This window comes from Streptomyces sp. NBC_01481, from assembly GCF_026339995.1.
GTDB lineage: Bacteria > Actinomycetota > Actinomycetes > Streptomycetales > Streptomycetaceae > Streptomyces.
This window is the reverse complement of record NZ_JAPEPT010000002.1, coordinates 110,533-224,643: the sequence shown is the minus strand read 5'-3', so window position 1 is coordinate 224,643 and position 114,111 is coordinate 110,533. Positions and strand designations below refer to the sequence as shown.

107 protein-coding genes and 2 pseudogenes (1 of these 109 only partly in view) are annotated in these 114,111 nt (G+C 69.6%); 71 read left to right on the top strand and 38 right to left on the bottom strand.

Features of this window, described 5'->3' with window-relative positions; genetic code table 11:
* Window positions 1–24: 24 nt before the first annotated feature.
* The 3 genes from OOK40_RS11470 (at window position 25) to OOK40_RS11460 (ending at window position 2,476) form a co-directional block, all read left to right on the top strand.
* Window positions 25–123 carry an AURKAIP1/COX24 domain-containing protein gene (locus OOK40_RS11470; RefSeq protein ID WP_003948845.1) on the top strand — a complete coding sequence of 33 codons (99 nt, stop codon included), beginning with the start codon at window positions 25–27 and terminating at the stop codon, window positions 121–123.
* A 190-nt stretch (window positions 124–313) separates the two neighbouring features.
* On the top strand, window positions 314–1,402 hold the full coding sequence (locus OOK40_RS11465; protein WP_266479556.1) for an NAD-dependent epimerase/dehydratase family protein: 1,089 nt from the start codon (window positions 314–316) through the stop codon (window positions 1,400–1,402).
* Between the two features lie 15 nt (window positions 1,403–1,417).
* Window positions 1,418–2,476, top strand: a complete 1,059-nt coding sequence (locus tag OOK40_RS11460) for a lysophospholipid acyltransferase family protein (RefSeq protein ID WP_266479554.1) — start codon at window positions 1,418–1,420, stop codon at window positions 2,474–2,476.
* A 50-nt stretch (window positions 2,477–2,526) separates the two neighbouring features.
* Here OOK40_RS11460 and OOK40_RS11455 read toward each other — a convergent pair whose 3' ends face one another.
* From OOK40_RS11455 to OOK40_RS11445, 3 genes are all read right to left on the bottom strand, one after another.
* The gene (locus tag OOK40_RS11455) at window positions 2,527–3,699 is read right to left on the bottom strand and encodes a DUF5667 domain-containing protein (RefSeq protein WP_266479551.1); all 1,173 of its coding nucleotides are present in this window, start codon (window positions 3,697–3,699) and stop codon (window positions 2,527–2,529) included.
* A 220-nt stretch (window positions 3,700–3,919) separates the two neighbouring features.
* Window positions 3,920–4,711, bottom strand: a complete 792-nt coding sequence (locus tag OOK40_RS11450) for an ECF subfamily RNA polymerase sigma factor, BldN family (protein WP_266479549.1) — start codon at window positions 4,709–4,711, stop codon at window positions 3,920–3,922.
* A 349-nt stretch (window positions 4,712–5,060) separates the two neighbouring features.
* Complete coding sequence (locus OOK40_RS11445) at window positions 5,061–6,008, bottom strand: HAD family phosphatase (RefSeq protein WP_266479546.1); 948 nt, start codon at window positions 6,006–6,008, stop codon at window positions 5,061–5,063.
* 146 nt (window positions 6,009–6,154) lie between these two features.
* Here OOK40_RS11445 and OOK40_RS11440 point away from each other — a divergent pair, with 146 nt between their 5' ends.
* The 6 genes from OOK40_RS11440 (at window position 6,155) to hemB (ending at window position 13,166) form a co-directional block, all read left to right on the top strand.
* A complete protein-coding gene (locus tag OOK40_RS11440; protein WP_266479544.1) occupies window positions 6,155–6,430 on the top strand; it encodes a glutaredoxin family protein in 276 nt (91 codons plus the stop codon).
* 331 nt (window positions 6,431–6,761) lie between these two features.
* Entirely contained in the window at window positions 6,762–7,490 is a 729-nt protein-coding gene (locus tag OOK40_RS11435; protein WP_266479542.1) for a redox-sensing transcriptional repressor Rex, read from the top strand.
* Window positions 7,487–9,223 (top strand): glutamyl-tRNA reductase, encoded by a 1,737-nt coding sequence (locus OOK40_RS11430; RefSeq protein ID WP_266479540.1) that lies wholly within the window; start codon window positions 7,487–7,489, stop codon window positions 9,221–9,223. The genes OOK40_RS11435 and OOK40_RS11430 overlap by 4 nt, the downstream gene beginning before the upstream one ends.
* Window positions 9,220–10,179, top strand: a complete 960-nt coding sequence (gene hemC / locus OOK40_RS11425; protein WP_266479538.1) for a hydroxymethylbilane synthase — start codon at window positions 9,220–9,222, stop codon at window positions 10,177–10,179. The genes OOK40_RS11430 and hemC overlap by 4 nt, the downstream gene beginning before the upstream one ends.
* Entirely contained in the window at window positions 10,176–11,843 is a 1,668-nt protein-coding gene (locus OOK40_RS11420; RefSeq protein ID WP_266479535.1) for a uroporphyrinogen-III synthase, read from the top strand. The genes hemC and OOK40_RS11420 overlap by 4 nt, the downstream gene beginning before the upstream one ends.
* A gap of 321 nt (window positions 11,844–12,164) precedes the next feature.
* Window positions 12,165–13,166, top strand: coding sequence for a porphobilinogen synthase (hemB, locus tag OOK40_RS11415; RefSeq protein WP_266479533.1), 1,002 nt, complete (start codon window positions 12,165–12,167; stop codon window positions 13,164–13,166).
* An 81-nt stretch (window positions 13,167–13,247) separates the two neighbouring features.
* On the opposite strand, the gene OOK40_RS11410 is transcribed toward hemB, so the two are convergent.
* The 5 genes from OOK40_RS11410 to OOK40_RS11390 form a co-directional block, all read right to left on the bottom strand.
* Complete coding sequence (locus OOK40_RS11410; RefSeq protein ID WP_266479531.1) at window positions 13,248–16,016, bottom strand: hypothetical protein; 2,769 nt, start codon at window positions 16,014–16,016, stop codon at window positions 13,248–13,250.
* 207 nt (window positions 16,017–16,223) lie between these two features.
* Window positions 16,224–17,120, bottom strand: coding sequence for a glycoside hydrolase family 19 protein (locus tag OOK40_RS11405; protein ID WP_266481597.1), 897 nt, complete (start codon window positions 17,118–17,120; stop codon window positions 16,224–16,226).
* Between the two features lie 133 nt (window positions 17,121–17,253).
* Window positions 17,254–18,012, bottom strand: coding sequence for a DUF4253 domain-containing protein (locus tag OOK40_RS11400; protein WP_266479530.1), 759 nt, complete (start codon window positions 18,010–18,012; stop codon window positions 17,254–17,256).
* 36 nt (window positions 18,013–18,048) lie between these two features.
* Window positions 18,049–18,285 (bottom strand): DUF397 domain-containing protein, encoded by a 237-nt coding sequence (locus tag OOK40_RS11395; protein ID WP_266479528.1) that lies wholly within the window; start codon window positions 18,283–18,285, stop codon window positions 18,049–18,051.
* Window positions 18,282–19,106, bottom strand: a complete 825-nt coding sequence (locus tag OOK40_RS11390; protein ID WP_266479524.1) for a helix-turn-helix transcriptional regulator — start codon at window positions 19,104–19,106, stop codon at window positions 18,282–18,284. Before OOK40_RS11390 ends, OOK40_RS11395 begins: the two co-directional genes overlap by 4 nt.
* A gap of 113 nt (window positions 19,107–19,219) precedes the next feature.
* On the opposite strand from OOK40_RS11390, the gene OOK40_RS11385 reads away from it, so the two are divergent.
* The gene (locus OOK40_RS11385) at window positions 19,220–19,627 is read left to right on the top strand and encodes an ATP-binding protein (protein ID WP_266479517.1); all 408 of its coding nucleotides are present in this window, start codon (window positions 19,220–19,222) and stop codon (window positions 19,625–19,627) included.
* 94 nt (window positions 19,628–19,721) lie between these two features.
* Entirely contained in the window at window positions 19,722–19,991 is a 270-nt protein-coding gene (locus OOK40_RS11380) for a DUF1876 domain-containing protein (protein ID WP_266479515.1), read from the top strand.
* 75 nt (window positions 19,992–20,066) lie between these two features.
* Here OOK40_RS11380 and OOK40_RS11375 read toward each other — a convergent pair whose 3' ends face one another.
* Complete coding sequence (locus OOK40_RS11375) at window positions 20,067–20,750, bottom strand: DUF4232 domain-containing protein (protein ID WP_266479513.1); 684 nt, start codon at window positions 20,748–20,750, stop codon at window positions 20,067–20,069.
* 289 nt (window positions 20,751–21,039) lie between these two features.
* Between OOK40_RS11375 and OOK40_RS11370 the strand changes: the two genes are divergently transcribed.
* Window positions 21,040–22,290: a helix-turn-helix transcriptional regulator gene (locus tag OOK40_RS11370; RefSeq protein WP_266479511.1), complete on the top strand. Its 1,251-nt coding sequence runs from the start codon at window positions 21,040–21,042 to the stop codon at window positions 22,288–22,290.
* 39 nt (window positions 22,291–22,329) lie between these two features.
* Here OOK40_RS11370 and argS read toward each other — a convergent pair whose 3' ends face one another.
* Window positions 22,330–24,099: an arginine--tRNA ligase gene (argS, locus tag OOK40_RS11365; RefSeq protein WP_266479509.1), complete on the bottom strand. Its 1,770-nt coding sequence runs from the start codon at window positions 24,097–24,099 to the stop codon at window positions 22,330–22,332.
* A 198-nt stretch (window positions 24,100–24,297) separates the two neighbouring features.
* Between argS and lysS the strand changes: the two genes are divergently transcribed.
* Complete coding sequence (gene lysS / locus OOK40_RS11360) at window positions 24,298–26,031, top strand: lysine--tRNA ligase (protein WP_266479507.1); 1,734 nt, start codon at window positions 24,298–24,300, stop codon at window positions 26,029–26,031.
* Between the two features lie 355 nt (window positions 26,032–26,386).
* On the opposite strand, the gene OOK40_RS11355 is transcribed toward lysS, so the two are convergent.
* The 3 genes from OOK40_RS11355 to OOK40_RS11345 form a co-directional block, all read right to left on the bottom strand.
* Window positions 26,387–27,685 carry a DUF2637 domain-containing protein gene (locus OOK40_RS11355; RefSeq protein WP_266479505.1) on the bottom strand — a complete coding sequence of 433 codons (1,299 nt, stop codon included), beginning with the start codon at window positions 27,683–27,685 and terminating at the stop codon, window positions 26,387–26,389.
* Between the two features lie 141 nt (window positions 27,686–27,826).
* Window positions 27,827–28,555: a DUF3558 domain-containing protein gene (locus OOK40_RS11350; RefSeq protein ID WP_266479503.1), complete on the bottom strand. Its 729-nt coding sequence runs from the start codon at window positions 28,553–28,555 to the stop codon at window positions 27,827–27,829.
* A gap of 143 nt (window positions 28,556–28,698) precedes the next feature.
* A complete protein-coding gene (locus tag OOK40_RS11345) occupies window positions 28,699–29,547 on the bottom strand; it encodes a DUF3558 domain-containing protein (protein WP_266479501.1) in 849 nt (282 codons plus the stop codon).
* Between the two features lie 172 nt (window positions 29,548–29,719).
* On the opposite strand from OOK40_RS11345, the gene OOK40_RS11340 reads away from it, so the two are divergent.
* From OOK40_RS11340 to OOK40_RS11330, 3 genes are all read left to right on the top strand, one after another.
* On the top strand, window positions 29,720–30,913 hold the full coding sequence (locus OOK40_RS11340; protein ID WP_266479499.1) for an RtcB family protein: 1,194 nt from the start codon (window positions 29,720–29,722) through the stop codon (window positions 30,911–30,913).
* 94 nt (window positions 30,914–31,007) lie between these two features.
* Window positions 31,008–31,637 carry a hypothetical protein gene (locus OOK40_RS11335; RefSeq protein ID WP_266479497.1) on the top strand — a complete coding sequence of 210 codons (630 nt, stop codon included), beginning with the start codon at window positions 31,008–31,010 and terminating at the stop codon, window positions 31,635–31,637.
* 450 nt (window positions 31,638–32,087) lie between these two features.
* A complete protein-coding gene (locus OOK40_RS11330; RefSeq protein WP_266479495.1) occupies window positions 32,088–32,900 on the top strand; it encodes a TIR domain-containing protein in 813 nt (270 codons plus the stop codon).
* 85 nt (window positions 32,901–32,985) lie between these two features.
* On the opposite strand, the gene OOK40_RS11325 is transcribed toward OOK40_RS11330, so the two are convergent.
* Window positions 32,986–33,690: a hypothetical protein gene (locus OOK40_RS11325; protein ID WP_266479493.1), complete on the bottom strand. Its 705-nt coding sequence runs from the start codon at window positions 33,688–33,690 to the stop codon at window positions 32,986–32,988.
* Window positions 33,691–33,882: 192 nt separating this feature from the next.
* Here OOK40_RS11325 and OOK40_RS11320 point away from each other — a divergent pair, with 192 nt between their 5' ends.
* Entirely contained in the window at window positions 33,883–34,458 is a 576-nt protein-coding gene (locus tag OOK40_RS11320; RefSeq protein WP_266479491.1) for a DUF421 domain-containing protein, read from the top strand.
* A gap of 147 nt (window positions 34,459–34,605) precedes the next feature.
* Window positions 34,606–36,219 (top strand): MFS transporter, encoded by a 1,614-nt coding sequence (locus OOK40_RS11315; protein WP_266479489.1) that lies wholly within the window; start codon window positions 34,606–34,608, stop codon window positions 36,217–36,219.
* Between the two features lie 196 nt (window positions 36,220–36,415).
* Here OOK40_RS11315 and OOK40_RS11310 read toward each other — a convergent pair whose 3' ends face one another.
* Both OOK40_RS11310 and OOK40_RS11305 read right to left on the bottom strand, forming a co-directional pair.
* Window positions 36,416–36,661, bottom strand: coding sequence for an amphi-Trp domain-containing protein (locus tag OOK40_RS11310; RefSeq protein WP_266479487.1), 246 nt, complete (start codon window positions 36,659–36,661; stop codon window positions 36,416–36,418).
* A 69-nt stretch (window positions 36,662–36,730) separates the two neighbouring features.
* Window positions 36,731–37,246: a GNAT family N-acetyltransferase gene (locus OOK40_RS11305; protein ID WP_266479485.1), complete on the bottom strand. Its 516-nt coding sequence runs from the start codon at window positions 37,244–37,246 to the stop codon at window positions 36,731–36,733.
* Window positions 37,247–37,347: 101 nt separating this feature from the next.
* Here OOK40_RS11305 and OOK40_RS11300 point away from each other — a divergent pair.
* From OOK40_RS11300 to OOK40_RS11280, 5 genes and pseudogenes are all read left to right on the top strand, one after another.
* Window positions 37,348–37,740: pseudogene (locus OOK40_RS11300) on the top strand (helix-turn-helix transcriptional regulator); the annotation flags it as partial.
* A gap of 257 nt (window positions 37,741–37,997) precedes the next feature.
* Window positions 37,998–38,408 (top strand): VOC family protein, encoded by a 411-nt coding sequence (locus OOK40_RS11295; RefSeq protein ID WP_266479483.1) that lies wholly within the window; start codon window positions 37,998–38,000, stop codon window positions 38,406–38,408.
* A gap of 208 nt (window positions 38,409–38,616) precedes the next feature.
* Entirely contained in the window at window positions 38,617–38,850 is a 234-nt protein-coding gene (locus OOK40_RS11290; RefSeq protein WP_266479480.1) for a hypothetical protein, read from the top strand.
* Window positions 38,851–39,098: 248 nt separating this feature from the next.
* Window positions 39,099–39,860 (top strand): DUF2306 domain-containing protein, encoded by a 762-nt coding sequence (locus tag OOK40_RS11285; protein ID WP_266479478.1) that lies wholly within the window; start codon window positions 39,099–39,101, stop codon window positions 39,858–39,860.
* Entirely contained in the window at window positions 39,857–41,281 is a 1,425-nt protein-coding gene (locus OOK40_RS11280) for a glutamyl-tRNA reductase (RefSeq protein WP_266479476.1), read from the top strand. The genes OOK40_RS11285 and OOK40_RS11280 overlap by 4 nt, the downstream gene beginning before the upstream one ends.
* On the opposite strand, the gene OOK40_RS11275 is transcribed toward OOK40_RS11280, so the two are convergent.
* Window positions 41,224–41,721 (bottom strand): YbaK/EbsC family protein, encoded by a 498-nt coding sequence (locus tag OOK40_RS11275; protein WP_266479474.1) that lies wholly within the window; start codon window positions 41,719–41,721, stop codon window positions 41,224–41,226. The two genes, OOK40_RS11280 and OOK40_RS11275, sit on opposite strands and share 58 nt — an antisense overlap.
* A complete protein-coding gene (locus OOK40_RS11270) occupies window positions 41,691–42,632 on the bottom strand; it encodes a DMT family transporter (protein WP_266479472.1) in 942 nt (313 codons plus the stop codon). Before OOK40_RS11270 ends, OOK40_RS11275 begins: the two co-directional genes overlap by 31 nt.
* A gap of 65 nt (window positions 42,633–42,697) precedes the next feature.
* Between OOK40_RS11270 and OOK40_RS11265 the strand changes: the two genes are divergently transcribed.
* A complete protein-coding gene (locus tag OOK40_RS11265; protein WP_266479470.1) occupies window positions 42,698–43,642 on the top strand; it encodes a LysR family transcriptional regulator in 945 nt (314 codons plus the stop codon).
* 22 nt (window positions 43,643–43,664) lie between these two features.
* Here the strand turns inward: OOK40_RS11265 and OOK40_RS11260 are convergent, their stop codons facing one another.
* On the bottom strand, window positions 43,665–44,255 hold the full coding sequence (locus OOK40_RS11260; protein WP_266479468.1) for a TetR/AcrR family transcriptional regulator: 591 nt from the start codon (window positions 44,253–44,255) through the stop codon (window positions 43,665–43,667).
* A 134-nt stretch (window positions 44,256–44,389) separates the two neighbouring features.
* Here OOK40_RS11260 and OOK40_RS11255 point away from each other — a divergent pair, with 134 nt between their 5' ends.
* Window positions 44,390–45,052, top strand: a complete 663-nt coding sequence (locus OOK40_RS11255) for an MBL fold metallo-hydrolase (protein ID WP_266479466.1) — start codon at window positions 44,390–44,392, stop codon at window positions 45,050–45,052.
* A 124-nt stretch (window positions 45,053–45,176) separates the two neighbouring features.
* Here the strand turns inward: OOK40_RS11255 and OOK40_RS11250 are convergent, their stop codons facing one another.
* Window positions 45,177–45,941 carry an SDR family NAD(P)-dependent oxidoreductase gene (locus OOK40_RS11250; RefSeq protein WP_266479464.1) on the bottom strand — a complete coding sequence of 255 codons (765 nt, stop codon included), beginning with the start codon at window positions 45,939–45,941 and terminating at the stop codon, window positions 45,177–45,179.
* 72 nt (window positions 45,942–46,013) lie between these two features.
* A complete protein-coding gene (locus OOK40_RS11245) occupies window positions 46,014–46,349 on the bottom strand; it encodes a YnfA family protein (protein ID WP_266479462.1) in 336 nt (111 codons plus the stop codon).
* 109 nt (window positions 46,350–46,458) lie between these two features.
* Between OOK40_RS11245 and OOK40_RS11240 the strand changes: the two genes are divergently transcribed.
* Window positions 46,459–46,941, top strand: a complete 483-nt coding sequence (locus OOK40_RS11240; RefSeq protein WP_266479460.1) for a hypothetical protein — start codon at window positions 46,459–46,461, stop codon at window positions 46,939–46,941.
* 128 nt (window positions 46,942–47,069) lie between these two features.
* A complete protein-coding gene (locus OOK40_RS11235) occupies window positions 47,070–47,552 on the top strand; it encodes a MarR family winged helix-turn-helix transcriptional regulator (protein WP_266479458.1) in 483 nt (160 codons plus the stop codon).
* Window positions 47,553–47,749: 197 nt separating this feature from the next.
* Here the strand turns inward: OOK40_RS11235 and OOK40_RS11230 are convergent, their stop codons facing one another.
* The 3 genes from OOK40_RS11230 to OOK40_RS11220 form a co-directional block, all read right to left on the bottom strand.
* The gene (locus OOK40_RS11230; protein WP_266479456.1) at window positions 47,750–48,481 is read right to left on the bottom strand and encodes a Mut7-C RNAse domain-containing protein; all 732 of its coding nucleotides are present in this window, start codon (window positions 48,479–48,481) and stop codon (window positions 47,750–47,752) included.
* 12 nt (window positions 48,482–48,493) lie between these two features.
* Window positions 48,494–49,357, bottom strand: coding sequence for an NAD(P)H-binding protein (locus OOK40_RS11225; RefSeq protein WP_266479454.1), 864 nt, complete (start codon window positions 49,355–49,357; stop codon window positions 48,494–48,496).
* A gap of 138 nt (window positions 49,358–49,495) precedes the next feature.
* Window positions 49,496–50,032 (bottom strand): GNAT family N-acetyltransferase, encoded by a 537-nt coding sequence (locus tag OOK40_RS11220; RefSeq protein WP_266479452.1) that lies wholly within the window; start codon window positions 50,030–50,032, stop codon window positions 49,496–49,498.
* 45 nt (window positions 50,033–50,077) lie between these two features.
* On the opposite strand from OOK40_RS11220, the gene OOK40_RS11215 reads away from it, so the two are divergent.
* A complete protein-coding gene (locus OOK40_RS11215) occupies window positions 50,078–50,698 on the top strand; it encodes a hypothetical protein (protein ID WP_266479450.1) in 621 nt (206 codons plus the stop codon).
* A gap of 87 nt (window positions 50,699–50,785) precedes the next feature.
* On the opposite strand, the gene OOK40_RS11210 is transcribed toward OOK40_RS11215, so the two are convergent.
* Window positions 50,786–51,700 carry a helix-turn-helix domain-containing protein gene (locus tag OOK40_RS11210; RefSeq protein WP_266479448.1) on the bottom strand — a complete coding sequence of 305 codons (915 nt, stop codon included), beginning with the start codon at window positions 51,698–51,700 and terminating at the stop codon, window positions 50,786–50,788.
* A 63-nt stretch (window positions 51,701–51,763) separates the two neighbouring features.
* Here OOK40_RS11210 and OOK40_RS11205 point away from each other — a divergent pair, with 63 nt between their 5' ends.
* Complete coding sequence (locus tag OOK40_RS11205) at window positions 51,764–52,330, top strand: TIGR03086 family metal-binding protein (RefSeq protein WP_266479446.1); 567 nt, start codon at window positions 51,764–51,766, stop codon at window positions 52,328–52,330.
* 94 nt (window positions 52,331–52,424) lie between these two features.
* On the opposite strand, the gene OOK40_RS11200 is transcribed toward OOK40_RS11205, so the two are convergent.
* Complete coding sequence (locus OOK40_RS11200; protein ID WP_266481595.1) at window positions 52,425–52,985, bottom strand: hypothetical protein; 561 nt, start codon at window positions 52,983–52,985, stop codon at window positions 52,425–52,427.
* 273 nt (window positions 52,986–53,258) lie between these two features.
* Between OOK40_RS11200 and hemL the strand changes: the two genes are divergently transcribed.
* The 7 genes from hemL (at window position 53,259) to ccsB (ending at window position 60,844) form a co-directional block, all read left to right on the top strand.
* The gene (gene hemL, locus OOK40_RS11195; protein WP_266479444.1) at window positions 53,259–54,575 is read left to right on the top strand and encodes a glutamate-1-semialdehyde 2,1-aminomutase; all 1,317 of its coding nucleotides are present in this window, start codon (window positions 53,259–53,261) and stop codon (window positions 54,573–54,575) included.
* Window positions 54,572–55,255 (top strand): histidine phosphatase family protein, encoded by a 684-nt coding sequence (locus OOK40_RS11190; protein WP_266479442.1) that lies wholly within the window; start codon window positions 54,572–54,574, stop codon window positions 55,253–55,255. The genes hemL and OOK40_RS11190 overlap by 4 nt, the downstream gene beginning before the upstream one ends.
* 134 nt (window positions 55,256–55,389) lie before the next feature.
* Entirely contained in the window at window positions 55,390–56,619 is a 1,230-nt protein-coding gene (locus OOK40_RS11185) for a hypothetical protein (RefSeq protein WP_266481593.1), read from the top strand.
* Window positions 56,620–56,687: 68 nt separating this feature from the next.
* Window positions 56,688–57,293 (top strand): TlpA disulfide reductase family protein, encoded by a 606-nt coding sequence (locus OOK40_RS11180; protein WP_266479440.1) that lies wholly within the window; start codon window positions 56,688–56,690, stop codon window positions 57,291–57,293.
* A 31-nt stretch (window positions 57,294–57,324) separates the two neighbouring features.
* Window positions 57,325–58,062 (top strand): cytochrome c biogenesis CcdA family protein, encoded by a 738-nt coding sequence (locus tag OOK40_RS11175; protein ID WP_266479438.1) that lies wholly within the window; start codon window positions 57,325–57,327, stop codon window positions 58,060–58,062.
* Window positions 58,063–58,067: 5 nt separating this feature from the next.
* Window positions 58,068–59,765 (top strand): cytochrome c biogenesis protein ResB, encoded by a 1,698-nt coding sequence (locus OOK40_RS11170; protein ID WP_266479436.1) that lies wholly within the window; start codon window positions 58,068–58,070, stop codon window positions 59,763–59,765.
* Window positions 59,762–60,844 (top strand): c-type cytochrome biogenesis protein CcsB, encoded by a 1,083-nt coding sequence (gene ccsB, locus OOK40_RS11165; protein WP_266479434.1) that lies wholly within the window; start codon window positions 59,762–59,764, stop codon window positions 60,842–60,844. The genes OOK40_RS11170 and ccsB overlap by 4 nt, the downstream gene beginning before the upstream one ends.
* Before the next feature lie 383 nt (window positions 60,845–61,227).
* Here ccsB and OOK40_RS11160 read toward each other — a convergent pair whose 3' ends face one another.
* Window positions 61,228–62,157 carry an isopenicillin N synthase family oxygenase gene (locus tag OOK40_RS11160; RefSeq protein WP_266479432.1) on the bottom strand — a complete coding sequence of 310 codons (930 nt, stop codon included), beginning with the start codon at window positions 62,155–62,157 and terminating at the stop codon, window positions 61,228–61,230.
* Window positions 62,150–62,599: a nucleoside deaminase gene (locus OOK40_RS11155; protein WP_266479430.1), complete on the bottom strand. Its 450-nt coding sequence runs from the start codon at window positions 62,597–62,599 to the stop codon at window positions 62,150–62,152. The genes OOK40_RS11160 and OOK40_RS11155 overlap by 8 nt, the downstream gene beginning before the upstream one ends.
* A 336-nt stretch (window positions 62,600–62,935) precedes the next feature.
* On the opposite strand from OOK40_RS11155, the gene OOK40_RS11150 reads away from it, so the two are divergent.
* On the top strand, window positions 62,936–63,880 hold the full coding sequence (locus tag OOK40_RS11150) for a DMT family transporter (RefSeq protein WP_266479428.1): 945 nt from the start codon (window positions 62,936–62,938) through the stop codon (window positions 63,878–63,880).
* Here the strand turns inward: OOK40_RS11150 and OOK40_RS11145 are convergent.
* Both OOK40_RS11145 and OOK40_RS11140 read right to left on the bottom strand, forming a co-directional pair.
* Complete coding sequence (locus OOK40_RS11145; protein WP_266479426.1) at window positions 63,810–64,730, bottom strand: LysR family transcriptional regulator; 921 nt, start codon at window positions 64,728–64,730, stop codon at window positions 63,810–63,812. The two genes, OOK40_RS11150 and OOK40_RS11145, sit on opposite strands and share 71 nt — an antisense overlap.
* Window position 64,731: 1 nt before the next feature.
* Window positions 64,732–65,142 carry a PLD nuclease N-terminal domain-containing protein gene (locus OOK40_RS11140; RefSeq protein ID WP_266479424.1) on the bottom strand — a complete coding sequence of 137 codons (411 nt, stop codon included), beginning with the start codon at window positions 65,140–65,142 and terminating at the stop codon, window positions 64,732–64,734.
* An 89-nt stretch (window positions 65,143–65,231) separates the two neighbouring features.
* Here OOK40_RS11140 and OOK40_RS11135 point away from each other — a divergent pair, with 89 nt between their 5' ends.
* The 8 genes from OOK40_RS11135 to OOK40_RS11100 all read left to right on the top strand — a co-directional run bounded on the left by OOK40_RS11135 (window position 65,232) and on the right by OOK40_RS11100 (window position 72,631).
* Entirely contained in the window at window positions 65,232–66,683 is a 1,452-nt protein-coding gene (locus tag OOK40_RS11135; RefSeq protein WP_266479422.1) for a menaquinone biosynthesis decarboxylase, read from the top strand.
* A complete protein-coding gene (mqnP, locus tag OOK40_RS11130) occupies window positions 66,680–67,582 on the top strand; it encodes a menaquinone biosynthesis prenyltransferase MqnP (RefSeq protein ID WP_266479420.1) in 903 nt (300 codons plus the stop codon). Before OOK40_RS11135 ends, mqnP begins: the two co-directional genes overlap by 4 nt.
* 21 nt (window positions 67,583–67,603) lie before the next feature.
* A complete protein-coding gene (locus OOK40_RS11125) occupies window positions 67,604–68,269 on the top strand; it encodes a UbiX family flavin prenyltransferase (protein ID WP_266479418.1) in 666 nt (221 codons plus the stop codon).
* 114 nt (window positions 68,270–68,383) lie between these two features.
* The gene (locus OOK40_RS11120) at window positions 68,384–68,833 is read left to right on the top strand and encodes an Lrp/AsnC family transcriptional regulator (protein WP_266479416.1); all 450 of its coding nucleotides are present in this window, start codon (window positions 68,384–68,386) and stop codon (window positions 68,831–68,833) included.
* A 56-nt stretch (window positions 68,834–68,889) separates the two neighbouring features.
* On the top strand, window positions 68,890–70,053 hold the full coding sequence (gene mqnE, locus OOK40_RS11115) for an aminofutalosine synthase MqnE (protein ID WP_266479414.1): 1,164 nt from the start codon (window positions 68,890–68,892) through the stop codon (window positions 70,051–70,053).
* A 157-nt stretch (window positions 70,054–70,210) separates the two neighbouring features.
* Window positions 70,211–71,740 (top strand): DUF2079 domain-containing protein, encoded by a 1,530-nt coding sequence (locus tag OOK40_RS11110; protein ID WP_266479412.1) that lies wholly within the window; start codon window positions 70,211–70,213, stop codon window positions 71,738–71,740.
* Window positions 71,741–71,749: 9 nt separating this feature from the next.
* Window positions 71,750–72,274: a GNAT family N-acetyltransferase gene (locus tag OOK40_RS11105; protein ID WP_266479410.1), complete on the top strand. Its 525-nt coding sequence runs from the start codon at window positions 71,750–71,752 to the stop codon at window positions 72,272–72,274.
* A gap of 63 nt (window positions 72,275–72,337) precedes the next feature.
* On the top strand, window positions 72,338–72,631 hold the full coding sequence (locus OOK40_RS11100) for a DUF4229 domain-containing protein (protein WP_266479408.1): 294 nt from the start codon (window positions 72,338–72,340) through the stop codon (window positions 72,629–72,631).
* 15 nt (window positions 72,632–72,646) lie between these two features.
* Here OOK40_RS11100 and OOK40_RS11095 read toward each other — a convergent pair whose 3' ends face one another.
* Window positions 72,647–73,771 (bottom strand): glycosyltransferase, encoded by a 1,125-nt coding sequence (locus OOK40_RS11095; protein ID WP_266479407.1) that lies wholly within the window; start codon window positions 73,769–73,771, stop codon window positions 72,647–72,649.
* Window positions 73,772–74,022: 251 nt separating this feature from the next.
* Between OOK40_RS11095 and OOK40_RS11090 the strand changes: the two genes are divergently transcribed.
* From OOK40_RS11090 to OOK40_RS11075, 4 genes are all read left to right on the top strand, one after another.
* On the top strand, window positions 74,023–74,844 hold the full coding sequence (locus OOK40_RS11090) for a hypothetical protein (protein ID WP_266479406.1): 822 nt from the start codon (window positions 74,023–74,025) through the stop codon (window positions 74,842–74,844).
* Between the two features lie 218 nt (window positions 74,845–75,062).
* A complete protein-coding gene (locus OOK40_RS11085; protein ID WP_266479404.1) occupies window positions 75,063–75,713 on the top strand; it encodes a TetR/AcrR family transcriptional regulator in 651 nt (216 codons plus the stop codon).
* A 460-nt stretch (window positions 75,714–76,173) separates the two neighbouring features.
* A complete protein-coding gene (locus tag OOK40_RS11080) occupies window positions 76,174–80,109 on the top strand; it encodes a Pls/PosA family non-ribosomal peptide synthetase (protein WP_266481590.1) in 3,936 nt (1,311 codons plus the stop codon).
* Window positions 80,110–80,165: 56 nt separating this feature from the next.
* Complete coding sequence (locus OOK40_RS11075) at window positions 80,166–81,473, top strand: M1 family metallopeptidase (RefSeq protein WP_266479402.1); 1,308 nt, start codon at window positions 80,166–80,168, stop codon at window positions 81,471–81,473.
* A gap of 241 nt (window positions 81,474–81,714) precedes the next feature.
* Here the strand turns inward: OOK40_RS11075 and OOK40_RS11070 are convergent, their stop codons facing one another.
* From OOK40_RS11070 to OOK40_RS11055, 4 genes are all read right to left on the bottom strand, one after another.
* The gene (locus OOK40_RS11070) at window positions 81,715–82,116 is read right to left on the bottom strand and encodes a DUF1992 domain-containing protein (RefSeq protein WP_266479399.1); all 402 of its coding nucleotides are present in this window, start codon (window positions 82,114–82,116) and stop codon (window positions 81,715–81,717) included.
* A 55-nt stretch (window positions 82,117–82,171) separates the two neighbouring features.
* A complete protein-coding gene (locus tag OOK40_RS11065; RefSeq protein ID WP_266479397.1) occupies window positions 82,172–85,057 on the bottom strand; it encodes a poly(A) polymerase in 2,886 nt (961 codons plus the stop codon).
* On the bottom strand, window positions 85,057–86,751 hold the full coding sequence (locus OOK40_RS11060; RefSeq protein WP_266479394.1) for an RNA ligase family protein: 1,695 nt from the start codon (window positions 86,749–86,751) through the stop codon (window positions 85,057–85,059). Before OOK40_RS11060 ends, OOK40_RS11065 begins: the two co-directional genes overlap by 1 nt.
* Window positions 86,752–86,899: 148 nt before the next feature.
* Window positions 86,900–87,103 (bottom strand): cold-shock protein, encoded by a 204-nt coding sequence (locus OOK40_RS11055; protein ID WP_003967102.1) that lies wholly within the window; start codon window positions 87,101–87,103, stop codon window positions 86,900–86,902.
* 283 nt (window positions 87,104–87,386) lie between these two features.
* Between OOK40_RS11055 and OOK40_RS11050 the strand changes: the two genes are divergently transcribed.
* Entirely contained in the window at window positions 87,387–88,262 is an 876-nt protein-coding gene (locus tag OOK40_RS11050) for a menaquinone biosynthetic enzyme MqnA/MqnD family protein (protein ID WP_266479391.1), read from the top strand.
* Between the two features lie 30 nt (window positions 88,263–88,292).
* On the opposite strand, the gene OOK40_RS11045 is transcribed toward OOK40_RS11050, so the two are convergent.
* A complete protein-coding gene (locus OOK40_RS11045; protein WP_266479389.1) occupies window positions 88,293–89,354 on the bottom strand; it encodes an esterase family protein in 1,062 nt (353 codons plus the stop codon).
* A 373-nt stretch (window positions 89,355–89,727) separates the two neighbouring features.
* Here OOK40_RS11045 and OOK40_RS11040 point away from each other — a divergent pair, with 373 nt between their 5' ends.
* From OOK40_RS11040 to OOK40_RS11015, 7 genes and pseudogenes are all read left to right on the top strand, one after another.
* Complete coding sequence (locus OOK40_RS11040; RefSeq protein ID WP_266479386.1) at window positions 89,728–91,311, top strand: serine/threonine-protein kinase; 1,584 nt, start codon at window positions 89,728–89,730, stop codon at window positions 91,309–91,311.
* A 92-nt stretch (window positions 91,312–91,403) separates the two neighbouring features.
* A complete protein-coding gene (gene mqnC, locus OOK40_RS11035) occupies window positions 91,404–92,603 on the top strand; it encodes a cyclic dehypoxanthinyl futalosine synthase (protein ID WP_266479384.1) in 1,200 nt (399 codons plus the stop codon).
* A gap of 25 nt (window positions 92,604–92,628) precedes the next feature.
* Window positions 92,629–93,135, top strand: a complete 507-nt coding sequence (locus OOK40_RS11030) for a hypothetical protein (protein WP_266479381.1) — start codon at window positions 92,629–92,631, stop codon at window positions 93,133–93,135.
* A 55-nt stretch (window positions 93,136–93,190) separates the two neighbouring features.
* A complete protein-coding gene (locus OOK40_RS11025; RefSeq protein WP_266479378.1) occupies window positions 93,191–93,886 on the top strand; it encodes a demethylmenaquinone methyltransferase in 696 nt (231 codons plus the stop codon).
* A gap of 7 nt (window positions 93,887–93,893) precedes the next feature.
* Window positions 93,894–94,805 (top strand): glutaminase, encoded by a 912-nt coding sequence (locus OOK40_RS11020; RefSeq protein WP_266479376.1) that lies wholly within the window; start codon window positions 93,894–93,896, stop codon window positions 94,803–94,805.
* A 142-nt stretch (window positions 94,806–94,947) separates the two neighbouring features.
* Window positions 94,948–95,016 (top strand): annotated as a pseudogene (locus OOK40_RS35425) (zinc-ribbon domain-containing protein); the annotation flags it as partial.
* A gap of 108 nt (window positions 95,017–95,124) precedes the next feature.
* On the top strand, window positions 95,125–97,383 hold the full coding sequence (locus OOK40_RS11015; RefSeq protein ID WP_266479374.1) for a hypothetical protein: 2,259 nt from the start codon (window positions 95,125–95,127) through the stop codon (window positions 97,381–97,383).
* On the opposite strand, the gene OOK40_RS11010 is transcribed toward OOK40_RS11015, so the two are convergent.
* A complete protein-coding gene (locus tag OOK40_RS11010) occupies window positions 97,370–97,888 on the bottom strand; it encodes a GNAT family N-acetyltransferase (protein ID WP_266479372.1) in 519 nt (172 codons plus the stop codon). The two genes, OOK40_RS11015 and OOK40_RS11010, sit on opposite strands and share 14 nt — an antisense overlap.
* A gap of 98 nt (window positions 97,889–97,986) precedes the next feature.
* Between OOK40_RS11010 and OOK40_RS11005 the strand changes: the two genes are divergently transcribed.
* Complete coding sequence (locus tag OOK40_RS11005) at window positions 97,987–99,273, top strand: geranylgeranyl reductase family protein (protein ID WP_266479370.1); 1,287 nt, start codon at window positions 97,987–97,989, stop codon at window positions 99,271–99,273.
* Between the two features lie 85 nt (window positions 99,274–99,358).
* Here the strand turns inward: OOK40_RS11005 and OOK40_RS11000 are convergent, their stop codons facing one another.
* Window positions 99,359–100,153, bottom strand: coding sequence for a C40 family peptidase (locus tag OOK40_RS11000; protein WP_266479368.1), 795 nt, complete (start codon window positions 100,151–100,153; stop codon window positions 99,359–99,361).
* Window positions 100,154–100,845: 692 nt separating this feature from the next.
* Here OOK40_RS11000 and OOK40_RS10995 point away from each other — a divergent pair.
* The 13 genes from OOK40_RS10995 to OOK40_RS10935 all read left to right on the top strand — a co-directional run.
* A complete protein-coding gene (locus OOK40_RS10995) occupies window positions 100,846–101,205 on the top strand; it encodes an NADH-quinone oxidoreductase subunit A (protein ID WP_003992243.1) in 360 nt (119 codons plus the stop codon).
* Window positions 101,206–101,222: 17 nt separating this feature from the next.
* Window positions 101,223–101,777, top strand: a complete 555-nt coding sequence (locus OOK40_RS10990; RefSeq protein ID WP_108151339.1) for an NADH-quinone oxidoreductase subunit B family protein — start codon at window positions 101,223–101,225, stop codon at window positions 101,775–101,777.
* Entirely contained in the window at window positions 101,774–102,490 is a 717-nt protein-coding gene (locus OOK40_RS10985) for an NADH-quinone oxidoreductase subunit C (protein ID WP_266479365.1), read from the top strand. Before OOK40_RS10990 ends, OOK40_RS10985 begins: the two co-directional genes overlap by 4 nt.
* Window positions 102,487–103,809, top strand: a complete 1,323-nt coding sequence (locus OOK40_RS10980) for an NADH-quinone oxidoreductase subunit D (RefSeq protein WP_266479362.1) — start codon at window positions 102,487–102,489, stop codon at window positions 103,807–103,809. Before OOK40_RS10985 ends, OOK40_RS10980 begins: the two co-directional genes overlap by 4 nt.
* Complete coding sequence (gene nuoE, locus OOK40_RS10975) at window positions 103,806–104,546, top strand: NADH-quinone oxidoreductase subunit NuoE (protein ID WP_266479359.1); 741 nt, start codon at window positions 103,806–103,808, stop codon at window positions 104,544–104,546. The genes OOK40_RS10980 and nuoE overlap by 4 nt, the downstream gene beginning before the upstream one ends.
* Window positions 104,546–105,922: an NADH-quinone oxidoreductase subunit NuoF gene (gene nuoF / locus OOK40_RS10970; RefSeq protein WP_266479356.1), complete on the top strand. Its 1,377-nt coding sequence runs from the start codon at window positions 104,546–104,548 to the stop codon at window positions 105,920–105,922. Before nuoE ends, nuoF begins: the two co-directional genes overlap by 1 nt.
* Entirely contained in the window at window positions 105,919–108,429 is a 2,511-nt protein-coding gene (locus tag OOK40_RS10965) for an NADH-quinone oxidoreductase subunit G (RefSeq protein WP_266479354.1), read from the top strand. The genes nuoF and OOK40_RS10965 overlap by 4 nt, the downstream gene beginning before the upstream one ends.
* Before the next feature lie 76 nt (window positions 108,430–108,505).
* On the top strand, window positions 108,506–109,903 hold the full coding sequence (nuoH, locus tag OOK40_RS10960; RefSeq protein ID WP_266479351.1) for an NADH-quinone oxidoreductase subunit NuoH: 1,398 nt from the start codon (window positions 108,506–108,508) through the stop codon (window positions 109,901–109,903).
* Window positions 109,896–110,492 (top strand): NADH-quinone oxidoreductase subunit NuoI, encoded by a 597-nt coding sequence (nuoI, locus tag OOK40_RS10955; protein ID WP_266479349.1) that lies wholly within the window; start codon window positions 109,896–109,898, stop codon window positions 110,490–110,492. The genes nuoH and nuoI overlap by 8 nt, the downstream gene beginning before the upstream one ends.
* The gene (locus OOK40_RS10950) at window positions 110,489–111,325 is read left to right on the top strand and encodes an NADH-quinone oxidoreductase subunit J (RefSeq protein WP_266479346.1); all 837 of its coding nucleotides are present in this window, start codon (window positions 110,489–110,491) and stop codon (window positions 111,323–111,325) included. The genes nuoI and OOK40_RS10950 overlap by 4 nt, the downstream gene beginning before the upstream one ends.
* Entirely contained in the window at window positions 111,322–111,621 is a 300-nt protein-coding gene (gene nuoK / locus OOK40_RS10945; protein WP_069927518.1) for an NADH-quinone oxidoreductase subunit NuoK, read from the top strand. The genes OOK40_RS10950 and nuoK overlap by 4 nt, the downstream gene beginning before the upstream one ends.
* A gap of 14 nt (window positions 111,622–111,635) precedes the next feature.
* Window positions 111,636–113,576, top strand: coding sequence for an NADH-quinone oxidoreductase subunit L (gene nuoL, locus OOK40_RS10940; RefSeq protein WP_266479341.1), 1,941 nt, complete (start codon window positions 111,636–111,638; stop codon window positions 113,574–113,576).
* Window position 113,577: 1 nt separating this feature from the next.
* A protein-coding gene (locus OOK40_RS10935; protein WP_266479339.1) for an NADH-quinone oxidoreductase subunit M crosses the window boundary here: on the top strand, window positions 113,578–114,111 show its beginning. Its footprint extends 1,053 nt past the window's final position; the window shows 534 of its 1,587 coding nt (coding positions 1–534); the start codon lies at window positions 113,578–113,580; the stop codon falls past the right edge of the window.

Genomic DNA, 114,111 nt, shown 5'->3' with positions numbered 1-114,111 from the left:
GAAGAGAAGTGAGCGAGGGTAGTCGTGGGCTCTGTTATCAAGAAGCGGCGCAAGCGGATGGCTAAGAAGAAGCACCGCAAGCTGCTCAAGCGCACCCGCGTTCAGCGTCGCAACAAGAAGTAAGCGACAGCTGTTCGTGTCGCCGCGGCCCTCCCACCAGCACGGTGGGAGGGCCGCGGTGGTTTTCGGCCGGGTGGCAAAAGTGGGTCGCGTGGTCATCACAGCGCAACACCGAACCGCTACGGTGACGCGTGAGAGTGGGACCTAGGCGGACCTACGCGGACCTAGGCGGAGCTATGGGAAGGCGCTGATCTTGGGGAAGGTCGTGCTCGTCACCGGAGTGGCCCGGCAGCTCGGAGGCCGTCTCGTACGGCGCATCCAGCGGGATCCCGAGGTGGACCGGGTCATCGGCGTCGATGCGGTGGGGCCCGAGCACCATCTCGGTGGGGCCGATTTCGTCCGCGCGGACATCCGCCAGCCCGCGATAGGGCGCGTACTGGCCGAGCACGGCGTCGACACGGTCGTCCATATGGATGTCACCGGTACGCCACTGGGCGCGGGCGGCCGGACGACGGTCAAGGAGACCAATGTCATCGGCACCATGCAGCTGCTCGGCGCATGCCAGAAGTCGCCGACCGTCAAGCGGCTGGTGATCAAGTCCAGTACGAGCGTCTACGGCTCGGCTCCCCGCGATCCGGCGGTCTTCACCGAGACCACCCCGCCCAAGTCTCTGCCGAGCGGCGGTTTCGCGAAGGACGCGGTGGAGGTCGAGGGGTACGTACGCGGATTCGCCCGGCGGCGGCCCGATGTGGCGGTCTGCGTGCTGCGCTTCGCGAACATCCTCGGGCCGTGCGCGGACTCCCCGCTCGCCGAGTTCTTCTCACTGCCCGTCATGCCGACCGTCTTCGGATACGACCCCCGGCTGCAGTTCGTCCACGAGGACGACGTGATCGACGTGCTGCGGATCGCCCTGCACGAGCCGCGGCGCGGGACGCTGAACAGCGGAACGTTCAATATCGCGGGCGACGGTGTGCTGCTGCTCTCGCAGTGCTCACGGCGGCTGGGGCGGCCCACGATGCCGGTGCTGCTGCCCGCGGTCACCTGGGTCGGCTCCGCGCTGCGTACGGTCGGTGTCACGGACTTCTCGCCCGAGCAGATCCGGCTGCTCACCCATGGCCGGGTCGTGAGCACGGACCAGATGCGCGAGACACTGGGCTTCAACCCGAAGTACACGACCGCGGAGACGTTCGCGGACTTCGCCCGCAGCCGGGGCCCGGGGCTGCTGCCGCCGGAAGCCCTGGCCAAGGCTGTTGACCAGGTGGCGGCGGCACTGCCTTGCGTGGGCAGTGCGCGTACGAAAGCCACGAAGGCCACGAAGACGGCTCAGAGCGACGCCGAATAAGGAGCGCAGCCAACGATGGCGGACGCCAAGGTCATTCCGTTCGACGACGACCGTTCGCGCGCCGGCGCTCAGCGTGCGGCGCGGCGACGCCCTGCGGGGGGCCGCCGGAAGGCCGAGCCCGCGGCGGTACACGAGGTTCCGGTCAGCCCCCTGCCGGGGCATCAGGGGGTGCTGAGGGCTTCCGAGACGCCCGGCGAGGAGCCCGGGGCGCTCCCGCAGCCGGCGGGCGACGACGGCGGCTGGGAGCGGCGTATCGCGGGCGGGCTGGCGTTTCTGCGCCGGCGGATCACCGGTGACTACGAGGTCGACGAGTTCGGTTACGACAAGGAGCTCACCGACCAGGTCCTGATGTCGATGGTCCGGCCGCTGTACGAGAAGTACTTCCGGGTCGAGGTGAAGGGCATCGAGAACATCCCGTCCGACGGCGGGGCGCTGGTGGTGGCCAACCACTCCGGGACGCTTCCGCTGGACGGGCTGATGATGCAGGTCGCCGTCCACGACAACCACCCGGCGAACCGGCATCTGCGGCTGCTCGCCGCGGACCTGGTCTTCATGCTGCCCGTGGTCAACGAACTGGCCCGCAAGGCCGGGCACACGCTGGCCTGCTCGGAGGACGCCGAGCGGCTGCTGCAGCGCGGCGAGGTCGTCGGGGTGATGCCGGAGGGCTTCAAGGGCATCGGGAAGCCGTTCAGCGACCGCTACAAGCTTCAGCGGTTCGGGCGCGGCGGGTTCGTGTCGACGGCGCTGCGGGCCGGGGCGCCGATCGTGCCGTGCTCGATCGTCGGGGCCGAGGAGATCTACCCGATGCTCGGCAACGCGAAGACTCTGGCGCGGCTGCTGGGGTTCCCTTACTTCCCGATCACGCCGACGTTTCCGTGGCTGGGGCCGCTGGGTGCGGTGCCGCTGCCGACGAAATGGACGATTCAGTTCGGCGAGCCGATTCCGACGGACGGGTACCCGCCGGAGGCCGCGGAGGATCCGATGCTGATGTTCAACCTGACGGACCAGGTCCGGGAGCAGATCCAGCACACGCTGTACAAGCTGCTGGTGCAGCGCCGGTCCGTGTTCTTCTGACGTACGTGGCAGGGAGGGCTTCCCCTCCCTGCCACGTAGAGCCAGTACCGCTATTCGTCGTCGCTCTCGAAGCCGAGACCCGGCAGGATCCCCGGCAGCAGCGGCGGGATCGTTACATCCGGCTGCGGCATCGTCGAGATGTCGCCGGACGGGGCCGGCGATGTGCCGGTCGCCGGGGGCTCGAACAGGCCGCCCGTGTTGCCGCCCAGGAGGCCCTCGTCCGCCGTGGTGGTCGAGCCCGACGGGTTGAGTTTGCCGCTGTCTCCCGGCGGGCTGTCGTCCTCGCCGGGTGAGGCCGGTGACGTACGACCAGGGCCCGTGGTGCGTCCGGAGTCCTGCGTGGAGCCGGACGGCTGGGAGCCGCGGCCCTTCTCCGGGGCCCGGGGCAGCAGCGACTCCAGCGGGCCGACCTCCTGGTCTATGGCGTCGAAGGCGGAGTTCACCTCGTCGCCGACGTCGGCCAGCTGAGCGGGCAGCCGGTCGCGCAGACCGTTCCACGTGTCGCGGTGGGACCTGGCGAACGAATTGAGCGTCGCCATCGGGCCGAGCGAGCCGTCCCGTGCGTACTCCGCGTGCAGCAGGCGGTGGCCCTCGCTCACGTCGTGCCGCATGCCGTTGAGCGCGCGGCGGACCTCGCCCAGTGATTCGTGGTCCATGGCGCCCGCGCGGTCCCGCTCCATCAGGCGCCGGGCCTCGCTCAGGCGGGTGGACGCCTGGTCGAGGTAGAGCTCGCCGCGGTCGGAGTCGTCGTCCGCCAGCCCGAGCTTGAAATCTTCCATGCCACGCTTCAGCCCGTAGAGCGAGTCACCGGGCAGCGCGTCGGAACTGGCTGCGGCCACCCCGCTGAAGGCTCCCGCGGCGACTCCGACGGTCAAGCCGCCGGCCGCGAGGCCCTTCGACCAGCGGGAGCGTGGTCGCAATTTCCGGAGTGGGGAGGCGCGATGGGCGCCCCGGCCGGTCCGCTGCCCGGGCACCGCGGAGCCCGGGGACGCACCTGCCGAGGCGAACATCTCTTCCATGGCGGCCACGAGCTGTGCTCGCTGCACCACTTTGACCTCGGGATCCATCTCCGGTTTCGGCAGCTCGCCGAGACCGTTCGCCAGAGCCAACAGCCGTCCGGGCTCGGTCGGTTCGACCGATTCTTCGGGCTGTCCGGCCGCCTGATCTTCCAAGGCCTGGGCGAAGGCGCTCGCCCGCCGGTGCGCCGATACGTTCGCGATCACTGGCGGCACCTCCTCTCGTCATGACGATCGACTCCCCTGGGGGTCTGGAGGGTTGCACGCCTTGAGCACATCCACACGATCGAGTGAGTGGCTGTGGGCATGGCGTGACCACAGGGAGCCTGCATCCCGCACAACGAGCGTCGCGGCACTTGGGTTACGCGCGAAAGATGATCGGACCAGTGCGTCATCGAGGCGTCACCGATTGTGAGTTGGGGTCGGGTCAGCGGGCGTCGTCGGGAAGGAGCCGGGCAAGGGTGCGCACCGCGCGGTACTGGAGGGTCTTGATCGCACCCTCGTTCTTGCCCATGACCCTGGCCGTCTCGGCGACCGAGAGGCCCTGCAGGAAGCGCAGAGTGACGCACTCCTGCTGCTGGGGGTTGAGCTTGCGGACGGCTTCCAGCAGTGCGGCATTCGAAAGGGACTCCAGGACGGAGTCCTCGGGGCTGCGCTCGACCTCGTTGGCGTCGAGCATTTCGCCGGTGGTGACCTCCAGCCGGAAGCGGCTGGACTTGAAGTGGTCGGCCACCAGGTTGCGGGCGATGGTGACCAGCCAGGCACCGAAGTCCCGGCCCTGCCAGGTGAAGGTGGAGATACGGCGCAGGGCGCGCAGGAAGGTCTCGCTGGTGAGGTCCTCCGCCGTCGCCTTACCGCCGACCCGGTAGTAGATGTAGCGGTAGACGGTGTCGCTGTACTGGTCGTAGAGACGGCCGAAGGCCTCGGCCTCGCCCGCCTGGGCGCGCTCGACCAGTTCCATCATGCGTGCGCTGTCACTGTCGGCACTCGGACGGCGGGCGGTGGTCGGGGCACCGGAGCCGCCCCTGCCCCGTCTGCCAACCGCCGCGCGGCCGTCGGCCAGGGCGTAGCAGGGGGCGGCGGGGCCGCTTACGGCAAGGCGGGGCATGGCGAATGCGGGGACGGCGTACGCGGTGGGGACGAAGCCGCGCAAGTGGTCGAGGACCGCTGCGCGCAGCGTAGCCAGGCCCGAGGCGTCAACCCCGACATGTGGGTACACGGGACTCCCAGAGGCAGAGCTTCCATCACGTGCAGTGCGGGACCGTTCACCCGTCGTGGGGACTGGTGGTGGTCCGTCATGCGTCTGAGGAGAATAACGCTTCGTACAGGCAGTGCTACACCCAGTTGCTCAAATCGCCGTTTCCGTCGCTTCCGTTACGTCTCGGCGACGTATCAAGTAGCAGATTGTGAACGCTTGTTGATCGAATTGCGTCGCGATCTGTCCGGTCGGGCGGTGGATTGCGCCCGCGCCGCGGCAACAGGACTGGCCGGGGGCGCGCCGGGGCAAGGCCCCTGGAATGGCAGGGGGCGCGCCGCCCGTGTCCGCCTGGAAACCGGGCAGGTGTGCGTCAGCGGCGGCGGCGGTGCAGGGCGACCGCTGCGGCGGTTCCGCCCGCGATGGCGCCCACGCCGGCGGCGGCCGGAATGCCCACCTTGGCCGCCTTGCGGCCCGTCCGGTAGTCGCGCAGCCGCCACTCGCGGGCGCGCGCGTGCTTGCGGAGCTTGGTGTCCGGGTTGATGGCGTACGGATGTCCCACCAGCGACAGCATGGGGATGTCGTTGTGCGAGTCGCTGTACGCCGCGCAGCGGGTCAGGTCCAGGCCCTCGGCGTGGGCCAGCGCCCGTACTGCCTCTGCCTTGGCGGGTCCGTGCAGCGGTTCGCCGACCAGCCTGCCGGTGTACACGCCCTCGACGGACTCGGCGACGGTGCCGAGCGCGCCGGTCAGGCCGAGGCGGCGGGCGATGATCGTCGCGGTCTCCACAGGGGCCGCGGTCACCAGCCAGACCTTCTGGCCGGCGTCGAGGTGCGCCTGGGCGAGTGCACGGGTGCCCGGCCAGATGCGGTCGGCCATGTACTCGTCGTAGATCTCCTCGCCGATCGACATCAGCTCGGAGACGCGGTGGCCCTTGACGATGGACAGGGCGGACTCGCGGACGTCCTGCATATGGTCCGGGTCCTCGACGCCGGCGAGGCGGAACCAGGTCTGCTGCCAGGCGAAACGGGCGAGTTCACGGCGCTGGAAGAACTTCCGCTTGTACAGGCCGCGGCCGAAGTGGAAGATCGCGGCGCCCTGCATCACGGTGTTGTCGAGGTCGAAGAAGGCGGCTGCCCGGTCGTCCCCCGTGACGGGGAATTCCGGTTCGGCCGTGGCAGTGCCGTCCTTCGCTTCGAGCGCGTCGAGTGCCTCGAACTGCTGTGACGACTTGCGCGCTGCCTCGGCTGCTGCCTCGCCTGCGAGCACGCTCCGTGCTGTGGCGGAGCGCCTACGGGGGGTGAGCCATCCCAGTGCGGCCATGTCGTGAGCATAGCCAGTCTGTTCGGTACTTCCCGACACGCCGGGATGCCATGGCGTGAACTCTCTGCGACCTGCCTGTTAAACCGGCGATTCGTCATGCGGGGCATGGGGGACGCAACGCGCGCGGGCGGGCGGAGAATGGCTGCATGAGTCCTGTGTTGCGGCGTACGAAGAAGAAGGCCGGCGAGCGCGTGGTGACGCTGATCGGGAAGCCGGGGTGTCATCTGTGTGACGACGCGCGGTCGGTGATCGAGGAGGTGTGCGCCGAGACGGGTGCGTCTTTCGAGGAGAAGGACATCACTCAGGACGAAGCGCTGCACCGTGCCTACTGGGAGCAGATTCCGGTCGTCCTGGTCGACGGGGAGCAGCACACCTTCTGGCGCGTGGATGCCGGACGGCTTCGCCGCGCGCTGGGGGCCTGACCGGAAGGTTCGTGACCACCGTGCACGTTCTGCTGGGTTTTTCCGGCGGGTCCGGCTCTATCCGGACGCGACACGGACAGGGCACAGTAGAGCGGTCTCGGGGGCGTCATCGTGAGGAGTGTGTACGGCTTTGCCCCCTTCGGCTCTTCAACGGACCGATGCGGTTCACGGTTCCAGGATCGTGTGGCCGGATTGCGTGACCCCGGTCACTTTGCGCGGACAAAACGGACACCATCTTTGTGCACGCGTTCACAAAGACATAGCCTGCATTCGACGGGGCGGTCCTTGGACGTCTGGCCGCCTGCAGCCTCGCTCATCCCGCAGGAGCACCGTGGCAACTGGCCGAAATCACCGACCGGCGACCCGTAGCCGAGGAATCCCCGAGGCCACCGTCGCCCGTCTTCCGCTGTACCTTCGCGCACTGACCGCGCTGTCCGAGCGGTCCGTACCCACGGTCTCCTCCGAAGAGCTCGCGGCCGCCGCCGGGGTCAACTCCGCGAAGCTGCGCAAGGACTTCTCCTACCTCGGCTCCTACGGGACGCGGGGCGTCGGCTACGACGTGGAGTACCTCGTCTACCAGATCTCCCGTGAGCTCGGCCTCACACAGGACTGGCCGGTTGTCATCGTCGGCATCGGTAACCTCGGCGCCGCGCTCGCCAACTACGGCGGGTTCGCCTCCCGTGGCTTCCGGGTCGCCGCGCTCATCGACGCCGACGCCACCATGGCCGGAAAGCCCGTCGCCGGGATTCCGGTCCAGCACACCGACGAACTCGAGAAGATCATCAGCGACAACGGGGTGTCCATCGGCGTCATCTCGACGCCCGCCGGTGCCGCGCAGCAGGTGTGCGAGCGCCTGATCGCCGCCGGTGTCACCTCCATCCTCAACTTCGCCCCCACCGTCCTCTCCGTGCCCGACGGCGTCGATGTGCGCAAGGTCGACCTCTCGATCGAGCTGCAGATCCTCGCCTTCCACGAGCAGCGGAAGGCCGGCGAGGAGGCCGAGGCCGCGGCAGGCCGGAAGGGACCGGACGGGGACATGCCCGCCGTGATGCCGGCATGAGTCTTCTGGTCGTCGGACTGAGCCACCGCAGTGCGCCGGTGAGCGTGCTGGAGCGGGCCTCGCTGTCCGCGGACGCGCAGATCAAGCTGCTCCAGGACACGCTGGCCGCGGAGCCCGCCACCGAGGCGGCGGTGCTGGCCACCTGCAACCGCATCGAGCTGTACGCGGACGTGGACAAGTTCCACGCGGGCGTCGCCGAGCTGTCCACGCTGCTCGCGCAGCACAGCGGCGTCGGGCTCGAGGAGCTCACTCCTTATCTCTACGTGCACTACGAGGACCGGGCCGTCCACCACCTCTTCTCGGTGGCCTGCGGCCTGGACTCCATGGTCGTCGGCGAGGGCCAGATCCTCGGGCAGATCAAGGACGCCCTCGCGCTCGGGCAGGAGCTGCACACCGCGGGCCGCCTGATCAACGACCTCTTCCAGCAGTCGCTGCGCGTCGGCAAGCGCGCGCACAGCGAGACCGGGATCGACCGGGCCGGGCAGTCGCTCGTCACCTTCGGACTGGAGCAGCTCGCGGACGGCGCGGACGTCGAGGAGTGGGCCGCGGACAAGCGGGTGCTGGTGATCGGCGCCGGCTCGATGTCCTCGCTCGCCGCGACGACGCTCGCGCGCCTGCGCGTACGTGAACTGGTCATCGCCAACCGGACGCTGGATCGTGCGGAGCGACTGGCCGCGGCGCTGGGCGAGCCCGGCGGGGTGACGGCGCGCGCGGTCACGATGGACGGCCTCGCCGATGAGCTGACACGTGCCGACGCCGTGGTGTCCTGCACCGGCGCGACGGGTCTTGTCCTGACGGCCGAGTCGATCGCGGCGGCCCTCGCGGTGGCGCCCTCCGCTCCGGACGCGGGTGCGGGCGACAGCCTGCGCGCGCCGGACGGCAGCCTGGTGGCGCGCCTTGCCGCGGCGGCGGCACGGGACGGCCGCGTGGCCGACAAGTCAGTTGCGGGCACGTCGTTCGGCGACACGGGTGTGAGTAACACCGGTACGGACGCGACGCTCTCCGGCCGGGGCTCCGCCCCGGACCCGGCGGGGCTGGAATATTCAGCCCGTCCGGCGATTGAGGACACGCCCGAAGGGCGTGCCGACAGCGAGCTCGCCGATGCTTGCCCGGTGGGGCTGAACGACCGGCACGCCGACGAAGCTGCGCAGCACGCGGCCTGGGTCGACAACGCGGGACGGACCATCCGCACCGCATCCGGCACCCGGACGACGCGGGCCAATGGCGACGTACGGATCGCGCTGCTCGATCTCGCCATGCCGCGGGACATCGACGGCGCCGTCCACCGCCTCGCCGGTGTGCGGCTCGTCGACATCGAGTCGCTCGCCGAGGCCTCCGCCGACGCCCCCATGGCCGCCGACGTGGACCAGGTGCGGCGCATCGTCTCCGACGAGGTCGCCGCCTTCGGCGCGGCCCAGCGCGCCGCGCACATCACCCCGACCGTCATCGCCCTGCGCACGATGGCCGCCGATGTGGTCGCCGGTGAGATGGCGCGCCTGGAGGGCCGGTTGACCGGTCTCGACGAGAAGCAGCGCGCCGAGATCAACCAGACCGTGCGCCGCGTCGTCGACAAGCTCCTGCACGCGCCCACCGTGCGGGTCAAGCAGCTGGCCAGCGAGCCCGGCGGCGCCGGGTACGCGGACGCGCTGCGGACACTCTTCGACCTCGACCCGGAGACGGTCGCATCCGTCAGCCGGGCCGACATGAATGACCCGAATCGAGGGCGAGTATGACCGAGAGGGCCTTGAGGCTCGGGACCAGGCGCAGCAAGCTGGCCATGGCTCAGTCCGGGCAAGTGGCTCAGGCGGTGCGCCAGTTGACCGGCCGTGCCGTCGAGCTCGTCGAGATCACCACGTACGGAGACACCTCCCGTGAGAGTCTCGCGCAGATCGGCGGTACGGGGGTCTTCGTCACCGCCCTGCGGGACGCCCTGCTGCGGGGTGACGTCGACTTCGCCGTCCACTCCCTGAAGGACCTGCCCACCGCGCAGCCCGAGGACCTGACGCTGGCGGCCGTGCCGCCGCGCGAGGACCCGCGGGACGCGCTGGTGGCCCGCGACGGGCTGACCTTCGACCGGCTGCCGAACGGCTCCCGGATCGGAACGGGTTCGCCGCGCCGCATGGCGCAGCTCAACGCGTACGCACGCGCGCACGGCCTGAGCATCGAGACCGTGCCGATCCGCGGCAACGTCGACACCCGGATCGGATACGTACACAGCGGAGAGCTGGACGCCGTGGTGCTTGCCGCGGCCGGGCTCAGCCGCCTCGGCAGGATCGACGAGGTCACCGACTTCCTGTCGGTCGACTTCGTCCTGCCCGCCCCCGGCCAGGGGGCACTGGCGATCGAGTGTGCCGCGGTCAACGCGGACCTCGCCGCCGCGCTCGCCGAGCTCGACGACCCGCACACCCGGGCCGCCGTGACCGCCGAGCGTTCCCTGCTCGCCGCCCTGGAGGCCGGCTGCTCCGCACCTGTGGGTGCGCTGGCCGACCTGCTGGCCGACGGACAGGTTGTCACCGAAATGCGCCTGCGCGGCGTCGTCGGCACGACCGACGGTTCCACGCTGGTGCAGCTGTCCACCACCGGTCCCGTACCCACGTCGCACGGCGACGCCATCGCGCTCGGTCGCGAACTCGCGTCCGAGATGCTCGCCAAGGGTGCGGCCGGTCTTATGGGGGAGCGAGCACTTTGAGCCCCACCAGCCCCACCAACAACGCATCCTCGACGCTCTCGGCACACGGGCACGTCACTTTCCTCGGCGCCGGTCCCGGCGACCCCGGACTGCTGACACTGCGCGCCGTCGAAGCGCTCGCGCGAGCGGACGTACTGATCGCCGAACCGGATGTGCTCGACGTCGTACGCAGCCATGCGCGGGCGAATGTAAGCACGCCTGAACTAACGGTTGTTGACGACGCGTCAACAGCCGCCGGAATCCCCGTCCTCAGGGATGCGGCCAATCTTGTCATGGAGGCCGCGCGCCACGGCAAGCGGGTCGTCCGTGCGGTGACCGGCGATCCCGGCCTGGACACCGACGCAGGTCAGGAGATGCTCGCCTGCGCCGCGGAGGGGATTCCCTTCGAGGTCGTGCCCGGTGTCGCCACCGCGGTGGGTGTGCCCGCGTACGCCGGTGTGCCGCTGCGCGACGCTCAGGGCACGGACGTCCGCTTCGTCGACGCCCGCACCGCGAGCGAGCGTTGCTGGACCGAGGTCGGCGCGAGCGACGGCACGGTCGTCGTCTCCACGACGCTGGAGACGGTCGCCGCGGCGGCGGGCGAGCTGGTGGCCGCGGGCCGCAAGCCCGACACCCCACTGACGGTCACGGTCGCCGGGACCACGACGCGGCAGCGCACCTGGACCGCGACGCTCGGCACGATCGCCCAGACCCTGAAGCAGGCGAAGGTGCTGCCCTCGCCCGACGGCCACCAGTCCGTCATAGCCGTGGTCGGTGAGCGCAGTGCCGCTGCTCAGCGCGACCAGCTCGCGTGGTTCGAGTCCAAGCCGCTGTTCGGCTGGAAGGTGCTCGTGCCGCGGACCAAGGAGCAGGCGGCCTCGCTCTCCGACCAGCTTCGTTCGTACGGCGCAGTGCCGCACGAGGTACCGACGATCGCCGTCGAGCCGCCGCGGACACCGCAGCAGATGGAACGCGCGGTCAAGGGCCTGGTGACGGGCCGCTACGAGTGGATCGCCTTCACCTCGGTGAACGCCGTGAAGGCGGTACGGGAGAAGTTCGAGGAATACGGGCTCGACGCGCGGGCCTTCGCGGGGATCAAGGTCGCGGCGGTGGGGGAGCAGACCGCTGCCTCACTGGTGGACTTCGGCGTGAAGCCGGACCTTGTACCGAGCGGTGAGCAGTCCGCGGCCGGTCTGCTGGAGGACTGGCCGCCGTACGACCCCGTCTTCGACCCGATCGACCGGGTCTTCCTGCCGCGGGCCGACATCGCGACCGAGACGCTGGTCGCGGGCCTGATCGAACTCGGCTGGGAGGTCGACGACGTCACGGCCTACCGGACGGTACGGGCGTCGCCGCCGCCGGCGGACACGCGCGAGGCGATCAAGGGCGGCGGCTTCGACGCCGTGCTCTTCACGTCGTCGTCGACGGTGCGGAACCTGGTCGGCATCGCCGGGAAGCCGCACAACGTGACCGTGATCGCGTGCATCGGTCCTGCGACCGCGAAGACCGCGGAGGAGCACGGGCTGCGGGTGGACGTGCTGTCCCCCGAGCCGTCGGTGCACAAGCTCGCGGAGGCGCTCGCGGAGTTCGGGGCGCGGCGGAGGATGGCGGCGCTGGAGGCGGGGGAGCATGTGACGCGGCCGAGTGAGCGGCGGCCCGGGGGGCGGCGTCGGAGGACGACGTAGCGTCGGCGGCGCGGTGCGGGTTTCGCGGGGCGGGGCGGGGGGTTTGTTCCCCCACCCCGCCCCTTCCCGTAACCGGGGGCGCTGCCCCCGGACCCCCGCGCCTCAAACGCCGGCGGGGCTGAATTATTCAGCCCGTCCGGCGTTTGAGGACATGCGGCCGAAGGTCGCGTACGGGGTCCGGGGCGAAGCCCCGTCGGGGTCTGGGGGCTTGCCCCCAGTTCGGGAAGGGGCGGGGGTGGGGAACAAGCCCCGCGCAGCGGCACTGCCCCCGCCGACGGGCTGTCGGTACGTGACCCCCACCGACAGGCGTACCGTTCCCATATGACTGCGTACGGATCCTTTCCCGGCGCGCGGCCACGGCGGCTGCGCACCACCCCCGCCATGCGCCGCATGGTCGCCGAGACTCGTCTTCACCCCGCCGATCTGATCCTTCCCGCCTTCGTCCGCGAGGGCATCCACGAGCCCGTGCCGATCAGCGCCATGCCCGGCGTCGTGCAGCACACCCGCGACACCCTGCGGAAGGCCGCCGTCGAGGCCCTGGAGGCAGGCGTCGCCGGGATCATGCTGTTCGGGGTGCCGGAGGACGCGAAGAAGGACGGTGCGGGGACCGCGGGGACGGACCCGGACGGGATTCTGCAGGTCGCGATCAGGGACGTGAAGGCCGAGGTCGGCGACGAGCTCGTCATCATGTCGGACCTGTGTCTGGACGAGTACACCGACCACGGCCACTGCGGCGTCCTGGACGCCGACGGCCGCGTCGACAACGACGCCACCCTTGAGCGGTACGCCGAGATGGCCCAGGTGCAGGCCGACGCGGGCGTTCATGTCGTGGGCCCCAGCGGCATGATGGACGGGCAGGTCGGCGTCACTCGCGACGCGCTGGACCAGACCGGCCACGAGGATGTCGCGATCCTCGCGTACACGGCGAAGTACTCGTCGGCCTTCTACGGACCCTTCCGCGAGGCCGTCGGCTCCTCCCTCAAGGGCGATCGCAAGACGTACCAGCAGGACCCCGCCAACCTCCGGGAGTCCCTGCGGGAGTTGGCGCTGGACCTCGAAGAGGGCGCCGACATGGTCATGGTCAAGCCCGCGGGTCCCTACCTCGACGTGCTGGCGAAGGTCGCCGAGTCCGTCGACGTGCCGGTCGCCGCGTACCAGATCAGCGGTGAGTACGCGATGGTCGAGGCTGCGGCCGAGAAGGGCTGGATCGACCGGGACAAGGCGATCGCGGAGACGCTGCTCGGCATCAAGCGGGCCGGTGCGAGCATGATCCTCACCTACTGGGCGACCGAGGTCGCGCAGGGCCTCGGCGCAGTTCGCTGACGAAGGACGCCCCGGCACCCCAGGCCACGCGCGCGTGAACCGGGGTGCCGGCCCACGCCCGCGTGACCAACGCGGTTGTGCCTACGACGCGTCGAGCACCGTGCCGGTCAGGACCGGGCCGTGCGGCTTGTCCTCGTCGTCGAGGGACTGGATGCCCACGTACTCCGTCGGTTCGGCCACCTGGTCGCGGAACGTGGGCACGCGCAGCTCCGCGCTCGTCTTCCCGGTCGGTACGGACGCCCACAGGGAGGCGTACTTCAGCTGGGACAGCGGCACTTCACCGTCCGGGACCTCGCCGATCAGGTCGAGCAGCCACTGCCGCTCGACGTCCGCCGTGGACAGCTCGCGGCGGCTCGGGACGGGGACGAACGTCAGCGTGCTCGTGATCTCCACGTCGGCGGGCGCGGACAGGGCGACCTGCCACTTCAGGGGCTGCCCCTCGGTCACCTTGTCGGCGACCGGCTTGACGGTGATCTTGGGCATCGGGTCGTCGTTCTCGGCGATGACCCCTCCGGAGTGCGAGCCGATGACGGTCCCGCGCACCGCCTTCACGAGCAGGTCGTGGGACACGTCCCAGGCGTACCGCTTGTTGCCCTTAACCTGCACCGAAACGTCGATGCCCCCGCCGGGCCGCACCGTCACCAGCCGGTCCTTCGCCTTGCCGGTGACCGGGTCGAGGACGTACAGCCGGACCGTGCCGCTGCCCTTCCCGGACGCGCGGACGGGCACCCGGTACGTGCGGACGCCCGAGTCGCCCTCCTTGACCTTGATGCGGCCGATGTCGATACGGGTCAGCGGGGCCTGCGACACCGCGGGGGTGCCGGGGCTCCACGCCCAGGCGTCCATCAGCCACGCCTGCCCGGAGCGGGTGCGCGGGGTCAGCTCCAGGGAGGCGATGCGGCGCAGGTCGAGGCCGGAGCGGGTGGCGGCGGTGAGCGGTACGCGCACCTCGCGCGCCCAGTAGGAGGAGGTGCGGTCGCTGCCGGGCAGGCCGTCCACCCGTACGCGGCCGAGGTTCGCCCGCTTGCCGGAGGCGTCGGTGACGGACACGTCAAGCTGTGTGCCGGTGGAGTTCGGCGGCACGAAGACGCGCAGCGCGAGGCTCTTGGCGTCCTTGACGGAGAGCGGCTTTGCGGGGCGCACCGTCACCGCCGAACCCGGCGCGCTCCAGCGCAGCGTCACCGCGGAACGGCCCTTCTCGCGCTCCGGCTGCCAGTGCGCGAAGTGCGGCGAGGAGCCGCCCGCCTCCGTGTTCAGGCAGGCGACGCGCGGGTCGGGATCGATCGCGGAGCACAGCCGTCCGCCGGTCACCTTCACGGAGCCGTCCGGGAGGAACCCGGCGCCGCGGTTCGCGCCGACCGCGTGAGTCAGCACCCGCGCGGGGTCGGCGGAGGGAGCCCGGCGGCCCGAGCCGTCGAGCAGCTCGCGCACCCGGTCGTCACCGGCGACGAACAGCCTGGCCGCGGCGGCGATGTAGGTGGCGCCTGCCCGGTGCTGCTGGTCGGCGGTCAGCCGGGTCGCGGTGCCCGGCGAGCACACCGGGTCCGGCCGCTCGGGGTCGTGGCCGAAGTCGTCGTCGGCGGGTGCCTGCGCCTGGCCCGGCGTCCACTCGCTGTTGAAGTAGTTGTGGTTGGCGCCGACCATGTAGACCGCGCTGTGCAGTGCCTTGCCCCGGCTGACCCCGCGGGTGCCGTCGGCGTACACCTGGCCCTGGAGGTCGGAGACGTCGCCGTCGCAGCCCGGCAGGATCGTCAGCGACGGCACGTCCGGCACGGGGTTGTGGCCGAAGATCGTCGGCCCGATGAGCACGGTCCCGCGGATGTTCCAGCGCACCTTTTCCCGGTAACCGTCCTGGGCGGGCGGGGGCGGGTACAGGCTGTCCATGGCGGCACGGTTGACGCCCTCGCCGCCGCGCGAGTGCCCGACGAGCAGGACGCGGGACAGGTCGGCCTTCGGCGCCTTGCGTACGCCCGCGGGTGCCGCGGCGGGCTTTGCGGCCCAGTCGGCCCAGCGGGCCAGGTGGCTGCGCACCAGGGAGGAGCGCGCCTGCGCGCCGCCGTCCTCGGCGTTCCCGTCCTGGCCGTTGATGCCGTTGGCGGAGATCGACACGGTCACATAGCCCTGGGAGGCCAGCAGTTCCTGGTCGCGCAGATAGCCCCGGTGGCTCGGGATCGGCTTGGCGCCCTTCGCGCACGGCCAGTCGATGTTCGGCTCCCCGCTGCCCGGGACGTAGCACGTGGCATGCCGGCCGTGCAGGAACAGTGCGACCGGACGCTTGCCCGTGGCTCCCTTCGGCGCGACGACGACGCCGCGCATCTCGACAGGCGCCGGGAAGCCGGGCAGACGGACCGGGGCGAGCGCGTACTCGCCGGTGACCGTGCGGTACGTGCCGGGCTTGCCCGGGTCGACGGCGCCGGCCGGAAGCTCGGCAGGCGGTTTCGCGGCGGACGGGGAGCGCCCGTCACGGGCGCCGTCGGCCTTCTGGTCCAGCCGTCGGCCGGCCGCCAGCACCTGAAGGTCCGCCAGATCCGCTGTGCGTGCGTCGTCGAGGGGCAGCCGGAAGGTCCGGCCGTCTTCCTCCGTGTCTGGCACGCCGACCAGCTTGCCGTCGGCGTGGAACTCCACGCGCGCGTCGCCCGCCGGCACCGGGCGCGGGGAGCGCCACTCCAGCGTCTGCTCCCCGTCGGTGTTCGTGATCCGCCAGCCGGGCGGCAGGCCATCCTCGTCGTTCGCCGCCGTGACGGGTGTGACATCAGGTGGCTGCGGCTGGGCGTGAGCCACGGCCGGCGACACTCCCGCCACCGTGAGCACCGCTATCGCGGTGGCCCATGCTCTCCGGGCACGTATCAACGTCTCTCTCCTCAACCCCCCGACTGGAGCGCCCGGTTGGGCCCGGGTGCCTCTCGATCCCGGAGGACGGGGAGAAGATCCTGTGGGTTGCCTGGGGTCGTGTGAACAGGGAGTGTCCACGGTGACCGTGCGCCATGGGGGCTCACATGGCTGACCGCGGGCCGGGGGAATGTTCTCCCCGGCCCACGGCCTGTTGTGGGGGGTGGGTCAGCAGTACAGGTTGGATCCGGTGGGCACACCGAGGATCTGCGTGAACTGCGTGTAGCTGTTCACCCGGCTCTGGACCTGCGCCGGGTTCCTGCCGTCGCATTCCAGCGAGCCGTTGATCGAGCGGATGGTCTGGCCGAAGCCCGCCTGGTTGACCATCGCGTTGTGCGGGGTCATCGTGCCCGGGCCGTTCTGGGTGTTCCAGTACCAGAGGCCGGTCTTCCAGGCCACGGCCGCGTCGTTCTGCACAAGCCAGGGGTTGCCCAGCAGATCGATGCCGAGCGCGTCGCCCGCCGCCTTGTAGTTGAAGTTCCAGCTGAGCTGGATCGGCCCGCGGCCGTAGTACGCCGCCTGGCCCGCGGGGCAGCCGTAGGGCTGGCTCCAGTCGCAGTAGTGCGGGTAGTTGGCCTGGTTCTGCTCCACGATGTGGACCAGACCGCCCGTCTCGTGGTTCACATTCGCCAGGAAGGCCGCGGCCTCCTGCTTCTTGACCGTGTCGCTGCCCGTGGTCGCGAAGCCCGGGTACGCGCTCAGCGCGGCCTTCAGCCCGCTGTACGTGTAGAACGAATTCCGGTTCGGGAACATCTGGTTGAACTGCGCCTCGCTCACGACGAAGCCCGACGGGGACGGGTCTCCGCCGCCGCTGCAGCTGTACGGGTCCCAGTACCAGGTGCTGATCGTCGGGTCGTAGCCCGGGTTGTCGTGCTCGGCGATGTAGTACTTGCCGTCCGTGTATCTGACAACGTTGCCAGTGCCGTACCAGGTACCGGCCGACCAGTTCGGCGCGGAGGTGCAGGCGTCCGTGGTGGCGGCGGTCGCGGCGGGCATGAAGACCGCCGCCAGTCCGCTTCCTACGAGGATGGCGATCAGCAACGCCATGATGCGGTGTCGTCTCAGCACGCGATCACTCCTTAGCACGCAACGGCCGTGCCGTGGTGGGGGGTTGTGCACCTCACTCAAGCGTGCTTGACGTGATCAAGTCAAGGTATAGACCAATGCGAATCGAGGGCAGCCGAAAACTGCTCCTGGGTCAGTCCCACCAGAACGTCCAGTGCTGCTTCCCCAGCACGCCCTCCGCCGCGTACTCGCGGATCGTGTCGTACCCCTGCCGTACGGTGTCCGGGCAGAACGCGTGGTGCTCGGCCGCGACTGCCAGAGCCTCCGGCATCGTGCGGGGCGGGGCCGCGACGGAGACGTCCAAGCGGTCGAAGTGCAATGCGACGACGCGCAGTCCGAAGCGGTCCTCCCATGAACGCAGGACGGTGGAGAGCAGGCCGCTGTCCGCGTGATTGCAGGCGCCGGTCCAGCCCAGCGCGGTGAGGATGTCCGCGCCGCGACGTACGGGAATCAGCCCGGCCCTCGCCCCGGGCAGCCGGCCGGCATCCAGCAGTTCGGCGGCGACACGGGCGGCCGTGGCGTCCGCGTCGGCCACCGGCTCGCCCGCCGGGGCGAGGCCCGGCCACTCGGCTGTGAACGGGGCGATGGTGTCGGCGTCCTCCTCGTCCTCGTTCTCCTCCATGTCGTAGTCCCACAGGGACGCGAGGACTTCTTCCGGGTCGTGGTCGTCCGGATGCGACATGTGGTCGAGATCGAGGTCCCGGTCCCAGGTGAGGGAGCGGTCCTCGTCGTTCACGAGCAGCACCGGGTGCATGCCGGACGCCTCCCGGGCGGGGAGCAGGCGCGCCCAAGTGTTCGGCTGTGCGGGCTCGTTCGCGTACCAGAGGGACGGCTGGACACGCATGGCACCGGGCGGCAGGTCCAGGCCCAGTGCGTTCGGGTTGATCACCATGCAGGCGACTTTATGCGTCGCCACTGACAATTTGGCTCAGAGCAGGGTGGTGGTGAAAGCGGCCCAGGTGGCGGGGGTGAGGGTGAGCATGGGGCCGTCGGGGTTCTTGGAGTCCCGGATGTGGACGGCGGCGGGGTGGGCGGCGACCTCGACGCAGGCCCCGCCTTCATCGCTGCTGTACGTGGACTTGCGCCAGGCGTACGCGACTTCGAGGCAGTCGCCGCCGTCGCTGCCGCTGTAGCTGGACTTGAACCAGTGCAGTGCGGTGCTCATTGCTCTCCTAGCAAGCGGTCCAACAGGCCCACGGTGTCCTCTTGGTTGAGGGCCTGAGTCCGCAGCATCGCATACCTCTGGCTAAGGATGCTCACCTCGTCGAGGTCCGCAATGAGCTGACTTCCGCGCTGAGTTTCGGCGTACGCGAGGGACTGATGATCCGGGGTCTCCAGCATGACGAACGGGCCGTCGAGCGCAGGGTGCGACCCTCGATCGAGCGGCATGACCTGGACGGAGACACCGGGGAGTCCGGCGCAAACGCGGAGGTGGCGAACCTGCTCCGAGTGGATCTCCCCGTCTCCAAGGCGAAGCATGAGTACCGGCTGCCAGATGACGAAGCTGATGCTCATCGGGTTCTTGCGCTGCAAGATCTCCTGGCGCTCAATTCGGGTTGCGACGCGCTTGGTGATCTCATCCTCGTCGAGGATGGGGATACGGCTACGGAAGACGGCCCGGGCGTAGCTCTCGGTCTGCAGCTGACCCGGGATGACCTGGTTCTGATACGAGGACAGGGCGATTGCCTCGCGCTCCAAGTCCATGTACTCCTCCGCCCACGCCGGGATCAGATCAATCTCGGGCATGTTGGCGACCGCTGTCTCCAGTGCCTTCTTCGTCTCCAGCAAACTGTCCAGCCGAACAGCGAGGTCCGGCTTGAGCGGGCGGCGGCCCTGCTCAATCGAGGCGACGGTCTCCTGGTTCAAATTGATCGCGCTGGCCAGTTCGCGCTGGGTGAGCCCCGCGGCTTCCCGAAACTTCGCCAACTGGGCGCCGACCAACCGCATCTCCGACGCGTTCTTCCGCTGCCGCTTTCTGGGGTGCATACACGTCCAACTCCCCACCCATGTCCGTACGTCACGCACTTCGGGCCCGTACGAAATTCTCGTACGGGCTCGCGTACTGCACCACCGTAGTCACAGTCAGTGACGCTCGTCTCATGGACGACCTGATTCAACAGCCCTGTCTGCGCGAGCAGTTCTACCGACGTGAGCGGCGATCCGTTCCCGCGGCCAGGGAGTTCGTACGCACGGCCGTGACCGACTGGGGGCTCGGCGCGCGTATGGACGACGTACTGCTCTGTGTGAGCGAGCTGGCCACCAACGCCCTCGTGCACGGCGTGCCGCCCGGGCGGGGCTACCGGCTGAAGCTGTGGCTCTACGGGGACGGGGACGGGGCATTGCGCGTCGAGGTGCACGACAGTGGCGGCGGGCTGCCGGCGGTAGGGGAGCCGGACGAGGAGTCGGGCCGGGGTCTGTTGCTCGTGGCCGCGCTCGCCGACAAGTGGGGGGTCGGCGAGCGCGATCCGGGGAAGATCGTGTGGTGCGAGTTCACCGTGAGCGCTTGAGCGTAATAAGTCGGGTGCGCACCATTTCGGTCAGTGATGTGGTGATCACGGGCCCGGCGGCGCACTCTGGAGGTACCGCTGGAGGTGATCCGCCATGCAGACACTCGTCGGATGGCACGTTGAGATGGAATTCCAGGAGGAAGGCGACCGGACCAGGGCGGCCGCCATGGTGAGACTGGGCGACGGCACGGAAATCCGCGGCCACGGTAACGCCCAGCGCCACCACTCCGACCCGGAGCAGCTCCGGGTCGGCGAGGAGATCTCGGGCGCGCGGGCGCTCATGGACATCGCCTCGCAACTGCTGCAGAAGGCTCATGTGGAGATCGACGAAGCCTCGGGCAGGATGTCGCACCCCCTGAGGTGACCGGGATGCGGTGACAGCCCCCGCCGGGGAACCGGTGGGGGCTGTCGCGTGGGGTGCGTCAGTACGTGGTGCGGGTCAGTACATGAGCGCGTCGGACATGCTGGTCTGCCAGTAACTGACGGCCACGGAGTCGTCGGTGTACGTGTTCGCGGGGAGGGTGAGCACGTGGGGGCTGCCGATGGAGCCGGAACCGTTGCGCGGGGCGAAGAGGACTCCGAGTGTCTTTGCCGTACGCCCGTTCTCGCCGCTGCCGTCGGCGGCGGACAGGAGGATCGACGCGTACCCGGACTGCCCGGGGGAGAGCGTGACGACCGCCTGCGGCTTGCTCTCGTCCATGATCCGGGTGACGGCCTGGCCCTCGTCGATGCGAAGCAACGGGGCGTGGTAGGCGTTGCACGCCTTGGAGCCGGTGTTGGTGACGGTGAGCAGCAGATGGTTGATGGGGCGGCTCACCTTGGTGACGGTGACCTTGGTGTTCGCGTCGGTGCAGGCGGTGGTGACGGGGCCGGTGTCAGTGCCGGTGCCACCGCCGGTCTTTCCCTTGCCCGCGGAGGTGGGCTTGGTGCCCGTCGTGGGCTGCTTTGCCGTGTCCGCGGCCGGGGTCTTGGCGTCGGTCGTGGGCCCGGTCGTGTCGGCCGCGGGGGCGCTCGTGGTCGGGGCCGACGCGCTGGGCTTCTTTGCGTCGTCGTCGGCGGACTGGCACGCGGTCAGTGAGAGGGCGGCCAGCAGAGCGGTGGCGGCTACGGCGGTGTTGCGCATGGTGTTCGGTTCTCCCCGTGGTCGGTCTGTTGGGTCAGTAGCGGCAGATGAGGGCCGTGACGATCGTGGTCGCCGCGATCAGTACGAGTGCCGCCACGACATCAATGAGGCTGTCGCGGATGTGGCTTCGCATTGATCACAGGCTGGGCCTCGGCGGATTCCGGCCGCAACAGGCCCTGAACCATTGGGGATGCTGGAACGGCGGCGCGTACTGTGACCTGGGCGGATTTCATGTCCCTGGAACGGCGATCCGGGACAGTCGGCAGGGCTCACGAGGGGGAACACAGCAGTGGCGACGCCAGAGGCCGAGGAGTTCGCGGCCCTGCTCAGGCAACTCAAGGACCGCTCCGGACGCAGCTATGGCGTGCTGGCGGGCAAGCTCCATGTCAGTACGTCCACGCTGCACCGGTACTGCAACGGCGACGCCGTCCCGACCGACTACGCCCCCGTGGAGCGGCTCGCGCGGCTGTGCGCGGCGACGCCGGACGAACTGGTGGACCTGCACCGGCGCTGGATTCTGGCGGACGGCGCGCGGAAGCGGGCACGGGCAGATGTTCCACAGGCTGTGGAGACCGAGGTTCCGGTCGCTGCCACGGAGCCCGAGGTCGTGCCCGAAGCCGCCGTCGCGCCGCGCGGCCGCGGCCGCAACCGGATGCGAATCGCCCTTGGTGCGGGGGCCGTTGTCGCCCTCGCCGTGCCCGCCGCTTTCTTCGCCGTTCACGCGGCCAACGGGGACGAGGGCGGGAAGAGGTCGGGCGCCGTCTCCGGAGCCAGTGCCCCGCCAGGTACCACCGCACCACGCACCACACCCTCCAGCGCCTCGCCGAGCGGGAGCCCTTCCGTGAGCATGTCGCCGAGCGGCAGCCCGTCCGCTTCGTCTGCTCCGAGCCGCCGGGCCACGCCTCCGGCGACGGGTGGCGTACCGCTGCGGGTGGGCGTCAGCTCGTACAACTGGGACGAGCCCTGCGGTCAGTTCTATGTGCTGGACGAGGCTCCGGATGCTGTCCCGCCACAGCCTGCGCCGCAGGACGTCCGCGGCTGGGCCCGTGCGCTGGGGGGTGTCGACGGCGGCAGCATGCGGCTTCAGCTGACAGCGACGGGCAAGACCGCGGACTCCGTGGTGCTGAACGCCGTACACGTACGGGTCGTCGGGCGAAGCGCACCCCTCGACTGGGACGCGTACTCGATGGGAGACGGCTGCGGCGGCGGTGTCACCCCACAGACCTTCGACGTCGACCTGGACGCGCCGCATCCGCTGGTGAAGCCCGTGGCGGGGCGGGACGGGGACACCGTCGTGCCCGCCAAGGACTTCCCGTACAAGGTCGCGTCCAACGATCCGCAGGTGCTGAACCTCGACCTCCACACCGAGGGACACGACGTCAGCTGGTACCTGGAGCTCGACTGGAGCAGCGGGGACCGGCGGGGCACGGTGCGCGTCGACGACGGCGGGAAGCCGTTCCGTACGAGCGCGATCGAGGGGCGGAAGCAGTACGGGTGGTGGCCGGACAGGAGCGCCTGGGTCGAGCAGCCCGCGTCCTGAGGGTCTCTGAGGGTCGGCCGACCCTCAGAGACCCCGGAGTCAGAGACGCTCGGGGGTGCGGATGCCGAGGAGCGCCATGCCCTGGTGCAGCGTGCGGGCCGTCATGTCGCAGAACAACAGGCGGTTCTCGGCGACCTCGCGCGCGGGCGCGGGCTTGATGACCGGGCACTGGTCGTAGAACGTCGTGAACAGCGACGCCAGCCGGTAGAGGTACGCGGCCAGCTTGTGCGGCTCGTACGAGCCCGCGACCTCCGCCAGCGTCTCGCCGAACTCGTCCAGGTGCAGACCCAACGCGCGCTCCGCCGCGGCCAGTTCGAGCTCCGGGTGCGCGGCCGGCTTGACCTCGCCCGCCTTCCGGAGGATCGACTGGATACGGGCGTACGCGTACTGCAGGTACACGGACGTGTCGCCGTTCAGCGACACCATCTGGTCCAGGTCGAACTTGTAGTCCCGCGCCGCCGACGTCGACAGGTCGGCGTACTTGATCGCGCCGATGCCCACCTGCGTACCGCGCTCCGCGATCTCCTCCTCGGTGAGCTGCTTCTGGACGTCCTTCTCACGGACTACCGCCGTCGCCCGCTCGATCGCCTCGTCCAGCAGGTCCACCAGCCGTACCGTCTCGCCCTCACGGGTCTTGAACGGCTTGCCGTCCTTGCCGAGCACCGTGCCGAACGCCAGCTGGACGGCCTTGACCTCGTCGTTCAGCCAGCCCGCCCGGCGCGCGGTCTCGAAGACCATCTTGAAGTGCAGGGACTGCCGGGCGTCCACGACGTAGATGAGCGTGTTCGCCTTGAGGTGCTGCACCCGGTCGCGGATGGCGGAGAGGTCGGTGGCCGCGTAGCCGTAACCGCCGTTGCTCTTCCGGACGATGAGCGGAGTCGGGTTGCCGTCCGGTCCCTTCACATCGTCGAAGAAGACGCACAGCGCACCCTCCGAGCGGACCGCCACGCCCGACTCCTCCAGGAGGCGGCAGGTCTCGTCGAGCATGTCGTTGTAGCCGGACTCGCCGACGATGTCGGCGTCGTGGATCTCCATGTCCAGCTTGTTGAAGACCGAGTAGAAGTAGATCTTCGACTCGTCGACGAACCGCTGCCAGTGGGCTCGCGTCTCGGGGTCCCCGGCCTGCAGGTCCACCACCCGGTTACGGGCGCGGTCCTTGAACGCCTCGTCGGAATCGAAGAGCGCGCGCGAAGCCTTGTAGATGCGGTTCAGGGAGGACATGGCCTCCTCGCCGGAGACCTCCTCGGTGCCCTCGTGGTCCAGCTCGTGCGGGTGCTCGATCAGGTACTGGATGAGCATCCCGTACTGGGTGCCCCAGTCGCCGATGTGGTGGCGCCTGATCACCTTCTCGCCCGCGAACTTCAGGATCTGGACCATCGCGTCGCCGATCACCGCGGAGCGCAGGTGGCCGACGTGCATCTCCTTGGCCACGTTCGGCTGGGCGTAGTCGATGACCGTGGTGCCCGGGTTCTGCGCGTACGGGACGCCGAGCCGGTCGTCGGTGGCGCGCGCGGCGAGGGTCTTCACGATCGCCTCGTCGGTGAGCGTGATGTTGAGGAAGCCGGGGCCCGAGACCTCGATCTCCTCGATCAGATCACCGGTGGACAGACCCCCGACGACCTTGGCCGCCAGCTCGCGCGGGTTGCCCTTCAGCTTCTTGGCGAGCGCCAGGATGCCGTTGGCCTGGAAGTCGGCCCGGTCGCTACGTCGCAGCAGGGGGTCGGCGGAACCGGCCTCCGGCAGGGCTGCCGAGAGGGCGTCCGCGAGGCGCTGCTGCACGGTCGAAGCGAGGGAAGGGACCGAGGCCATGAGCTTCCGTTCTTGTCGAGTCTCGTCGGGAGGGCTATTTCGGTTGTCAAGTGTCCCATGGGGCAGCAACCTGTTTCTCCTCGGATTTCTCCCCGGAATCAGCACGGCGATGAGCAACCTCAGGGGGAGCCGTTCCGTCTGGGACAATGGCGTACGACGCCTGTCGAGAACCCAAGAGAACCCCAAGCATTCAAGGACGTGCCGATCGTGGCTCAGAGCAGCACCGAGACCGACTGGGTCTCCCGTTTCGCGGACGAGGTCATCGCCGAGTCGGAGCGACGTGCGCCTGGCAAACCGGTCGTCGTCGCGTCCGGCCTCTCGCCCTCGGGCCCGATCCACCTGGGCAATCTGCGTGAGGTGATGACCCCGCACCTGGTCGCCGACGAGATCCGGCGGCGTGGGTACGAGGTCCGGCACCTGATCTCCTGGGACGACTACGACCGATACCGCAAGGTTCCGGCCGGGGTGCCCGGTGTGGACGACTCGTGGGGCGAGCACATCGGCAAGCCGCTGACCTCGGTGCCCGCGCCGGAAGGCTCTCCGCACGCGAACTGGGCCGAGCACTTCAAGGCCGCGATGACCGCGTCCCTGGCCGAGCTGGGCGTCGAGTACGACGGCATCAGCCAGACCGAGCAGTACACGTCAGGTGTGTACCGCGAGCAGATCCTGCACGCGATGAAGAACCGGGCGAAGATCAACGCGATCCTCGACCAGTACCGCACGAAGAAGGCGCCCGCGAAGAAGTCGCAGAAGCCCCTCGACGAGGCGGAGCTGGAGGCGGCGGAGGGATCCGGCGCGGCCGAGGAGGACGACGGCAGCGGCGGGGCGGCGGGCTACTTCCCGTACAAGCCCTACTGCGGGCAGTGCCACAAGGACCTCACGACCGTCACCTCGTACAACGACGAGACCACCGAGCTGACCTACGTCTGCACGGCGTGCGGCTTCGGCGAGACGGTGCGGCTGAGCGAGTTCAACCGCGGCAAGCTGGTCTGGAAGGTCGACTGGCCCATGCGCTGGGCCTACGAAGGCGTGATCTTCGAGCCGAGCGGTGTCGACCACTCCTCGCCGGGGTCGTCGTTCGTCGTCGGCGGGCAGATCGTGCGTGACATCTTCGACGGAGTGCAGCCGATCGGCCCCATGTATGCGTTCGTGGGGATCTCCGGGATGGCGAAGATGTCGTCCTCGCGCGGAGGCGTGCCGACGCCGGCGGACGCGCTGAAGATCATGGAGCCGCAGCTGCTGCGCTGGCTGTACGCGCGCCGCAAGCCGAACCAGTCCTTCAAGATCGCCTTCGACCAGGAGATCCAGCGGCTCTACGACGAGTGGGACAAGCTGGAGAGCAAGGTCTCGGACGGGACCGCGCTGGCGGCGGACGCCGCGGCGTACTCGCGCGCCGCGCGCACGGCGGCGGGAGAGCTGCCGCGGACGCCGCGGCCGCTGCCGTACCGCACGCTGGCGTCGGTCGTCGACATCACGGCAGGGCACGACGAGCAGACGATCCGCATCCTGAGCGACCTCGACCCGTCGAACCCGCTGTCCTCGCTCGACGAGGCCCGGCCCCGGCTGGACCGCGCCGAGAACTGGATCACCTCGCAGGTCCCGGCGGAGGCGCGGACGGTCGTGCGCTCCGAGCCCGATACGGAGCTGCTGTCGTCGCTCGACGAGCAGGGCCGCGAGTCGCTGCGGCTGCTCCTGGAGAGCCTGGACACGCACTGGTCCCTGGACGGCCTGACGACGCTGGTCTACGGCGTACCGAAGGTGATGGCGGGCCTGGAGCCGGACGCGAAGCCGACGCCGGAGCTGAAGGTGGCGCAGCGGACGTTCTTCGCGCTGCTGTACCGGCTGCTGGTGAGCAGGGAGACGGGGCCGAGGCTGCCGACGCTGCTGCTGGCGGTGGGGGCGGAGCGGGTGCGGAAGCTGCTGGGGGCGTAGGGGGCCGCCTGCGGCGGGCCTGTTCCCCACCCCGCCCCTTCCCGAATCGGGGCTCCGCCCCGAACCCCGTATGCGACCTTCGGCCGCATGTCCTCAAACGCCGGACGGGCTGAATTTCGCGCCCGGGACGGCGCCTCAATCGCCGGCGAGGCTGGATGTGCGGCTCGGCCGCACATCCAGCCCGTCCGGCGTTTGAGGACACTCCCCCTACGCCCTGCGGGCGTGGGGGGACCCCCAGAAGGGCGTATGGGGGCTTGGGGGCGGAGCCCCGGTCGCGCCGCGAAGCGGGCGCAGGGAGGTTGGGGGTCCCCCGGACGGAGTCTGGGGGAGGGCGGGGTGGGGGGAAACTCCCCGCTCAAGCGATGTGCTCCGCCTCAAGCTCCGCCTGGAACCGGTTCTTGAACTCCGGCATCAGCCGCCGCAGCAGCGCCGCGCTCCGCGGATGCCGCACCCCGTGGCCGTCCGTGAGGTGTATGTCCAGCTGCTCCGCGCTCGGGAACGCGCCGTGCTGGTTCACGTACGCCTGGAAGACCGGATAGGCCAGCTCCCTGAACTCCTCCGTGTCGGCGGGCGGCTCCGGGAACTCCTCCTGGACGGGCTCCGGTGCGGGGCCCTCCACGCGCTGGCCGGGCACCATGCCGCCGAGGGGGCGGGTGCGGCCCGGGCCCGCGGGGACGCGGACGGGGGTGGGCTCCAGGCCCTCCACGTACGTCGGGTTGAAGGCGCTCTCGTACGCCTCCTGGTACGCCTCCTGCGGGACCTGCGGCGCGGCGAACCACGGACTTTCGTGGTTGGCGGGGCCCTGCTCGTACTGCTCCTGCTGCTCCTGCTCGTACGGCTGCTCGTACTGTTCGGGCTCGTACTGCTCGGGCTCGGGCTCCTGCGCCCACTCCTGGCCCCGCGGCAGCTCCGGCTGCGGCTGCTGCTGCTGTTGCGACTTCGGCGGCGCCGGCGGAATCAGTGCCGGCTCAACGCCCGCCGCGGCCAGCCCCGCCGGGGCCGTCTCGGCGAGCGGCACGCCGTACTTCGCCAGGCGCAGCGGCATGAGTGACTCGACCGGCGCCTTGCGTCTCCAGCTCCGCCCGAAGCGGGCCTGCAGGCGCGCCTGGTAGATCAGCCGGTCCTGCTCCAGCCTGATGACCTGCTCGTAACTGCGCAGCTCCCACAGCTTCATCCGGCGCCACAGCCTGAACGTGGGGATCGGGGACAGCAGCCAGCGGGTGAGCCGCACGCCTTCCATGTGCTTGTCGGCCGTGATGTCCGCGATCCGGCCCACCGCGTGCCGCGCCGCCTCGACCGAGACGACGAACAGCACCGGAATGACCGCGTGCATGCCGACGCCGAGCGGGTCGGGCCACGAGGCCGCGCCGTTGAAGGCGATCGTCGCGACGGTCAGCAGCCAGGCGGTCTGGCGCAGCAGCGGGAAGGGGATGCGCAGCCAGGTCAGCAGCAGGTCGAGGGCGAGCAGAACACAGATGCCCGCGTCGATTCCGATGGGGAAGACGAGGGAGAAGCGGCCGAAGCCCTTGCTCTCGGCGAGCTCGCGCACGGCGGCGTACGAACCCGCGAATCCGATCGCGGCGATGATGACCGCGCCCGTGACGACGAGCCCGATGAGTATGCGGTGCGTGCGTGTCAGCTGCATCGCGGCCACGCGCGATCCCCTCCCGTATTCGATTCCAGCGGGCACAGCCTGGCACATGCTTACGGAGCCCGCCCGTCCGGGCGACCCTCGTCGGGTGCTACCGCGGGTACGCCCGGGTGGCGGGATCCGTCAACAGGCTCTGGCCGGAAACTACTTGTTGGCGGTGCCCACCGAGGTGACGGCTTCCTTGGCAGCCGCCACAGCGCCTTCCATCAGTTCGGAGGAGGACGGGGACTTGGCGCCCGCGTAGCCCGTGCCGTTGTAGGTGAGCGTGATCACGACGTTGTCCACGCGGGTCACGATCGTGGCGTAGGTGAAGTCCTCGCCGGTTTTGGTCAGTTCGTAGCCGACGGCCGTGGCCGACTCGCCGACGCCGCTCGCGGGCGAGGTCCGGACCTTCTTCGCGCCCTCGGTCGCCTGCGCGTTGGCGACTTCCTTGGCGTAGTTGTCTTCGGCACGCTTCTTGCCGCTGACGCCGAGCGACTGCTCGGACTCGTAGCGGAGGAAGGAGACGTCGAGCCAGCGGTACTGGGAGCCCTTGATGCCGTTGTCGTCCAGGCCGTTCCAGGAGCAGCTGCCGCGGCTGGTGGTGTCCGAGGACTTTCCGGCCGTGCCCGCCTTGGCCTTCGTCTTCGGGACCAGCTTCGCGATCGTCTTCGCGGAGATCGACTTGCACGGCTCGGGGAGCTTGGCGTACTTCACCGGGTCGACGGCCGCGGGCTTCTGTCCGCCCTGCGAGGTGGCGGAGGAGGACGAGTCCGAGCCCGAGTCCTTCTTGCTGTCGGAGTCCGAGAGCGCGGAGCAGCCGGAGACGACGAGCATCACCGGGACGGCGGCACAGGCGAGAATGCGGGCGAGTCGCGGGGCTGAACGGTGCATGGTTCCTTCAGTCGATGTCAGTCGATGTCGGTCGACAGTCGTACGGTCGGTCCGGTCGGCCAGGCCACGGTACGCGGACCCGGCCCTTCCGTGGGACTGTCTCCCGATACGTACGCCACATCGCAACCCGTCCGCACAGCGGGTCAGCCGCTGAACTCCTCGGCGAGCTTGCGGGCCAGACTCCGGGCCCTGTCCTGCAGTTCCTTGCTGTCCGGGACCTCTGTCGTACGGGCGGCCTGCTCGCCGTAGACGATGGTCACGATCACGTTGGATGTGCGGAAGACCACGCTGACGGTGCGGCGCTGGGCGGTGGATCCGGCCCCGGCTCCGGTGAGGACGTCGTCGAGGAAAGCGGCGTCGCCGAGGTCGTCGAGGACACGGGGCTGCAGGCCGTCGGCGCTGCCGGTGGAGGTGCCGCTGGGGGTGCCGCTCGGGGTTCCCGAGGGCGTGCCGGCCGGGGTGCCCGTCGCGGGCTTCGAGGTCGAGGGGGTGGGGGGCGGGGATGCCTGGGCCCGATTGTCGTCGGCGTCGGTGGCGGCGCTGTTCGCGGGGATCGGCAGGTCGGCCGCGTCCTGCTTCGTGGCGAAGACCTCCTGCGCCCGGTCGTCGTCGCTCACCGCCCCGTCGTACGAGACGACACGCTCGAAGTCGAGGCTGAGGTGGTGGGAGGCGTCCGGGGAGTCGGCCTTCCAGCTGCAGCCGACCCGGCGGTCCGTGTCATAGGTGACGGCGGACGTGCCGCGGAAGATCTTCTGCCGCTGCTCCTCGGGCAGCTCGGCGGCGCCGGGCAGCAGGTCCTTGAGCGTGGAGCCCGGGACGGAGCCGCAGGGCTCACGCAGGGTGCGGTACTTGCCGGGCTGCGCGACGGAGGACGTGCCTTTCCCGGCCTTGGAGTCGATGGCGGAGCCGTCGGTGCCGCTGTCGGCGGTGCAGCCGGCGAGGAGCGCCACGAGGAGCGCCGCGAGGCCGGGTACGTACGCCTTTCGTTGCACGGTCCCAGGCTCCCTTCGAGAGGAAAAACGGTTGCCGCGCGAGAGCGGCCGATGAACACAATGTCTATCGCACGCACAGCCGTGGATGCCGGTCCGTTGAGTCATATGCGGGCTTAGGCTCCGGCTTTTGCGCTTTAGACTTTTCATGGTGTTTCGGGGGAATTGAGGAAGTATGTCGTACGTAGAGATGCCGGGTGCGAAGGTCCCCATCCGGATGTGGGCGGACCCTTCGACGGTCGAGAGCGGCGCGATGCAGCAGCTCCGGAACGTCGCCACGCTGCCCTGGATCAAGGGCCTCGCGGTGATGCCGGACGTCCACTACGGCAAGGGCGCGACGGTCGGCTCGGTGATCGCGATGCACGGAGCGGTCTGCCCGGCGGCGGTGGGTGTCGACATCGGCTGCGGCATGTCGGCGGTGAAGACGTCGCTGACCGCGAACGACCTGCCCGGAGATCTTTCCCGGCTGCGCTCCAAGATCGAGCAGGCGATCCCGGTCGGCCGGGGGATGCACGACGACCCGGTCGACCCGGGACAGCTGCACGGCTTCCCGGCGGCGGGGTGGGACAACTTCTGGGCGCGGTTCGACGGGGTGGCCGACGCGGTCAAGTTCCGTCAGGAGCGTGCGACGAAGCAGATGGGAACGCTCGGTTCCGGAAACCACTTCGTCGAGTTCTGCCTGGACGAGTCCGGCTCGGTCTGGCTGATGCTGCACTCCGGATCCCGGAACATCGGCAAGGAGCTCGCGGACTTCCACATCGGCGAGGCTCAGAAGCTGCCGCACAACCAGGGCCTGATCGACCGCGACCTGGCGGTGTTCATCGCGGACACCCCGCAGATGTCCGCGTACCGGAACGACCTCTTCTGGGCGCAGGAGTACGCGAAGTACAACCGCGCGATGATGATGTCGCTCTTCCAGGACGTGGTCCGCAAGGAGTTCAAGAAGGCGAAGGTGACCTTCGAGCCGGTTATCTCCTGCCACCACAACTACGTGGCGGAGGAGCGGTACGAGGGCATGGACCTGCTGGTCACGCGTAAGGGCGCGATCCGGGCGGGGAGCGGCGACTTCGGGATCATCCCGGGCTCGATGGGCACCGGCTCGTACATCGTGAAGGGCCTGGGAAACCCCGCGTCCTTCAACTCGGCCTCGCACGGGGCGGGTCGCAAGATGAGCCGGAACGCGGCGAAGCGGCGGTTCTCGACGAAGGATCTGGAGGAGCAGACGCGGGGTGTGGAGTGCCGTAAGGACTCCGGCGTCGTGGATGAGATCCCGGGTGCGTACAAGCCGATCGAGAAGGTGATGGAGCAGCAGCGGGACCTGGTCGAGGTGGTCGCGAAGCTCAAGCAGGTCATCTGCGTGAAGGGCTGAGAGCGCTTACCGTCGAGGGGCCGCGGACTCCGCACACTGTGCGACGTCTGCGGTCCCTCCTCGCTGAACTGACTGTCCGGCAGGGAGTTTTCGCGTGGGTACCGATATCAATGGGTTCATCGAGTGCCGAGCATGGCACCTCCATGAGGAAGAGGAAGACGCAGTTTGGCGCGCCGTCATCGACCTGTTCTTCCTCAACATCACCCGGAACTATGACGCGTTCGGCTGCCTGTTCGGGATGCGCAACTACGCCAACTTCCGACCGTTGGCTGGCGAGCGCGGCATACCCGTCGATGCGTCGGAGACGGTTCGTACCGAACTGGATGGTCTCGCCCAATGGCCCGATCAGGCATTCGGCACCACCTGGATCACCTGGACCGAGCTGAAGGCGGTCGACTGGGACGAGTCGGCGGAACTGCCGGACAGCCGCATCCACCAGTACCGGCAGAGCCCCGACGGGTTCCGCTTTGCCGGCAAGTCGGGCTGGTGCCCGGAGTTCGCGCGGGCTGTCGGTCTACGAAAGCACCTGTCCGGCCCCCGGCCGACCTGGCCCGACGGCACGGAATGGCAGATCGGCGACACCCTCTACAGGTCCGAGACGCTCCGTCGGCGGGACGCGGTCCGCGAGGACGGCGAGTGGCAGCCGGTCTGGACGGTCATGGAAACCCTCGCCTCGCAGCACGGCGACGACAATGTTCGGCTCGTCGTCTGGTTCGACAACTGAGTCGACCTGCCGGGGGCAACGGCATGGCCTCCGGTTCGTGGGTGAGATCCCGGGTGCTTGCAAGCCGATCGGGCAGGTCATCGACCAGCAGCGGGACCTGGTGCAGGTGTTGCCATCTGCGTCAAAGGGCTGGCCTTCAGCAGACCACGTGACCGACGGGGCTCGGACTGACAGCAGTCCGGGGCCTGTTTCATTCCTGCACCACGGAGCCAAGACGTGGCGTCGTCGCCCGCGACGCGAGAAAGGGCATCGAGTCGGCTCGGCTTGCGAAGGGGCCACGCCGTAAGGGACAGGCGGCCAAGAGAGTGAACTTTCGACGCTGAAACATCCTGCTTCCGCATGCATGCCCAGTATGACGGATTTGTTCGGCTGGGACATGGCGCACATTGAGTGTGCGCAGTCGCCATCTGCGCGCATTCCTCCTTGTTGCAGCCGACTTGAGAAGAGACCATGAACGTGGATACGTGGACATTGGTAGTCCTCGTGGTGATATCCGGCGTATATGCCGTCATGCGTTACGCGATCGCGGCAGTGACCGCACTCGAAAAGGATGTGATCGCGGCGATCAACTCGCTGCGCAACATCAAAGACGCCGCACGCGGGACGGCCAAAACCGAACCGACCGGACGCCCACCAGCCGCGGGCCCGACGGTCGAGCAGGTTGAGGCCCAGGAGCCGAACACGGCCCCCACAGTGGATCCTCCGGAGGAGCGTCCACCGGCCACCGGGGCACGTGACGTGTCGCTGAGAGCCGAGGTCCGGCCTCAGGCCTCCGCCGCCGCATCGAAGCCGCTTGCCGGCATCCAGCACGAACCGCCCTCGGCTTCCACGATCGAGGATGAACAGGCATGGGACGTCTTCATCTCGTACGCCAGTGAAGACAAGGAGGTCGCTCGCTCCCTGGCCGAAGCGCTCAGGAGCCGCGGCGTGAAAGTCTGGCTGGACGAACTGGTGCTGCGGATTGGCGACTGCTTGCGCCGAAAGATCGACGACGGGTTGGCGCGCAGCACCTTCGGCGTTGTCGTTCTTTCGAAGGCGTTCTTCGCCAAGGGATGGGCGCAGTACGAACTGGACGGCATCGTCACTCAGTCCGTCGCCGGAAGCCAGCGCCTGCTGCCCATTTGGCACGAGATCAGCAAGGAGGAGGTAGCAAGCCGGTCGCCGTCGTTGGTCGACATTATCGCCCGCGACACGAGCACGCACAGCATCGAGGAGATCGCGGAGGAAATCGCCGCGCTGATTGACTCGATCGGAACTGGCTGACGTTCATTCGCGCACCGGCCCTCAGGCAGACTCCTTGAGGGTCGGTGTCCAGACAAGCGGACTGGTGCCGAACCGGTGAGCGCGCTCACTCTCCGAACGCGGCTGCCGTGACTTCCCGTTCCAGTTCCGCGCGGTGGAACTCGTAGGTCCCGATGTCGGAGACCTTGATGAGCAGGCAGAAGCGCTCCACCGACGACAGTTGTCCGGCCACCCGCGCGTACTCGCGCCGCAGGAAGTGGATCGCGGCCAGGTTTGCCACGGACGTCTGCCCGGCCACGAGGAACACCGGGCAAACGGACTCCACGGGCGTGAACTTCGCCACGAGAGCGTACTCCTGGTTGCCTTTGTCGAACAGGAACTTCTCCCCACCGACCTCGATGGCCACCGAGTCCGCACGGGTGCCGTCGTAGGGATGAATGACGACGCCGGGCATGTGGGCGGCAAGGTGGCCGCCGGTGCGGACGTTGGCGCCCCCGGTGGGGCCGCCGACACAGAATTCGGTGCGATCTCCGTTGCCGCCACGGAAGTCGCCGGACTCCAGCGAGACGTGGCAATCCAACTCAGCGGCAAGCATGGCCAGTTCCAGCACCGCCCGTACATCCCGATGATGCGCGGTGCCGGGCGCGTTGTGCTTGTTGCCCAGCACCATCAGGCAGGTCTGCCCGGGCCGGACGCCGAAGAATGCCGCCCTCTTGTTCACAGCCCGAGCGCGCTTGGCCCGCTCCCTCAACCAGACGAAGCCACCGCCGAGCAAGCTCGTCACGAGCCCGATCGCGATGTTCGCGAGCACCGACTGAATCACGCCCCCCTCTCTCCGGCCGGCATCGTTTCACGGCCGGGCGACCGCGTCGAGTGATGGGGAGCACCAGGCCGCAGCAGGGGAAGCGTCCGCCTGATGGCCGGTCAAGAGGGTTGGGGCAAGCCGCCGATGAGCAAGTGGGCGGACCGAAGAGACGCGGGAGACGCGATGTGGCATGACCTGATGAGTGTGGGCATCTCGTACGGCGAGAAGGCGGTGCGCACCGTGCTGGTCTATCTGGTGATCCTGGTGCTGCTCCGGTGGGGCGGGAGACGGGAGCTCGCTCAGCTCAACACCTTTGACCTGGTGGTCATGCTGTTGCTGGCCAACGTGGTGCAGAACGCCATCATCGGACCCGACAATTCCGTGTCCGGAGCCGCCTTCGCCGCTGCCGTGCTGCTCGCGGTGAACGCACTCGTGGTCCGGGCTGCCTCGCTGTCCAGCCGGCTCGGCCGTCTGCTCGAGGGATCGCCTGTCATTCTCGCGCGCGACGGGCAGTGGCTGCCCTCCGAGGTCAGGCGCAGCGGACTGAACCGCGCGGACTTGGATGTCGCGGTCAAACGGCAGGGCGGCGACGATGTCTCCGAGACCACCTCGGTCAGCCTGGAGCCGAGCGGTTCGCTGCTGGTCAGTCTGCGCGAGGGCGACCAGGCGGCCGACAAGAACGACGTCGCCGCTCTGCGAGCCGAGATCGCCGCGTTGCGGCAGCAGCTCACACAGCCCGGGCCCGGATCCGGTTCCGGCGCGGGGCCACACTGACCTGCCCCCTCTTCCGCCCCGCCTCCGGAGGTCCGCGGGCAGGATCGGGCCCGGCGGCGGAGACTCGGCGCGAAAATGTCCGCCAACCGGTTGACCTCCGAGGCGGGCCGAGGAACTGCCGCCGGGGGCGCTGGGACGATGCGCCCCATGACATCCAAAGCGGGCACGGGGAGTTCGACAAAGGCAGGACTCGTCCTGCTGACTCTCGCGGCCGGGCAGTTCCTGATGGCGCTCGACAGCTCCGTCATGAACGTCTCGATCGCGACGGTGGCTGACGACGTCGGCACAACGGTGACCGGGATCCAGGGTGCGATCACGGCCTACACCCTCGTGATGGCGATGTTCATGATCCCTGGCGGCAAGGTCGGCGCGATCATCGGCCGAAAGCGCGCGTTCATGATCGGCTGCTGCATCTACGGTGCCGGATCCCTGACGACGGCGCTCGCCCCGAACCTGCCTGTTCTCCTGCTCGGCTGGTCGTTCCTCGAAGGAGTCGGGGCAGCCCTGATCATGCCCGCGATCGTCGCGCTCGTCGCCGGCAACTTCGCCGCGGAGCGCCGGCCCGCCGCGTACGGGCTCGTGGCCGCCGCAGGAGCCGTGGCGATCGCGGTCGGGCCACTCATCGGGGGTGTAGCAACGACGTACTTCTCCTGGCGCTGGGTCTTCGCCGGTGAGGTCGTGATCGTGCTCGGCATCCTGGTGCTCGCCCGCCGCATCGCCGACGCCCCGACCGGCCAACGCCATCCCCTCGATCTCGTCGGCGCCGCGCTCTCCGCCCTCGGGCTCGGGATCTTCGTCTACGGAGTACTCCGCTCGGACGAATGGGGCTGGTTCCGGCCGAAGCCCGACGCACCCGCCTGGCTCGGGATCTCGCTGGTCGTGTGGCTGATGCTGGCGGGTCTGCTCCTGATCTGGCTCTTCCTGCGGTGGGAGGCCCGCCTGGTGGAGCAGCGAAAGGAGCCCCTCGTGGACCCTGAGCTGCTGCGGAACAGGCAGCTCACCGGCGGCCTGACCATGTTCTTCTTCCAGTACCTCGTGCAGATGGGCGTGTTCTTCGTCGTACCGCTCTACCTCTCGGTCGCACTCGGCCTGTCCGCGCTCAAGACCGGGGCACGCATCCTGCCGCTCTCGCTGACACTGCTCGCCGCCGCAATCCTGATCCCGCGTCTCCTTCCGAACGTCTCACCGCGACGCGTGGTCCGGCTCGGGATCCTCGCGTTGCTCGCGGGTGCGGTGGTGCTGATGGCCGCGCTCGACGCGGACGCCGGTGCGGAAATCGTCACCATCCCCCTCCTGTTGATCGGGCTCGGTATGGGCGCGCTGGCGTCCCAGCTCGGGTCGGTCACGGTGTCCGCGGTGCCCGACAAGCAGAGCGCGGAGGTCGGCGGCATCCAGAACGCCGTCACCAACCTCGGCGCCTCGATCGGTACGGCACTCGCCGGGTCGATCCTGATCGCCGCGCTGACGGCTTCGTTCCTGACCAGCGTCGAGCAGAACGACGCGATCCCGGCCGACGTCAAGAACCGGGCGACCGTCGAACTCCAAAGCGGCGTGCCCTTCCTGTCGGACGCCCAGCTCAAGGACGCCCTCGACGAAGCGGGCACGAGCGAGAAGGTCACCCAGGCCGCGCTCGACGCGAACGAGGCAGCCAGGCTCGACGGCCTGCGCGCCGCACTCGCCATCCTCGCTCTGGCCAGCCTGCTCGCACTGTTCTTCACCCAGCGGATCCCGACCACCCAGCCCGGCTCCGCGAAACCGTAGAGGGGTGCGTACAGGCCTCAGCGGCGGACGATCGGCAGCACCCAGCCGGGACGGTCGGACCCGGGTGTGCTGTACGCGGTTGACCGCCTGGCGGAGGTCCGCCGCCCTCTCACTGGCGATCACGCCGCCGGTGTGGGTGTTTCGGTCGAACCGGGGGAAGTTGCCGACGTCGGCCACAACCGCCTCCGCCCCGACCTCACGGCGATCCCCCTGCATCTGCGGTCGGCCACTTGAACTCGATCTCCAGCTCGATCTCCCCGTTACCGACCTCGACCTCTATCTCACTGCGAAGGTCGTCGGGGATCCGCAGGCTCAGCCGCCCGGGGCCGAGTTCCAGATCGGCATCACCACCGTGCCTCAGTGCGGCCGCGAGCGCCGTGAGCTGATCAGCCGCCTCAAGGCGTGACAGCGAGCGCTTCTGCTCAAACTTGAGGTCCTTCATGGATGTCTCCGATCCGGCAGAAACAGCAGATAACGCCAATTCTGACGCCAGGCACCGGATCCGACATCCTCAAGGCCGGGTGGAGGCCTCGATCCGGTAGAGGAGACTCTGCTGCCCACTCCCGTCGAGCCGTGAGCCCGCCCGTACGCCACCGATCTTCTCCACAGCACGCTGGGAACGCAGGTTGTCGGGCCCGACGAGGAAGATGACGCTGCTGACGAACCGGAAGGCATGGTCCAGCATGAGCTCTTTCAGCTCACGGTTGTAGCGGCCGCCCCAGTGCGACCGGGCCAGGAACGACCAGCCGATTTCGACCTCGTCACGCTCCTCGTCGTACCCGTGGTACCGCGAGGACCCGATGAGACGGCCGTCTTCGTTGTCGATGACGACCAACGCCCCTCCGGATTCCAGGGCGTCGCGAAAGTAGCCGCTGAACGCCCTTTCCAGGTATCGCTCGGGGTCGGGATGCTGCTCCCAGACGAGCGGGTCCGCCGCGACGGCATAGAGGTCTGCGTAGTCTTCCGCGCGGAGTGGCCTGAGTTCGACCAATTCGCCCTTGAGGCAAGGCTGAACGTCAAACAGCATGGAGGAACTCCGTGGATTCGGTCGCGCGGGCATGACCCCCGCCACGTCTCATCCGTGCAGGTCAGCAGGGCTCTGTCAGAGTGAAACGGTAGCCTCGTCCCATGGACGAGCGACACCTTTCCCACCTTGCGCGCCTGCGCCGGGCGCGGGATCTGGTAGACCGGGAGTACGCGCGTCCGCTCGACGTGCCGACGATGGCCCGCCATGCGCTGATGTCGCCAGGGCACTTCTCCCGGGCGTTCCGGGCGGCCTACGGCGAGACGCCGTACAGCTACCTGATGACCAGGCGGGTTGAGCGGGCGATGGCGCTGCTGCGCGGGGGCATGAGTGTGACCGAGGCGTGTATGGCGGTCGGCTGCACCTCCCTCGGCTCGTTCAGCTCGCGCTTCACCGAACTCGTGGGGGTGACGCCGAGTGCGTACCGGGCCCGGGAGCACCGCGCCGTAACGGCGATGCCCGCGTGCGTGGCCAAGATGCGCACCCGGCCGACCAGGGAGCGACCGGGCACGATCGCAGAAGCGGCCCGCGCAGCCGCGGCGGGAGGGGACCTAGGGCCTGTCGTTCGGATCTTGCCGGGTTCGCGTGCCCTGGCACGCACGCTCGCTGCGTTGTCGTCAGTCGCCGACGCTCCGCGTCGGCTCTCCCCCCGCCTTCGGCGGGGGGACCCCCATCCTCCGGCCTGCGATCGCACGCACCAGACCCCGCTCACTGATCCGGCCTGATCCAAACGACAGGCCCTAGCCTTGGTTCCATGACCGTTTCACTTCAGTACTGCCATATCACCGTCAACGATACGGACGAGTCGCTCGACTTCTACCGTGACGCGCTCGGCCTTGAGGTGCGCAACGACGTCGCCTCGGGCGGGTTCCACTGGGTCACCCTCGGCAGCGCGTCCCAGCCGGACCTGGAGATCGTGCTCAGCGAGCCGCACGCCGGCCGATCCCAGGCCGACGGTGACGCTCTGCAGGAGCTGCTGACCAAGGGAGTCCTGCCGATGGTCGTGTTCCGCGCCGACGATCTCGACGCGACCTTCGAGAAGGTGCGGGCCTCCGGCGCCGAGGTGCTGCAGGAGCCCGTCGACCAGCCTTGGGGCCCGCGCGACTGCGCGTTCCGGGACCCCTCGGGCAACATGGTGCGCATCTCGCAGGCGCCCAAGGCGTAGGCACCGCGAGCCATCGGCTTCCGCGCTGCCGGCACCGGGGTAGGGCGGCCCCGGGATCAACTGCCATCGCCCACGCGCGAGCCGCTCAGCCGCCCTCGGCGGCGGGCGCCGGGACTCCGTCTCTGGCCCAGGGGAAACGTAGCGGCGTCCCCATACCCGCCGGTCCGCTCGACATGTGCGCGTCGCGTCCCTGCCACACGCTGTAAGCATGACCAGCGATGCTCAAGAGGCGTTCCACCCCACCCCCGTCGTCGTGCTCGCCGTAGTGCCCAGCGAGCCGCCGTACCGCCTGGTGGAGATCAACGGGGAGGTGGCCGGGCCCGCCTACACCATGCTGGATGTGATCAGGCTGGCGCACCGGGCGGGGCTGACCCATATCGACGTCGACGATCCCGCGGTCGTGCGATGGGTCGGCGGAGGCAAGTACAAGTGGGTCCCGTGAGCGGGCGGGTTTCCGGCGTACAGGGGTCATGCCCCCGATAGCGCCCCGCTTCCGCGACAAACGACCCCGGACCGCACCAACGGTCCCGGACCCCGGCATCGGCTCGCGTCCCGTCTGCTCGTGCTGTTGACCAGCACGTCGGAGGCGGGCCGGGATCGGTTTCTTGCAGACAAGTGAATGCCTCTAACATTGCTGCTATGTTAGAGCCATTCACATCGAGGAGCCGCACGAGGACACCAGGAGTCCCCATGACCACCGTCGCAACCCCCGCACCGCGCAGGCAGCGGCGCCGAACCGGCGGCTCGAAGTGGAGCTGGGCCTGGGTGGCCCTGTCGTCGGTGGCCATCGCCGGCTACTTCGTCGGCCAGTACGCCCAGGGCACCCTGGACTCCCTCGCCCACCAGGAAGTCGGACTGGCGGATACGTACGCCCCCCGCGCGCTGCCGATCCAGGTGGCCTTCTACATCCACATCGTCACCGCCGGACTGGCCCTGGCCCTGGGGCCGTTCCAGTTCTCCCGCCGCATCCGCAGCCGCCGCCCGCGCGTCCACCGCTACACCGGCCGGGTCTACGTCGCCAGCGTCCTGATCGGCTCGGTTTCCGGGTTCGTCATGTCGATGTTCAGCTCCGTGGGCCTGGCGGGCTTCTTCGGCTTCGGCTCGCTGGCGGTGCTGTGGGGATGGACGACGTGGCGTGCCTACGGCGCCGCCCGGCAGCGCGACTTCCGCAGCCACCAGGCCTGGATGATCCGCAGCTTCGCGCTCACCTACGCGGCAGTGACGCTGCGGTTGTGGTTCGGCGTGCTGATCTTCGCGCAGATCCCGTTCATCCACGGCGCGGACCCGTTCACCACCATCATGCGCGAGGCCTACGCGCCCCTGCCCTTCCTGTGCTGGCTGCCCAACATAGTCGTCGCAGAGTTCATGATCCTGCGTCGTGGCCTGCCCTCACTGCGCATGACCAACAGCGTCGCCGCGGCCAGGAGCCAGGTCAGCGGGTCACGAGCATGAGCGTCCTGATGGTCGGCCTCAGCCATCGCACGGCACCAGTGACCCTGCTGGAGCGTGCCTCCCTCACCGGAGATGCCCCGCAGCGGCTGCTGCGCGCTGCCGCTGCGGCGGCTCAGGTGAACGCGGCGGCGCTTGTCGCCACCTGCAACCGGATCGAGCTGTACGCCGACGTGGACAACGTCCGCGCAGGGGTTGCCGAACTGTCCGAGCTGTTGGCCGAGTACACAGGAGTCGACCCGGAAGAGCTGACCCCGTACCTCGGCGTCCGCCATGGGGACCGCGCCGTGCAGCATCTGTTCTCGCTGGCATGCGGGCTGGACTCGATGGTGGTCGGCGAGGCGCAGATCCTGGGCCAGCTGCGCAACGCGCTGTCGCTCGCCCAGGATGAGCACACCGCAGGGAGACGCATCGGTGAGCTGTTCCAGCAGGCACTGCGAGTCGGCAAGCGGGCGCACAGCGAGACCGGGATCGCCAGAGCCGGCCAGTCCCTGGTCGCCTTCGGCCTGGAGCAGGTCGCGAAGCGCGTGGGCCCGATCGCGGGAAAGCGCGGGTTGGTGGTGGGCGCGGGCTCGATGAGCTCGCTGGCCGCGGCGACGCTGGCGCGAGCCGGGGTCAGCGAGCTGGTCATCGCCAACCGCACCCCCGTGCGCGCGGAGCGGCTGGCCGCGACGCTCGCCGCATACGGCGCGAGGACCGTGCCGTACGAAGACGTCGCCACCGCGTTGGCCGAGGCCGACGTCGTCATCTCCTGCGGAGGAGTCGCGGGCCGGAACGACACGAGCAGCAGTCGCGGCGGGCGGCAGACGGCACCCGCGCCGCTGGCAGTGCTCGACCTGGCGATGCCGGGTGATGCCGACGCTGCCGCACGCGAGCTCGAAGGCGTGCACCTGGTCGGGCTGGACACACTGGCCGAGGCCGCCCGGAACGTCGAGGACGCCGCCGGGGCGCTGGATGTCGCGGCAGTACGCCGGATCGTCGCCGAGGAGGTCGACTCCTTCACCGCCGCCCAGCGTGCCGCCGGGGTCACCCAGACCGTTGTCGCCTTGCGAGCCTCGGTGTCCGAGATGGTCGACTCCGAGCTGGAACGCCTCTGCGGTCGGCTGCCCGAGCTGGACGCCACTACCAGGGCCGAGCTGACACAGAGCTTGAACAGGCTTGTCCGCAAGGTGCTGCACGCGCCGACGGTGCGGGTCAAGCAACGGGCGGGCGAGCCGGGCGGGGAGTCGTACGCGGAGGCACTGTGCGAGCTGTTCGGTCTGGACCCGGCTGCGGTCCGGACGAGCCCGGCGGTGGCGGATCGCCCGCAGACCGCCCCACCCGCGGTCCGGGTGGCCCGGCCGGATCAGCGGGCACGTGAGCTGCGTCAGTTCGAGCCCGGACCGGCGATGCGCTCGACGCGCGGCTCGGCGAGCCTCGCGTAGTCCGCGCCGGAGATGGCCAGCGAGCGATCAAGGCGGGCTGCGTTGAAGTAAAGGCACGGCTGCGCAATGACGTCCGGGTCTGCGACGAGTTCAAGTTCAGGGTCGAAGCTGAAGGGCAGGACGGTGCCGGGGACGGCATGGGCCAGTCGCTCGGCAGTGGCTGCGTCGCAGAATCCGACGTAGCGGGCGGCGAACAGCGTACGGATGGCGTTGAGGTCCACACGCCGGTCCCCGGGGACGACCGCGAGCACGTAGCGAGTGACTCGCCGGTCGATCTTGACGATCAGGATGAGGCATTTCGCGGCTTCCGACACGGGGTGTCCGCGCAGTGCGCTGACAGTCTCGGTCGTGCCTTGCGGCTCATGGTCAATGAGCTTGTACGCGGTTGCGGTGCTGTCGAGCAGGCTGATCAGACGCTCGTAGGTGCCGTTGTCCGGCATGGGGACTCCTCATTGTTGGTGGTGCGGTGGGCGCGTTCGATGCTCTGCCCCCAGTACGTTCCGGTGACCATGAGCGCCGCCCCGAGGCCGGCAAGGGTGGTGAACTTTTCGCCGCCGAGGCCGATGCCGACCGCGACCGCCCAGACCGGTTCGGTGCCCAGCAGCAGACTCGCCCGGCTGGCGGAGCTGTTCTGCACCGCCCAGGTCTGGGCGAGGAAGGCGAACACGCTGCAGAACAGGGCGAGATAGACGAGCTGGCCCCACACCGCCGCATCGACCTGAGTGAGCGTCGACAGGCCGCTCGCGGCCGGCATGACGAACAGCGCCGAGCCGACAACCGTCTGGACGGCCGTGAGCTGCAACGGCCGCACAGCGCGGCCCTTCGTGAGCCGCCCCACGAGCGCGACGTGCGCTGCGCGCACCACCGCGGCGGCGAGCATCAGCATGTCGCCGATCCGGGGAGTGTGGAAGCCGCTGCCGGACATGAGCAGTGCAACGGCCAGCAGGCACACGCCCGTGGCGGCGAAGAAGCGCGGGGGCAGCCGGCCGTTGCCTGCCGTGCGGTCCAGCAGTGGGGTGAGCACGATGGTGAGGCTGATGATCAGGCCCGCGTTGGCCGCGCTGGTGTGGGCGACGCCGTAGGTCTCAAGAACCAGGACAGCAGCCTGTGTGATCCCCAGCCATGCCCCGACACGAACCTCATCTCGCGTGTAGCGCCCATTCCGGCGGCGGGCGGCGACGAGAGCGAGGCAGGCGATCGCGGAGATCGCGTACCGCGCGAACAGCACCATCAGGACCGGCAGGGCATAGGTGGCCGTCTTCGCGGCCAGGTAGCTGGAGCCCCAGACGATGGCGACAAGGAGAAGCACTGCGTCAGTGCGGCGGGCGTGGAACACGCCCCTACGCTGCATTGCCTCCACTCTGAAGCCAAGAACGAGCTTCTTCAACGATCCTGAAGCATCACTACACTGAGAGGGTGAACGAACGGCAGTTGCAGATCTTGCGGGAGCTCGGCGAGCTGGGAAGCGTCACCGCGACCGCCGAGGCGCTGTTGATGACGCCCTCGGCAATCTCCCAACAGCTACGGCTGCTGCAACGCTCGATCCCGGTCCCACTCACTGAACGTGACGGACGGCGGTTGGTGCTCACCGATGCCGGACAAGCCCTGGCCGGTGCGGCGATCGAGGTGGAGACCGCGCTTGCCAGGGCACGGCACACCATCGAGGAATTCGTCGACCAGCCCGACGCTGATGTGTCGGTAGCGGCTTTCCACAGCGCGGCCGCCGCATTCTTCCCACTGCTGCTTGGCCAGGACGGCCCTGGACGCCCGCAGCTCTCGCTCGCCGACGAGGACGTCGCGCAAGACCAATTCCCGCGACTGACCCGGGACTACGACCTCGTACTAGCCCACCGTCTCGACCAAGCGCCACCGTGGCCGACTACGGTCACCGCCGGCACGCTGCTGCGTGAACCGCTCGACATCGCCCTTCCGGCAGACCACCCCTTGGCCGCCAAACGACGCCTCACCCCGCGAGACGTCGCGGATCAACCCTGGATCACCGTTCATGACGGCTTCCCGCTGATGGCCACCATCGATGCCATCTCGACTGCGGCGAACCGACGGCTCAACATCGTCCATCGCATCAACGAATTCACGGTGGTCGCCGAAGCCGTGGCCGCCGGAGGCGGCCTGGCCCTGATGCCCCGCTGGACCACACGTCCGCACCCCGCACTGATCCTCAGGCCTCTCAGCGGCGTGCACGCCCGACGCCACATCGATGTGCTCCACCGCCCCGAGCGTGCCGCACGGCGAGCCGTACGGCTGGTGCTCACCGAACTGGACCGTGCGGCCGCAACGATCCAGGGCCGAGACGTGAGCGCGGGTTCCGGCGGGAATGAGACACCGGCTGACGAAGCCTGAACCGGCGCATTGTGTGCCGTACCTACAGTCCGAAGAGCGCTGACAGGGTGTCGGTGGCGAGGGCTTCCGGAGGCTCGTTCAGGCCGAACCGCTCGTGGGGCTGCCGCAGGTTGAGCAGCGCGAGACCGTGCAGGGTCGCCCAGATGGACCGGGACATCAGTTCCGCGGACACCGTGGTGGGGATTATCGCGCTCTGCTGAGCTTCGTCGACGGTCCGGAGCAGCACCTCGAAGGACTCGTAGCCCTTCGGTTCGGCGCCCGGCCGGGCGCGGAACATCGTCGCGTACAGGTCTGGGTGGTCGTGCGCGAATCGCACGTACGCCCCTGCCAGGCGGATCAGCCGCTCGCGGACGTCGGCCGTGTCCGATGCCGTGTGTTCGAGGCTCTTGTGCAGAGTCGCGTAGCCCTGATCGGCGACCGCGGCCAGGAGATCGTCCCGGTTGGCGAAGTGACGGTAGGGGGCGGAGGTGCTCACGCCGACGCGGCGGGCGAGCTCGTTGAGGCTGAACTGGTCGTGTCCCCGTTCGGCCAGGATCTCCCTGGCTCCGTCGATCAGCGCCTGCCGGAGCGCTCCGTGGTGGTAACTCGTGCGTGCCACCTGCTTGGCTCCCATCTGTCCACGCTATCAACGCGCCCGCCGGATGCGTGGCGGGTATCTGTTTCCGAAATTATGTGAACACCTCTAACATCCATGCTATGTTAGAGGTGTTCACATCGTCGAACCTTACCAGGACACGTGGAGAAGCCATGACCGTCTACGCCGTCAAGAACGTCGCCTCGTCCGCCTTTCTCGTCACTGACGGCCGCCGGGCCATGATCGTCGACACCGGTGTCGCCGGGCGGGCCCCGGCGATGCTCAAGCAGATCGCCGACGCGGGCCTGCGCCCCGCCGACGTTGGGCTCATCCTGCTCACCCACCACCACGCGGACCACAGCGGTTCGGCGCTGGAACTGCGGGAGGCGACCGGAGCGCCCATCGCCATCCACCGCGACGACGCCGAACAGCTCCGACGCGGCGGGCGGGTCGACCTGCAGCCCACCAGCCTGATGCCTCGGCTCATGAAGGTCATGCTCGCCAAGGCCGAAATCCCGGCCATCGAGCCCGACATCGTCCTCGGCGACGAAGAAGACCTGAGCGAGCACGGAGGAATCGGCCGATCCTTCGTGACCCCCGGCCACACCCCCGGATCTGTCTGCGTCCTCCTCGCCGACAACACCATTCTGGCCGGCGACGCCCTCTCCGGCGGCATGCTCCGAGCCCGGATGGCGCGCAAGCCGATGTTCGCAACCGACCTGGACGCCGCCGCCCGCAGCATGCGTGCCATCGCCAACCATGCTCCGACCACCGTGTACGTCGGCCATGGCGGCAACCTCACGGCACCCTCCGTCGCACAGCTGAAGACCTGCTGAAGCCGCCCGCGACCTCAGACACAGTGCGGTGGGCCCTGTACGTGGGGGCAGCGCGCGGGCGTGCACCCGGCCGGGTGCAACGCGTACCAGGCCTCGCCTCGGCGACTGGGACGGAGGGTGGGGCCTACAGCTCGCGGTGGACCTTGGAGTTGGAGGCCTGGGCGCGGGGGCGGACCACGAGGAGGTCGATGTTGACGTGCGAGGGGCGGGTGACCGCCCAGGTGATGGTGTCCGCCACGTCGTCGGCGGTGAGCGGCTGGGCCACGCCCGCGTAGACCTTGGCGGCCCTCTCCTCGTCGCCGCGGAAGCGGGTCGTGGCGAACTCCTCGGTCTTGACCATGCCGGGCGCGATCTCGATCACCCGGACCGGGGCGCCGACGATCTCCAGGCGGAGGGTCTCGGCGAGGACGTGAGCGCCGTGCTTGGCGGCGACATAGCCGCCGCCGCCCTCGTAGGTCGCGAGGCCCGCGGTGGAGGAGAGGATCACGACGGTGCCGTCGCCTCCGGAGGTGAGGGCCGGGAGCAGCGCCTGGGTGGTGTTGAGCGCGCCGATGACGTTGACCTCGAACATCTGGCGCCAGTCGGCGGGGTCGCCGGTGGCGACGGTGTCCGCGCCGAGTGCGCCGCCCGCGTTGTTGACGAGGACGTCGCAGCGGTCGAGGGACAGGGCGAACTCGTCGACGGCCGGTCGGTCGGTGACATCGAGGGCGTACGCGGTGGCACGGTGGCCCGCGGCGGCGAGCTCGGCCGCGAGCACTTCGATACGGTCCTTGCGGCGGGCGGTGAGGACGACGTGGTACCCGGCGGCCGCGAGCCCGCGTGCGGTGGCGGCGCCGATGCCGCTGCTGGCTCCGGTGATGACGGCGACGGGGGTCCCAGCGGCGGTCATGTCGTACTCCTCGCGCATGTGATCGATACGGGCCCAGGATAGGCGGCGGGTCCCGCGAGCGACGGCACGGCGTCAGCGGCTCCGTGGTGCGTACATGATCAATGCCATGCCCGCCAGGCAGACCAGCGCCCCGATCACGTCCCAGCGGTCCGGGCGGTAGCCGTCGGCGACCATGCCCCAGGCGAGGGAGCCCGCGACGAAGACTCCGCCGTACGCGGCGAGGATCCGCCCGAACTCGCCCTCCGGCTGGAGCGTCGCGACAAAGCCGTACGCACCGAGGGCGATGACGCCCGCGCCGATCCAGATCCAGCCCCGGTGCTCCCTGAGTCCCTGCCAGACGAGCCAGGCTCCGCCGATCTCGAAGACGGCGGCGACGAGGAAGAGGGCTGCGGAACGGACGACGAGCATGGGGGCAGCCTGCCACGCGAGGCTTCCGGAGCCCGGCGCAAGGTGCCCAGGACTCGCCGGGGCTGACGGGCAATCAGCAATATTTACAGTCAAAAGGTATCTTCCGGTCATGTTCGTGATGCGCAAGGAGCTGTCGGCGGTCGCCGCCGCGGTGGCGATGGTGGTCGGTGCGGGGACGAGCGCGGGTGCGGACGGCCTGGCGATCGCACCGGAGGCGGATGTCGCGCACCACGGCCATGTCTCGCTGACGAGCGGGCGGCTCGGGGTCTCGCTGGTCTCCGAGAATCATGGCCCCGCGAGCCTCGCGGACGCGACCGTGCGGGTGTCCTTCTCGGTGCCGATGGCCGGTGCCCAGGTGCTGCCCGCCAGGTGCCTGTGGGGCGGCGACAGGGTGGTCCTGTGCGCGACCGGCGCGCTGCGGGCCGGTGGAACCGGCCGCCGGATCACTCTGGACCTGCGGACGGTCGGGACGCCGGCCGAGGTCGTCGTAGGGGTCGGCACCCAGTGGAACGGCGGCGCGACCGACCGGAATCCGGACAACAACGAGCATCGGGTGCTCACGCCCGCCACCGGGGACCTGTACGCCTTCTGAGGGGCGGACAGGTCGCCTGCGCCACGCATCGGGCTGATTCAGCGGCCCTGTGCCCAGGTGACACGTCCCGGGAGGAGGTGATCGCCTGGCTGGCGCCGACGGTTCAGCTTGGTTCGTACAATCTCTGCATGACGCAGAAGAGTGCTGCCGGTCGCGGCAGGCTGATGGACGAGCTGTCCACCGCCTCGCGGCGCTACATGGCCTCGTACGCCCTGTTCAACCAGGCCCTCGCCGACCATCTGCGGTTGCATCCCACCGACTTGCAGTGCCTCAATCTGCTGGCGCTCGAGCCCGGCCCGGTGACCACCGGACGTGTCGCCGAGCTGACCGGGCTGACCACCGGGTCCGCGACGCGGCTCGTCGACCGGCTGGAGCGGGCCGGATATGTCACGCGCGAGCGCGACATCGACGACCGGCGGCGGGTGCTGGTGACGATGGTGCCCGAGCGCATGGCGGAGTTCGGCGAGGTGTGGCAGAAGCTGAACGGCTCGTGGTTCGCCATGTTCGACGAGTACAGCGATGAGGAGATCGCGCTCCTCACTGCGCATATGAGGCGGACGGTCGAGCTCAGTGCGACGCAGGTGGAGCGCTTGCGGGGCGGCGAGCTCTGACGCGGGGCGCGGGGCGCGCCGGGTGCGGTGCGGGGTGCGGGGCGCCTGCGGCGGGCTTTCCCCAACCCGCCCCTCCCCGAACTGGGGGCAAGCCCCCAGACCCCCCGCGCCGGCTTCGCGGCGCGAACCGGGGCTCCGCCCCCGAGCCCCCATACGCCCTTCTGGGGGGAGTGTCCTCAAACGCCGGACGGGCTGGATTATGCGGCGTCGCCGAATTCCCTCAGTGCCTCTTCGACGATCGCCTCCAGGCGGGCATGGTGCGCGCCCCGCCAGTACACGCGCTCGCAGGCCGTGCACCGCGCGAACACGTCGTACGTCCGCTGCGTGCCCTGCTGCAACTGGTCCTGGACCGAGTCCTTGTCCGCATCCGTCAGCTGCCCGTTGCACGCCGTGCAGCGGGTCCAGGGTGCGAGCCTCGGCGCGAACCGCTCCAGTACGTCCCGCAGTTGGTCGTCCGGGCGGTCGCTGTAGATGTACGCCCCCGCCCAGATCTCCCGCCGCCTCAGCAGTCCGCGGTCCCGGGAGAGCAGGACCCGCTGCTCCTTCGCCGAGAGGGTGGCCAGTGCCGGGTCGCCGATGTCCTCGTTCTCGTACGCGGCGTCGAGGCCGAGGAGCCGCAGCCGTCGCGCCAGCGTGCCGAGGTGGACGTCGAGCAGGAAGCGCAGCGGGGCTCCGGGGACCTCCTGGGGCCGTTCGACGCCGAACACCTCGACGGTCTCGCCCGTGCTCGGGATGTGGGAGACGGGCACCTCGTGGCCGTCCACGAGTACCCGGCCCGCCTCGGTGAGCGGGACGCCGAGCGACTCGATGACATGGCCGAGGGTCGACGATCCGTCGGTGACCAGGGCCGTACGTCCCTGGCGGCGGTCCGAAGGGACGAAGAGGCGCAGCTCAGGGGCGACGCTGAGATGGATTTCCGGTCCGTTCACGCCGCCAGCATGTCATCGGGCGGCCCGCGTCAGCCAGGCCGTTTTGAAGGCGTCGGCGTTCTCCGCCGCCCACGCGGCGAAACTGCGGGCCGGGTGGCCGGTCAGTTCCTCGACGGCGTCGGTCAGCGGCGTGGGCGAGCCGTCGGTCGAGGCCCAGTAGTCGAGCAGTCCGTCGGCGAAGGCGCCCGGCATGTATCCGGCCATGGCCGCCTTCCAGGCCTCGCGGGTCACCGTTGTGTAGGGGAAGGGGCTGCCGACCGCGCGTTCCAGGATGGCGAGTTGTTCGGTGAAGGTGAGGGATTCGGGGCCGGTCAGGTGGTACGTCCTGCCGCGCAGCTCCGGCCGGGTGAGCAGCGCGAACGCCGCCTCGGCGATGTCGCGCTCGTGGATGGGATCGCCGTAACTGCCGGGGTACGGCAGGTCGATCGAGCCCGCGGACTCCAGCGCCCAGCGCCACTGGAACGCGTTGGCCGCGAAGGCGCCCGGCTGAAGCACGCTCGTCTCGACGGGCGAGGCGGCAAGTGCCTGCTCGACGGCGAGATGCGACGCGGCGATCGGGTTGTCGGCGGCGCCCGGATCGAGGACGGAGCTGGAGGAGAGAAGCACGATGTGTTCGACGCCCGCCGCCTCGGCGGCGTCGAGGAACGCGCGGGTCTGCGACGGCTCCGCGTACAGAAAGACAGAGGCCACGGAGTCGAGGGCGGCCGGGAAGTTCGCGGGATCGTCGAGCGCGCAGTGCACGGCTTCGACGTCCGTCGGGAGGCTGAGCTCGTCGGGAGCGGCGGAGGCGGCGCGGACGTCGGCTCCGGCCTCGTGGAGGAGCGCGATGAGGGCGGAGCCGACTTTGCCGCGGCTTCCGGTGACGAGGACGGTCATGGGTGAGGTTCCTTGAGTGAGTTGCGCATTATTTGACGCCACACAGAATCTGCGTGACGCAGATAAATATCCGTGAAAGTGGCCCTCTCGTCAAGCAGACCCGCACCAGGCGCGCGTCAGCCGCGCGCTAGCCGCGCGTCAGCTGGTGGGCGGAGTCCCCCACAGGTCCAGCCGCCAGTCGTTGGACACCGCCACATGGCCCGGTGGGTACTCGAAGTCGCACTCGCCCAGCAGCTCGAAGCCCACCTTCCTGCACACCGCGTTCGACGGGCCGTTGTCGGGCGGCGGGAACGCGTGCAGATAGCGGTGCTTGCGCTCGGCGCGCGCCGCCTCGACCACCGCGCGCGTGCCCGATGTCGCGATCCCGCGCCCCTGGAAGCCGAGAAGGACGCCCCACCCCGTCTCGTACACCTCCTCGCCCTGCCAGGTCCTCTCCCAGAAGCCGACAGAGCCCACCGACTCCCCGGTCTCCTCCAGGACGATGCGGTACATCCGGCCCCTGCCCGTACGGTCAAAGCTCAGCTCCACATAGCGCGCGTGCCGCTTGACCAGCTGCTCTTCTGTCTCCGGGCCTCCCAGGTGTTCCATCAACTCCGGTGCGTTCGCAGCCCGGAGAAGGTCGAAGTCGTCCTCGGACCATGGCTCGATCCGTACCGCCGATGCTTTGATCTCCATGTCACGCACTGTAAGACGGGGGTCGGACAACCGGGGGTCCTGAGGATGAGCTTCACCGGTGTGTGGGCGATCGGTGCCGTCCCCGATGCCGAAGTCGCCGCCCTGCCCGGGCGTTTCGCGCACCTGGAGGGGGAGTGGGTCACGCCCCCGGGCTACGCCGCGGATCTGGCGTGGTGGCTCGGCGGCGGTGACCGCGAACCGTACTTCACGCCGGGGCCCACGCACGCAGCCCTCCGCTTCGCCGCCTTCGCGCGCAGTGGCGGCCCCAGCGCGCCGGCCGTCGCCGCGATGAAGGAGGCGGGCATGGACCTGTTGCGGGACGCGGAAGGGGAGGCCGCGTTCGCGGCCGCGGCTCGCAAGGGCGATCCGGCCGTCGCCCTCTGTTACGGGCTGGGAGCCAAGGCCGTGGCCCGGCTGCCCGGCTGGTTCGGCGACTTCCTGCTGACCGCCGCCGAGGTACGGGCCGTCCTGCCGCAGGCCGAGTCCGTGCTCGCCGTCACCGGGCCCTGCCGTACCGAGATCATCGGCCGTGTCGACGCCTGGATGTCGGCCATGAGCGACGAGCCCGGCTTCGACGCGCGCACGCTGCTGGACGGGCCGCTGCGGGTGCTGCGGTACGCGGCCGCCCATGGCACTGGCGCGGTCGGAGTCACCGAGAGTTACTGACAGCTAGGTCCTGTCCGGCCGATCAGGCCGGATCAGCGAGGCGCCGTGCCAGGGCACGAGAGCCCGGCAAGATCGGCCGGACAGGACCTAAGGGGCCTGGCGCGCGTAGGCGGTCGGCGGTACGCCCACCGTCGCCGTGAAGTCCCGTACGAGATGGGCCTGGTCGCTGTAGCCGAGCTCGGCGGCCAGCGCGGCCCAGTCCAGGACGCCGGCGTCCGTGCCCCCGCCGCCTCCTGCTTCGGCCGCGGCGTCCTCCGCCGCCTCGGCCCGCTCCAGCGCCTCATGGATGCGGTAGCGCAGGATGACCCACTTGGGGCCGACCCCGACGTACGCCGCGAAGAGCCGCTGCAGCGAACGCGCCGACACCCCTTCCGCCTCCGCCAGCTCGGCGACCCGCCGGATCGTACGGTCCCTGCGCACCAGATCGACCAGCCCCATCGCGCGCAGCGCCTGCGGGTCCGCCGCGGGCTCCAGCCCCAGCAGGAAGGCGTCGAGCGCGGCGACCCGCTCGTCCTCCGCCTCCGGCGCGAGGACCGCGCCCGCCGTGTCCGTGTCCGCGTCCGCCGTGTCCGTGTCCGTGTCCGCGTCCGCCGTGTCCGCGTCCGCCGTGTCCGTTCCTGTGAGGACGTCCGCGAGCGGCAGGCGCTGCCCCGTCCAGTCCGACACGGGCCGCCCGGGTGCGAACGGCCGGAAGCCGCCGGGCCGGAACTGCACCCCGCACACCCGCCCCCGCCCCTCCAGCTTCTGCGTGAACAGCCCCAGGCCGATGCCCGCGACCTCGCCCCACGGCGGCTTGTCGCCGTACCGCTGGAAGACCACGTTCACGGACGGATGCGGCACGACATGCGAGGCGTACGGCTCCGGCAGGTCCCAGTCGATGAGCCAGTAGTGCTCGAGATACGGACGCAGCTCGGGCGCGGGCTCGCGGCGGCGGAAGTCGACCCGTGCGAAGAGCTCGCGGGCTTCGACGATTCCCCTGGTGTCGCGGCGCGGACCTGCCATGACGCGGATCCTATGTCGCGTTTGTTCAATACGCAGGGACTCTGCCGGGCCTACCGTCGAGGCATGACGAAACCGATCAGTGAGCTGCTCGACGCGGCGGCGAGGCGTGCCGTACCGGTGGTGCGCGGCATCACCGAGGACCAGCTGGCCGACCCGACGCCCTGCGCCGAGTACGACGTACGCACTCTGACCGATCACCTCATCCAGGTGCTGATCAACTTCCAGAAGCTGGCAGCGAAGCAGGAATCCGACTTCGGTGCCGAACCGCACTACATGGAGGGCGACTGGCGGTCCCGGTTCGCCGACGAGGCCCACGCACTCGTCGCGGCGTGGGCGGCTCCCGGCGCCGAGGAGGGCACCACCGGGAGGATGGGCTTCCCGGCCAGGACCGTCGCCAACATGGCGCTGGGCGATGTGACCGTGCACGCCTGGGACCTGGCCCGCGCCACCGGACAGGACTTCACGCCCGACCCGGCCGTCGTCGAGGAGATCGAGCCCGCCCTCGCGGAGCTGGCGCCGATGGCCCACAAGGGCGGCGTGTACGGCGAGCCCGTCGAGGTGGGGGAGGACGCGTCCGCCTTCGACCGGGTGCTGGGGCTGACGGGCCGCGATCCGCACTGGCGGCCGTAGGTCGCCTGCGCCCGCCGCCCGCCCGCGATCTGCGCTTCGCCCAGGTCAACGGCGCGCCCGGGGTCGGCCTGCACGATCGGCCGGACAAGGCCCGCTAGGGCCACACCAGGCAGTACGGCTGGTGCCCCGCCTCATGCAACCGCACCGAGAAGTCCTGCCACTCGTGAAGCAGTTGGTACACATTGAACGCGTCCCGCGGACCGCCCCGGTCCGGGACCGTCGACCATATGAAGGCCGCCGCGCCCACCGACTCCTCGCCGATGCCGCGCAGGGGGTCGACCACCGTCATCGGCAGCTTGACCACCGCGTAGTCGGGGTGGAGCACCACCAGCTCCAGCGGCGGCACCTTGTTCAGCGGCATGCCCTGGATGCCCGTCAGCACCATCGCGGCTATGGTCTCCGGCTTGATCTTGGCGAACATTCCGCCCATGCCGAGCTCGTCGCCGCCCAGTTCCTCGGGGCGCATCGAGATCGGCACGCGCGCCGCCGTGGCGCCGTCGGGTGCGCCGAAGTACTTGTAGGTCACCCCCACTCGGCCGCTCCTGCTTTCCATGGGTTCACCCGCGCCCGATTCGCCTCGCCGGTGCTTTCCCCGCCGGGCAGGCTCAGGACCCAGACCGTCGGTCCCCTCGCCCAGTCCGCCACCGCGATGCATATCTCCACCCGACCACTCGCAGCCCCCGCCGCGCAACCCGATCATCGTGACAGTGACCTCCCCCACGAACGTGCTGTGAAACACCAGTCCGCAAGAACGTCGAAGGCTCTGACACCATGGATTCCGTGAGCTTTCCCTGTGTCGCCCCAGTTTCGCAGACGCGAGCGTGGTGACGCCCTTTCGTAATACGAGGAGACCGCGCTCCCTGCTCACCGGTGGCCGAGATCCTCCGTCCCGGCCCCCCGAACACCCGCATAGCAGATCAGGACCAAAGTGGCGTATTCATACGAAGCCCCCGTTTCGCAGACGCTTTTCGACCGTGCGTCCCTCGTGACGCCCGGCGGCGTGAACTCTCCTGTCCGAGCCTTCCGAGCCGTGGGCGGTACGCCCCGGTTCATGGTGTCCGGTACGGGTCCGTACCTCACCGATGCCGACGGGCGCGAGTACGTCGACCTCGTCTGCTCGTGGGGACCGATGATCCTCGGGCACTCCCACCCGGCCGTCATCGAGGCCGTGCAGTCCGCCGTGGCCCGCGGAACCTCCTTCGGCACGCCCGGCGAGGGTGAGGTGGCTCTCGCCGAGGAGATTGTGGCCCGTATCGAGCCCGTCGAGCAGGTACGGCTGGTTTCCAGCGGTACGGAAGCGACGATGTCCGCGATCCGGCTGGCCCGCGGTTTCACGGGCCGCGCCAAGGTCGTGAAGTTCGCGGGCTGCTACCACGGCCATGTGGACGCGCTGCTCGCCGCCGCCGGCTCGGGTGTCGCGACCTTCGGGCTGCCCGACACCCCCGGCGTCACGGGCGCGCAGGCGGGCGACACCATCGTGCTGCCGTACAACGACCTCCAGGCCGTGCACGAGGCCTTCCGGGCACACCCCGGCGAGATCGCCTGTGTGATCACCGAGGCGTCGCCGGGCAACATGGGCGTGGTCCCGCCGCGGCCGGGCTTCAACGAGGGCCTCAGGGCTGCCTGCGCCGAGAACGGCGCGCTGTACATCTCTGACGAGGTCATGACCGGCTTCCGTACGTCCAGGGCCGGCTGGTACGGCGTGGACGGCGTCGCGCCCGACCTGATGACCTTCGGCAAGGTCATGGGCGGCGGCTTCCCCGCCGCGGCCTTCGGCGGCCGCCAGGACGTCATGGCCCATCTCGCCCCGGCCGGCCCGGTCTACCAGGCGGGCACCCTCTCCGGTAACCCGGTGGCCACCGCCGCCGGGCTCGCGCAGCTCCGGCTGCTCGACGACGCCGCGTACGAGAAGATCAACGCCGTCTCGGCGCAGATCCAGTCGCTGGTGACCGACGCGCTCTCCAAGGAGGGCGTGGCTCACCGGCTGCAGAGCGCGAGCAACATGTTCTCCGTCTTCTTCACCGGCTCGGACGTCACGAACTACGAGGACGCCAAGAAGCAGGAGTCCTTCCGCTTCACCGCCTTCTTCCACTCGATGCTCTCCCAGGGCGTCTATCTGCCGCCGTCCGCCTTCGAGTCGTGGTTCGTCTCCACGGCCCACGACGAGCGGGCGGTCGAGCGGATCGCGGCGGCGCTGCCCGCCGCCGCCCGTGCCGCGGCCGAGGCGACGGAGGTGTCCGCATGAGCGAGGACAAGGACATCACCGTCGTCCATCTGGTGCGCCACGGCGAGGTCGAGAACCCCGACGGTGTGCTCTACGGCCGCCGCGCCGGGTACCACCTCTCCGAGCTCGGCCGGCAGATGGCCGACCGGGTCGCCGAGCATCTCGCGGACCGCGACATCACCCATGTCGTCTCCTCCCCGCTGGAGCGCGCCCAGGAGACCGCGGCTCCCGTGGCAAAGAGCCACAGCCTCACCCTCGACACCGACGAGCGGCTGATCGAGGCGGCCAACGTCTTCGAGGGCAAGACCTTCGGCGTCGGCGACGGCGCGCTGCGCAAGCCGTCCAACTGGAAGCATCTGACCAACCCGTTCCGCCCCTCTTGGGGCGAGCCGTACGTCGATCAGGTCGTACGGATGATGGGCGCGCTCGACGCGGCGCGGGACGCGGCCCGTGGGCACGAGGCCGTGTGCGTGAGCCATCAGCTGCCGATCTGGATCGTGCGCAGCTTCGTGGAGCGGCGCCGGCTGTGGCACGACCCGCGCCGCCGGCAATGCACGCTCGCGTCCCTGACCACGTTCACATATCAGGGCGACCGTATTGTTTCTGTCGGTTACAGCGAGCCCGCCCGTGATCTTGTTCCGGCTCATCTTCTCGCCGGTGCAAAGCCTGTGAAGGGCAAGTCCAAAGCATTCGGCGCGTAGATCGAAAACAGTTCTTCACGAACCTTCACGAAATGAGTGCCAGTCCCCGGAACCCCTCTCTCCGGAAGTCCATCTAGACCATTGCCGGTTTGGATGTGCTCTCTCCGACCGGGAGAGCGTGGATGGGGGACGAGATGCGCGACATCAGTCGAAGGGGCTTGCTCGGGGCGGGACTTGGAGCCGCAGCCGCGATCGGAATCGCGGGCTGCGGCTCCTTGAGTCAGGGTAAAGGGGGACAGACCGGACCCGGCGGAGACGGCAAGCCCTCCCCGTCCAGGAGTCAGGGCCGGCTCATCGGTGACGGCTCCACGTCCGACACCGGCAAGCAGCCGAACCAGCCGCCCAGGCCCGTTCGGCTCGAACCGGGCCAGACGCCGCCGCAATTCGTGATCTTTTCCTGGGACGGTGCGGGCGAGGTCGGCAACGGCCTCTTCCCGCGCTTCCTCGAACTTGCGAAGAATCATGACGCCGCGATGACGTTCTTCCTCTCCGGGCTCTATCTGCTCCCCGAGTCGAAGAAGACGCTCTACCGCCCGCCGAACAACGGCATCGGCGCATCCGACATCGGTTATCTCACCGACGGTCACATCAAGGAGACGCTGAAGTACGTACGCCAGGCATGGCTCGACGGCCATGAGATAGGCACGCACTTCAACGGGCACTTCTGCGGCGGTTCGGGATCGGTCGGCAACTGGTCGCCCGCCGACTGGCAGAACGAGACAGACCAGGCTGTGAAGTTCGTCACCGAGTGGCGTACGAACACGGGCTGGAAGGACATTGATCCGCTGCCCTTCGACTACCGCAAGGAACTCGTCGGCGCCCGCACCCCCTGCCTGCTCGGCCAGGACAAGCTGCTGCCCACCGCGAAGAAGCTCGGCTGGCGCTACGACGCAAGCTCGCCCGGCGGCCGCCAGACGTGGCCCGAGAAGCGGCAAGGCCTGTGGGATCTGCCGCTCCAGCAGATTCCGTTCCCCGGACACTCCTTCGAGGTGCTCTCGATGGACTACAACATCCTCGCCAATCAGTCGAACAATTCGACCAAGGGCATGCCCGAGCGCTATCCCGGCTGGAAGAAGCAGGCCACCGAGGCGTACCTCGCCGGATTCAACCGGGCCTACGAGAGCAATCGCGCTCCCTTCTACATAGGCAACCACTTCGAGCAGTGGAACGGCGGCATCTACATGGACGCCGTCGAAGAGGCGCTCAAGGTCATGGCCGGCAAGAAGGACGTACGTCTGGTCTCCTTCCGGCAGTTCTGCGACTGGCTCGATGTCCAGGACCCGCAGGTGCTCGCCAAGCTCCGTACGCTCGAGGTCGGTCAGTCCCCGGCAGGCGGCTGGAACACATTCTTCAAGGCAGCCTGACAAGGGGCTTCACAGGCACCCAGGGGGGCGCGGAATGATCCGCGGAACCGCCATGCGAAACTTTTCACATGAGCCTCAGCCGTGCCCCCCGCGCCGCCCTGCTGACCGCCGTGGTCGCTGTCGGCGCACTCGCCCTGTCGGCCTGCAGCGGTGACTCCAACGGCAAGTCCGGCGGTGGCGGCGACACCAACTTCGTCACCGACACCGGTGGCATCTCCACCGTCGCCAAGAACAAGCGCACCACACCGCACACGCTCTCCGGTGAGACCCTCGACGGCAAGCAGCTCGACGTCGCCGACCTCAAGGGCAAGGTCGTCGTGATGAACGTCTGGGGCTCCTGGTGCCCGCCCTGCCGCGCCGAGGCACCGCATTTCGCGAAGGTCGCCAAGGAGACCAAGGCCAAGGGTGTCGAGTTCGTCGGGATCAATACCCGCGACTCCAACAAGGGTCCGGCTCTCGCCTTCGAGAAGGATTACGAGATCGGCTATCCGAGCCTGTACGACCCGGTGGGCAAGCTGATCGTCAACGGCTTCCCCAAGGGCAGCCTCAATCCGCAGGCCATTCCCTCCACGATCGTTCTCGACCGGGAGGGAAAGATCGCGGCACGCTCGCTCATGGCTCTCGACACCGAGGGACTCCACAAGATCATCGATCCGCTGGTCGCGGAGAAGTGATCGTGGAACGGTCCTCGCGAGGTGAGTCGCGGTGAATGAGACGGTCTTCAGCGGTGCGCTGCTGCTCGCGCTGCCCATCGCCGTACTCGGCGGTCTCGTCTCCTTCTTCTCGCCGTGCGTGCTGCCTCTCGTACCCGGCTACCTCTCCTACGTCACCGGAGTCAGCGGCACCGACCTGGCCGAGGCCAAGCGCGGCCGGATGGTCGCGGGAGCATCCCTCTTCGTCCTCGGATTCACCGCCGTCTTCGTCTCCGGCGGCGCCCTCTTCGGCTACTTCGGCGCGAGCCTGCAGGCCGAGAAGGAGACGCTCTCCAAGGTCCTCGGCGTGCTGATGATCCTGCTGGGCGTGTTCTTCATGGGGCTGATGCCCTGGCTCACGCAGCGCGAATTCCGTATCCACAAGCGGCCGGTGACCGGGCTCGTCGGCGCACCGCTGCTCGGCGCGCTGTTCGGGGTCGGCTGGACGCCGTGCATCGGCCCGACGCTCGCGTCCGTGAACGCGCTGGCCGCCGAGCAGGCGAGCGCCGGCCGGGGGGCCATACTGACGGTCGCGTACTGCATCGGCCTCGGACTGCCCTTCGTCCTCGCGGCGGTGGCCTTCCGCAAGGCGCTCGGCGCCTTCGGGTGGGTCAAGCGCCACTACGCCTGGGTGATGCGGATCGGCGGCATCATGATGATCGCGACCGGTCTGCTGCTGCTGACCGGCGTCTGGGACAGCCTGGTGCAGGACATGCAGGGCTGGACCAATGGCTTCACGGTGGGGATCTGAGTTCCATGAGCACGACGGAGACCGAAGAGCAGCGCGACGGCGGGGACGCCCAGGACGGCAAGGACCTCGGCGCGGCCGGCGCCCAGCTGTCCACCGCCCCCCGCGAGGAGCTCACCGGCGGGCCCTCGCTCTCGGTCGTCGGCTGGGTCCGCTGGTTCTGGCGGCAGCTGACGTCGATGCGGGTCGCGCTGATCCTGCTCTTCCTGCTCTCGCTCGGTGCGATCCCCGGCTCGCTGATCCCGCAGAACAGCGTGGACGAGCTGAAGGTGCGGACCTTCAAGGAGACCCACACGACGGTCTCGCCGATCTACGAGAAGCTGCAGTTCTTCGACGTCTACAGCTCGGTGTGGTTCTCGGCGATCTACATCCTGCTGTTCGTCTCGCTCATCGGCTGCATCGTGCCGCGCTCCTGGCAGTTCGTCGGGCAGCTGCGCGGCCGCCCGCCGGGCGCGCCCGGACGGCTGACCCGGCTGCCCGCGTACACGACCTGGCGTACGCACACCGAGCCCGAGCAGGTGCGTGAGGCCGCGCTCGCGATGCTGAAGAAGCGCCGCTTCCGCGCCCACACCGTCGGTGACGCGGTCGCCGCCGAGAAGGGCTATCTGCGCGAGGCCGGCAACCTGGTCTTCCACATCGCGCTGATCGTGATGCTGGTGGCCTTCGCCGCGGGACAGCTCTTCAAGTCCGAGGGCGGCAAGCTGATCGTCGAGGGCGACGGCTTCTCCAACACCCTCACCCAGTACGACGACTTCAGGTCCGGCTCGCTGTTCCGCACGGACAACCTCGTGCCGTTCACCTTCAAGCTGGACCGGTTCACGGGTACGTACGAGAAGAGCGGGCCGCAGCGCGGCACACCGCGCACCTTCGAGGCCGGGGTCACCTACTCCCAGGGCGGCGGCCCGGACAAGAAGTCCGTCATCCAGGTCAACAAGCCCCTGGTCATCGACGGCACCAAGGTCTATCTGCTCTCGCACGGGTACGCGCCCGTCGTCACCGTCCGGGACGGCCGCGGCAAGGTCGTCTTCAACGGCGCCGTCCCGCTGCTGCCGATCGACAACAACATCACGTCGACCGGCGCGATCAAGGTGATGGACGGCTACCGGGACAAGGACGGCAAGAAGGACCAGCTGGGCTTCCAGGCCTTCTTCGTGCCGACGTTCGGCGGCGCGGGCAAGGGCACCATGTTCTCGCAGTTCCCCGGCCTCGAGTTCCCCGTGATCGCGCTGACCGGCTACCACGGCAGCCTCGGGGTCAACGCGGGCCTGCCGCAGAACGTGTACCAGCTCGACACCGCCAAGATGACCCAGTTCAAGGACGCCAAGGGCCAGATCCTCAAGGCGCGGCTGCTGCCCGGCGAGAAGATGACCCTCCCGGGCGGCGCGGGCTCCATCACCTTCGAGAAGGAAGTGAAGGAGTGGGCGAGCTTCCAGATCTCGCAGCAGCCCGGCAACGGCTGGGCGCTGACCGGCGCCATCGCCGCCATCGCGGGCCTCGTCGGCTCGCTGTTCATCCAGCGCCGCCGGGTCTGGGTGCGGGCCGTGACCGGTGAGGACGGCGTGACCGTCGTCGAAATGGCGGGACTCGGCCGCAGCGAGTCCCCGAAGCTTCCCGAAGAGCTGGGCGATCTGGCCCTGACCCTCAACGCCGAGGCGCCGACGGCGCCCGATTCCTCAGACGTACCTGCCGAAGGGGCTGAGAAGTGACTCTCGCCGCCGCAACCAACGAGAATCTCGCGCACATCAGCAATGTGCTGATCTATTCGTCGATGGCCGTCTACACGCTGGCCTTCTTCGCGCACATCGCGGAATGGGTCTTCGGCAGCCGCAGCAAGGTCGGCCGCACGGCCGCCGCGCTGACCGGCGCCGGGTCCGCCGCGGCCCCCTCGGTCGCGGTCCGGGTCAAGCAGGCCGGCGGCACCGCCGTACTGGACAGGCCCAAGGTCATCACCCGCTCGGCGGCCGGCACCCGCGACGTCCCGGACGGTCCCGGCGCGGCCGGCGGCACCGAGAAGGGCGACCTGTACGGCCGGATCGCCGTCTCGCTGACGGTCCTGGCCTTCCTGGTCGAGGCGGGCGGCGTCGTGGCCCGCGCGATGTCGGTGCAGCGGGCCCCCTGGGGCAACATGTACGAGTTCTCCATCACCTTCTCCACGGTGGCGGTCGGCGCGTACCTCGGCTTCCTGCTGGCGAGGAAGAACGTCCGCTGGATGGGCCTCCTGCTGGTCACCACGGTCCTCCTCGACCTCGGCATCGCCACCACCTGGCTCTACACCGACAGCGACCAACTGGTCCCGGCCCTGCACTCGTACTGGCTGTGGATCCATGTCTCCACCGCGATCTTCTGCGGCGCGGTCTTCTACCTGGGCGCGGTCGGCACCCTGCTCTACCTGTTCCGCGACAGCTACGAGAACAAGCTGGCCCGCGGCGTGAAGCCCGGCTCCTTCGCCACCTCGGTCCTGGAACGCCTGCCCGCGGCCGCCTCGCTCGACAAGTTCTCGTACCGCATCAATGCCGCGGTCTTCCCGCTGTGGACCTTCACGATCATCGCGGGCGCGATCTGGGCGGGCGACGCCTGGGGCCGCTACTGGGGCTGGGACCCGAAGGAGGTCTGGTCCTTCATCACCTGGGTCGCGTACGCCTGCTACCTGCACGCACGCGCCACTGCGGGCTGGAAGGGCCGCAAGGCGGCCACCCTGGCGCTCATCGCCTTCGGCTGCTGGCTCTTCAACTACTACGGCGTGAACATCTTCGTCACCGGCAAGCACTCCTACGCCGGGGTCTGACCCTTCCCGTACGGCGCCCGAGGCCGGTTCCCTGTGACCCACGTCACGGGAACCGGCCTTTGTCGTACGGACAGTTGGAGGGTGTGGACACTCTGCGAGCCCGGATCCGGGCGGGGGACCGAGAGGCCTTCGGGGAGCTCTTCGACGCGTACGCATGTTCGGCGGCGGCAGCGGGGGACGGCGGTTCGCTGCGGCCGTGACTGCTGCGCTTCGAGCTCCGGCTGCCGCATGCGGTGGTGCGGGTCTGGGCTGCCGTCGCCACGCCGGAGGGGATGCCCATCTGGCTCGCCGCCGTGGATGTCCTCGAACCGAGGATCGGCGGGGCCGCTGCTCGCGGCCGCGCTGGACGCCCGAGCGGTGGCAGGAGTTGCGCGAGGAGTACGTCAGCCGGCCGTGATCGCGTCGAGCTGAGCCCGCAGATAGGTGTGCGAGTCGATGCCCAGGACGTCCGTGCCCGGGTCGCACTCGTAGAAGTAGACCAGCGAGATCAGCTCCTCCGCGGGCGCGTCCGCGGGCGGTGGCAGCACCCGGTGGCGGCCCGAGCGCCAGCGGTCGCCCGTCCAGCGGGCCATCAGATCGCCGATGTTGACGGTGAAGGCATCGGGGTCGTACGGCGCGTCCTCCCAGCCGCCCTCGTCGGTGAAGACCTGGAGCCCGCCCCTGCCCGCCTGCCGGTCCAGGACCGTGACCGTGCCGAAGTCGGTGTGCGGGCCGATGCGGAACTGGCCCGGCCGCGGGTCGCCGAGCCGGTCCCGGCCCGGGTACCAGTTGATGTTGAAGCCCCAGGTGGGGTGCCCGGTGTGCCGGGTGAAGAAGGTCTCCGGCTCGCCCAGCGCGACGCCGAGGAGTCCGAGGAGCCGGTCCGACAGCTCCCGCATCTGCCCGAGATACGCCTCGACCAAAGCCTTGAGCCGCGGCACCTCGTGCGGCCAGGTGTTGGGCAGGAACCACTCCGCGTCCACCGCCGGGTCGCCGGTCGGCTCGTCCGCCGCGAAGGACAGCGACTCCTTCAGATCCGGGGGAGACTCGGTGCCTTCCGCATAGGCGTTGGCCTCCGCGCCCGGGCCCAGCCAGCCGCGTCCACCGACCCGCACGGCGTACCGCTCCTTCGCCGCCTCGGGCAGCCGGAAGAACTCTCCCGCCGCCTCCCGGATCCGTCCGCGCAGTCCCGGATCGACTCCATGGCCCGTGACCAGGAGGAATCCGGCGCGCTGCAGGGCCTTGTCGACCATCGCCGCGACGGCGGCACGGGCGGCCGGGTCCCCGGGGGACCAGAGGCGCAGATCGATGGTGGGAATCCTGGGTTCAGTCACCGATGTCCTCGCTCCACAGTTCGGGACGTTCCCTGATGAAGTCCTCCATCAGGGTCCTGCACTCGGCGTCGTCCAACAGCACGATCTCCACGCCGTGTTCGGCCAGCCAGTCGTGCCCGCCGTGGAACGTGGCAGCCTCGCCGATCACCACCCGGGAGATCCCGAACTGCCGGACCAGGCCGCTGCAGTACCAGCACGGCGAGAGGGTCGTGACCATGGTCGTGCCCCGGTACGAGCGCTGCCGCCCGGCCGCCCGGAAGGCGGCTGTTTCCGCGTGCATCGACGGATCGCCGTCCTGCACCCGCCGGTTGTGGCCGCGCCCCAGCAGGCTCCCGTCCGCGCCGTACAGCGCGGCCCCGATAGGGATCCCGCCCTCCGCGAGGCCGGTCCTGGCCTCCTCGACGGCCGCCCGCAGCCACTCCCCGTACCGCGCGTTCTCCATGACGCTCACCTTCCGAAGATAGGTCCTGTCCGGTCTATCAGGCCGGATCAGGGAGCGGGGTCTGGCGATGGGGGCACCTCCCGTGCCCGAAGGGCTACGGGGGAGCATCGCAAGGCGGAGGATGGAGCCCACGCGGAGCGTAGGCGACTGCGACAACGGTGGGGGTACCTCCCGCGCCCGAAGGGCTACGGGGGAGAGGTGCCGTGCCAGGGCACGCGAGCCCGGCCTGATCGGCCGGACAGGACCTTAAGTCATCGGCGGCGCCGATCGGCCCATCGGCAGGACGCCCCACTGGCTCGTGGACCGGCTCCCGCCCCCACTCGTAGCGTCATGGTCATGAACACAGAGAGCAAGGGCACCCTGCAGCTGACCGCGGCCATGGTCCTGTCCGGCACCCTCGGAATCTTCGTCGTCGAGTCGGGGGCCTCCGCCTTCAACGTCGTCTTCTTCCGCGTCCTGTTCGGCGCCCTGGCCCTCGGGGGCTACGCACTGGCCCGCGGCTACTTCCGCGACCACGGCCTCACCCCGAAGAAGCTCGGACTGGCCGCGCTCGGCGGCCTGTTCATCGTCTTCAACTGGGTGCTGCTCTTCGAGTCGTACGAGAACACGTCGATCTCCGTCGCGACCGTCGTCTACCACACGCAGCCCTTCTACGTGGTGCTGCTGGGCGCCCTGCTCTTCCGTGAGCGCCTCACCGCGGCGAAGGTCGGCTGGATCGCGCTCGCGTTCGCGGGGCTGATCCTCGTCTCCGGTGTCACGCCGGGCGACTTCACGGGCGGCAACAGCGCCTATCTGCTCGGCATCGGCCAGGCGCTCGCCGCCGCGCTCCTCTACGGCCTCTCCACCCTCGTCACCAAGCGCGTCACGGGTGTACGCCCGCACCTGATCGCACTCGTCCAGGTCCTCGTCGGCATCCCGCTGCTGCTGCCCCTCGCCGACTTCGGCGCCATGAGCGGGACCGGCGCCGACTGGGGCTGGCTGATCGGCCTCGGACTCATCCACACCGGCCTGATGTACGTCCTGATGTACGCCGCGTACCAGAAGCTGCCCACCGCGAAGATCGCCGTGCTCGCCTTCACCTACCCGGCCGTCGCGATGGTCGCCGACTGGGCGGTGTACGGGCACCACATAGGCCTCGTCCAGGCGCTCGGCGTCCCGCTGATCGTGTTCGCCAGTCTGAAGGTGAACCTCACCAAGTCGCCCCGTACGGTTACCGGTTCGGCTCCTCGGACCGGCTCGCCGACTCCTGCTCCCGCACCAGCCGCATCGTCTCGTCGATGAACAGCCGCACATGGCGCGGCAGCCGCTTCCCCTCCCGCCACGCGACCTGCGTGTACAGCTGGAACGGCGGTTCCCACGACAGCGCGAGGAGCGTCCCCGACGCCAGCTCCTCGCGCACCGCCATGCGCGGCAGCAGCGCGACCCCGAGGCCGCCGGCCACACCCCGCTTGGTCGCCTCGATCGTGCCGAACTCCATGAAGGGCGGGGGAGCGCCGTTGCGTTCGCGCAGCTCCTCCTCGAAGAGGTCGCGGTACGGGCAGCCGGGCTCCGTACCCACCAGCTGGATGTCCGCGAGATCGACGGTCGCGAGCTTCGCCGCGTCGGCGAGCGGATGGGTGGGCGCGCAGACCAGGACGAGCGGTTCGGCGGTCAGCACCTCGGTCTCCAGGCCCGCGTGCTCGGTCTCCCGCTCCATCAGGAAGCCGATGTCGTACACGCCCTGGCGCAGCGCCTGACGGGTCTCGTCCCCGAGCGTGGGGCGCAGCGACAGCCTCACCTGCGGATAGCGGTGGTGGAACAGTTCGAGCAGCGCGGGCAGCCGGTAGGAGGTCAGCGACTCCATGGTGCCGACGTTGATCGCCCCGGCGGGCTCGTCGGCGCCGGTGACGGCGACCCTGGCCTCTTCGGAGAGCTCGATGATCCGGCGGGCGTACGGCAGCAGCCGCTCGCCCGCCTCGGTGAGCCGGATGCGGCTGCCGAGCCGGTCGAAGAGCTCCGTGCCGAGAGAGGACTCCAGCGAGCGGATCTGGCTGGTGACGCTGGACTGGGCGTACTTCAGCTCGGCCGCCGCCTGAGTGAAGCTGAGGACGGTGGCGACCCTCTCGAAGGTGACCAGCAGGCGCAGTTCCATGTCAGGGCTGCTGTGGGTCGTCGCCGTTCTCGCGGCGCTTGAGCTCCTCCTCGCGGCGGCGCAGATCCGCCTCCCAGTCCTTGAGGAGCGCCTCGTCCTTCACATCTTTGGAAGGCACAGCCTCGTCCTTGAGGGACTTCAAGAAGTCCGGGTTGTCGTCGGGCGCGACAAACTCGGTGCGGTGGTTGCGGTGCCATGCGGACGGTGTGCTGCCGCCGGCGGCGGCCTTGCGGTCCCTGCCCGCGACGAGCCACGCGACCGGGCCGATCAGGACCTCGCCGAAGAGCAGCACGATGATGACCCAGACCACCTTCGGGAGGTGCTTGACCTCCTGCTCGGGGGTGTTGAGGCAGTCGATGAAGGCGTAGATCCACAGCGCCAGGACCAGCAGGAAGGGCAGATACCGGAGCATGGTGGTGCGTTCCCCCCGGGGAGCGGTGGCGGGGCTGCTTGGGGCCCCGGTGACAGGCCAAGCCTAGTCCTTGCCCGATACTGGACGGCATGGCTTACGACGATCTTCGCTCCCTGCTCCGGGCGCTGGAGCGCGAGGGCGACCTCAAGCGCATCAAGGCCGAGGTCGACCCGTATCTGGAGGTCGGGGAGATCGTCGACCGGGTGAACAAGGCGTGCGGTCCGGCGCTCCTGTTCGAGAACGTCCGCGGGTCGGCCATGCCGCTCGCGATGAACGTCTTCGGCACCGACCGCCGGCTGCTCAAGGCGCTTGGCCTGAAGTCCTACTCCGAGATCAGCGACAAGATCGGCGGGCTGCTCAAGCCCGAGCTGCCGCACGGCTTCGTCGGGGTCCGCGAGGCCTTCGGCAAGCTCGGCACGATGGTCCACGTACCGCCGAAGAAGGTGAAGGACGCCCCGGTGCAGGAGGTCGTCCTGCGCGGTGACGACGTCGATCTCGACCAGCTGCCCGCGCTGTTCACCTGGCCCCAGGACGGCGGCTCCTTCTTCAACCTGGGTCTCACCCACACCAAGCACCCGGAGACGGGCGTGCGCAATCTCGGTCTGTACCGCCTTCAGCGGCACGACCGGAACACCATCGGCATGCACTGGCAGATCCACAAGGACAGCCGCAACCACTACCAGGTCGCGGCCAAGCGAGGCGAACGGCTGCCGGTCGCGATCGCCTTCGGCTGCCCGCCCGCGGTGACCTACGCATCGACGGCGCCGCTGCCCGGTGACATCGACGAGTACCTCTTCGCGGGCTTCGTGGCGGGCAAGCGCATCGAGATGGTCGACTGCAAGACGGTGCCGCTCCAGGTTCCGGCGAACGCCGAAGTCGTCCTGGAGGGCTGGCTGGAGCCGGGCGAGATGCTCCCGGAGGGACCCTTCGGCGACCACACCGGCTTCTACACGCCCCAGGAGCCGTTCCCCGCGCTGACCATCGACTGCGTGACCATGCGCAGGCGGCCGCTGCTCCAGTCGATCGTGGTGGGCCGCCCACCGACGGAGGACGGACCGCTCGGCCGTGCCACGGAGCGGTTCTTCCTCCCCCTGCTCAAGATCATCGTGCCGGACATCGTGGACTACCACCTGCCCGAGTCGGGCGGCTTCCACAACTGCGCGATCGTCTCGATCGACAAGAAGTACCCGAAGCACGCGCAGAAGGTCATGCACGCGATCTGGGGCGCGCACATGATGTCCCTGACGAAGCTGATCGTCGTCGTCGACGCGGACTGCGACGTGCACGATCTGCACGAGGTCTCCTGGCGCGCCCTCGGCAACACCGACTACGCCCGTGATCTCACCGTCGTGGAGGGCCCGGTCGACCATCTCGACCACGCCTCGTACCAGCAGTTCTGGGGCGGCAAGGCGGGCATCGACGCGACGAAGAAGCTCCCCGAGGAGGGGTACGTCCGGGACGGCGGCTGGCCGGACATGGTCGAGTCGGACCCGGATACGGCGGCGAAGGTCGACCGCCGGTGGAAGGAGTACGGCCTGTGAGCAGCGCTGCCGCAGCAGTCCCGCAACCCGGCAGGACCAAGTCGTTTCTGCGGCTCGTCATGATCGAGCACTCGGTCTTCGCGCTGCCCTTCGCGTACATCGCCGCGCTGACCGCGATGTTCCAGTTCGACCGGAACATCCACTGGGGGCGGCTGCTGCTGGTCACCCTCGCGATGGTCGGGCTGCGGACCTTCGCGATGGCCTGCAACCGGATCATCGACCGCGAGATCGACGCCCGCAATCCGCGCACCGAGAACCGTGAACTGGTGACCGGTGCGGTGTCGGTGCGGTCCGCCTGGACCGGCGCGCTGATCGCCGTCGTCGTCTTTCTGGGTGCGGCGGCCGCCCTCAATCCGCTGTGCCTCGCGCTCGCGCCGATCGCCGTGATCCCGATGGTGGTCTATCCGTACGGCAAGAGGTTCACGAACTTCCCGCATGTCATCCTCGGCCTCGCCCAGGCCATGGGCCCGGTAGGCGCGTGGATCGCGATCACCGGTGCGTGGTCCTGGGACTCGGTGATCCTCGGTCTTGCCGTCGGCGTCTGGATCGGCGGCTTCGACCTGATCTTCGCCTGCCAGGACGTGCAGGCGGACCGCGCGCACGGCGTGATGTCGGTCCCGGCCCGCTTCGGCGTCCCGGCCGCGCTGTACGGGGCCCGGGCCGCGCATGTCGTGGCGACCGTCCTGCTGGTCTGGTACGCGCTGGCCACGGAGGCGGGCGGGTTCTTCTGGACCGGTCTGCTGATCGTCGCCGCAGCGTTCCTCTACGAGCACACGATCGTGAAGCCGCACGACCTGTCCCGTCTCAACCGCGCCTTCTTCACCGTCAACGGCTTCATCGGCATCGCCCTGTTCGGGTGCGCGCTGCTCGATCTGCTGGTGCGCGGCCTGACGGTGTGACCGGCGGATAGGCTCAGCGGCATGAACGAGGCGAAGCGCACCCCCTGGTTGGTGGGTGTCTCCGGCGCGTCCGGGACGCCGTACGCCGCCGCGGTGCTGCGCGGGCTGCTCGCCGCAGGCGAGAGCGTGGACCTGGTCGTCAGCCGGGCCTCACGGCTGACGCTGCTCGACGAGACGGGGATCGCCTTCCGTGACGCGCACTGGCGCGAGGATCTGCGGGAGTGGCTGGCGCGCGGGGCGGACGGAAAGCCGGACACCTTCCGGGTGGACGTCGACGACGTACGGCACTGGGCGGCCGGGGATCTGGCCGCCGGGCCCTCGTCGGGTTCGTATCCCGTGAAGGGGATGCTCATCGTCCCGGCGTCCACCGCGTGCGTGGCCGGAGTCGCGCTCGGGCTCTCGAAGGATCTGCTGCAGCGGGCGGCGAGCGTGACGCTCAAGGAGCGGCGGAAGCTCGTGGTCGCGGTGCGCGAGACCCCGCTGAACGGGCAGACCCTCAGGCATCTGGTGACACTGGACGAGGCGGGTGCGGTGGTGCTCCCGGCCTCTCCGGCGTTCTACGCGGGGGCTACGCACATTCAGGATCTGGTGGACTTCGTGGCGGGACGGGTGCTGGACGCGGCGGGGGTGCCGCATCGGCTGTACCGCCGCTGGGAGGGTGAACTGGGTGGCCCTCGTACGGACTGACCCAGGTCGGCATCTCACGCTTGAATTGTATAATTCGTAGGAATTTTGCGCTGCGCACCTTAGATTCTCATGGTAAACTTGCGGAATCGCTGAATAATGGAAGGGTCCAGGCATATGGACGCGGTGGACAGGCAGCTCATCCAGGCCCTCAGGGAGAACGGCAGGGCCTCGTACGCGGAGCTCGGCCGGCTCGTCGGGCTCTCGGGGCCCTCCGTCACCGATCGCATCAACCGCCTCGAGGCGGCGGGCGTCATCACCGGCTATCGCGCCACGGTGGACGCCAGGTCGCTCGGTCTCGGCGTCACAGCTCTGATCGGTCTCTCGCTCTCGGACGCGGCCGACCACGAGGACGTGGCGCGCCGGCTCAAGGACCTGGCCGAGATCGAGGACCTGTGGTTCATCGCGGGCGACGACTCGTACATGCTCAAGGTGCGGGCGAGCGACGTGGACGGTCTGGAGAAGACGATCCGCCGGCTGTCCGGCACGAGGGGCGTGTCGCGTACGCGTACGACGATCGTGCTCTCCACAAAGTGGGAGAACCGGGTCGGAGATCTGCCCGAGTAGGCAGGGGCGTACCTTTGGTGGGGCCTGTTGACGAATCGTATGGGAGGCGGCCGTACATGGACGTTGGGCTCAAGCGCGAGCTGGAGGAGAAGGTCCGTTCCGGGGAGCGGCTGACCCGCGAGGACGGCATCGCCCTCTACGAGTCGGACGACCTGGCGTGGCTCGGCGGCCTCGCGCACGAGGTGCGGACGCGCAAGAACGGTGACGTCGTCCACTTCAACGTCAACCGGCACCTCAACATGACCAACGTGTGCACCGCGTCGTGCGCGTACTGCTCCTTCCAGCGCAAGCCGGGCGAGAAGGACGCGTACACGATGCGCATCGAGGAGGCCGTCCGCCTCGCCAAGGCGATGGAGGGCGAGAACCTCACCGAGCTGCACATCGTCAACGGGCTCCACCCCAACCTGCCGTGGCGCTACTACCCGCGGTCGCTCAGCGAGCTGAAGAAGGCCCTCCCGGACGTCTCGCTGAAGGCCTTCACGGCGACCGAGATCCACCACTTCGAGACGATCTCCGGGCTGTCCGCCTCCGAGATCCTCGACGAGCTCATCGAGGCCGGTCTGGAGTCGCTGACCGGCGGCGGCGCCGAGATCTTCGACTGGGAGGTCCGGCAGCACATCGTCGACCACCGCACCCACTGGGAGGACTGGTCGCGCATCCACCGGCTCGCGCACCAGAAGGGTCTCAAGACCCCGTGCACGATGCTGTACGGCCACATCGAGGAGCCCAGGCACCGGGTCGACCACGTCCTGCGCCTGCGTGAACTCCAGGACGAGACCGGCGGCTTCCAGGTCTTCATCCCCCTGCGCTACCAGCACGACTTCGTGGACATGCAGGACGGCAAGGTGCGCAACCGCCTTCAGGCGCGCACCACCATGGCGACCGGCGCCGAGGCGCTGAAGACCTTCGCGGTCTCGCGGCTGCTGTTCGACAACGTCCAGCACGTCAAGGTCTTCTGGGTGATGCACGGCGTGCAGACCGCTCAGCTGGCCCTGCAGCACGGCGCGGACGACATGGACGGCTCGGTCGTCGAGTACAAGATCACCCACGACGCGGACAACTACGGCACGCCGAACAAGCTGACGCGTGACGACCTGCTCGACCTGATCCGCGACGCCGGTTTCCGCCCGGTGGAGCGGAACACGCGGTACGAGGTCATCCGGGAGTACCCGGGACCGGACGCGGACCGCCGCGAGTCGCCGCAGCCGATGCGGGTCTGACGCCGGCCTGAGGCTGCGCCCCGGGCATGGGACGTTTCCGAATTCGGCCTGGGGCGCGGCCATTCGGGGGATTCTTACCACACGGCAGTTTGCTCAGAGTCAAGTCTTCCAGGTTGCTGGCATCTTGATGGCCACTCAGCCTCAGCTTCTGGAAGGCATGGCCATGCAAGCATTCCCCACCAGCGGCACCACTCTGCCATCGCAGCAATCAGAATCCGACAAACAGTCGTCGGCGGAGACGGTTCATGAAAGGCGCTCCGGCGTCGCGTGGTGGATGTGGGTCCTGGCGGGAGCGCTGTTCTTCCTTTACGCGGCACTGTCCCTGCGTATCCATCAGCGGATGCTCTCCAACAGCTACGACCTGGGAATCTTCGAGCAGGTCGTTCAGTCCTACGCGCACGGCCACCTGCCCGTCGCCGAACTGAAGGGTCCGGACTTTCCCGTTCTGGGGGACCACTTCTCCCCCATTCTGGCCCTGGTGGCGCCGCTCTATTGGCTGTGGCCGGCACCGAACGCCCTGCTCGTGGCGCAGGCGGCGCTGATCGCCGTGAGCGTTCTGCCCCTCACCGTCTGGGCAAAGCGAACGCTGGGCTCCCTGGCCGCCGCGGTCATCGGTGTCTGCTACGGCCTTTCCTGGGGTGTCGCGACCGCGGTCGGCTTCGACTTCCATGAAGTGGCCTTCGCCGTCCCCCTCCTCGCCTTTTCATTGACGGCTCTCGCGAACGACCGGCTGCGCGCCGCGGCGTACTGGGCTCTTCCCCTGCTGCTGGTGAAGGAAGACCTCGGGCTCACGGTGGCCGTGATCGGTCTCGTCATCGCCCTGCGCGGCAACCGCAGGCTCGGGATCATCACCGCGTCCGCCGGTCTGGCCGGGACCGTGCTGGCGCTGCTGGTGATTCTGCCGGCCGTCAACCCGACCGGTTCCTTTGCCTATTGGTTCTACCTGGACAGCCCGGCAGGAAGTGGAGGCGGACCGGGAGATCTGCTCTACAAGTACACGGTCGGTCTCATCACCCCCGCAGCCAAGATGTCGACACTTGTGCTCGTACTGGCGCCGACCCTGTTCCTGGCTCTGCGGTCTCCGCTGCTGTGGATCGCGCTGCCGACTCTGCTCTGGCGCGGCGCCTCGGGCAACGCGGTTCACTGGGGCACCGAGTTCCACTATTCGCTTGTGCTGATGCCGATCGTCTTCGCGGCATTCATCGACGCTCTGGTCCGACGGCGCTCCAGTGCGAGCAGTCTGCGCCGCTATCTCGTGGGCTCTGCCGCGATCACCGTGCTGCTGCTTCCGCAGTTTCCGCTGTGGCAGCTGGTCCAGCCGGCCACCTGGCGGACCGATCCCCGCGTCGCTGTCGCCCACCGTCTGATGGATCAGATCCCCGACGGCGCCACGGTCCAGGCGTCCAGCCATCTGGTGCCCCAGCTCACCAGGCGCACGAGCGTCAGCCTGTACGGCTGGCCCGCGAGCCGCCCCCTTCCTCAGTGGATCATGGTGGACACCCGGGTGCCGGCGGAGCGGCGATGGCCTCTGACTGCCGGACAGGAGAAATTCAAACTGGACGGCGCGCTGCGCAAGGGGTACCGCACCGTGGCTTACGAGGATGGCTTCGTCCTGCTCAAGAGCCCGGGCGGACCCGGCGTCCCGGGGAGTGAGCCCGGCTTGAACGGCCTTCCGCGTAATGGATAATCTTCGCGCATGTCCCTTACGTTCGAGCTGGATCCGCCGGTCGACCGCGCGCTGCGGGACGGGGTCGTAGCGCTCTGGGCAGACGTGTCCAATGCCGGGGGCGCCGTCGGATTCGTGCCGCCCGTGAACGAAGAGGCCGTACGGCCGGAGTTCGTGAAGCAACTGGTCTCGATGGCCGAGGGCCGCACCCGGCTGCTGGTGGGGTACGACGGGGAAGGCGCCGTTGCGGCCACCGCCTTCCTCACGTACAACACCCACCGGCTGATGCGCCACTGGGTGTGGCTGTACACGGTCATGATCCATCCCCGCCACCAGGGAGCGGGCTACGGCCGCGAGCTGATGGCGGCCGTGGCGGAAGCGGCCCGCGGCTTCGAGGGCATAGAGGCGATACGGCTCACCTGCCGCGGCGGGACCGGCGTCGACCGCTTCTACGCAGCGTGCGGCTACAAGGAAGTCGGGCGGGTGCCCGGCGCGATCCGGGTCGCCGAGGGCGACGACCGCGACGACATCATGATGCTGCTCCCGCTGAATTGATCCCATAGCGGACGTGCTTCACTGGACGGGCACTACCTGTCGTACGAAGAGAGAAGGCCCGCCGTGTCCGCCAAGTCGAGCGCCGCGATCAGGTACACCACCCTGCGCCTGGCGATCTTCATCGGCTGCTTCGTCGTCGTCGGCGGCCTGGTCCAGGTCGGCGCCCTGCCCAAGGGGTTCGGCGACTCGAACTTCGTCTGGGTCGTCCTGCTCGCGCTCGTCCTGTCCGCGCCGCTGAGCTTCGTACTGCTGCGCAAGCAGCGTGACGCGATGTCCGAGCAGATCGCCGGCAAGGTCGACAGGACCAAGGCCCGTCTCGAGGCGAACCGGTCCCAGGAGGACGGCGCCGTTCAGTAGGGCCCCTAGGTCCTGTCACACGCGCCGGCGGGAGCCTCGCGCCCGGCCGGGGCGTTGCCGTCCCACCGCAGTTTCCGGCGTGAGGCGACGCTGCGCGAATCCTCGGTTCGTGAGGGTCTGCTCCCGATAGGGCTCCGGCAGGTCGGGCATCGCCAGCAGACGGTTGCAGGCCTGGAGCGATGCGGCCATGTCGCCCACCCAATAGGCCGTGATCGAGTACTCGAAGAGCAGTCCCCAGCGGTACACCCACGGATGGATGAAGAGGATGTCGTCCGGCTGCTTCTTGCCGAGCCCGGCACGGGCGATCGCGTGCGCGGTGTGATGGCGGCCCTGCTGGCGCAGCCGTGAGGACAGTTCGTAACACGCTTCGAGCCGCTGCGGGCGCGACTCCCAGGCGCGGGAGAGGGTGTCCATGGCCGAGGGCCAGTCGCCGGAATCCGCCCGGAGGATCCCGGCCTGCAACAGCGAGTAGTACACCTCCTCGCCCCAGCCCCCCATCTCCGCGCGGCGCTCGTACAGGGTGATCGCCTCGTCGGCCTTGCCCATGTCGCGCATGGTCTGCGCCAGATAGAAGACCGTGCGGCCATTGGCGGGGTCGCGCTCCATCTCGGCGCTCAGCAGACGCGCGTCGCGCTCGAACTTGTCGTGCCGCGAGCCGCCGTCGGCGTAGTCCTCGATGACGAGGGCGTCGAGGTTCTCCTGGGCGTCGCGCCGGTCGGCGGTGAGGTACTCGTGGGTGACGCCCTCGTAGCGCCAGGGCAGGTCGCCGCGGACGAGGCGCTTGATGCGGTACTCGGTCGCGCTCTCGTGGCGCAGCATGTACGCCTCGGCGGTGAGGCGAGGCAGCGGGCCGTCCTGGCGGATCACATGGTCCGCGTCGAGGAGGAGCAGATAGTCGGCCTTGCCGCGGGCGTGCCGGATGTTCAGGCTCCGGTTGTGGCCGAAGTTGACCCAGGGCTCCTCGTGGAGCTCGCCCGGGATGCCCTGCAGCGTTGTGCGGATCAACTCCTGGGTTCCGTCGGTCGAGCCGGTGTCGGAGATCACCCAGGTGTCCACCAGGTCTCGCACGGACGCGAGGCATCGTTCGATGACTTTCGCCTCGTTCTTGACGATCATGCACAGGCACACGGTCGGCTTCACGGCATCACCACTTCCGGCGGGTCTCTCCGGCGGCGACCTTAGGCACCGGACCCGGCGGCGCGGTCACGGCACGCCGACGACTGAGCCGTTCCCTGCCGCGTACACAGCCATTGGTGTGCTACTCGTACGCCATTGCGTTGATAGCTCCGCGATGCTCTCAAGGACGTTGCGTCCGCGAACCGATGATGTCGAAGGAGGCTCGAACTGGCTTCCAGCGTCTCACTCGAACTGGTTCAAGAAGGAGCACCTGTATGAGTCCTGAGAACAGGACCAAGTCCTCTCTGGGTCCGCTTCCGAAGCGGCGCGCCTGGCTGGTCGGCGGCACGATGGCGTCGCTCGCCCTCGTGGTTTCGGGTATCGCGACCCCCGGGATCGCCATGGCGCAGAGTGCCAAGGCGCCCACGTCCGTGTCCGGCCCGTCGGGCGTGGGCTGTGACGTGACGGAGAAGTCGGTTGTGGCCGACCGCGACTGCGGGCCCACCGGGCCCACCGGCCGGCGCGGCCCCACCGGCCCCACCGGTCCGACCGGTCCGACGGGTCCGGCCGGACTTGACGGCCTGGACGGTGCGACCGGTCCGACGGGTCCGGCCGGTCTTGACGGTCTGGACGGTCCCACGGGTCCGACCGGTGACACGGGTCCCTGCAGCGACATCGACACCTACAACCCCCTCGTGGTCGATCCGATCGGCACCCACCAGGTGAGCGCCGCGCTCGTCGACGGGGTTGCATTCGCCGGCATCCGGACGGTTCCCGGGGGTGTCTACGACTGGGAGAACATCAGCAACACCCCGCTCGGCGGCTACCCGGCGGATGCCTGCGCCATCTCGGTGGCCAGCAACGGAGCGGTGAACACCGCCTCGGTCCAGGTGCTCACCGAGGGCGGGGATGTGTACGAGACCGAGTGCACCCTGGTCTTCGGGCTCCCTGTGGCTCCGTTTACGCCCCCGAGCCTTGCGTGCACCGAGGTGTGGGACCCGCAGGTGACGCCGGAACTCGCCCCGGCTGCCAGTGGTTCGAGCAACGCGAGCCTGATGGGCGTCGTTCCGAGCGAAAAGGGCAGGAAGCATTCCTGATCTCGGGTAGTGGCCTTGGCCCGGTGGCAGTCCTGACCCGGCCGAGATCGTGACGACGCGTGCTGTGCCCGTTCTCCGGGTGCAGCACGCGTCTCCTTGTGCGGCGAGTTGTGCGGCGAGCGCGGTGTACGCCGGCTGTGCGGGGGCCAGGCGCTCGAACTCCGCGGTGGCCGTAGGCTTACCGCGGAGTTGGGGTGTGGGGCGGGAGGATGTTTGACATGGGTGCGGTGAAAGGCGCGAAGGCCAAACGCATGCCGCGTGCCGTCCGCGAGCGGCAGATGATGGACGCGGCCGTGCAGACCTTCGGGCGGCGCGGCTACCGCGCGGCCTCCATGGACGAGATCGCGGAGCTCGCCGGGGTCTCCAAGCCGCTCGTCTATCTGTACCTGAACTCCAAGGAAGAGCTCTTCACTGCGTGCATCAGACGTGAGGCGGATGCGCTGATCGCCGCTGTACAGACGGCTGTCGAGCCGGGGCTCGCGGCGGACCGGCAACTCTGGGCGGGACTCGCGGCCTTCTTCACGCACACCGCCGAGAATCCCTACGGCTGGGCGGTGCTGCACCGTCAGGCGCGTACGCACGGGGAGCCGTTCGCCGCCGACGTGGCGGTGATGCGGGACACGATCGTGGCGGTGGTGACCGGGCTGATCGGGGCCGCGGCCCGTGAGGCGCACCGGGATCAGGAGCTCGCGGACCGCGATGTGGCCGGGCTCGCTCAGGCACTGGTGGGGGCGGCCGAATCGCTCGCCGGGTGGGCGAACGAAGCGGAAGACGTCTCCGCCAAGGAAGCGGCCGGGACGCTGATGAACTTCGCCTGGATGGGGCTGGGGAATCTGATGCGCGGGGAGAGCTGGTCGCATTCCCGCTGAGCCGTGTCGGGATCAGGCCGGCGCGGTGCGATCGTTGGCAGGTTACTCATGAGTAAGGGTCCGGTTGAGAGTGGTGCCCCGGCCCCGGCGGGGGCCGTCAGGGCCGTCTCGGACGGTGAACAAACGGTGACTGACAAGTGCCCTTCGCCACAGTCGGGCGGCCGGGGACGCTCCGGATACCCGTCGGTAGAGCGGTGGCCGCGCCACGCGTGAGCAGGTGCTATGCCGTTCTGGCGACTCTCCGGCCGGTCGGCGGGACCCGGCCGCCTCTCGCTCATACAACAGGCGAGTCGGGTGAACGGGGGATAAACTCCTCGTTTGCCGTGCGCGGAATGGGGATTCGCAGCGCACTCGACACGACCTACGGAGAGTGAGAGATGCGTACGAACCTGTGTGACATCCACCGGATCGGACCTGATCCGAGCGACCTGTCGGCCGGCGATCGGTGCACTGCATGACTATGGCCCCGGAGTCGCCGACTCTTCTCGATCCGCTGCTTGACGCCGCGCCCGAGACCGCGCTGTTCACCGCCGGCGCCGCCGCCCGTGAGCGCACCCTCCTCGACATTCTCGACGAGAGCGCACGCCGTCACCCGGATGCACTCGCCGTCGACGACGGCGAAGCGCCCCTCAGCTACAGCGCGCTCCTCGACGAGGTCGAGGCGCTGCGAGCCCGCCTCTGCGACGCAGGAATCGGCATCGGCGACCGTGTCGGCGTACGTGTGCCGTCCGGCACCGCCGACCTCTACGTCTCGATCCTCGCCGTCCTCGCGGCGGGCGCGGCCTATGTCCCGGTCGACGCCGAGGACCCCGACGAGCGAGCCGAGCTCGTCTTCACCGAGGCCGCCGTGAGCGCCGTCATCGGCGCGGGCCGCGAGATCACGCCGCTCGGATCCAGCGGCGGCGACACCGGCCGCCGGCCGGGGCCCGATGACGACGCGTGGATCATCTTCACCTCCGGCTCCACCGGCAAGCCCAAGGGCGTCGCCGTCACCCACCGCAGCGCCGCCGCGTTCGTCGACGCCGAGGCCCGACTCTTCCTGGCCCAGGAGCCGCTCGCCCCCGGCGACCGCGTGCTCGCGGGGCTCTCCGTCGCCTTCGACGCCTCCTGCGAGGAGATGTGGCTCGCGTGGCGGCACGGCGCCTGCCTGGTGCCCGCCCCCCGCTCCCTCGTACGCACCGGACTGGACCTCGGCCCCTGGCTGGTCGAGCAGGGCATCACGGTCGTGTCGACCGTGCCCACGCTCGCGGCGCTCTGGCCCGCAGAGGCGCTCGACGACGTACGGCTGCTGATCTTCGGCGGCGAGGCCTGCCCGCCCGAGCTGGCCGAGCGGATGGCCGTCGCGGGCCGTGAGGTCTGGAACACCTACGGCCCGACCGAGGCCACCGTCGTCGCCTGCGCGGCACCGCTGACCGGCGAAGGGCCGGTACGGATCGGGCTGCCGCTCGACGGCTGGGAGCTCGCCGTCGTGGGCGCCCGCGGCGAGGTCGTGCCCATGGGCGAGACCGGCGAACTGGTCATCGGCGGCGTGGGCCTCGCCCGCTACCTGGACGCCGAGAAGGACGCCGAGAAGTACGCGCCCCTGCCCGCCCTCGGCTGGGACCGCGCCTACCGCAGCGGCGACCTGGTCAGGGCGGAGGCCGATGGCCTGCTCTTCATGGGCCGCGCGGACGAGCAGATCAAGCTCGGCGGCCGCCGTATCGAACTCGGCGAGATCGACTCCGCGCTGCAGTCGCTCCCGGGCGTCGCGGGCGCGGCGGCGGCGGTCCGTACGACGGGCGCGGGGCATCAGCTGCTGGTGGGGTACGTGGTCCCGAGCACGCCGGCGGAGGACGCCGCCCCTGACGCCGACGACGTGGTTCTGGGCGCGCTGCCCTTCGACACCGTGGCCTTCGACCCCGCCGACGCAGTGGCGCGGCTCCGCAACGAGCTGCCCGCCGCGCTCGTGCCGCTGCTCGCCGTCGTGGACACCCTTCCGACCCGGACCTCGGGCAAGGTCGACCGGGCCGCGTTGCCCTGGCCGCTGCCCGCCGTGGAGAGTGCGGACGCGGAAGCGGCCGAGTTCACCGAGACCGAGGCGTGGCTCGCCGGGCAGTGGACCGAGCTGCTCGGGGCGCCGGTGAGCGGGCCCGACGCCGACTTCTTCGCGAGCGGTGGCGGCTCTCTCGCCGCCGCCCAGCTCGTGTCGCGGATTCGTGAGCGGTTCGCCGCCGGATCCGTCGGCGACATCTACCAGAACCCGACCCTCGGCGCGCTCGCCCGGACGCTGGAGGCATCCTCTGCGGGCGCGGCCGACGCACGTGACGTCCAGCCGGTGCCGCTCCGCACCGGAATCGCGCAGACCCTGCTCATGCTGCCGCTGTTCGGCGTGGCCGGGCTGCGCTGGGGCGTGGTCGCCGCCGCCGTCGGCAATGTGATCGGCGGGCCGTGGGCGCCGACCGTGTCCTGGTGGTGGGTCGCGCTCGGCTGGCTGCTCTTCGTCAGCCCGGTCGGCCGGATCGTGATCGCCGCGGGCGGTGCGCGACTGCTGCTGCGCGGCCTGCGCCCGGGTACGTATCCCCGCGGCGGCCGTGTCCATCTGCGCCTGTGGACCGCCGAACGCCTCGCCGAGATGAGCGGCGCGACCAGCCTCGCGGGCGCCTGGCTCACCTACTACGCACGCGCTCTCGGCGTACGGATCGGCGAGGACGTCGATCTGCACGCCCTGCCGCCGGTGACCGGCATGCTGCGGCTCGGCAAGGGCTGCGCCGTCGAGCCCGAGGTCGATCTGTCCGGGCACTGGCTCGACGGCGACCGGCTGCACATCGGCTCCATCCGGATCGGCGCGGGAGCCACGGTCGGCGCCCGCAGCACGCTCTTCCCCGGCACGCGCATCGGCAAGCGCGCCGAGATCGCGCCCGGGTCGGGCGTGACCGGCACGGTCCCCGCGGGCGAGCGCTGGTCGGGCGTGCCCGCCACCCGCAAGGGCAAGGCCAACCGCCATCTCCCCGACGGCCGCCCGCCCCGCAGGCGCCGCTGGATCGGCCTCTACTCGCTGACCTCGCTGCTGCTCGGGCTGCTGCCCGCGATCGCGGCGCTTCCGGGCCTGCTCGTCATCGGCCTGTTCGTACGCGGCAGCGCGGACCTCGGCGAGGCGCTGACCGCCGCCCTGACCGCCGTGCCGCTCGCGACCGTCGTCGCCATGGTCACGTACGCACTGATCGTCCTGGCCGGTGTGCGGCTGCTCAGCATCGGCCTGCGCGAGGGCTATTACCCCGTCCACGGCCGGGTCGCCTGGCAGGCGTGGGCGACGGAACGGCTGATGGACATGGCCCGGGTGCATCTCTTCCCGCTGTACGCGAGCCTGTTCACGCCCGTGTGGCTGCGGGCGCTTGGCATGAAGGTGGGCCGCCGGGTCGAGGCGTCGACCGTGCTGGCGCTGCCCGCGATGACGACGGTCGGCGACGGGGCGTTCCTCGCCGACGACACGATGGTCGCCTCGTACGAACTGGGCGGCGGCTGGCTGCGGATCGCCGAGGCGCGGATCGGCAAGAAGGCCTTCCTCGGCAACTCCGGGATGACGGCCGCCGGCCGCTCCGTGCCCAAGCGGGGCCTGGTCGGCGTGCTGTCGTCGACCCCGAAGCGCGCCAAGGCGGGCAGTTCCTGGCTCGGCATGCCGCCGATGAAGCTGCCCCGGGCGGCCGAAGCGGGCGACCAGAGCCGTACCTTCGAGCCGCCGAAGCGGCTGATGTGGGCACGCGCGGCCGTCGAGGTCTGCCGGATCGTGCCGGTCATGTGCGGCGCTGCGCTCGCCGTCCTCGTGCTCGCGGCCTTCGCGCTGCTGGCCTCCCGCGTCGGCGTCGGCCTCGCGGTGCTGTCCACGGGCGGGCTGCTGCTCGCCGGCGGCCTGGTGGCCTGCCTGGTCGCCATCGCGGCGAAGTGGCTGCTGGTGGGCCGTTTCAAGGCGGTCGAGCACCCGCTGTGGTCGTCGTTCGTGTGGCGCAACGAGCTCGCGGACACCTTTGTCGAGGTGCTCGCGGTGCCGTGGCTCATCGGCGCGACCGGCGGCACACCGCTGATGAATCTGTGGCTGCGCTCGCTCGGCGCCCGCATCGGCCGCGGCGCCTGGTGCGAGACGTACTGGCTGCCGGAGGCCGACCTGGTCAGCGTCGGCGGCGGTGCCAGCGTGAATCGTGGCTGTGTTGTTCAGACGCACCTCTTCCATGACCGGATCATGCGTATGGACAATGTCGTCCTCGAAGCCGGCGCGACGCTGGGCCCGCACGGCATCGCGCTGCCCGGCGCGGTGATCGGCGACCGCGCCGCGGTCGGTCCGGCGTCGCTGGTGATGCGTGGGGAGCGGGTGCCCGCGGGCACCCGCTGGCTGGGCAATCCGATCACGGCCTGGAAGCGGTAGCCCAGACTCAGCCAGACGCACACGCACGACAGCAAGAAACGCGAGGACGCACCACGGTGAGGGATTCCTACCTGCCGCAGCACGGTGACAGCGGCTACCGCACCACGGAGTACGACCTGGAGGTGGACTACCGACCGCACACCGGCCGGCTGTCCGGCCGGGCCAGGATCAGCGCCGTCGCCGAGCGTGACCTGGCCGAAGTTGCCCTTGACCTCGGCCAGTTCCGCATCAACCGCGTCCTCGTCAACGGCGGCCGCCCGGCGCGGTACACCCACCGCGCCGACAAACTGCGCATCCGGCCCGCCAAGCCGCTGCGCACCGGGTCCCCGTTCACGGTCGAGGTGCGCTACACCGGCGTCCCCCATCCCGTCCGCACCCGGGACTGGGGGGACATCGGCTGGGAACACCTGGAGGAGGGCGCGCTCGTGGCCTCCCAGCCCAGCGGCGCGCGCTCCTGGTTCCCGTGCAACGACCGGCCCAGCGACAAGGCGGTCTACCGGATCGCGGTGACCGCCCCTTCGCCGTACACCGTGGTCGCCAACGGCACCCTCACCTCCCGTACGATCAGCGCCTCCACGACGACCTGGGTGTACGAGCAGTCCGCGCCGATGGCGACGTATCTGGCGACCGTCCAGATAGGCCCGTACGAACTGGTCGACATCGCCCACGCCGGACGCGTGCCGCAGCCGGCCGCCGTGCCGCGTGAACTGCTCGGCCGCTTCGAGCACGACTTCGCCCGGCAGCCGCAGATGATGACGGCCTTCACGGACCTCTTCGGTCCGTACCCCTTCGACGACTACGCCGTCGTCGTGGTCGACGAGGAACTGGACGTGCCCTGCGAGGCGCAGGGCCTGTCGATCTTCGGGTCCAACCATGTCGACGGGCGGCGCGGCAGCGAGCGCCTCATCGCGCACGAACTGGCCCACCAGTGGTTCGGCAACAGCCTGACCGTCCGGGACTGGCGGCACATCTGGCTCAACGAGGGCTTCGCGAAATACGCGGAATGGCTGTGGTCCGAAGTGTCCGGCGGCCCCTCGGCCGCGGCGCTCGCGGCCAAGTCCCGGGCCAAGCTGGCCCTGTTGCGGCAGGACATCAAGATCGGCGATCCCGGGCTGCGGCGATTGTTCGACGACCGGCTCTACGAGCGGGGCGGGCTCACGATGCACGCACTGCGGACGGTGATCGGGCATGCGGCGTTCGTAGCGGTGCTGCGGGAGTGGACGACGACGCGGCGGCACGGGGTGGTGACGACGGAGGAGTTCATCGCGCTCGCGCAGAGGTACTCGGAGCATCCGCTGGACGGGCTGTTCCGGATGTGGCTGTACGACGAGAAACTCCCGGCGTTGCCGCAGGCGCGGCGGTAAGGGGGGCGGGTGCGGTGCGGGTGGACGGGGTGCGGGTTCGCCTGCGGCGGGCCTTGTCCCCTACCCGCCCCTTCCCGAACTGGGGGCAAGCCCCCAGACCCCCGTACGCGCTTCGCGCGTGTCCTCAAACGCCGGACGGGCTGAATAATTCAGCCCCTCCGGCGATTGAGGAGCGGGGTCCGGGGCGGAGCCCTGGTTACGGGAAGGGGCGGGGTGGGGGAGAAGCCCCGCAGGGCACCCCCTAACCCAACCGCCCCGCCCGCCACTCGCGGACCGCCGCGTCGATGTCGAACGGCCCAAGCCCCAGCGGCGGCCCCGCCGGCGGCCTCCGGATCGCCGCCTCGATCTTCTCGTTGACCTCCGCGAGGATCCGCCGCACCTGGGACTCCGTCGCCGCCCGCCCCGCCGCCTCCCGCGCGTCCTCCGCCTCCTTGCGCAAGGCCAGCGTCGGCGGCAGGACGGAGACGCCCTCGCGGTGCATCTTGCCCTTGACCCACCACAGTTCGTCGTACGGGGCCGTGTCGTCGGGGAGCGGCTTTCCGAAGCCGGGCAGATCCTTGAAGTCCCCGCGCTCCGAAGCGTCCCGGATCTGCTTGTCGACCCACGATTCGAAGCTGACACCTGGGGGTTTGCGTTCGGTCACGGCCGCTCCTCCCGTCTCGTGCGTCCATGGTAGGCGGGGCGGTTCGCCGCCGGGATCAGCGCAGGGTCGGCACCGCGCCGCACTCCGCCCGCTCCACGTCGACCGCGCGCAGGCCCCGGCCCCACGCTTCGGCGATCCGGGCGAGCCGGGCCGTGTCCGGGGGCGTGCGGCCGAGGCCGATCGCGTACCGCGCGAGCTTCGGGCCGGTCTCGTACGGGCGGGGCCAGGCGTGCGCGTCCACCGCCCCCGCGTCCTCCAGGGCGGTGAGCAGCGCGCGCAGGCGGCCCCGGACGCGGCCCAGGGTCTCCTCGAACTCCCCGTCCGGGCCCGGGCGTACGGTCACCGTCGCCCAGGCGGCGTGCCGCCGGTGCAGGGGCGGCGGTGACAGCAGCTCGGGCCAGGGGTCCGCGCCGCTTTCCGCGGCCGTCTCCAGAATGGTCCAGGCTCGGTAGAGCTCGTCGGTGAGCAGGTTCCGGAAGCCGGCGGTGACCTGCCCGGTGCAGGTACGGACGGGCGCGGTCGGGGTCATGACGGTCAGGGCACCCTGTGGTCCCGTAGCGGCATCCGCGAGGCCGACTGGTTCTCGCCAGTCCCAGGCGGCCCAGGTGCCGAAGAAGTCACGCAGCCTGTCCGCGTCGCTGGAGCCCGCCGACTCGCGTGCCGTACGGGCCGCGAGCACCGACCAGGCCAGGCCCGGGAGCCCGCCGAAGGGTGCCGAGTCGAGGCCGCGTGCCTTCGCCCACGCCTTCACCTGCCTGGCCAGCCGGGCGAACCCGGCATGGCCGGCGCCGACTTCGGCCCGTACCGCGTCCGCGTCGCTCACCGCGCTCAGCGCGATCGCGGCCGCCTCGCCCAACTCGGCGCGCCGTACGACCGCTTCGGCCGGATCGAGCGCCCCGGTGCCGACGACCACGAGGTCCACGTCGATGTCATGGACGCGCAGCCGCAGGCCGGGCACCCGGGCGCCCGTCACCTCCCGTACCCGGGTGGCGTCCGGCAGTGCGGCCGTCACGCGCGCCCGGACGTCCGCCATGTCGACGGAGCCCGGCAGCGCCGCCACCAGATCCAGGTCGGCTCCAGCCAGGGCGCAGCCCATGCGCCGCGATCCGACGACATGGACGACTCCCTCACCCAGTGCTTCGGAGAGGTGCTGCGTGATCCTGTCCTCCGCGACCGGCTCGGCCGTGACGGCTTCAAGGGGCGCGGGGGATTCGGGGGAGTCCGGCAGCCAGCGCACCTCGCCCGTTCCCAGAGCGATCGTCGCCCGCGGCCGCATCGGCCCGTCGCCCCGCCGCGAGAGCAGCACCAGCTCGCTCACCCGCGTCGGCATGCCGTCGAGCAGGGCGGCGCAGTGCGCGGCGAGCGTGTGCGGATCCCGGGTCCGGCCCAGGGAGAGGTGCGGGGTGAAGCTCGGGGCACGGCCCCCGCAGCGGGGAAAACGCCGTTCCAGGGCGCGGTGCAGTTCTGCCCAGGGCGCCGCGTCGGCCGCCGCCGGGTCGAGCCAGACGGTGGAGTCCTCCCGGTGCCGGAAGGAGCGCACTCCCTCCAGACGGGCGGTGAACGCCGCCGTCCCGGCCGTCGCCGCGGCGAGCAGTGGGGCCGCCCGTTCGAAGTCGGACTCCGGTACGAAACCGAACAGCAGGTTCACGTGCGGTGGCCAGCGGTGGATCTGCCGGTCGTGCTCCTGGCGGATGTGCTGGATCGACGGCCAGAGCTCCTGGGGCGGAATCCAGGCCACGGCGGTGCGCGGCGTCGGCGCGACGGCGAGGACGTCGACGAGGTTGTCTTCGGCGAGGTCGTCGGCGGGTTCGGTCCCGCCGACGGTCAGGTCCGCTTCCACACCGTAATGATCAGATATGTACAGCCCTTCCGGGCTGGGCACGTCGCCCCGGAGGGCCGCCCGGGTCGCCCGCAGCCGCCCCGCGCGCAGGAAGATCCGGTCAAGCCGGGAGACCCGGCCGGACAGCGAGGACACCGCGGCCAGCGGATTGACGCCGGGGTCGAAGGTGGGGGTCCGGTCGTCCGGCCCGTGCAGCTGAGTCCAGGCGTCCCGCAGCCCGAGCGTTTCGGCCGGTCCGTCGCCGCCGTCGTTGAAGTCACCGACCAGGATCAGCTCGCCGGCGATCCCGCCGAGTCCCTCGGCGAGGCTGCCCAGTTCGGCCTCCCGCCGGGCCGGGCCGTCCTCGGAGTGGTCGCTGCTCAGATGGGTCGCCGCCACCACGAGCGGGCCGGAGCCGGTCTCCAAGGTGATGGCCGTGACGGCTTTGTGCGGTCCGAACTCGTGCCGTCCCGCCTCCCGTACGGGCAGTCGGCTGAGCAGCAGCAGCCCGCAGTCGTCGACGTCCTTGCCGCCCGCGTCGGTGCCCAGGGTGTAGCCCGCGCGGACCCACGGTGCCCGCAGGAGCAGGGCGAGCAGCGCGGGTTCGACCTCCTGGAGTGCGATGACGTCCGCGTCCGCTTCCTCCAGGGCAGCGAGCAGCAGGGGCCTGCGCCGGGCGGTGTCGATGCGCTGGCTGTCGTACCGGTCCCACAGCGTGTTCCACGTCAGTACGCGCAGACTCCTCCCGGCCGGCGCGGGAGCCCGGGATGCGCCGCCCGCATGCCGCCACCCGTCAGCGGGCCGCCACCGTTCCGTCGCCGGGTCCCACGCGTGCGGCGTCCCGGCCGTGAAGAACGGCGCGCGCAGGAGGCGCGGGTCACGTGCCCGGCCCGCGTCAGAGGTGTCGATCCGGTCCACCCCGGTCGCCCGGTCCCAGACCACCTCGCCGTCCGCCTCGAAGAACAGCACCCGGTGCCACGGGATGTCGCCCCCGGGGACGAAGGCGGGCAGCGGGATCCGCTTGGGGGCGGCCCCGCGCTGGTTGATCCCGATCACGAACCTGGCCGGGTCGAAGCGCGCGTCCCAGCGGACGCGGTGATAGATCTCGTCGCTCGTACGCACTAGACCGCCTCCTCGACTGTTCCGCCCGGCCCGATGTACCAGGTGCGATGCGCCTGGCCGGGGTAGGGCGGCACGAACCGGTGCAGCTGCGCGGTGAGCACGTCGGGCGGCACGGGATGCGGCCGCACCGTGTTGCGCCGGACCAGTTCATCTTCGTCGACGAGCACCACGGCGTGCGTGGTCAGCGCATCGCGACGGTGCGCGACCGAGTGCACCAGGGAACGCTGGTGCGGGTTGAGCGAGGTGGCGTCCCACACCACGGTCCCGCCCGCGGCCAGTGCGGTGTCGAGCCGGTCGAGGCCCGCGCGCAGCACGTCCCCGTTGGCGCGCTGGTCCGCGCGCGAGCCGCGGGCCTCGCGCAGTTCGTCGAGTGACACGTACGCGTCGACTCCCCGCAGGCCGCGCGCGAAGGTGCTCTTCCCGCTGCCCGAAGGGCCGACCAGGTGGATCAGCCGCGGGAAGTCCCCGTTCCGCCACCGCCAGGTCGCCGCGACGGCCTCGTCGACGGTCCGGATCCGCCCCTGCGCGTACGCTTCCCGCGCCTCGGCCCGGCAGCGGTCGGCGGGCTCCGTGTCCAGGTCGGCGAACGCCTCCCGCAGTCCCGCCGGCACCTCCGCCCCGCCCAGCAGTCCGGCGTCCTCGGCGTACAGCGCGGACCAGTCGACCTGCTCGCGCCCCGCGTTGTCCGCCGCCACCGCTCCCGCAACGGCGTGCAGCACGCCCAGGTCGGCGGCGAACGACATCCGTACAAGACCGGTCCGGCGGTCCTCGTCCGGATAAGGCCGGTGGAGATTCGGGTGCAGCCCGACCAGGTCGGCGACCTGCCGCGCGAGCGGCATGCCCAGCGGGGCCACCAGCCGGCCGGCGAGCGAGCCCCGGCGTGTTCCGTGCAGCAGCGCGGCCAGGACGCCCGCCAGCCGCGCGTCCCCGGACCGGCCCAGCGCATCGAGCCTCGCCGACACCTCGGCGACGGCGGCCCGGGCGGCGGCCGGGTCCCGCGGAGCGAAGCCGACCGCCGCCGACAGGGACTCCCCGTCAGCGGTGGCTCCCGAACGCACCGCCCACAGCGCGGCCTTCGGGCTCAGCGCGTTCTCGACGACCGCGGCGTGCATCCAGTGCGTATCGGTCTGCACGTGACCGCCGCGCACCCACTTGGCCACCCGCTGCCCGAACTCGTCCTGGCCGAAGCCCTCCACGGTCCGTACGACGTAGCCCTCCTGCCGCGCGGTGTCCAGCCGCAGCGCGCGCAGTGCGCGCTCGTCGAAGACACCCCGCCACAGCACCCGCGGCACGGGAACACCCAGCCGCCGCAGAAAGCGGACGGTCCGGTCCCAGTCCAGGCAACGGCCGTCGCCGTCCCAGATGGAGAAGCCGTAGAACCAGCTCTCCAGGTCCTCGTAGGCGATCGAGTGCCGCGCGTAGAGGTTTTCGCCGCACACCCGCCACCCCCGCGGGATCTGTGTCCCGATCCGGCTCTGCAGAGCTTTGACCCAGGCCCGCGAGGGATGGTGTGCGGAGTCCAGCGACCGGGCGTGGAGCCCGTCGGCGTAGAGGGTGGTGTTCTCCCCGTCGAGCTTCTCGGTGACCACGACGTCCCGGCCGTGCAGAGGCGAAAGATCACCGGCTCGTACGTCGTCCGACGCGGCCCCCGGCGACCACGGGAGATGTGGTGTGCGGGGGTAGTGGACTCGCATGACCGCTCTCCGTGACGACATCGGGTCCGGTCACTGTAGGAGGCGGGAGGAGGGCGTCTCCATCGAAATAAAGGCAGGAGCCCCGGTCCGTACGGAACGGGGCTCCTTGGTACTGCTAAGTCGTGCGCGATCGCCGACCCGTGGCTGACTAGGCCGGGGTGACGTTCTCCGCCTGCGGGCCCTTCGGGCCCTGAGTGACGTCGAAGTTCACGACCTGGTTCTCCTCGAGGGAGCGGAAACCAGACGCGTTGATCGCGGAGTAGTGGACGAAGACATCCGGGCCGCCGCCGTCCTGGGCGATGAAGCCGAAGCCCTTTTCAGCGTTGAACCACTTGACGGTTCCGGTAGCCATAAGCCCTCCTTGGGCCAAAGGGTTGCCCTGCTCCAGAACCTGCAAGAAGTCTGAAAACTACAAAAGCCTGCGGGTTACATGCTCCGCAGGCTCTGTACTGCAAGGGAAACCAAACTGCAACTTGCGTCGAGCCTAGCACGCAGCGTGTGCGCAGCGGTAGAGGGAAAGATCACGTCACCCGGACGTTTGAAAGGATCATGATCCGCTGACGAATTGCAGCTCGGGAGGGGCGCGCCCGGCCCCCGACGGGGCCGCCCGCGCGTCACAGGTCTAGCCTCGCGATGTGGACAGTCTTGGAGAAAGCACAGCAACCGACCACCGCCGCAGCCGGCCCCGCGTCGGCCACATCCAGTTCCTCAACTGTCTCCCCCTGTACTGGGGGCTGGCCCGTACCGGAACTCTCCTCGATCTCGAGCTGACGAAGGACACCCCGGAGAAGCTCAGCGAGCAGCTGGTGCGCGGCGAACTCGACATCGCGCCGATCACACTCGTCGAATTCCTGCGCAATGCCGATCAGCTCGTCGCATTCCCCGATCTCGCGGTCGGCTGCGACGGCCCGGTCATGTCCTGCGTGATCGTGTCCCAGGGCCCGCTGGACCGGCTGGACGGCGCGAGGGTCGCACTCGGGTCCACCTCGCGCACGTCGGTACGGCTGGCTCAACTGCTGCTGGCCGAGCAGTACAAGGTGGCGCCCGACTACTACACCTGCCCGCCCGATCTCGGCCTGATGATGCAGGAGGCGGAGGCGGCCGTACTGATCGGCGACGCCGCGCTGCGCGCCTCGCTCCACGACGCCCCCCGGCTCGGCCTTCAGGTCCACGACCTGGGGCTGATGTGGAAGGACTGGACCGGGCTGCCCTTCGTCTTCGCCGTGTGGGCGGCGCGCAAGGACTATCTGGCGCGCGAACCCCTGGTCGTACGGCAGGTGCACGAGGCCTTCCTCGCCTCGCGGGACGTCTCGCTGGAGGAGGTTTCCAAGGTCGCCGAGCAGGCCGCGCGCTGGGAGAGCTTCGACAAGGCGCTCCTGGAGCGGTACTTCAGGACGCTGGACTTCCGCTTCGGTGCCGAGCAGCTCGCGGGGGTACGGGAGTTCGCGCGCCGGACCGGGCCGACGACCGGGTTCCCGGCGGACGTACGCGTGGAGCTGCTCGGCCCCTGACCGCTGTTCGCCTCCTGGGAGGCTGCTCGGCTAGGACGCGGGTATGGGGGCCTGCATGTGCTCGCTGATCCACTGGATGGATCCGTCGCCCATGCCCTTCACGTACGTCTTGGCGTTGTGCTCGCCGTCCTGGATGACCTGCAGGCGGCTCTTGACCGGGCCCTTGCAGTAGTCACGGATGAAGCTCTTGAGGCTTTTGACCCCGCGCTCCTTGGTGCCTATCTGGAAGGCCAGATAGACGTCGTTGGCCTTGGTGTCGGGCTTGGCGGCCAGGGCCTTGGCGAGCTTCTCCGGGTTGTTGGCCTGCCGCTTGGACTCGTGGCCCGCCCACAGGGGTGAGTCCGGGACGGTGTCGGGGCCGGAGGCGATCACGGCCTTGAACTTGTCCGGGCGCTGGAGCACCGACTTCAGGCCGACGAACGCGCCGGACGAGGAGCCCATGAAGGCCCAGCCGTCCCGGGACTTGAAGGTACGGAAGTTGGCCTTCACGAAGTCGGGGACGTCCTCGGTCATCCAGGTGCCCATCTTCGGCTGCCCCGGTATGTCACTGCCGTCGTAGTAGTACTTCGCGTCCGGGTTGAGCACCGGCATGACCACGATGAAGGGCAGGCTCTTGCCCTCCTGCGACCACTTGCTGATGCTGCTCTGCAGCTTGAGGTCGGTGCCCATCCAGTAGTTCTTGGGGTAGCCGTTGCCGCCGGGCAGCGCGATCAGCACGGGGAAACCGCTGTTGGCGTACTTGGGGTCGAAGTACTCCTTGGGGGCCCAGACCCACACCTTGCCCTGGAAGCCGGACTTCTTGCCCTCCAGCGTGGTGACGCCGATCTTGGTGCCGTCGTCCAGGCTGTTCTGGGTGGTGAACGTGGCCTTCGGGCCGGTCGGCATCAGCGTCTTGGCGGCGGCCTCGTCGGCCGCCTTGTCGCCCGTGCCGCTGTCCTGGGCGCCGCCCGGCTGCCTGGGGGCTGCTGCGGTGGGGCCGTCGAAGGTGAGCGGCTCGCCCTCCTCCCACCAGCCCGCGCCGAGCGCGTACGAGCCGAGCGCGACAGAGCCGAGGACGACGGCGGCTATGAGGGCTTTGGGCAGGCGTTTCATGGACGGACTCCGAGGGATTCTGGCCGAGGCGTCGCGGCACAGGCGGCTTTCGGACAAGCGGTGTGATTTAGGGGGTGTCTTCTGGATCAGGCCGGATCAGCGAGCGGGGTCTGGTGCGTGCAGGTGCAAGGCGGAGGAAGGAGCCCACGCGGAGCGTCGGCGACTGACGACAACGCAGCAGATGTGCGTGCCAGGGCCCGCGAGCCCGGCAAGATCCGGAAGACACCCCCTACACGCAGGGAGATGGCGTCAGGCCCGGTTCGGTTGGCTGCCGGGCGGCGCGAATCCTCGTGATGCCCGACACGGCGCCCCCTACGCTGAGGAGTCACAGCAGGCAAGGGCCGTCAGGGCAAGGGCAATCGGGGGAGTACAGATGCAGCCGCTGGATCCGGGCGAGCCGCAGAGCATCGGGGCGTACCGGCTGCTCGGACGGCTGGGGGCGGGCGGAATGGGCCGCGTCTATCTCGGGCGCAGCGCCGGCGGCCGCACGGTCGCGGTGAAGGTGGTCCATCCGCACTTCGCGCTCGACGAGGAGTTCCGGGCGCGGTTCCGGCGTGAGGTGGAGGCGGCCCGCCGCGTCGGCGGCCAGTGGACGGCGCCGGTCCTCGACGCCGACCCGGAGGCGACCGTGCCCTGGGTGGCCACGGGTTACGTGGCCGGTCCCGCGCTGTCGCAGGCGATCACCGAGCACGGTCCGCTGCCCGCGCACGCGGTACGGGTGCTGGGCGCGGGGCTCGCCGAGGCGCTGGTGGCCGTACACGGCCTCGAACTGGTGCACCGGGACGTGAAGCCGTCCAATGTGCTGCTCACGCTCGACGGACCGCGGCTGATCGACTTCGGGATCGCCCGTGCCACGGACGGCACCGCCTCGCTCACCTCAACCGGGGTCTCGGTCGGCTCGCCGGGCTATATGTCGCCGGAGCAGATCCTCGGCAGGGGCGTCACCGGCGCGGCCGACGTGTTCTCGCTGGGCGCGGTGCTGGCGTACGCGGCAACGGGTGCTGCGCCCTTCCCGGGCGACTCGTCGGCCGCGCTGCTCTACAAAGTGGTGCACGAGGAGCCCGAACTGGGCTTCCTGGAAGGCGACTTGCGGGAGCTGGTCGCCGACTGCCTGGCCAAGGACCCGGCCGCGCGGCCCGCGCCCGCGCAGATCGCCTACAGGCTGGCCCCGGGCGGGGCGGCCTCGCTGGTCGGCGCGGGCTGGCTGCCCGGCCCGCTGGTGGAGCAGGTCAGCCGGTCGGCGGTGAGCCTGCTGAACCTGGAGCCGGCACCGGCGGACCCGCGTGCGTCGGGGCCGGTGGCGTTCAGCAGCCCGGCGATCGGGACCTTCGGGCCGCCGGTCGAACCGGTGACGCCGCCCGCTTCGGCGGTGGCTCCCCAGGACGCGCCGCCGCACACCCAGGGGAGCCCACTGGAGAGCCCGCCGCCCGCGCGCCCCCGCAGGAAGGTGAGCTGCACGGTGACGCTGACGGTGGCCGCGGCACTGGCCGCGGTCACGGTGGGCGGCGGATTCCTCTTCGACCTGTGGCCGGGCACGGGCACCGACAAGGCCAACGACTCGGCCGGCCACTCCCCGTCGGCGACCGAGAAGGTGAAGAAGGTGCCGAAGGCCTTCATCGGCACCTGGGAGGGCCCCTTCAAGGTCAGCTTCGCGGGCAGCGAACTGGAGGCCGGGACCTTCTCGGTCGCCATCCGCGCGGGGAGGACGGGCGCGAAGTTCGGCACGGTCAGCCAGTTCGACGCGCTGGGCAACCTCTCCTGCGAGGACAATCTCGTGCTGCGCGGCGTGACCCCCAAGGAGCTGGTCGCCGACGGCAGGTCGAGCGGAAAGCCGGGCACCAAGTGCACGCCCGGCACGCACACGGTCAAGCTGCGACTGGACGGAGCCCGCGTCCAGTACACCTCCAAGGAACCACGCGCGGGCGACCCGCGCGCCACGCTGGAGCGCAAGCATTGACCCGCCGACCGCGCCCGCGAGCGGGCGAGGCGGCTGGCGTAGGCTGGATCGGCCCGCTGATGCTCTGAAACACCGCCGAAAGGTGACGCCCGGTGACCGAGAAGGCCGACCTTCAGTCCGTGCTGGACCGTGCTGCCGAGGGCGGGCGGATCACGCCCGAAGAGGCGCTCGACCTCTACCGCTCCGCACCGCTGCACGCGCTCGGCGTGGCCGCCGACGCCGTACGCAAGCGGCGCTACGCCGGTACGGAGCACATCGCGACGTACATCATCGAGCGCAACATCAACTACACCAACGTGTGCGTCACCGCCTGCAAGTTCTGCGCCTTCTACGCCCCGCCCAAGGACACCGCCAAGGGCTGGACGCGCGACCTCGACGACATCCTGCGGCGCTGCGCCGAGACCGTCGAGCTCGGCGGCACCCAGATCATGTTCCAGGGCGGGCACCACCCGGACTTCGGCGTCGAGTACTACGAGACGCACTTCGCCGCGATCAAGAAGGAGTTCCCGCAGCTGGTCATCCACTCGCTGGGAGCCTCCGAGGTCGAGCACATGGCGCGGATCTCCGGCGTCCCGGTGGAGGAGGCCATCTCCCGTATCCACGCGGCCGGTCTCGACTCCTTCGCGGGCGCGGGCGCCGAACTGCTCCCCGAGCGCCCGCGCAAGGCGATCGCCCCGCTCAAGGAGAGCGGCGAGCGGTGGCTGGAGATCATGGAGATCGCGCACGGTCTGGGCGTCGAGTCGACGTCGACGATGCTCATGGGCACCGGCGAGACCAACGCCGAGCGGATCGAGCACCTGCGGATGATCCGCGACGTACAGGACCGGACGGGCGGCTTCCGGGCCTTCATCCCGTACACGTACCAGCCCGAGAACAACCACCTCAAGGGCCGGACCCAGGCGACGCTCTTCGAGTACCTGCGGATGATCGCGATCGCGCGGCTCTTCCTCGACAACGTCGCCCACATCCAGGGCTCGTGGCTGACCACCGGCAAGGAGGTCGGCCAGCTGTCGCTGCACTACGGCGCGGACGACCTGGGCTCGATCATGCTGGAGGAGAACGTGGTCTCCTCGGCGGGCGCCAAGCACCGCTCGAACCGGCTGGAGATCATCGACCTGATCCGCAAGGCGGGCCGGGTCCCGGCGCAGCGGACGACGACGTACGAGCACATCGTCGTCCACGACGACCCGGCGAACGACCCGGTCGACGAGCGGGTGGCCTCGCACATCTCGTCGACGGCGATCGAGGGCGGCACGGCGCACCCCGAGCTGAAGCTGCTCAGCGCCAACTGAGCGTGCTGTGCTGACACTTCACCGGGTGCCCGACTCGGACTCGCTCGTCGTTGAGGGCGCGTGGATCGCCGCGATCGGCCCGTACGAGGAGCTGTACGCCGCGTACGGGGAGCGGGCCCGGGTGCGCGAGTGGGACGGGGTCCTCGGCCCCGGACGCCACGAGCCGGACGCCGTCGCCCTGCTGGAGCACGCGTACTGGCCCGACCCGCGGGAGGCCGGTGAGCTGGGCACCGGGCCGCTCACCGGGGACGCACTGGCCGCGCTCGGAATGACGGACACCCGGTGGGGCGCGAGCGCCCGGCGCGGGGTCCAGCGGCTCCTGGCGTCCGGCACGACCACCCTGGCCGGGCCCGTCGCACGGCCCGCGGTGCGGCTCGCCGTCGAGCGCTCCGGCCTGAAGTACGCCGCCGGGCCGCGCGCCCTCACCCCCGGCGGGCCCGCCGACTTCGCCGTCTTCGCCGACGACGGCACCTGCCTGGTCACCGTCCTCGACGGGCGCCTGGTCCACCGCCGACGCCCACCGGGCGCCTGAGACAATGACGTCCACCACGTCACCCGCCCCACGACACGAGCGAGGCCGAACGCCAGTGACCCGCGCAACCCTGGACAAGCAGCCGCACGAAGTCGCCTCGATGTTCGACGACGTGGCGGCGAACTACGACCTCACCAACGACGTGCTCTCGCTCGGCCAGGACCGGCGGTGGCGCAAGGAGGTCGCCAAGGTGGTGGACGCCCGCCCGGCACAGAAGGTCCTGGACCTGGCCGCTGGCACCGGCACGTCCTCGCTCCCCTTCACCGCCACCGGCGCGTACGTGGTGCCCTGCGACTTCTCCCTCGGCATGCTGCGCGAGGGCAAGAAGCGCCACCCGTGGCTGCCGCTCACCGCGGGCGACGCGACGAGGCTGCCCTTCCGCGACGATGTCTTCGACGCCGTGACGATCTCCTTCGGGCTGCGCAACGTCCAGGACACGGACGCGGCGCTGCGCGAGCTGTACCGGGTCACCAAGCCGGGCGGGCGGGTCGTGATCTGCGAGTTCTCGCAGCCGACCTGGGCGCCCTTCCGTACGGTCTACACCGAATACCTGATGCGGGCGCTCCCGCCGGTGGCGCGCGCGGTCTCCTCCAACCCCGACGCGTACGTCTATCTCGCCGAGTCCATCCGGGCCTGGCCCGACCAGGCCGGTCTCGCGAAACTGCTTCAGGGGGCGGGCTGGTCCCAGGTCGCCTGGCGCAATCTGAGCGGCGGGATCGTGGCTCTGCACCGCGGCACCAAGCCCCGCTGAGCCACCCATGGACTACCAGGCGGTCCTCGAACGGATCGCGCAGGACATCGCCCCCCAGGTCGGCAGCGGCACCCCCGCCGAGTACATCCCGGCGCTCGCCGCCGTCGACCCGCACCGCTTCGGCATGGCCATCGCCGACGTGGACGGCACGGTGTACGGGGTGGGGGACTGGCAGCAGCCCTTCTCCACGCAGTCGATCACCAAGGTCTTCACGCTCGCCCTGGCACTCGCCGAGGGCGGCGACAGCCTCTGGGAGCGCGTCGGGCGTGAGCCGTCCGGCAACCCCTTCAACTCGCTGGTGCAGCTGGAGTACGAGAACGGGATCCCGCGCAATCCGTTCATCAACGCGGGCGCGCTCGTCGTCACCGACCGGCTGCTGACCCTGACCGGCGACGCGAGCAGCGAAGTCCTGGAATTCCTGCGGCAGGAGAGCGGGAACGCGGAGCTGGCCTTCGATCCGGACGTCGCCGAGTCGGAGTCCGCGTTCGGCGACCGCAATGCCGCGCTGGCCCACTTCATGGCCTCGTACGGCAATATCGCCAACCCCGTCCCCACCCTCCTCGACCACTATTTCTGGCAGTGCTCGATCGAGATGAGCTGCGCCGACCTGACTCGTGCGGCGCTCTTTCTGGCCCGGCACGGGCTGCGCGCCGACGACTCGCGGCTGCTGACCCGAAGCGAGGCCAAGCAGGTCAACGCGGTGATGATGACCTGCGGTACGTACGACGCGGCTGGCGAGTTCGCCTACCGGGTAGGGCTGCCGGGCAAGAGCGGCGTGGGCGGCGGGATCGTGGCGGTCGTGCCGGGGCGCTGCACGCTGGGCGTCTGGAGCCCGGGGCTCGACGCACGGGGCAACTCGGTGGCGGGAGTTGCGGCGCTGGACCGCTTCACGACGCTGACGGGGCTTTCCGTTTTCTGACGCACGCTGGGTGAAGGAGCCGTTCCGGAGGGCGAGTTGACGGGAACCGGCGGCCGGGGAAGATGTGTCCGTTGTCTACGACGTTTGTTTACGACGTTCTTATCTCCCCGCCCGTCCCCGTGTCTCACCTCGGAGTCTCCCCATGGCGTCGTTCTGCCCGCACTGCGGCAACCCATCCCCGGATGAGGCTCGCTTCTGCATGACATGCGGGCGCGAGCGGCTGCCCGTTGCCGCGGTGGCGCCGCCCGCGCCACCGCCGCCCGCCTACGGTCCTGGTTCCGTCCCGGGTTCCGTCCCTGGTCCCGTTCAGCCCTCTCCCGTGGGGGCGTTCTTCGGGCGGGTGTTCCGCGGTGACTGGCTGTCCTCGGCGAAGGCCGCGGCCTGGCCCGCCGGGCTGCTGCTGGTGATGGCGGTGGCGCTCGCCATCCCCTCGTACGGCCAGGACGACGAGGTCGTCGTCGGCTGGAGCGACCGGCTGCGGATCGCGCTGGCGATGCTGCTGCAGGGCTTCGGCGGCGGCTTCGAGGTGAAGGCGAGCGGTGGTTCCTCGCCCTTCGGCTCGGACTCCGGCTCAGGCTCAGGCTCCGGCTCAGGCTCAGGCTCCGGCTCCGGTTCCTCGGGCGGGATCTTCGGCGACTCGGGCACGGACGCGATGGGCGCAGCATCCCTCTCCCTCGTGCCGCTGACGGTGACCCTGCTGTGGATCGGCGCGCTCTACCTGGGTGCGCGGATGCTGCGTACGCGCGGCGCCGGACTGGAAGCCGCCGTACGGCTCTCGCTGCTGGTCACCGGACTGGTGCTGGTCCTCGGGCTGTTCGCGCAGCCCGAGATCCAGGGGGTGGAGATCTCCTCGTCCCCGCTGCTCGCGGCGCTCGGCGCGCTGGCGATCTCGCTCGCGGTGACCTGCGGGGTGCTGCAGCGCGACGACCTCGCGGCCTGGCTGGCGCAGCGGCCCGGGGCCCGGTCGGCGGTGCGCGCCTTCGGGACCGCGGTGCGCGCGCTGGGCGCTGTCGTGGCGCTCTGCTCGCTGGTGGGCTTCGTCGCGTACGCCACCACGGACGACGTGGACGGCACGGCCCTGCTGATCGCTCTGCCGATTCTGCCCAACATCGGCTTCGCGGTACTGGGGCTGAGCTGGGGCGCGCCGGTGAAGTTCGACGTCCAGGGGCAGTTCAGCATGGTCGGCTCCAGCGCGGAGAGCGGCAGCTTCGGGCTGTCCGAGATCGGCGACGTATGGGGCAACGGTGCGGTCGCGGGGGCGCTGAGCCTCGGTGTCGTCTGCGCGCTCACCCTCGGTGTCTGGGCGGCGCGCCGCTCGGCGGACCGCCGCGAGCAACTGCTGGCCGCGGGCTTCTCGTTGGGGCTCGTCCTGTTGTTCACGGGCGTCAGCGGGGTCTCGGCGAAGCTCGCGGGCGGTCTGGCGGACTGGGGCGGCCGGGGCACGTCGGAGTTCGCGCCGAGCGTTCCGGACGCGCTGCTGTTCGGTCTGCTGTGGGTCGGGGCGGCGACGTTCCTGGGCCCGTATGTGCTGCGGCTGGTGGGGCAGCAGGCACTGGTCCCGCCGGCTCCGACCGCGCCGCCGATGCCTCCGGTGTACGGCCCGGGGGCGGGGTATGCGGCTCCGGCTGAATCGGCGCTCCCCGGCGCCCCGCCGGTCTACCCGGACGCGCCCCCGAACCCCGACGTACCGGATCACCCCGCCACCGTCGCGGCAGCGCCGTCCGCTCCGTACGCCGTCGAACCCCACACCATGCACCTCGGCGCCGCACCGGGGCCTGTGGCGCCCGTGGCGCCTGTCGTGCCTGTCGTGCCTGTCGTGCCTGGCGCGCCCGCCGTGCCCGGCGCGGACCCCGCGGCCGAGCGGAAGCGGAAAGTCCTCATCTGGACCGCCACCCTCACCGCCGCGTTCGTGATCGGCGGCGGCGCGACCGCCGGAGCCCTGCTCCTGAAGAAGAACAACGACGACTCCGGCCAGGCACAGAACAAGCCGCCTGCCGCCTCGCAGTCACCCACCCCGCAACAGGACCAGCAGGACCAGCAGAACCAGCAGCCCTCCCCGTCCGCGACCCCGTCCACCAGCCCCTCCCAGTCCCCGTCCCCGTCCGCCTCGCAGGGCAGCGCAACCCTCCCCACGGGCTTCGTGCTCAAGCAGGACCCCGCCGGCTTCTCCGTCGGCGTGATGGACGGCTGGAAGCGCCGGCAGGCGGGCAGCCAGATCTACTACGAGGCCCCGACGGGTGGCGCGTACCTCCAGATCGGCATCGTCAAGAACACGCCGACGACCTCGTACGAGAACTTCCTCGGCCTGGAGAGGAAGCACCTGGAGACCCCGGAAACGAACTACCGGCGCGGCCAGTTGATCCAGAACACCTATCAGGGACGGCCGGGCGCGCTCTGGGAGTTCACCCACATCCCCGAGCCCGACGAGAGCAGCCTTCGGCGCCACATCATCGACCAGGCCTTCGTCGCCGCCGACGGCACGGAGTACGCGATCCTCGCGGCCGGCCGCGCCGATCTGTGGGACGCGAGCACGGACGTGGTCTTCTCGACCGCGACGAGCACGTTCACGGTGAACTGAGCTCCAGCCGGAAGCAGTACCCCTTCTGCTCGGACACCGGCGTGGTGAAGGTCTCCGCAAGCTCCATCCCGAGCCGCCGGATCACCGCGATCGAGCGCTCGTTGCGGGCGTTCACCATCGCCACCACCCGCTCGACGCCGGCCGCCCGTACCCGCTCCAGCGTGGTGCGGGCGGCGGCCGTCGCGTACCCCTTGCCCCACGCGTCGCGCGCCAGCCGCCAGCCGATCTCGATCTCGCCCACCGGACCGAAGGTCTCGTGCGGCCACGGCTGCGCCCCGGTGAAGCCGATGACCCTGCCCTCCTCGTCGAGCATGGTCCAGAAGCAGAAGCCGCGCTCGGCGTCGTGTCTGCGCTGCCGGGCGGTCAACTCCTCGTAGAGCGACAGCTCCGCCGATTTTCCGCCGTGGAATTCCATGACCTCGGGGTCGTCGAAGATCCGGTGCCAGGCCACGGCGTCCTCGTCGGTGGGCACACGCAGCTGTACGGCGGGGAGCGGCCTGCTCATAGGGGGTGCCCTTCAGTTTGTGGATCAGTACGCCCCCATAGACTGCACATGTCCTGTGCCATTCGGTACGCACTATCGAGTCTTCGGGAGAACCCGCCGTGACCGAGCCCCTCTCCGAACACACCGCCGATGTGATCGTCGTCGGGGCAGGCCCGGCCGGCTCCACGACCGCGTACTACCTGGCCAAGGCCGGACTGGACGTCCTGCTCCTGGAGAAGACCGCCTTCCCGCGCGAGAAGGTGTGCGGCGACGGCCTGACCCCGCGCGCCACCAAGCAGCTGGTCGCCATGGGCATCGACATCTCCGAGGAAGCCGGCTGGCTGCGCAACAAGGGCCTGCGGATCATCGGCGGCGGCGTGCGGCTGCAGCTCGACTGGCCGGATCTCGCCTCCTACCCGGACTACGGACTTGTCCGTAAGCGCGACGACTTCGACGAGCAGCTGGCCCGGCAGGCGCAGAAGGCGGGCGCGCGGCTGTACGAGCGGTGCAATGTCGGCGCCCCGATCATCGACGACCGTACGGGCCGTATCACCGGCGTAAACGGAAAGCTGGGTGAGGAGAAGACCCCGGTCACCTTCCACGCCCCGCTCGTGGTCGCCGCCGACGGCAACTCCTCGCGGATCTCCCTCGCCATGGGGCTGCACCGGCGCGAGGACCGCCCGATGGGCGTGGCCGTGCGGACGTACTTCACCTCGCCCCGTCACGACGACGACTACCTGGAGTCCTGGCTGGAGCTGTGGGACCGCCGCGGCCCGGGCGAGGACCGGCTGCTGCCCGGTTACGGCTGGATCTTCGGCATGGGCGACGGCACCTCCAACGTCGGCCTCGGCGTGCTCAACACCTCCGCCTCCTTCAAGGAGCTGGACTGGCGCGAGGTGCTGAAGGCCTGGTGCGCCTCGATGCCGGAGGACTGGGGGTACACCGAGGAGAACATGACGATGCCGATCCGCGGCGCCGCGCTCCCGATGGCCTTCAACCGCCAGCCGCACTACACGCGCGGTCTCCTGCTGGTGGGCGACGCGGGCGGCCTGGTCAACCCGTTCAACGGCGAGGGCATCGCGTACGCCATGGAGTCCGGGCAGCTCGTCGCCGACGTGATCGTTCAGGCGCACGCCCGGCAGACCCCGGCACAGCGCGAGCTGGCGCTGCACCGCTACCCCAAGGTCCTCAAGGACACCTACGGCGGTTATTACACCCTGGGCCGCGGGTTCGTGAAGCTCATCGGCAACCCGAAGGTCATGAAGATCGCGACGCAGCGCGGACTGAGCCACCCGCTGCTGATGAAGTTCACGTTGAAGATGCTGGCCAACCTCACCGACCCGACGGGCGGCGACGCGATGGACCGGATCATCAACGGCCTCTCGAAGGTGGCCCCGAAGGCCTGAGCGGTCCGGCACGGCGAAGGGCCGCGGCTCCACCCCCGAGCGGGGGAGCCGCGGCCCTTTGTGTCCGTATATGCGATATCTGCGCTCAGAGTACGCGGACCGCGCCGCTCGCCGGGTAGCCCGACAGGTCCTGGATCACGACGCCCTTGCCGGGGTTGGCGGCGTCGAGGTACTGGCCGTCGCCGATGTAGACACCGGTGTGGTACGCGCTGCCGGCGCCGCCCCAGTAGAGGATGTCGCCGACCTGGAGGTTGCTGGTGCCCACCTGGGTACCGGCGACCGACTGGTCCTGCGAGACGCGGGGGAGGTCGACGCCGACCTGGCGGAACGCGGCCTGGACCAGGCTGGAGCAGTCCCAGGAGTTCGGGCCGGTGGCGCCCATGACGTAGGCGTCGCCGAGCTGCGCCTTGAGGAAGGCGACAACGGTCGCTGCGGAGCCCGTCGCATTGGAGGAGGTGCTGGTCTTCGCGGAGAGCGTGGTGCGCTCGGAGTCGCGCGAGGCGCGCTCCTGCGCCTCGGCCTCGGCGCGCTCCTTCGCTTCGGCCTTCTCCTTGGCCTCGGCCTTGCGCTCGGCCTCGGCCTTGGCCTTCTTCGCGGTCTGCGCGGCCTTGGCGGCCGCGGCGTCCTCCTGGGCCTGCAGCTCGAGGTCGAGGGCGACCTGCTGAGTGGCCTCGGCGGACTGCGCGACGGCGGCGGAGAGGCCGGAGGTGAGCGTGGGCATCTCAATGGTCTCGGTCACCGGCTCGGCGGTCGCCGGCCCGGCTCCTGAAGCCACTGCGATGGTGCTGAGGACGCCACCGGCAACTCCGGCCCGCAGTGCGAGCTTCGAGCTGCTGCGGCGGGGCTTCCGGTGGCTGGGTATGTGAGCGGTGTGGGACATGAGTACTACCGCTATCAGGGGCGCCCGGTTCCCTTCAAGAAACGTGTGTTGCGCCACAGTTACGTTCGGAACGCCTGAATCCGCTTATGTTGCGCCCTTATTGACGCCGTAACGGGCAAACCGGGCACCCATGAATCGGGCTGTGATCACGCCCTTTCCGTGAAAGGTCCGAATTGCCTGGCGCTTACCATCGCTTCACACCCATGGCCAAGCCCGCTTTTGTTGAGCCCGGGAGCGAGTGGTGCAGGTCACAGGAAGGTCACCGTTCGGAGAACGTGAGAGCTCGTGAACGCGTGCACGCGTCCACCTCAATCCGCCCTGTTGCCCGGACGGGTGAGGGTGCGTCCACTATCACCCGATGCGGTCCATCGCCAATTTGCCTGTACGGGCCACCCCTTGATAGAGCGCCACGTCCCCGACCAGCGGTAACACGGCCAGATGTCACGTCTGGTGATCACTCGGGCGCTTCGCGTATGAAGATCACCGCTCATCCGACTTCATGATCGTTCGCCTGGTGGTGGAGATCACAAAGACGTTGGGGCACCCCGTGTCGCAGATCACAGACCGGCAGGCATAGGATGCGGAGCAGTCGGGCTTGTGAACTGCCTCACATGTGCACGATCTTCGCGAGGCGGCGAGGCGGATGCCCGGTGCGGTCCAACGGTCAAGGACGACTGGAAGGAGCGGGGAGGGTGAATGCTTACGCGCCCATCCTTGTGCTCGGCGCCCTCGGGGCAGGGTTTGCGATCTTCTCCGTGGTCATGGCCACGCTTATCGGCCCAAAGCGGTACAACCGCGCAAAACTGGAAGCGTATGAGTGCGGCATCGAGCCCACTCCCACGCCGGCCGGAGGCGGCCGCTTTCCCATCAAGTACTACCTGACGGCGATGCTCTTCATCGTCTTCGACATCGAGATCGTCTTCCTCTATCCCTGGGCGGTCACCTTCGACGCCCTGGGGATTTTCGGGCTCGTGGAGATGCTGCTCTTCGTGCTCACCGTCTTCGTCGCCTACGCCTATGTATGGCGGCGCGGCGGCCTGGAATGGGACTGAGGGGCTGAGGGGCACCAATGGGAATCGAAGAGAAGCTGCCGAGCGGTTTCCTGCTGACCACGGTCGAACAGGCCTCGGGCTGGGTGCGCAAGTCATCCGTCTTCCCGGCCACCTTCGGTCTGGCCTGCTGCGCCATCGAAATGATGACCACGGGCGCCGGACGGTACGACCTGGCCCGCTTCGGCATGGAGGTCTTCCGCGGTTCGCCGCGCCAGGCCGACCTGATGATCGTCGCCGGACGCGTCAGCCAGAAGATGGCGCCCGTCCTGCGGCAGGTCTACGACCAGATGCCGAACCCCAAGTGGGTTATCTCCATGGGCGTTTGTGCGTCATCGGGCGGAATGTTCAACAATTATGCGATTGTGCAGGGTGTTGACCACGTTGTTCCCGTTGACATCTATTTGCCGGGCTGCCCGCCGCGTCCCGAGATGCTGATGGACGCGATTCTCAAGCTCCACCAGAAGATCCAGAGCTCCAAGCTCGGTGTGAACGCGGAGGAAGCGGCCCGCGAGGCGGAGGAAGCGGCCCTCAAGGCGCTCCCCACCATCGAGATGAAGGGGCTGCTCCGGTGAGTGACGGCGAACACACCAACGGTAACAACGTCCCTGCCCCGCGCGACGATTCGCCGGAGGTCATCGGCGTACGCAGGGGCATGTTCGGCGCCGGCGACGGTGGGGACACGAGCGGCTACGGCGGGCTCGTCAGGACCGTGACCCTGCCGGGCGCCTCGCACCGCCCCTACGGCGGCTACTTCGACGAGGTGGCCGACGAACTCGAAGGCGCGCTGGAAGAACAGGGACTCGTTCCCGAGAACGCCATCGAGAAGACGGTCGTCGACCGCGGCGAGCTCACCTTCCACATCGCCCGCGAGCACCTGCTCCAGGTGGCCCGCACCCTGCGCGACGACCCGGCACTGCGCTTCGAGCTCTGCACGGGCGTCAGTGGTGTCCACTTCCTCCAGGACAAGGGCCGCGAGCTGCACGCCGTCTACCACCTGCGCTCGATCACCCATGGCCGGCTGATCCGCCTCGAAGTCTCCGCCCCGGACAGCGATCCGCACGTCCCGTCCCTGGTCGAGGTCTATCCGACCAACGACTGGCACGAGCGCGAGACGTACGACTTCTTCGGGATCGTCTTCGACGGCCACCCCGCCCTCACCCGGATCATGATGCCGGACGACTGGCAGGGCTTCCCGCAGCGCAAGGACTATCCGCTCGGCGGCATCGCCGTCGAGTACAAGGGCGCCCAGATCCCGGCTCCGGACCAGCGGAGGTCGTACTCGTGACCACCCCACCTGCAAGCCCCCGTGAGACCACCGAGGGGACTGTATATACAGTCACCGGCGGCGACTGGGACGAGGTCGTCCAGTCCGCGGCCAAGGCCGACGACGAGCGCATCGTCGTCAACATGGGCCCGCAGCACCCCTCCACGCACGGCGTGCTCCGCCTCATCCTGGAGATCGACGGCGAGACGGTCACCGAAGCCCGCTGCGGCATCGGCTACCTGCACACCGGCATCGAGAAGAACCTCGAGTACCGGACCTGGACGCAGGGCACCACGTTCGTCACGCGCATGGACTACCTCACCTCGTTCTACAACGAGACGGCGTACTGCCTGGGCGTGGAGAAGCTGCTCGGCATCACCGACCAGATCCCGGACCGGGCGAGCATCATCCGCGTCCTGCTGATGGAGCTCAACCGGCTCTCGTCCCATCTGGTCTGCATCGCCACCGGCGGCATGGAGCTCGGCGCCACCACGATCATGATCTACGGCTTCCGGGACCGCGAGATGATCCTGGACCTGTACGAGCTGATCACCGGCCTGCGGATGAACCACGCGTTCATCCGGCCCGGGGGACTCGCCCAGGACCTGCCGCCCGGCGCGGTCGACGCGGTGCGTGAGTTCGTCAAGAAGATGACCAAGAACATGCCGGAGTACGACAAGCTCGCCACCGGCAACCCCATCTTCAAGGGCCGTATGCAGGACATCGGCCATCTCGATCTGACCGGCTGCATGGCGCTCGGCGCGACCGGCCCGATCCTGCGCGCCGCGGGCCTCGCCCACGATCTGCGCAAGACCGACCCGTACTGCGGCTACGAGACGTACGACTTCGACGTCCCCACCGCCGACACCTGCGACGCGTACGGCCGCTTCCTCATCCGCCTCGAAGAGATGCGGCAGTCGTTGCGCATCGTCGAGCAGTGCCTGGACCGTCTGGAGCCGGGACCGGTCATGGTCGCCGACAAGAAGATCGCCTGGCCCGCGCAGCTCGCGCTCGGGCCCGACGGACTCGGCAACTCCCTCGACCACATCAAGAAGATCATGGGCACCTCCATGGAGGCCCTGATCCACCACTTCAAGCTGGTGACCGAGGGCTTCCGGGTGCCGGCCGGTCAGGCCTACGCGGCCGTCGAGTCACCCAAGGGCGAGCTCGGCGTCCATGTCGTCTCCGACGGCGGCACCCGCCCGTACCGGGTCCACTTCCGCGACCCGTCCTTCACCAACCTCCAGGCCATGGCGGCGATGTGCGAAGGCGGCCAGGTCGCCGACGTCATCGTCGCCGTCGCGTCCATCGACCCCGTGATGGGAGGCGTCGACCGATGACGGCCCAGTCGCCCAAGCAAGAGGTTCAACTGGGGATGCCGCAGCTCCCCGCCCCCGACTACCCGGCCGATGTGCGCGCCCGGCTCGAAGCGGACGCCAAGGAGATCATCGCCCGCTACCCCGACAGCAGGTCGGCCCTGCTGCCGCTGCTGCACCTGGTGCAGGCGGAAGAGGGATATGTGACCCGCACCGGCGTCCGGTTCTGCGCCGAGATGCTGAGCCTGACCACGGCCGAGGTCACCGCCGTCTCCACCTTCTACTCGATGTACCGCCGCAAGCCGAGCGGCGACTACCAGGTGGGCGTCTGCACCAACACCCTGTGCGCGGTGATGGGCGGGGACGCCATCTTCGAGGGGCTCAAGGAGCACCTCGGCGTCGGCAACAACGAGACGACCGAGGACGGCAAGGTCACTCTCGAACACATCGAGTGCAACGCGGCCTGCGACTTCGCTCCCGTGGTGATGGTCAATTGGGAGTTCTTCGACAACCAGACCGTCGAGTCCGCCAAGCAGCTGGTGGACGACCTCCGGGCCGGGGAGCAGGTGACTCCCACCCGCGGAGCGCCGCTGTGCACGTACCAGGAGACCGCGCGGATCCTGGCCGGCTTCCCCGACGAGCGCCCCGGCGCGGTCGAGGCGGGCGGCGGCGCGGGTCCCGCCTCGCTGGTGGGCCTGCGGCTCGCCAGGGGCGAGGCCCCACGAGTGGTGCACCCGCGTGACGCCGAGGAGGGGGAGTGATGACCATGTCCACCGAATACAGCGGCTCCTCCGGGCCGGGCGCCGGGGGAGAGACCAGCGCCGAGAAGCTGCTCGCACCCGTCCTGTCGGCCTTCTGGGACGCGCCGGAGAGCTGGACGCTGGAGACCTACAAGCGACACGACGGATACGAGGGGCTCCGCAAGGCGCTGGCCATGTCGCCCGACGACCTCATCGCCTACGTCAAGGACTCGGGTCTGCGCGGCCGCGGCGGCGCCGGCTTCCCCACCGGAATGAAGTGGCAGTTCATTCCGCAGGGCGACGGCAAGCCTCACTATCTTGTTGTCAACGCCGACGAGTCGGAGCCCGGGACCTGCAAGGACATCCCGCTCCTCTTCGCCAACCCGCATTCGCTCATCGAAGGCATCGTGATCGCCTGCTATGCGATCCGTTCGTCTCACGCGTTCATCTATCTGCGCGGTGAAGTCGTCCCCGTACTGCGGCGGCTGCACGAAGCCGTACGCGAGGCGTACGAGGCGGGCTACCTCGGCAAGAACATTCTCGGCAGCGGACTCGACCTCGAACTCACCGTGCACGCGGGCGCGGGCGCGTACATCTGCGGCGAGGAGACCGCGCTGCTGGACTCACTGGAGGGCCGTCGCGGTCAGCCCCGGCTGCGTCCCCCCTTCCCTGCGGTCGCCGGTCTGTACGCGTGCCCCACTGTGGTGAACAACGTCGAGTCCATCGCGTCCGTTCCCGCGATCCTCCATCGGGGCAAGGACTGGTTCAAGTCGATGGGCAGCGAGAAGTCCCCGGGCTTCACGCTCTACTCGCTCAGCGGCCATGTCGCAGGCCCCGGCCAGTACGAGGCACCGCTCGGCATCACCCTGCGCCAGCTGCTCGACATGAGCGGCGGCATGCGCCCCGGCCACCGGCTCAAGTTCTGGACGCCGGGCGGCTCTTCGACCCCGATGTTCACCGACGAGCACCTCGATGTCCCGCTGGACTACGAGGGTGTGGGCGCCGCCGGTTCGATGCTCGGCACCAAGGCGCTGCAGTGCTTCGACGAGACCACCTGCGTGGTGCGGGCCGTCACCCGATGGACCGAGTTCTACGCCCACGAGTCCTGCGGCAAGTGCACACCCTGCCGCGAAGGGACCTACTGGCTGGTCCAGTTGCTGCGCGACATCGAGGCGGGCAAGGGCGTCATGTCCGACCTCGACAAGCTGAACGACATCGCCGACAACATCAACGGCAAGTCCTTCTGCGCGCTCGGCGACGGCGCCGCGTCCCCGATCTTCTCCTCGCTCAAGTACTTCCGCGAGGAGTACGAGCAGCACATCACCGGCAAGGGCTGCCCCTTCGACCCCGCCAAGTCGACCGCCTGGGCCGACAAGCACCTGGAGGTGAACGCATGACGGTCACGACAAACAGCGCTCCCTCCGGGGGCGGGGAGGCGGCACTTCCGCCGGAAGACCTCGTCACGCTGACGATCGACGGCATCGAGATCAGCGTGCCCAAGGGCACCCTGGTCATCCGGGCCGCCGAACTGCTCGGCATCGAGATCCCCCGGTTCTGCGACCACCCCCTCCTCGACCCGGCCGGCGCCTGCCGCCAGTGCATCGTTGAGGTCGAGGGCCAGCGCAAGCCGATGGCGTCCTGCACCATCACCTGCACCGACGGCATGGTCGTCAAGTCGCAGCTCACCTCGCCGGTCGCCGAGAAGGCCCAGCGCGGTGTGATGGAGCTGCTGCTGATCAACCACCCGCTGGACTGTCCGGTCTGCGACAAGGGCGGCGAGTGCCCCCTGCAGAACCAGGCCATGCAGGTCGGCGACCCGGACTCCCGCTTCGAGGGCAAGAAGCGCACGTACGAGAAGCCCGTGCCGATCTCCACACAGGTGCTGCTCGACCGCGAGCGGTGCGTGCTCTGCGCCCGCTGCACCCGCTTCTCCAACCAGGTCGCGGGCGACCCCATGATCGAGCTGCTGGAGCGCGGCGCGCTGCAGCAGGTCGGCACCGGCGAGGGCGACCCCTTCGAGTCGTACTTCTCCGGGAACACCATCCAGATCTGCCCGGTGGGCGCGCTCACCTCGGCCGCTTACCGCTTCCGCTCCCGCCCCTTCGACCTGGTGTCCTCGCCCTCGGTGTGCGAGCACTGCGCGGGCGGCTGCGCGACGCGTACCGACCACCGGCGCGGCAAGGTCATGCGACGCATGGCGGCCGAGGACCCCGAGGTCAACGAGGAGTGGCTCTGCGACAAGGGGCGCTTCGGCTTCCGTTACGCGCAGAAGCCGGACCGGCTCACGACTCCGCTCGTACGCAATGACGCCGGGGTCCTGGAACCGGCGAGCTGGCCCGAGGCGCTGGAGGCGGCGGCCCGCGGGCTGAGCGCCGCCCGCGGCCGCGCCGGTGTCCTGGTGGGCGGCCGGCTCACCGTCGAGGACTCCTACGCGTACGCCAAGTTCGCCCGGGTCGCACTCGACACCAACGACGTCGACTTCCGCGCGCGCGTGCACAGCAGCGAGGAGGCCGACTTCCTGGCCGCCCGTATCGCGGGCCGCGGCCGGGACCTGGACGGCGAGGGCGTCACGTACACCTCGCTGGAGAAGGCGCCCTCGGTCCTGCTCGTCGGGTTCGAGTCGGAGGAGGAGGCCCCCGGCGTCTTCCTGCGGCTGCGCAAGGCGAACCGCAAGCACGGCCAGCGCACCTTCGCCGTGGCCACCCACGCCACCCGGGGTCTGACGAAGGCGGGCGGCACGCTGCTGCCCGCGGCGCCCGGGACCGAGACCGAGTGGCTGGACGCGCTGGCTTCCGGCCGCGGTCTGGAGGGCGACGCCGCGAAGGCGGCCGAGGCGCTGCGCACCGAAGGTGCGGTGATCGTGGTCGGCGAGCGGCTGGCGGGCGTGCCCGGCGGGCTGACCGCGGCGGCTCTGGCCGCGACCGCGACAGGCGCGCATCTGGTGTGGATCCCGCGCAGGGCGGGCGAACGCGGCGCGATCGAGGCGGGCGCGATCCCCTCGCTGCTGCCCGGCGGACGTCCGGCCACCGACCCGCGGGCCCGCGAGGAGACCGCGGCGGCCTGGCGGGTACGCGAACTCCCGCACCGCTACGGCCGCGACACCGGCCAGATCGTCGAGGCCGCGGCCACCGGCGAGCTGGGCGCGCTGCTGGTGGCGGGCGTCGAGCTCGCGGACCTCCCCGACCCGGCACGCGCACGCGCGGCCCTTGACGCGGTCGGCTTCCTGGTCTCCCTGGAGCTGCGGCCGAGCGAGGTCACCGAGCGGGCGGACGTGGTCTTCCCGGTCGCGGCCGTCGCCGAGAAGCCCGGCACCTTCCTCAACTGGGAGGGCAGGGCAAGGCTGTTCGAGGCCGCGCTCAAGCCCGAGCAGATGACCCGCCGCCTCGCGCCGACCGATGCGCGGGTGCTGCACATGCTCGCGGACGCGCTCGACGTCAGCTTCGGGCTGCCGGACCTCAAGTCCGTACGCAGGGAGCTGGACCGGCTCGGCATCTGGGACGGCCCCCGGGCCACCCAACCGCTGGAGTCCGCCCAGACCCTGCCCCGCCCGGGCGAGGGCGAGGCGGTTCTCGCGGGCCACCGGCTGCTGCTCGACCAGGGCCTGCTCCAGCAGGGCGACGAGGCACTGGCGGGTACTCGCCATGCCGCGGTCGCCAGGCTCTCCGCGGCCACGGCGGCCGAGACGGGCGTGAAGGACGGCGACGTCCTGGCCGTCAGCGGGCCCGCCGGCGAGGTGCGGCTGCCGCTCCAGGTGAGCGAGATGCCCGACAAGGTGGTGTGGCTGCCGCTGAACTCCGTGGGCGGCGGCGTCACTTCGGACACCGGGGCAGTCCCCGGACAGCTGGTCCGCATCGGCCCGGCGGCCGCGGAGGCTGCCGCCACGGACGCGGAGGTTCAGTCGTGACCGCCTTCACCGCCCCCCCTGAGGTGGCCGTTCAGCCGGGCGCAGCACCGGCCACCCCCGCACCGGAGGTGCGCGCATGACCGCCCTCGCTCAAGTCGCCGAAGCGCAGCGGAGCGTCCTCGCCGCTGAGGATCTCTCGATGTTCGGGACCGACCCCTGGTGGCTCGTCGCCATCAAGGCCGTGTTCTGCTTCGCCTTCCTGATGATCACCGTGCTCTTCTCCATCGTGTGGGAGCGCAAGGTCGTCGCCTGGATGCAGTTGCGCATCGGACCCAACCGGCACGGCCCCTGGGGCATGCTCCAGTCGCTCGCCGACGGCATCAAGCTGATGCTCAAGGAAGACCTGATCGTCAAGCGCGCGGACAAGGTCGTCTATGTGCTCGCGCCGATCGTCGCCGCGATCCCGGCCTTCATGGCGATCGCCGTGATCCCCTTCGGGCCCTCCAACAACGAGGTCTCGATCTTCGGGCAGCGCACCGCGATGCAGCTCACCGACTTGCCGATCGCGATGCTCTACATCCTGGCGGTCGCCTCCGTCGGCATCTACGGCATCGTGCTGGCGGGCTGGTCGTCGGGCTCGACCTACCCGCTGCTCGGCGGACTCCGCTCCTGCGCGCAGATGATCTCGTACGAGATCGCCATGGGCGCGGCATTCGCCTCGGTCTTCCTCTACTCCGGGTCGATGTCGACCTCGGCGATCGTCGAGGCGCAGGCGGACCGCTGGTACATCATCCTGCTGCCGGTCTCCTTCATCATTTACGTCGTCACGATGGTGGGCGAGACCAACCGCGCCCCCTTCGACATGCCGGAGTCCGAGGGCGACCTCGTCGGCGGCTTCAACACCGAGTACAGCTCGATCAAGTTCGCGATGTTCATGCTGGCCGAGTACGTCAACATGGTCACCGTCTCCGCGGTCTCGGTCACGCTCTTCCTCGGCGGCTGGCGGGCTCCGTACCCCATTTCCACCTTCTGGGAGGGCGCGAACCACGGCTGGTGGCCGATGCTCTGGTTCGTCATCAAGGTCCAGCTGCTGCTCTTCTTCTTCATCTGGCTGCGCGGCACCCTGCCGCGCGTCCGTTACGACCAGCTGATGAAGCTCGGCTGGAAGGTCCTCATCCCGGTGTCGGTGGTCTGGCTGATGCTGGTCGCGACCGTACGGGCGCTGCGGAACGAGAACTACGACTTCCAGCAGATCGTGCTGTACGTCGGAGGCGCGGTCATCGCGGTGCTGCTGCTGTCCTTCGTCGCCGACATGTTCCGCGGCAGGAAGGAGCAGGAGGCCGAAGCCGCCAAGGGCGAGCCTCCCGCCTTCGATCCGATGGCGGGCGGATTCCCCGTACCGCCGCTGCCGGGACAGGAGTTGCCGCCCGTGCCGCGCAGGCGGCCGCGCCGAGAGCGCGAGTTGATTGTCAGTGGTGGCCCCGATACTCAGGGTGACGGTTCCAGTGACGGAAAGGAGGCTGACGATGTCTGAGGGATCCGAGGACAAGTTCCAGAATCCGGTTGCCGGCTTCGGCGTGACCTTCAAGGCCATGTTCAAGAAGCGGCTGACCGAGCAGTACCCGGAGCAGCAGAAGGTCACGGCGCCGCGCTTCCACGGCCGGCACCAGCTGAACCGTCATCCGGACGGGCTCGAGAAGTGCATCGGCTGCGAGCTGTGTGCCTGGGCCTGCCCGGCCGACGCGATCTATGTGGAGGGCGCGGACAACACCGACGAGGAGCGCTACTCCCCGGGCGAGAGGTACGGCCGGGTCTACCAGATCAACTACGCACGCTGCATTCTGTGCGGGCTGTGCATCGAGGCCTGTCCGACGCGGGCGCTGACCATGACCAATGAGTTCGAACTGGCCGACAGCTCCCGCGAGAACCTCATCTATACGAAGGAGCAGCTGCTCGCCGGTCTCGAGGAGGGCATGGTCGACTCCCCGCACTCGATCTTCCCGGGCATGGACGAGCAGGACTACTACCGGGGCCTGGTCACCGAGGCCGCTCCCGGCACGGTCCAGCAGGCCGCCGTCTCCAAGGACGAGAAGGCCCAGAAGGCCGAGGGGGTGGACGTATGAACACCCTCGCGGCCACTGTCACTTCGACAGGTGAGGCCATCCAGTTCTGGGTGCTCGGCACCATCGCCGTGCTCGGCGCGCTCGGCACAATCCTGATGAAGCGGGCCGTGCACAGCGCGCTCAGCCTCGCCGGGACCATGATCATCCTGGCGGTCTTCTATCTCGCCAACGGGGCGTACTTCCTCGGAGTCGTCCAGATCATCGTCTACACCGGCGCGATCATGATGCTGTTCCTCTTCGTCGTCATGCTGGTCGGCGTCACCGCCGCCGACTCGCTCAAGGAGACGCTGAAGGGCCAGCGCTGGCTCGCTGCGGCCTGCGGTCTCGGCTTCGGTGTGCTGCTGATCGCCGGTATCGCCAATGCCTCGCTGAAGAACTTCAACGGACTGGGCGCGGCCAACAGCGCGTACGGCGGCAATGTCGAAGGCATCGCGGCCCTCCTGTTCACCAAGTACGTGTTCGCTTTCGAAATCACCGGCGCGCTGCTGATCACCGCGGCCGTCGGCGCGATGGTGCTCACCCACCGGGAGCGCACCGAGCGGGCCAAGACCCAGCGGGAGCTGGCCGAGCAGCGCGTACGGGAAGGCAGGCAACTGCCCCCGCTGCCCGCACCCGGTGTCTACGCCCGGCACAACGCCGTGGACATCCCCGGCCTGCTGCCGGACGGCACCACCTCCCAGCTCACCGTCAGCAAGACGCTGCGGGAGCGCGGCCAGATCCGCGATGTGTCGAGCGATGCGCTCAACGACCTCAAGGCACTGGAGCAGCACGCGGAGGAGCGGCTCGGCCGTGACCACGATTCGCAGGAACACGAAGAGGGGGTCGCGAAGTGAATCCCGTCAACTATCTGTATCTCGCGGCGCTGCTGTTCACCATCGGCGCCGCCGGCGTGCTGATCCGGCGGAACGCGATCGTCGTCTTCATGTGCGTCGAGCTGATGCTCAACGCCTGCAACCTCGCGTTCGTCGCCTTCTCCCGGATGCACGGCAATCTCGACGGCCAGATCATCGCCTTCTTCACGATGGTCGTCGCCGCCGCAGAGGTCGTGGTCGGGCTCGCGATCATCGTGTCGCTGTTCCGCTCTCGCCACTCGGCCTCGGTCGACGACGCCAGCCTGATGAAGCTGTAAGGGGTCGCTGAATCGTGGAGAACTTGATTGCGCTGCTCGTCGCGGCGCCCTTGCTCGGAGCGGCGGTCCTGCTGTGCGGCGGGCGGCGGCTCGACCGCAGCGGCCAGCTGATCGGCACGCTGTTCGCGGCCGCGTCCTTCGTGATGGGCGTGGTGCTCTTCGTCAACATGCTCGGCAAGGACGCGGACGACCGCGCCCTGCACGTGAAGCTGTACACCTGGATCCCCGTCGAGAGCTTCCAGGCGGACGTCGCCTTCCAGCTGGACCAGCTGTCGATGACGTTCGTCCTGCTGATCACCGGGGTCGGCTCGCTGATCCACATGTACTCCATCGGGTACATGGAGCACGACGAGCGGCGCCGCCGCTTCTTCGGCTATCTGAACCTCTTCCTCGCGGCGATGCTCCTGCTGGTCCTCGCCGACAACTACCTGCTGCTGTACGTCGGCTGGGAGGGCGTCGGCCTCGCCTCGTACCTCCTGATCGGCTTCTGGCAGCACAAGCCCAGCGCGGCGACGGCGGCGAAGAAGGCCTTCCTGGTCAACCGCGTCGGCGACATGGGCCTGTCCATCGCGATCATGCTGATGTTCACCACCTTCGGGACCTTCGCCTTCGGGCCGGTCCTGGCGTCGACCGGTGAGACGAGCGAGGGCAAGCTGACGGCCATCGGGCTGATGCTGCTGCTGGCCGCCTGCGGCAAGTCCGCCCAGGTACCGCTGCAGTCCTGGCTCGGGGACGCGATGGAAGGCCCGACTCCGGTCTCGGCCCTCATCCACGCGGCGACCATGGTGACCGCCGGCGTGTATCTCATCGTCCGGTCCGGAGCGATCTTCAATGGCGCACCCGACGCCCAGTTGGTGGTCGTGGTCGTCGGCGCAGTCACGCTCCTCTTCGGTGCGATCGTCGGTTGCGCGAAGGACGACATCAAGAAGGCGCTGGCCGGTTCGACGATGTCGCAGATCGGCTACATGATCCTTGCGGCGGGCCTCGGCCCGATCGGCTACGTCTGGGCGATCATGCACCTGGTGACGCACGGCTTCTTCAAGGCCGGGCTCTTCCTCGGCGCCGGATCGGTCATGCACGGCATGAACGACGAGGTCGACATGCGCAAGTACGGCGGCCTGCGGAAGTACATGCCGATCACCTTCGTCACCTTCGGCCTCGGCTATCTGGCCATCATCGGCTTCCCGGGGCTGTCCGGCTTCTTCTCCAAGGACAAGATCATCGAGGCGGCCTTCGCCAAGGGCGGCACGGAGGGCTGGATCCTCGGTGGCGTGGCTCTGCTGGGCGCGGCCATCACCGCGTTCTACATGACCCGCGTGATGCTGATGACCTTCTTCGGCGAGAAGCGCTGGCAGCCCGCCCCCGACCCGGACAAGACGCCCGGCATCGAGCCCGGCATCGAGGTGCACGCCGGAGAGCTGCCCCATCCGCACGAGTCTCCCAAGTCGATGACGATCCCCATGATCGCCCTCGCCTTCGGCTCGGTCTTCGCCGGCGCGTTCTTCACCATCGGCGACCGGTTCCTGAACTGGCTGGAGCCCGTCACCGGGGAATCCCACGGAGACTCCCCGCTCAGCGCGGCCACCGTTACCGGAGCCACCATGGTGGTCCTGGTCATCGGCGCCGGTATCGCCTGGGGGATGTACGGACGCAGGCCGGTGCCGGTCCTCGCGCCGCGCGGCTCGCTGCTCACCCGGGCCGCCCGCCGCGATCTCCTCCAGGACGACTTCAACCACGTGGTCCTGGTGCGCGGCGGCGAGCACCTCACCCGCTCCCTGGTCTACGTCGACCACACCCTGGTCGACGGCGTGGTCAACGGCACGGCTGCCTCCTTCGGCGGGCTCTCCGGCCGGCTGCGCAAGCTGCAGAACGGCTACGCCCGCACGTACGCGGTCTCGATGTTCGGCGGTACGGCGATCCTGATCGCCGCGACCCTGCTGATGAGGGCGGTCTGAGATGTCCTTTCCACTCCTGACGGCGACGGCGGCGCTTCCGGCGCTCGGCGCCATCGCCACCGCCGCCGTCCCGGCCGCGAGGCGAACTGCCGCCAAGTGGCTGGCGCTGCTCGTCTCACTCGCGACACTGGTGCTGGCCGCGATCGTGCTCGTACGCTTCGAGCCCGGCGGCGCCCGGTATCAACTGACCGAATCCCACGCCTGGATCAAGGACTTCGGCGTCCGGTACGAACTGGGCGTGGACGGCATCGCGGTCGCGATGCTGGCACTGACCGCCCTGCTGATCCCCTTTGTGATCCTCGCGGGCTGGCACGACGCCGACCCGCTGGAGACCAAGTCCTCGCGCTGGCGGCCGACTCAGGGCTTCTTCGCCATGATCCTCGCGGTCGAGGCGATGGTGATCCTGTCCTTCGAGGCCACCGACGTCTTCCTCTTCTACATCCTCTTCGAAGCCATGCTCATCCCGATGTACTTCCTCATCGGCGGCTTCGGGGACCGGGCCCACTCGGGCACCGACGAGAACGCCGCGGCTCAA

Coding starts and splice junctions, on each gene's coding strand:
- OOK40_RS11440 (WP_266479544.1), top strand. CDS start 6,155: ATGAGTCCTGTGTTGCGGCGTACGAAGAAGAAGGCCGGCGAGCGCGTG.
- OOK40_RS11285 (WP_266479478.1), top strand. CDS start 39,099: ATGACCACCGTCGCAACCCCCGCACCGCGCAGGCAGCGGCGCCGAACC.
- OOK40_RS11205 (WP_266479446.1), top strand. CDS start 51,764: ATGACGAAACCGATCAGTGAGCTGCTCGACGCGGCGGCGAGGCGTGCC.
- OOK40_RS11000 (WP_266479368.1), bottom strand. CDS start 100,153: ATGTCCCACACCGCTCACATACCCAGCCACCGGAAGCCCCGCCGCAGC.
- OOK40_RS11220 (WP_266479452.1), bottom strand. CDS start 50,032: ATGGAGATCAAAGCATCGGCGGTACGGATCGAGCCATGGTCCGAGGAC.
- OOK40_RS11190 (WP_266479442.1), top strand. CDS start 54,572: ATGAGCGAGGACAAGGACATCACCGTCGTCCATCTGGTGCGCCACGGC.
- OOK40_RS11040 (WP_266479386.1), top strand. CDS start 89,728: ATGCAGCCGCTGGATCCGGGCGAGCCGCAGAGCATCGGGGCGTACCGG.
- OOK40_RS11240 (WP_266479460.1), top strand. CDS start 46,459: ATGTTCGTGATGCGCAAGGAGCTGTCGGCGGTCGCCGCCGCGGTGGCG.
- OOK40_RS11210 (WP_266479448.1), bottom strand. CDS start 51,700: ATGGCAGGTCCGCGCCGCGACACCAGGGGAATCGTCGAAGCCCGCGAG.
- OOK40_RS11400 (WP_266479530.1), bottom strand. CDS start 18,012: ATGGTGATCAACCCGAACGCACTGGGCCTGGACCTGCCGCCCGGTGCC.
- OOK40_RS11170 (WP_266479436.1), top strand. CDS start 58,068: ATGAGCACGACGGAGACCGAAGAGCAGCGCGACGGCGGGGACGCCCAG.
- OOK40_RS11045 (WP_266479389.1), bottom strand. CDS start 89,354: ATGAAACGCCTGCCCAAAGCCCTCATAGCCGCCGTCGTCCTCGGCTCT.
- OOK40_RS11320 (WP_266479491.1), top strand. CDS start 33,883: ATGAGTGTGGGCATCTCGTACGGCGAGAAGGCGGTGCGCACCGTGCTG.
- OOK40_RS11340 (WP_266479499.1), top strand. CDS start 29,720: ATGTCGTACGTAGAGATGCCGGGTGCGAAGGTCCCCATCCGGATGTGG.
- OOK40_RS11315 (WP_266479489.1), top strand. CDS start 34,606: ATGACATCCAAAGCGGGCACGGGGAGTTCGACAAAGGCAGGACTCGTC.
- OOK40_RS11385 (WP_266479517.1), top strand. CDS start 19,220: ATGGACGACCTGATTCAACAGCCCTGTCTGCGCGAGCAGTTCTACCGA.
- OOK40_RS11135 (WP_266479422.1), top strand. CDS start 65,232: ATGGCTTACGACGATCTTCGCTCCCTGCTCCGGGCGCTGGAGCGCGAG.
- OOK40_RS11180 (WP_266479440.1), top strand. CDS start 56,688: ATGAGCCTCAGCCGTGCCCCCCGCGCCGCCCTGCTGACCGCCGTGGTC.
- OOK40_RS11280 (WP_266479476.1), top strand. CDS start 39,857: ATGAGCGTCCTGATGGTCGGCCTCAGCCATCGCACGGCACCAGTGACC.
- OOK40_RS11310 (WP_266479487.1), bottom strand. CDS start 36,661: ATGAAGGACCTCAAGTTTGAGCAGAAGCGCTCGCTGTCACGCCTTGAG.
- OOK40_RS11140 (WP_266479424.1), bottom strand. CDS start 65,142: ATGCTCCGGTATCTGCCCTTCCTGCTGGTCCTGGCGCTGTGGATCTAC.
- OOK40_RS11290 (WP_266479480.1), top strand. CDS start 38,617: ATGACCAGCGATGCTCAAGAGGCGTTCCACCCCACCCCCGTCGTCGTG.
- OOK40_RS11105 (WP_266479410.1), top strand. CDS start 71,750: ATGTCCCTTACGTTCGAGCTGGATCCGCCGGTCGACCGCGCGCTGCGG.
- OOK40_RS11080 (WP_266481590.1), top strand. CDS start 76,174: ATGGCCCCGGAGTCGCCGACTCTTCTCGATCCGCTGCTTGACGCCGCG.
- OOK40_RS11445 (WP_266479546.1), bottom strand. CDS start 6,008: ATGGCCGCACTGGGATGGCTCACCCCCCGTAGGCGCTCCGCCACAGCA.
- OOK40_RS11395 (WP_266479528.1), bottom strand. CDS start 18,285: ATGAGCACCGCACTGCACTGGTTCAAGTCCAGCTACAGCGGCAGCGAC.
- OOK40_RS11460 (WP_266479554.1), top strand. CDS start 1,418: ATGGCGGACGCCAAGGTCATTCCGTTCGACGACGACCGTTCGCGCGCC.
- OOK40_RS11390 (WP_266479524.1), bottom strand. CDS start 19,106: ATGCACCCCAGAAAGCGGCAGCGGAAGAACGCGTCGGAGATGCGGTTG.
- OOK40_RS11350 (WP_266479503.1), bottom strand. CDS start 28,555: ATGCACCGTTCAGCCCCGCGACTCGCCCGCATTCTCGCCTGTGCCGCC.
- OOK40_RS11060 (WP_266479394.1), bottom strand. CDS start 86,751: ATGCGAGTCCACTACCCCCGCACACCACATCTCCCGTGGTCGCCGGGG.
- OOK40_RS11380 (WP_266479515.1), top strand. CDS start 19,722: ATGCAGACACTCGTCGGATGGCACGTTGAGATGGAATTCCAGGAGGAA.
- OOK40_RS11250 (WP_266479464.1), bottom strand. CDS start 45,941: ATGACCGCCGCTGGGACCCCCGTCGCCGTCATCACCGGAGCCAGCAGC.
- hemC (WP_266479538.1), top strand. CDS start 9,220: ATGACCGAGAGGGCCTTGAGGCTCGGGACCAGGCGCAGCAAGCTGGCC.
- OOK40_RS11010 (WP_266479372.1), bottom strand. CDS start 97,888: ATGAGCAGGCCGCTCCCCGCCGTACAGCTGCGTGTGCCCACCGACGAG.
- mqnE (WP_266479414.1), top strand. CDS start 68,890: ATGGACGTTGGGCTCAAGCGCGAGCTGGAGGAGAAGGTCCGTTCCGGG.
- argS (WP_266479509.1), bottom strand. CDS start 24,099: ATGGCCTCGGTCCCTTCCCTCGCTTCGACCGTGCAGCAGCGCCTCGCG.
- OOK40_RS11215 (WP_266479450.1), top strand. CDS start 50,078: ATGAGCTTCACCGGTGTGTGGGCGATCGGTGCCGTCCCCGATGCCGAA.
- OOK40_RS11145 (WP_266479426.1), bottom strand. CDS start 64,730: ATGGAACTGCGCCTGCTGGTCACCTTCGAGAGGGTCGCCACCGTCCTC.
- OOK40_RS11375 (WP_266479513.1), bottom strand. CDS start 20,750: ATGCGCAACACCGCCGTAGCCGCCACCGCTCTGCTGGCCGCCCTCTCA.
- OOK40_RS11090 (WP_266479406.1), top strand. CDS start 74,023: ATGAGTCCTGAGAACAGGACCAAGTCCTCTCTGGGTCCGCTTCCGAAG.
- OOK40_RS11150 (WP_266479428.1), top strand. CDS start 62,936: ATGAACACAGAGAGCAAGGGCACCCTGCAGCTGACCGCGGCCATGGTC.
- OOK40_RS11295 (WP_266479483.1), top strand. CDS start 37,998: ATGACCGTTTCACTTCAGTACTGCCATATCACCGTCAACGATACGGAC.
- nuoI (WP_266479349.1), top strand. CDS start 109,896: ATGTCTGAGGGATCCGAGGACAAGTTCCAGAATCCGGTTGCCGGCTTC.
- nuoF (WP_266479356.1), top strand. CDS start 104,546: ATGACCATGTCCACCGAATACAGCGGCTCCTCCGGGCCGGGCGCCGGG.
- OOK40_RS11235 (WP_266479458.1), top strand. CDS start 47,070: ATGACGCAGAAGAGTGCTGCCGGTCGCGGCAGGCTGATGGACGAGCTG.
- OOK40_RS11245 (WP_266479462.1), bottom strand. CDS start 46,349: ATGCTCGTCGTCCGTTCCGCAGCCCTCTTCCTCGTCGCCGCCGTCTTC.
- OOK40_RS11305 (WP_266479485.1), bottom strand. CDS start 37,246: ATGCTGTTTGACGTTCAGCCTTGCCTCAAGGGCGAATTGGTCGAACTC.
- OOK40_RS11120 (WP_266479416.1), top strand. CDS start 68,384: ATGGACGCGGTGGACAGGCAGCTCATCCAGGCCCTCAGGGAGAACGGC.
- OOK40_RS11260 (WP_266479468.1), bottom strand. CDS start 44,255: ATGGGAGCCAAGCAGGTGGCACGCACGAGTTACCACCACGGAGCGCTC.
- OOK40_RS11110 (WP_266479412.1), top strand. CDS start 70,211: ATGGCCATGCAAGCATTCCCCACCAGCGGCACCACTCTGCCATCGCAG.
- OOK40_RS11330 (WP_266479495.1), top strand. CDS start 32,088: ATGAACGTGGATACGTGGACATTGGTAGTCCTCGTGGTGATATCCGGC.
- OOK40_RS11085 (WP_266479404.1), top strand. CDS start 75,063: ATGGGTGCGGTGAAAGGCGCGAAGGCCAAACGCATGCCGCGTGCCGTC.
- OOK40_RS11185 (WP_266481593.1), top strand. CDS start 55,390: ATGCGCGACATCAGTCGAAGGGGCTTGCTCGGGGCGGGACTTGGAGCC.
- OOK40_RS11055 (WP_003967102.1), bottom strand. CDS start 87,103: ATGGCTACCGGAACCGTCAAGTGGTTCAACGCTGAAAAGGGCTTCGGC.
- OOK40_RS11155 (WP_266479430.1), bottom strand. CDS start 62,599: ATGGAGAACGCGCGGTACGGGGAGTGGCTGCGGGCGGCCGTCGAGGAG.
- OOK40_RS10990 (WP_108151339.1), top strand. CDS start 101,223: ATGGGAATCGAAGAGAAGCTGCCGAGCGGTTTCCTGCTGACCACGGTC.
- OOK40_RS11275 (WP_266479474.1), bottom strand. CDS start 41,721: ATGCCGGACAACGGCACCTACGAGCGTCTGATCAGCCTGCTCGACAGC.
- OOK40_RS10965 (WP_266479354.1), top strand. CDS start 105,919: ATGACGGTCACGACAAACAGCGCTCCCTCCGGGGGCGGGGAGGCGGCA.
- OOK40_RS11430 (WP_266479540.1), top strand. CDS start 7,487: ATGAGTCTTCTGGTCGTCGGACTGAGCCACCGCAGTGCGCCGGTGAGC.
- OOK40_RS11270 (WP_266479472.1), bottom strand. CDS start 42,632: ATGCAGCGTAGGGGCGTGTTCCACGCCCGCCGCACTGACGCAGTGCTT.
- OOK40_RS11200 (WP_266481595.1), bottom strand. CDS start 52,985: ATGCATCGCGGTGGCGGACTGGGCGAGGGGACCGACGGTCTGGGTCCT.
- hemB (WP_266479533.1), top strand. CDS start 12,165: ATGACTGCGTACGGATCCTTTCCCGGCGCGCGGCCACGGCGGCTGCGC.
- nuoE (WP_266479359.1), top strand. CDS start 103,806: ATGACGGCCCAGTCGCCCAAGCAAGAGGTTCAACTGGGGATGCCGCAG.
- OOK40_RS11020 (WP_266479376.1), top strand. CDS start 93,894: ATGGACTACCAGGCGGTCCTCGAACGGATCGCGCAGGACATCGCCCCC.
- OOK40_RS11225 (WP_266479454.1), bottom strand. CDS start 49,357: ATGACCGTCCTCGTCACCGGAAGCCGCGGCAAAGTCGGCTCCGCCCTC.
- OOK40_RS11255 (WP_266479466.1), top strand. CDS start 44,390: ATGACCGTCTACGCCGTCAAGAACGTCGCCTCGTCCGCCTTTCTCGTC.
- OOK40_RS10950 (WP_266479346.1), top strand. CDS start 110,489: ATGAACACCCTCGCGGCCACTGTCACTTCGACAGGTGAGGCCATCCAG.
- OOK40_RS11125 (WP_266479418.1), top strand. CDS start 67,604: ATGAACGAGGCGAAGCGCACCCCCTGGTTGGTGGGTGTCTCCGGCGCG.
- nuoH (WP_266479351.1), top strand. CDS start 108,506: ATGACCGCCCTCGCTCAAGTCGCCGAAGCGCAGCGGAGCGTCCTCGCC.